The following is a 115343-nucleotide window of genomic DNA, read 5'->3' as shown; positions in this document are numbered from 1 at the left end:
GACAAGATCATTGACTACCGCATTATCGATGCGAAATTTATCGGCACACTAGATGATCCCTACAGGTTTAAATTCCGCGTGGAAATCGTGAAGTACACCAATATGGAGGCAATCCCGCTTAATTTTGAAAAGCTTCAGCTAGATATTGATGTTTTTGATAGGAAAGGTGTTTATCTAATCGATGGCATTTGGGTAAAAGGGAAAGAAGTAATAAAATCCTATACTGTTTTCCCAGGATTAACGCTTGATGGACGCGAACGCTAATCCGTTTAAGCATAGAAAAGAGCCCCATACGAATGGGGCTTAACTTGTTATTGTGCTATGTCTGTAAATCGGTTCAATCCCACTGCTACCTGGATAGCGCCGAATATCGCAGATCTGCTGTTCTTATTAACTATACGCTTAATGTGGGTTGCGATTACGATATCCTGCCCTTTAGTTGAATAAAGTAATCCACATTCAATTACTGCACCTTTAAACCCACTGTAATAAATACCACTACGGTTCCACCAATTATATGTTCAGCGGAGTCATATCAGGGTGAAAACAGCTTCCAATGCCCTTCGGAGACAACTTCGACTGCTCCATCAATCACTTTGATGGCTGTCTGGTCATCCATCGCATACGATGGCCTTTGCATCCCGGCGGCCCATCTCTCAGCAGCAGCCATGGTGTTTCCCGGCAGCAGCTCGTGATCCAGGTGCGGAAACATGGAAAAATCAACCAGTCCCAGCGTTTCATCACCACCGTTGGGTGGAGTCCAGCCAACGAAGTCTTCCCCAATATTAGGGGCCATCACCATGCTCCCCGCACTCATTGCCACATAGACTGCGTTCAGCGACGGCAAGAGGTCTGCCAGCCCGGATTGCCGCATCCAGTGGCACAGGTAGAGGGCGTCGCCGCCCGCCACCAGCAGAACGTCCGTCTCCCGGACCAGCGGCACCCAGCGGTCTTCGGCGATGCTTGGCAGCGCTGTGAGCTCCAGCACGCCGACGGACTTCCAGCCCAGTTCGACCATGGGATTCTCGGAATTCCCGCTGATGAACTGCCAGGCCTTGACGCCGGGGCCGACCCAGGGGTGTCCGTACATCGCGGTGGGGATGCACAGGGCGCTAGACTCGGCAATGGGTTTGCCCAGCATGTCAACCAGCGCGTCCTGTATGCTTTTATTATTGATGCCTGCAGATGTGAGCAGAAATTTCATAACCTCACTCCTTTGTGTACCATCTCACGCCATGCTGCCAAAAGACGGTTTTCCCGCAAGCGCGTAGCGCAATAGAACCGTCCCTTTGGAGAACGCTCTGGATTCAAGTAATTCCAGATTCGTCGGTATCGTTCCATCGCCGAAGAATCGTTTTCCCTCTCCGAGTATTACTGGAAACTGCCAGATATTCATTCGGTCAATCAGCTCGTGACGCAACAATGTCTGGACCAGGTCGCTGCTGCCGACGACATGCACCTCCTCGTAACGCTCCTTCAGCAAAGGCACGCTTGTGGTCACATCCGCGTCGAGCAGTTGTGTATTATTCCAATCGACGCTGGTCAATGTCCGGGATGCGACATATTTCGGTTTCTCGTTCATCAGCTTGGTGAACGGGTTGGTGTCTGGTGCCTGCGGCCAGTACGATGCAAAAATTTCGTACGTTTTACGTCCGATCAACATAGCGTCGAGGCTCGCATAATCATCCGCGATCCGTTGTCCTGTCACCGGATCCCGAAAGGGGTCCTGCCATCCGCCGTAGCCGAAACCGCCTTCACGATCTTCATTGGGCGACCCCGGAGATTGAACTACGCCATCCAAGGTCATGAACATATGCACAACTAGATTTCCCATTTCGCTTTTCATTCCTTTCAGATTTAAATTTGTTCACAGGTGGGGTGTCTTCTTAGACTAAGTTTAGGACATTTCAGTTCGGATTGTTTCTTACAGATTGCTAATCTAATCTACCGTTAGCTTGATAAATAAAAGAAGCAGCTGCCGGTGGCAAACTGCTCCTTTATTTAGTTACATTAACGTTTACGTTAGTGAAATTCTCGCTCGTTTAGGTGACTTCAAAATAATCAACGATCTAACTCCACTTCGTCGTCTACGAAATATTTCCCTTTCACACCGTTGATGACTTTATGCAGTTCAGCTCTGACCCTGATAACTTCCTGCTCATCCTGCCACCAGTTGTTAGCCTGCCCTATAACTCGATCATCAGGGCACCACACGTATTGATACCATGGAGGCATAAATGTTCTTAACATTAGAAGACATCTACGCATGTGCCCAGGCGAACTAACTAACAATAAACGATTGATGTTTTCTAAGCCGATTGCTCGATCAAGAACGGTGAGTGAACACAGTATATTTTCTTTCGTATGATTAGACTGTGTCTCTATTAAAATTGATTCATTAGGTACGCCCAGTCTTCTTGCCTCGTTCTGCAGGACAATTGCCTCTGGCGGATTTATTTGTCCGAATTTATCCCCGCCAGTAAACAAAATATAAGGGGCTCGACCATTCTTAAACAATTCAACCGCCTTTACCGCTCTTGATAAATACGACCCACAAAAACAAATATGCAATCTCCATTCGCAGCTCCGTCATCGGTGTACTTACCATCACCAAACACCACTTTGGTAATTTGATCTATAGTTAATTCTGCTGGGTTCATCTTGGAAATAAGCATAGAAATAACCCCCAATGTTAGCTGTTATGGTTTTATAACTCTTTTACTAAATATATTAGCAACTCATCATCAACCATCACTGATTTTCCAGGTTGCACTTGCACATTATTATAAGTCACACCATTTCCATCCATTATATACCCACGCTTACCATACATTCGTTGGGCGTTTCCGTAATCTTTATACAGTCCAACACCCAACCCAATATACTTAGACGTTTTCGAGGCTCTTCTTTCAAGCTCATCTAGTAATTTGCTTGCTATCTTCTTCCTTCGAAATTCTTGAAATACATTCAAATCGTTTACTTCAGGTATATTATTTCTGATGAAATATGGATAATGTGAGTTGTAGATCAGGTGACAACAACCAGCTAATGAGTTTCCGTAAAAAGCCATTACAGTTATGCGTTTACCTTCACGATTCTCCTCTAGGCATCTGATGAAATACTCACCTTGTTTATACCATGGAAATTGAGTGGAAAATTCATGATCTAATAAAAGGGCTTCATCTATGTCAGAAAGTTGTTTTAAAGTAATAATATTCTCCACTCTCTTTTCCTCCTTGTCTCACTGCCTTCACCGTGCGCTTACCAATAATTAACCCATTAGTTTCGCTGAAAGCAGTTCACGCATAGCCTCAAGCTCCAACAAGCCCTTCTCTTCGGCTGCTTTTGCCGCATTCAGTTGAGTAATGGCTCGTTCGGCATGAACGGGATCGTTGGGAGTTCCTCCGTCCGGGAAAGGAAACATTTCATTTAATGCCGCTAGCGATTGTTCAACTTTCGCGTAATGTTCAGCCGCACATTCTGCGCGTTCCCGCACTTCTTTTTCCAAAGTGGATGCTCGGTTCCAATCCATGGCTAGACCGCGCAAAAAGCGGTAAGCATGCTTACGCGCATCATAGACAACCGACGTGTTGTAAGAGTTACCGAAGGCATCTACAGTCCGGTTTGTAAATGCTTGAATCCATGCGTCGTAAGCTTTTAGACCGTTTTCGTATTTCGGTAATTCGTATTTGTGCTGACGCCTACGGGCATGGTCAATGATCATATCGAGTGCTCCGGAAAGCATCAATTCTTTGCTAATATCAAACGAATCTGTGAGGATGAGCACAAAAATCTCGGTAAGCTGCCCTCGACCAAGCTTTTCATAGGGTAGCTTTCCATCCCCCCGTGGATCCTTCACATGAAGTACACTCTCGCCGTCATCATATCCGTATATGATCCCGAACTCCGGTATAAGCAAATCCCATCCGACAGCAGGTATTCCCCGATCAATGCTGTCCTGGATCATTTCAAGTGCTTCGGTAAGTATCTCTGGTGTTGGCGGTGTAAAATTAGGAGTTCGTAACCATTTACAACGGAATCCTAGATTCAACAATCCCTTCGGCAAAATGTCTTCCCATTCATAACCGGTTGGACCGGCGACATCGACATTGTCTCCATTGATGTTAATGCGGAACGCATGACTCGAGTACCCCATAAATTCGGTGAGGCTTATCTCCCTTTTCTTTACGATTGCCCAATGCGCCGCCCGCCCCGCTGATGTCCACGTCCATTGCAGTTCTGTCTTCCAATCCTCTTTGGCCATGACACAAAACTCCTTTTCGTTAAAATCGCTTTCCGAATTCGTCCAGAATCCGTTTGTTGGGCTTTCCAAGAGCTTGACGGAATTGCAAGTATCCGGCAATATGGACTCGGATGTGCTCACGTTGAAGTTTGGTACGAGAACGGGAGAGATGGTTGTTTACGTTCGTGACGGTCATTCCAAACAATTCGGCGATTTCTTTCGGTTTCAGCTGCCGGTAAAAGTGCGCCTCGAACACACCCCGCTCTCGTGGGCTGAGACAGTGTAACATATCCCGTAGACCGCGAAGCATTTCCTCACGAACAAGACGCTCCTCTGGGCTTAGATCCTGTCTTACCGAGACCGACCGAGTCAGGTGAAGCAACACGGCTTCTGCGTCTCCCCAGTTGCTTTCACTGGTAGATGGTTTATAACTAGAAAGAGGCTGTTCTTTGCCGTAAGGACCACCACGGCGCAGGCGCATGTATGTCTGGTTCCGAACAATACGTCGCAGCCACGGCCCGAAACGTGAGGGCTCGACTAAACTGCTGAGATGTATAAATGCACCGACCAAAGCTTCCTGGACTATATCATCGGCTAAATAAGTGTCCTGCGACATCGAATATGCAAAGCCGTAGGCTTTGGCTCGGTGACGGCGTACCAGTTCACTAAAAGCTGCTTGATCGCCTTCCCTAGCGCGACAGACAAGCATATCGTCCGCTTCATTGCTTTGGCCGGCTCTCATCTTTTCATGTACATCTCCTACGCTCTCCCGCACGTTATCCCTCCATTTCCCGTACCTCTTATGCGTTCCTCACCGGTGTATGTATTAATGATGCCAATCCTAACCAAAACATATCTGTCTTGTAGAAAAAAATATTCAGCTTCGTGTTCCAACTCGATTCCGTTATGCTGCCCGTTTGTGAGAAGACGGCAGTCATTTCACGGCTGCCGTCTCTTCTTTCTTATAGAGCTATCGTTCTCCGTTAGCGAGTCATCCAAGGTTCATTCCCATAGATAAGGTATGCTCGATCATATAACGAAAATCTTCCTCCGTATCGGTCCAAAAAATAACCGGTACTTGTTTTATGTTCATTTGTCGAAACGCTTCATTGCGGTGACGCCCATCAGCGATTTCATATTTGCCAGCGGAATAAAAGACGATTAGCGGCGGAAAGTCCCAATCACCATAGGCGATTTTCATTTTATCGACGACATGGAAAAACCATGCTATATCATTCTCCTTAGTCAAATACGATGGAGCTCCCTCTTCAATTCCAAACTCCGATATATCCGTTACGACAGGACCGATATAGTATCTCTTCTTCTCCAATAACCCGTCTGCCAATGCAACATTGTCTCCGTCATTTCTAAGAAATAACTGAATCCACTCATCAATGGCACCACGTTGGGCATATTCAATTGCACATTTTGTACTGCCGTATAGCATTAGGTTCACACTCTCCTCGATTGGGCTAGTACAACCTATTGTATACCACTTCTAAATGGGACAAAATGGTACTTAACAGATATAACTAAACTGTCCGTTACTTACTTCAAGCGTATTGAAGAACCCACTCTTTTATCCGAGTAGCAACTTCGGTTACATCAGTATCCGTTGTATCAATAGTAGGCATAGGCGGGTCATAGACCTCCTCAGCAATTTCAAGCAATCGTTTAGCAAAATTTTTGTGGTTTTGGATTTCTTCCTCTGACCAATTCCTTTCACGTAGACGTTTCTCGCGAGTTTCTTCATCACAATGTAGGTTCAGGTAATACACATGCTTAAAAAAAGGATAGTCCGCACATTGTTCAATATCCCAAGGCATCATGGTTCCGCATATGATAGTCATGCGTCCACTTTGAGCGATATTCCGTGCAACCCGAAGCCAAATATTTCGAATTCTCTCCCAATCATGCCCAAGAAATTCAACGAGATCATCAGGGTCAAAAATATCAAAGTCAGGCATCATTCTCCGTAGCTCCTTAATGACATATGTTTTCCCTGACCCACTTGCACCTGTTACGATAAACAAAGGAATTTTATGATCCATTAGTTGTCCCCCACCCATGCTTATTTTCTCAATTATAGCAACAATCCTGAATAAGGCTGCGGTACTTCCCACATGCTTATTTTGCCGCAAAAAAACCGGAAAGCCCCAATAAGGCCTTCCGGTTCATTATTCACCATATCATTCGCCTAATCCTCGGCGCCAGTAAGCTTCCCGCCCCTCTACCACACGCTCGGCCAAATCCTACACATAGACTAGGTCCTTGCAGATATCAGGTTACAAACGAGACCAACTCGTACATCTTCAGCACATTTGCACATCGACTATATCCAGCAATCATGAATTCGATAAACCGAACCAGAGGTGTGGTCCCGATCTTCTCTACATCAGTTGCCGGCAGGCAGGAGGATCAGTTTGCCACGGGCATGTCCGCTCTGGCTGATGTCGAGTGCTCTACGCCAGTCCTCAAGGGCGAAAGTCTGGGCGACCGGAACGGTGAACTTGCCGTCTGCAGCATACTGGGCGAACTCGCTGAGAACATCATAGCGTAAGGTCTGGTCTTCTCCGCTGCTGGCGCGGACGCCGAGTTTGGCAGCTGCCCCGAAGTCGCTGATGGTTAGAACACGGCGGGGATCACCACCGGCGATCCGGATAAGGTCGGGCAATATGCCGCTGACCGGAGCAGTGTCCAGAACCAGGTCCACCGGCTGTCTGGCGAGCTCGGTTACCCGCTCGACCATTCCGTCACCGTACGAGGTCACCGCCGCTCCCATCGAACGGAGCCGGTCGGCGTAAGTGTCACCGGCGGTAGCGATCACGTTGGCACCGTCCATGAGGGCAATCTGGACGGCAGCGAAGCCCATCATTGTGCCTGCTCCGTGCACCAGCAGGGTGTGGCCCGACTTAACACCAAGTGCTTTAAGATGGTTGTATGCAATGGTGACCGCCATTGGAAGCGCCGCAGCTTGCACGAACTCGAGTCCTGCAGGGATGCGGATCCAATAGTCCATGATCGCCCGATCCGCTGCGCCGGCGCTCGGGGCGCCGACAAAGTCGGCGGAGCCCAGGACGGCGTCACCGATAACGACATCGGTGACCCCCTCACCGACCGCTTCCACAATCCCGGACACTTCCAGCCCGATACCGCGGGGCAGCTTACCAGGATATAACCCTTTGCACAAGACCCAGTCAACCGGATTCAGTCCGCAAGCTCGCACCGTTACACGAATGCGTCCCGGGCCTGGGGAAGGGATCTCGACCTGTTCCATACGCAGTACATCAGCCGGTTCGCCGTAGTCGTGGAGGCGGATCGCCCGCATAGTAGCAGGGCTGGACGTCTGATTGTTCCCATCTTTGCTTGACGTATCTAGATTCTCCAATTGGATATCCCCTCCCGTTTGTTATAGCAAATCGTGTTTTTACATAAGTGTATACTTCACTTGTGTCAACTCCTCGGAAACCGTCCACAACCGCCGCGCAACGGCTTCGTCATGCGAGCTCGCACTCGAGACGACCTTCTTGGGGTAGCCGCGCAATTCGAGACTCGTTGGCCCGTAGTAATCTCCACCTCGAACGCCTGGCGCAGTGGCTGCAAACAGGGTCGGCAAAACACCCATTTTCGGAGACTGCGCGAAAAACGGATTCAGGCTCCGCATCATGCTGGAATGCCGCAGCGCATTGGTCGCTGACCAGCCCGGATGCGAAGCTACTGCCAGCGTTGATTGGCCTGCTGCAACAAGCCTGCGCTGCAACTCATAGGTGAACAGCAGATTCGCCAGCTTGCTCTGAGCGTAGGCGCGCGCTGGATGGTAATTCCGCTCCCAGTTCAGATCATCAAAGCGAATCACTCCCGACCGATGCGACAAACTGCTTATGGTCACAATGCGTGCGCCCGGCGTCGCGTCGAGCATATCCAGCATCAAACCGGTCAGCGCAAAGTGCCCAAGGTGATTGATCCCAAACTGCTGCTCGAAGCCCTGCGCTGTCTTCCCGTAAGGCGGCTTCGCCACGCCGGCGTTGTTGATCAGGAGATCCAGCCGATCATAGTGCTGGCGAAAGGCTGCCGCAAAAGCGTGGACGGACTCCAGATCACCCAAATCGAGCTTCATGACTACGACCTTGCCCGACGGCTTAAGTGTTTTAATCTGGTCAGCCGCCATGTTGGCGTTAGCGATACTGCGGCAGGCCATAATGACCGTCGCCCCTTTGGTGGCTAGCACCCGCGCCGCTTCCCAACCAATCCCGCTGTTTGATCCGGTTACAATGGCCACTCGACCGGTCTGATCTGGCATGTGGTCTTCTGTCCATGGTGTTGTCATGTGGTTTCTTCCTTCCTCTGTTCAATCCAAAAAACTAGTGGCATGCTCCGATCAGGTACAACATGTTTATCCAGCTGCGAGCTTGGACACGGACTTAGATCTGAGAGCCGCCTCCGTCCACGGGAATTTCGGCTCCGGTTGTGTAAGTCGCGTCGAACGCAAGGAATGCGGCTGCTTTGGCAACCTCGATGGGGTCACCGAAACGCAGCATGGGGATCTGCTGACTCATCTGTGCCTTGGTCTGTTCTGCAGCTTCCTTCGGCATCGACTTCTCCATGATGCCGGTGTCGATAGGGCCTGGGCTGACCGCGTTGACGCGAATCTGCTTCGGCAACAGCTCACGGGCCAAACTGCGCGTCATGGAGCGCAGCGCTGCTTTACTTGCCCCATAAGCATTAAGCATCGGGATACCCACTGCGTTCGCGATCGAGGTGGTGAACACCACGCTGCTTCCTGCGTTTAGCAACGGGGTCAGTCTCTGCACGGTAAAGTACGGGCCTTTGGTGTTGATTGTAAATAACTCGTCGTACACTTCCTCGGTCACCGACTCGAAGGGGATAAAGTGCGTGATGCCGGCGTTTATGAACAAGGCATCGATCGTTCCAAACTCAGCCTTTACCCGTTCAGCCAATTTATCGATATCCGTTAAAGACGCGGCGTCGCTCAGCACTGCGACCGCGTTGCTGCCAATTTTTTCACGAGCAATGTCAAGCTTATCCTGGTTACGACCAGTGATCAGAACACGCGCTCCTTCATCCGCCAGCAGCTGTGCTGTTACGAGGCCGATCCCGCTGCTGCCTCCTGTGATCACTACATTCTTGCCTGCGTATTTACTTCCAGTATGGTTTGCCATCTCCATCGTCCTCCCTTGGTTTATGTGCTAAACTAACGTCAAATGTTGGATAAGAAGCCTTTACTTTGAACCAACGATTTGACCCAACAGTGTAGTAAAAGCAACACTGTCTGTGCTAATCTTATCTAAGCGGTTTAGCTTATACAACCAGTAAAAAACCGTTTTTGTGGGTTATCCAACACACGTACTTATTTGTTGGCCTTTAGTTTTCCTAAACGCATGATAACCAATTTATCCTGAGAGAGAGGGTGGAGCATAACATGCTGACTAACACAAACGATCCCCGTGTGAAACGGACGCGTCAATTATTGATGCAAGCTTTTATGGAATTGCTTGAGCAGAAGAGGAATGTCACTTCTATTACCGTACAAGATATTACGTCTTACGCGACCGTAAATCGCTCTACGTTCTATGCGCATTTTGAAGACAAATTCGCATTTCTTGAGAGCTGGATGCGGGAAAAATTTCTAGAGAAGCTGAAGGATGAGCTGCCTAACGCTGCTTTATCCGATATAGGGAGCCTGCGAACGCTTATTTTAATCGTTTTTGATTTTCTTTTCTGTACTCGTCCGTATATGACTTTAGCTGATCGTCAGTATGAACCGTTATTTGAGGTCGCGATGCAAAAGGAACTGTATGACCTATTATTCACCTGGTTAAGTGAACAATCGGAACCATCCGTTTCACGAGAGACGGTGGAGACTGCCGCCCGGATTGCAAGCTGGGGCATATTTGGATCAGCCCTGGAGTGGAGCAGACATCCGGAATATCGATCGGCGGAAGACATGGCGCGAGAAGTTTTGGTGGTCGTTGCTGCTGGCATAGCACCCGTAATAGGGGAATAATTGGTCCCGCGAACAGGCGGAGCGGTCAAAAAGAGTGCCTGATATTCGTCAAGATGAGGGGCACCTTGAGAGTCGGTCTGTAACCTTTTGATCGAACCGTAGATTTATGACGCGTTTCTCTCATACAATTAAAAAAGGACAGGCAGCCTGTCCTTTTTGTGTTGATCCACAAAGGGTAAATATTGTTTCATTCCTCATTGTCTATATGGCTTGAATACACAGTACCTGTTTTCTGCCGGTGGCGCATCTAGACCGAACGTCCTGCAAGTTACATAAGCTACTACAACTCTGAGCGATACCAGTGGACATAAAAAAAGATGACCCCCGACGAATTCAGAGGTCATCAGATTTAAGCTTTTTGAGCAATACGAAAGCTTATACTAATTTTACCACCATTAGGTGTTGGTACAGCTTTAAATTTATAATCGCTACTTAAGGAACCCACTGGAGCACTAATGTGGCCACTCTTCCCGGGTGCGAGAGTTCTTTTTTGACCTCCGTTAATTGAGATTTTCACACTTACTTTGCCAGTATTTTTAATCCAGAAGTTTAATTTTGCCCCGTTACTCTTTTTTAATCGGTATGTGGCCTGAAATTCAGTTCCTGAATAACTGCCACTCTCAGTTGCATTATCTTTCGACGAACTTTCAGTCGACTCCGCAAAAGCAGGTATAGTACTAGTTCCAGCAATGAGACCAAATACCAGAACAGATGATACTACTCCTTTGAAAACGGACTTAAGATTCACGATCAAGCCCTCCTTATAATTTATTTATAACTATTCGGCCTATAGATCTTTCTGTAATAATTTTGGGTTCATCCCTATTTTAGATATATTTTACATTTACTTCACTAGTAAAAAAAGTACGCGTCTGAACTTGTTTAGATCTAGATTTTTGCAAAATTCGATTCCAGCTCCTGACGAACTAAACCGTTTCGCTCTAGCTTCCTAGATAATGTCGTATTTGCATCCGATTAGTTTTCCAAATATCATCGACCGAAAAATTAAAAGGCAACCGGCCATTTTGGTCGGCTGCCTTCGGCTTTCTTCATTGAGATATCGTTTCACGTTAGCCTAAATGAATTATCAAACTCTTTAGTAAGGAGAAAACATATTAAGGTATCAGTAAATAAAGAGCCCAATTTAGAAGTTCAAATTTAATTTTATCGAACCATTTCGGTTTAAATCGTTTTAATCATATTTCCATCAATAACATAATCCGCTCCGGTAATCATTGAAGCTCGCTCCGAAGCAAGGAAAACTGCAAGGTTCGCAATATCTTCGGCTTCTGCAAATTTTCCCAATGTTATACCAGCCATTTTAGGCAGCTCTTCAAAAACTTTTTCGGAATCCATCGCTGCAACTGAACCGATCGTTTTGGCCATTCCGTTTTCAGGGTCTTGCCACAAAGGTGTTACGACCGGTCCAGGCGAGATCGAGTTCACTCTAATATGACGAGGCCCAAACTCGCCAGCCAGCATTTTCGTCAAATTATTAAGTGCCGCTTTGGTTGTTCCATAAATGGGCAATAACATTTCGGGCATTTGTGCATTTACCGAAGAGATATTTACAATGGCACCCTCATTGTTCTTGAGGATATGCGATAATGCTGCTTGCGTAATACGAACAACGCTAAACAGGTTTAAATCAAAAATCAAAAAGTTGTTCCCATTCCTCATTTGGCGTAGCTAAAAAACCTTCTCCTCTCCTCTTGTCAACTGCCCCGATACTATTGATTAAAATGTCGACTCTACCGAACACGCCACCGAGTTTTTCAGAAAGTTCAACGGTATTGCGTTCCATACTGACATCAATCGGTAGATGTTTGACTGATTTGTTTTCAACAAGATCAGCCAATTCCTCCGTTAAAGTCCGACTTACCGCGACGACACTTGCCCCTTCCTCGACAAATTTTCGAACGATAGCGAGTCCAATTCCTTTACTTGCTCCGGTAACGACAGCTACTTTGTTGGCTAATTTAAGATCCATGTTTACCTCCGAAAGCTAACGCTTTTAAAATTTAAATTCCTTTATTTCCAAGTATTATTCCATTGATGAAAACAATTTAGGTAGATCCTTATTTTTACGCAATAGGCGTACCATTAGGCATTTCAGTATCCGGCTTTAATAGAATAACATCTCCTTTTTCCGGGACTCCGCCCAACACTAATACCTCCGATTTGAATCCCGCAATGCGCCGAGGAGGAAAATTGACGATTCCTATAATTTGCTTCCCTACAATTTCCTCAACCTTGTATCGCTTAGTGATTTGTGCACTTGAGGATTTCATCCCGATCTCCGGTCCAAAATCAATCTTAAGCTTTATCGCAGGGATCTTTGCTTCTTCAAAAAACTCCGCTTCCTTAATCGTTCCGACACGAATATCTAGTGCTGTAAAATCATCGATTGTTGCCAATGTTTTGCCTCCTCCACTAGAGTCCTTAACCCCTTGGTGTTGCTCTTATTGCGCTGGGCGGAACGGCTGCAGGAGCCGAATCCCTTCCTCAATGGATCCCTCCATCAACTCTAAGAGCTGGGGTACCAGTTCCTTCATTCGGGGGGCGTTCAGGTGCCGATCGAGGGCATCCCGGTTTTCCCAGCGCTCGTAGATGATGAATGTGCCCGGCTGGCCTTCTACTTCGTGAGCCTCGTAGTCAATGTTGCCCAAGTCGTTGCGCGACGGGGTGACAGCAGCAGTCATGAATGCCTTCATCTCGGCTTCTCTCCCTGCTTTAGCTCTCGCCTCCCAGAGTACAGTAACGTAACGGTTCTTTGTATCGTTCATGCTAATTCCTCCTAATTTATAAATACTTCGCAGTTTCTGCATTACCGTTTTCTCAAATGGGCAAATTCCCCGTTTATGCTTAAAATTCCAGTGTATCAATGGCCCCCAGCTTAATGCTGTTATAAGCGTCCAAAAGAACGATTAAAGCCTTGGCCCGCAAGAACATCTTGACGAACTACATCTAATCGGCGTATTTGGTATTCACTCAAAGCATTTATGATCGAATTCGGATACTGTTTAATAGAGTCTATAATGGCAACCGTATCATCAAGTGAGTCATTAAAGCCTGCGCCCGTCATTGGTGACATGGTATGAGCTGCGTCGCCGATCATGGCTATTCTTCCTTTTGACAATATATTAGGGATGTATTCATTAACAGGTGCCCCGATTAAACTGCGGTCCTTAATCGCGATTTGCAAAATGGCATCATCTTCTTTGCTCCAATTGGCTTGGCTGGTTTGTGATAGTTCTTCCAGCAGCGAATCCGGAATAGCTTCACCGTATAGGGAATATTGGGCAACCCCGTCCTTTAACACCCCTAATTCAGACAGCAATGGATTATGCGAATGATCAAACCAGCAAAAACCTAGCCATCGCTGGCCAGGATGGGTACCCCCCTCTTTCCCTGGCATCACCGCAGTTGTCAATTTACCGGCAGCACTATCGTTGAAATAAGCGCTCGAAAGCTGCCGTTTTTTCCAGTCTTTCTTGGGCAGCAAATGTTCATCCACTTTCCCTACCCAAGCCAGATAGCCAGCATAATCTGCAAATGGTTTGTCAGGGCTTAAATAACGGCGGACAATACTGCGATATCCATCTGCGCCAATTAAAAAGTCTCCTTTAAACGTCTGCTTCTCTTCACTGGTAGCCCAAGCAGATGATTCATTTTGCCCAACACTAACAATTCGTGTATGGTGCCGAAGGGTAATACGAGGTTCTTTAGCGACCGCATAGCGCAAACGTTCTTGAATGGCTGACCAAGCTTCAACATGGTTGCTACCATTGGATGCCAAGTGTCTTAATTCACGTTCAATTTCACTGTTACGATAGGGCTTTGTGTGTAAGCGAATAAAAGCACCATTTCTTAATGATGAATCTGCACGTTCAAGAATGGTCACTGTATAACCAGAACGGGATAACGCAAGCCCCATCATTAGACCACCTAAAGATCCACCTACAATAATGGCATGTTCAAATTGTTTTTGTGACATCATTCATTCTCCCGTTACTGCAATTTCATCTGGCTGCGGAGCATCCGATCGAGGAGTTTGTCTGGGAGAATTCGGACCAGTCGGGTCAGCAGCGCGGAATCGCGACCGACCGTATAGCGGGTGCGCGGCTTACTTACGTGGATGGCTCGTGAAACCACTGCTGCCACTTTCTCGGGGCGGATACCGTCCGTTGCCCATGTTTCAGCCTGAGCCTTCACGGCATCAAAAAGACGATCATGGCGCCTGTGCTGATCCGGCGTCATCAATTTCGCCAGCCGCTCTGCCGTCGTAATCCCTTGCTCCGACAGGCCTGTGCTGACGCCACCCGGCGTGATCATGATGACCTTGAGGCCAAACGAGGACATCTCCCTGCGGAGACTGTCATTGATCGCTTCCATAGCATACTTTGCAGCCGAATAAATTCCGAACCCGGGCATGGAAACCTTGCCCCCAAGCGAACCGATATTGACCACGCGTCCGCCGCTGTTCAGCAAGGCCGGGGTAAGTGCCTGAATAACCGCGACCTGCCCGATCACGCTGACTTCGATCTGGCGGCGAAATTCATCCAGCGGAACCATCTCGAGAGGGGCATTAACGGCGATGCCGGCATTGTTGACCACTGCCCGCAAAGGGCGACCAAGTGGATCTTGCTCCACCCGTTCGGCCAGCGCCTTTAGTGTGTTGATATTGGTAACATCGACGATCACCGGTTCGATATTTTTGCGTTTGATTTTGTCGGCGTCTTCCTGACGACGAACCCCCGCCAAAACGTGAAATCCTTCAGCGGCGAGCTGCTCCGCGGTAGCCCTGCCGATGCCGCTGGATGTACCTGTGACGACGACCAGCTCTTGAGTTTTGAATGGCATAGTAACCCTCCTAGGTTTGGTAAGATGTGGATCACGGTATAGCACTGTTATACGGTTATTATAGCACCGCTATACAAAACTGTCTATAGCGGTGCTATATATTTTCTAGAGTTATTGTCCGGCGGTTCGAACATCGTTTGACTCGCATCCTCCAAACATAAAAAAGATCGCCATCCTCCTGGATGTCCAGGTTGGATAGGCGATCTTTCTTATCGAATTCCTCATTTTGAATCGGCTTCCGGCCTTTGGATCAAAATGATCTGCATTACGCTTTCCCGAATGAGATCAACGACGTCGGGCTGGGGTGGGGGTGTCTTACGAACCTGGGCCGTCACATACAGCCAAGAGGCCGTATTCGCAGAAGCCCAGACCAGATCTGCCGCAGCCTGGACTGACACTGCCAGTTTGCCTTCGTCGGCGACTCTCTGAACATTTTGCACCAGTGCTTGGTGCGACTGATCTGCCGCCTCGATATGGGCTCCCTCGAGCAACCGCCCCATCATCGCCGCATAAATCCGAGGACGGGCTGCCGCGAAGCGGACATAGTCATCCCATCCTTGACGAAGAGCCATCTCTGGAATGGCCGACTCCACAGCGGCAATCTTGCTTTTAAATAACTGTTTGAACGCTTCCACTATAGCTGCACTCAGGAGTCCATCGGCACTGCCGAAATGATGGTAGAGCGTAGGAGCCGTAACCTGTGCGATCGCAGTTACGGCTCGCGTCGAAAATTGGGCTCCGCCCTCCTCTTCGAGTACCTTAAGAGCAGCTGCTAATATTTTGTCATATGTGTTCATACGCCCATTATAGCAGTGCTATACACGAATGTCCATAAGGAAGGTTGTACGCTTAGAGCTTTTATTGTTTTAACGATATATGTAAACTGATCTATAGCTAAATAAAGACAGCAGCCATGCTTCTTGGCCGGCTGCCGACTTGTATTTTAAGCAATCGTTCCCCGTTAGAGCGGAACACATTGTACGGCACGACTATTTCTCCAACTCATAGCGGGTCGCGATAATGCCCGACTTGAACGTTTGGCTGGACAGCAGCTTGAGCCTGATTTTCTCGACGCCGCCGTCGAAAACCGAATTTCCACCGCCCAGGACAACCGGACAAATCGTCAGTAGAAATTCGTCGATCAGGCCGAGCTCAAGCAGCGTCTTCGCAGCCCCCGGGCTGCCGAAGATAACGAGATTTTTGCCAGGCTCCTCCTTGAGCGCCTTAATTTCCTCTGCGATATTGTCCTTGATCAGGATCGTATTGTTCCATTCCGCCTTGTCCATCGTGCCGGAGATGACGATCTTCTTAACATCCTGCACCCATTTGGCATGCTCCATATCGTGCCTCGACGCATTCGGATTATCCAGCACCGTGGGCCAGTAGCTCTCCATCATCCGATACGTCGTGCGTCCGTATACGGGAGAGCCGACTTCGGCTACGACCTCCTCGGCGTACTTCTCGAATTCCTCGTTATACGGAATCCAATCCAGTCCTCCGTTCGAATCCGACGCATACCCGTCTAGCGACACATGCATGAACAATACGAGTTTCCTCATGTCTGTTTCTCCTCCGTTTTCGAATTTATCTTGTTCTATTTTTGGCACTTGTCCTGTGTTTGTTCTGCTGTTAGGTTCACTATAAATCATTACGTAACGTAAGGTTCAAGGGAGAATCAGAATTTTTTTCAGACAGTCATGTTGCGCAAAACTGCCCGTTAGCTTAAATGCTTACTTCTTTAGCCATTTTCATCCCCCATTGCTGCTAACTGTCCTTAGCTTATGTATCATCCATATTTGTTTTAAGATTGCGAAGCTAAAACCCTTCTAACAATTTTTTTCGCAGCATCTTCCGCAGATTTCAAGGCACCTGTTTCTTTGGCTTCTCTAAAAAAATTCGAAACTGCTAGTCCTTCTTGGTTCCGTGCCACCTTCTGCATATCGGTATCAACCATACCCGGATCTACTTTGTATATAGTTAGCGCTTTATGATCCTCCAATTGTATGCAGGACGTGAACATATTCAAAGCAGCCTTTGAAGCACAGTACAAGCTCATGCCAGCTGCCGCATCTTTAGCAGAATCAGAGGATACGTTTACAATGATACGATGGACATTCCTCTCATCCGTTTGGTTTATTAAAGACTGGGTTAACAAGATCGGCGCTAACAAGTTGGTTTGTATACTTTTTACTGCGTCTTCAGGTCTACAATCGTCTATATTCCCTAATGGTGTTACCTGAGCTGCGTTATTAATCAATGTGATCGACTCTATTTCATCACGAACTCGTTCCATTATCCCTCTAATTAATTCTGATATGCCATCCGTGTTTTGTAGATCATATTTCACAAAATGTAATTTACAATCGTGTCGAGCTGCAAATTCGTTCAGAGAGTCATTATGGTTCCTTGCAACTGCGAAGATAAGATGATTACGGTTAATAAGCTGTTTACAGATCTCGTAACCCAAACCACGAGACGTACCTGTAATAATAAATGCTCTCATCCAGTTTACCTCTTTCCATTTGTTTGGTGAATTTGTTTGGAGATCATCTATTGCTTCGATTCGTTCTTATGTATACCTGCCCATTTGATAAATAAAAGGAGCAGCTGCCACCGGCAAAAACTGCTCCTTCATTTGTTGAGTTATAATACCCCGTTAGCGTAATTCCAACATCCGTCGGGCAGACGGAGGAACTTAGTATCTTTTCCGCACATTCTGTTGGGCTCAACTCTTCAGTATTTACTTCAAGGTTATATTCATTAAAGGAAAATACTTTGTCGAACAGGGAATTTGCTAGTCCAATCTTTCGATCTCCACTGATTTGCTCTCTTCTTGTGAGTTCTTCTTTCGAGTATATTACATCTACAAAAAGAAAATATTCGAGAAATAATTGAACTATCCTGCCCGTTGAATAAAGCCAGCCAGTCCGGTTCACTACATTCATTCGATAATAATTACTTCTCCATCCCTCAAAGCTTTAAAAAGGATTTTATTATTGATCATATATTCAACTGCTTTATCCATATCTTCAGATTCTTTATGGTCCGATTTATAATGTGGGGCAATAGCATAATTCAAAATATTTAAACCTTCCCAAATCGTTTGATATTGTTCTCCGTATGGTTTCTGATCGGGGTCATCTACTAAGTGAATCCCTCTCAGTGTTGGTCCTAGAATACATACACCTGCACTATATCCCCCATAAACAATACTCTTACTGTCCCTATGGTATTCTTTAATAATTTCATCAAAACCACTCAATTTCATGGCCTGTGCTAAGACAAATGTATTGCCACCTCTAACCCATATAACATCGTAATGTTCGAGTTTATCTTTAAGTGCTTTTGAGTTATTAAAATACAGTTTTAAGTCTAAGACATCCACATTAAAGCCCAATTTTTCAAGATCGGAAATGTTCATTGCAACGCTTTTGTTTCTTCTTTCCAAATCAGTCACATAGTCCAATGCATTATGAATAAAAGCAACATGTTTATTCCCATTTGCTGTCATTTCTTTCAATTTAACTTCTTCAGTTCCTATTTTATAGGATGATGATAAATAATATTTCAATATACCCCTCCTTAGTCATTTGTTTTGTAGAGACGAATAAAACATGATTTCTGCTCAAAACAATTACTATTTCTCTGTCTTATTAAAATTTCCTCTTTTATCCATTCCGCCCATTAGCTTAATGAAAAAAGCAGCCGGCTTTTGTCGGCTGCCTTCAAATGTTTTTCTTGTTTGTTCTGCTTGTTTTTATGTCTTCTAGTTCGACAAGTACTTATATTGTTAAAAGAAAAAACGGCTAAGGAATCATATCCTTAGCCGCAAACCAATCTTCAATTCCTCTTACGTAACACAACATATACCCCGGTATCGTCGGTTTCCACCGGATAACCACGCAGCTTCGCGTCGCTGCCTGGAGCCAGGTGATGACCGCTCTTCAGGTCAAATTCCCAGCCGTGCCATGGGCATCGCAGCACTCGATCTTCCAATCCGTAACAATAATCGTAAACATCGGAAGGAAGCCGGGTCCCTCGAATCGCCCCCGCGCATACCGGCGCCGCCGCATGCGGGCAAACGTTACGCCACGCATAGTATTTACCTTCGATCCGAAACAGGCCGATTTCCATCTCTTTCACTTTTACGATAAGTCTGCCGCCGTCAATGATCGCATCTGGCTCCGCAACTTTCACTCTCATGCGGGATCCGCCTCCTTAGGCCCCTCCGGGATCGGGAAGCCGTACAGCTCTGCCGCGTTATCCCCTAGAATACGCTCTTTCAACTTCTGGGGGAGGTTTCTCAGCACGACTTTTGGATTGTCGAAGTCCCAATGCGGGTAGTCGGATGAGAACATGGCGATCTGTTCAGCATGCATCATCTGAAAGATTTGCAGCAGATGTTCCGGCTGCTTCGGTTCTTCGATCGGTTGCGTTGTTACCCGCACATGCTCCACAATATACTCCGATGGTAGACGCTTGAGCCATGGCGTGGTATCGCGCAGCGCTTTATAGTTTTTGTCCATGCGCCACATCAAATGGGGCAGCCAGGCTATACCGCCTTCGATCGCTACAAATTTAAGCTTCGGATATTTTTCGAACACCCCTTCGCATACCAGGCTATTGATATGAGTCATAAAATTCGCAGGTAGAATATTGTGCCATTCCATATACCGGGTCGGGTACCCGGCCGGTGTCGGGGCGCCGGATATCCCCTTTCCTTCCGTGCCCGGATGAATGGCGACCGGCAGTCCATTCCGTTCTGCTGCTTCATAGATCGGATGGTAAAAGCGGTTGCCGTACGGCATACGCGCTCCGCTTCCCATAACGACCTGCACCATGCCCGGATGCGGCCCCATCCTGTCGATCTCTTTGACGGCTTCGGCCGGATCGGAATGGTTGATCTGAATGGAGCCTTTGAATTTTGGGCTGACGCTAAGCCAATGATCCGCCAGCCAATCGTTGAAGGCGGCAGCTACGGCATTCGCATAGTCTGGATCGGCGTGAAGTGAAAGGCCCTGTTCTCCCCCACCCGTTAGTATGCCGTAATCGATTCCGAACGGTTCCATATAATGCTGCAGGACAAACTGCGGATCGCTTCCGGGGGTTGCGCCATTGTCGGGCTTTGCATCCTGACGCAATACACCTACGGGCGAATAATACTGCCCATGCACACCGATACCACTTTCGAGCCATTGTTGGTGCCATACTTTCGGTAAATAAGGCAGCAAGTCCTGCAGTTTGTCGATCGCATTGTGGATGTCAGCATCAACGATAAACGATGCGGATCGCATTCCATGCCCTCCTTTGATTTGAATCTTACCGCTTACTTGGAACCATACGTGCGCTGATATGCCGTATTGTACATCTCCAGCAGTTCATCGGAGCCGAGCTTCTTCAATTGATCCAAAAACTGCTGGTAGTTTGCGTCGGTAATCGGCGTCTTGCCTGTCACGAATTCCGTAATTTTCTGCTCCAAAAACTTGGTGAGCGGGGTCAGCTTTGATTTTTCCAGATCGAGCTCTTCCGTAGTCTTCACGAGTGCCTTAGGCGCGGGAATGATGAACTTTTCATAGCTGCTGTTGATCGCTTTGCTTTTGTCGTCGAGACCTCTCTCCCACGTTTGACGTGCCAATGCGTTGTTCAGCGAAATGTTGTCGTACCATACGCCGAAATCGCGGCGCAGCGGCACATAGGGGCTAGCTCCGAACTCTTTCATGTAGACCGGCTTCCCATCCTCAAGGGTATACGATTTGCCTTCAATACCGAGCGATAAATAGTTGGTGCCCTCTTCACTCACTAGATAATCAAGAAATTTGACGGCTCTTTCCTTATCTTTGACTTTCGCCGAAATGGCCCGCCCCACCGACCCTACGACCGGACGGGAAAACTGGTAGGTCTTTACGCCGTCTGCGGCAAATTCGGGAAGCGCATCCAGATCGTAATCCGGCGTGCCGGCTTGCTTCGCTTTGTCGATCGTCGGGTTCACTTCCGCCTTCCAGTAGTAGGTTACGGACGACTTCCCTTTTAAGAACCGTTCTTCCCACTGATCCGGGGTCAACAAATAAAATTCGGGGTCGAGCAGCTGTTCTGTATACAGCTTATTCATAAATACAAGTGCATCTTTATATCCGCTATTGTACGGCGCGAACTCATACTTATCTTCCGTCGGACTTTGATTGAAAAAGCCTGTAATACCTGTGAAAATCTTTCCGAATACGGTATACATTCCGGTATCTGCCGTGACCGGAGTATTGAAGCTGAGCGGGTAGCTATCCGGCTCTTTAGCCTTCAAGTCTTTCAGGAATTGATAAAATTCATTAATATTTGTCGGGGCTTTCAAGCTGTATTTATCCATCAAATCTTTGCGCGCCATCCAAATATAATTGAAGCCTTTCCCAGCAGGGTCACCTTCGAGTACAGGAACGTCGTAGATACCGCCATCCGCTCCAGTTGCCACAGCTTTCGCTTCGGGATAAGTTTCATAGAACTTTTTGAGATTGGGCGCGATATCCAAATAATCGTTCAAATTCAGGAACACGTTCTCCGGCCCGTTCTCCCTAGCCTCTTGATTTGTCGGCTGACTAAAATCAGTGACCGTGTTGGTAGCGATCATTATCTGCCGCTTCTCTGTCAGGCCTTCTTGGCTGACGACCTGCCAATCCACTTTGACGCCCGTTTTCGCTTCGATTTCCTTGAAAATCTCCCAATCATTCTTTACCTTTCCTTCCGGGCGATCGTAAACCAGCCAAGAGAACGAAATTGGCTTTTGCGAGTCTGTCCCTCCTCCATTTGCCCCTTCTTGCTTCCCGCCTTTTCCACTGCAGCCTGCGGTCAGAACGCTCAGCATAACGGCAGAAAGGATGATGGCCATCATTCTTTTACTCACTTGTTTATACCCTCCTTATATTGACATCGGATATATAGGAATAAGTTCGGTGGAATCTACATCTACCCTTTGATTCCGCCGATCATGGTGCCTTGTACGAAATATTTTTGAATGAACGGATACACGCATAGTATCGGTACCGTAGCAATCGTAATCATGGCGTATTTCAGCGTCTCTATATAGTCCGTGTTGCCTTCGCCCTGCACATTCGAGCCGGCGATAATAATGTTGCGCAGCATGATTTGCAAGGGGTACATGCTCCGATCGTTCAAATAGATCAGCGCATCGAAGAACGAGTTCCATTGATTAACGGCGGTGAACAGACCAATGGAGACGAGTACCGGAAGCGAAAGCGGAAGTACAATCTTTAGGAACACCTGCATCGTGCCACAGCCATCAATGGTGGCGGCATCTTCAAGCTCTTCCGGCAATCCTTCGAAAAAGGTGCGCATGATGAACAGATACCAAGTGCTGACTAGCGACGGCAGCACGATCGCCCACATCGTATCAAGCAGTCCCAGTTTCTGTACAACAAGGAAGGTCGGGATCATCCCTCCTCCGAACATCAGCGTGAAGGCCGCCAGAAACAATATCAGCGGACGGCCAGGGAGCCCTTTTTTGGCAAGCGGATAAGCCATGGCAGATGTAACGGCGAGCGATAAAAAGGTTTGAACGGCGGTATAGCGAATCGTGTTCCAATAGCTGATCCATAGATCCGGATTGCCGAGGAGCCGTTCATAAGCAATCAAGTTGATCGCTTTGGGCCAGAGAACGACCCGCCCGCTCATGACCATGGCGTTATCACTGATAGAAGCGGAAAACACATATATGAGTGGATAGACCATGACGATAATGAGGATGGACATGAGGAAGATATTTACAGCGTCAAATAACTTCGAGCCGAAGCTCTCCTTGATTTTCATTTCTCGGCCTCCTTCACCAGAGACTTGTGTCCGAAAATTTCTTGACGACACGGTTCGCTGAGATGACTAGCACGAATCCGATCACCGACTGGAACAAACCGACAGCCGTAGCGAAGCTGAAGTCGGCGGATAGGATGCCGCGGCGATAAATGTATGTGTTGAGGACATCCGCGGTTTCATAGGTCATCGGATTGTACAGCAAAATAATTTTTTGGAAGCCGGTTTCCATAAAGTGGCTAAGCGTCAGGACAAACAGGACGATCATAACCGGAATCATACCGATAAAGGTCACATGACGCATTTGTTGAAAGCGATTGGCGCCATCGATTTTTGCAGCCTCATACAACGTCGGATCGACGCCGGCAATAGCCGCCAAGTACAAGATGGTGCCCCAGCCGATCGTCTGCCAAATTTCCGAGCCTACGTAGATCGTACGGAACCAACCTGGCTCGCCGAGAAACATAATTCGCCCGAAGCCGAGCCAGTCGAGTATATGATTGACAATTCCGGTCTGCTGCGACAAAAAGGTCACCATAATGCCGGCGATCACGACGGTAGATAAAAAGTGAGGCATGTAGCTGACGCTCTGCACGAACCATTTGAACTTCCGGCTTCGGATTTCATGGAACAGCAAGGCAAGGATGATTGGTGCCGGAAAACGAAATATCAGGTCGTATACATTGAGCATGACCGTATTCCGAACCAGCTTCCAGGCATCAGGCGTGTTGAGGAAAAAATCAATAAAATGCTGCAGGCCGACAAACTTGCTGCCCATGATACCACGGCCGATCGAGAAATTCTGAAACGCGATGATCACCCCGTACATCGGTGCGTACTTGAAGAGGATGTAATACAGGATGCCGGGCAGCATCAGCAAATATAACGTTTTGTATTTCTTCAGCTTGAATCGGAGAGAAGTGCCCTTTCCACTTTGATCTCGGGCTGGTATTTGTGTGTTCGCGGCGTCGCTTCGATCCAATGACAACGGTTTCACCTCCTTTGGCAGGCGTTTGAATGCCAACCGAATCTTTGCTCTGACTATATGTGGTGGCACCCCGCGGGTAAAGCACCATGTTTTCGGGATGTTTCCATTTTTACAAACCGCATCACAACGCCACTCGCATGATAAGCAGGTGAAAAAAATGAGACTTCGAAAAAAAGAAGACTCATGATTGATGGATCGCGCGATATTTAGCCGGGGTAATTCCTTCGTAACGGCGAAAATTACGGATGAATGAGTTCCTTCCCCAATAGCCGATTTGTTCGGCTATATCGTCGATCTTCATATCCGTTTCGAGCAAAAATTGCTTCGCTTTGGAAATCCTGTACTTGGCGATGTATTCTACATACTTCTCACCCACCTCTTCCTTGAACATGCGGCTGAAATGCCCGGCGGACATGTTCATTTGCTCCGCGAAATGCTCAATGGAGAGTTCTTCGTTATAATGGGTTCGAATATAGTCCAAAATTTCGGCAAACTGTTGTTTACGATCCGGCACTTCGATTTTTCGGAACAATAAGCCGTGTATTTCCCGAAATGTTTGCCTCATTTCTTCCCAGGTTACACAGCGGTTGATGGCAGCAAACAAATCGGAATATGCCGAGATGTCAAAATCGTTTTGCTCACTTTCGATGGCCCTGGCCCAAGTATTCAGCACATCGGTGCCCAAGTTCTTCATCTGATCTGCGTTCGCATTGCTTCGCATTCCTGCGTCCAGCAAGTCGAACACGGACTGAAGCAAGTTTTTGTAATCACCAGCTTTGTACCTATTGAAGATCCGGTTCACTTCTTGAGAAGACAAGAAACTGTCTCCTGACGATCGCTCCTTCCATACCCTTTGTTCGCTGCAAATCTCGGCACCAGGGTGCAAGCTCTTATAATGGAGCATCGCAAGCGCATGGTTGTAAGACTGATGGAGGGCGGCGACGGAATGGACTGTTTCCCCGATCCCAATGGAAGCCTTGTAATAAGGATGCTCCAGGAGCAGCTTGATAACATTCGCTGTTTCCTTGGGGTCACAAAGCCCATTCTCTTCGTGATGTAATACGCAGGACAATTGTTCGGAACGTGTTTGACATACCCAAACCATCGCCGGGGACAGCTTGCGAATCTTCTCCTTCAGCTCGGCCAGCATAAATGATTTGGACGTTTCAGACAGCTGTTCCGCGAATGGCGAATAGTATTGGATATCAATGCAGAGGACGGTTGCGGCTGATATCGGTTTGTACGGGAAGGAAATTTCTTTCGCGTAATATTCGATGGACAAGCTGTCGCGGTATTCACCCAACAACACTCGAACAATAAATTGCTCCTGGACGATCGGGAACATGCCGTTTACGGTCTGTGTCAGCTCTTTGTTCTTAGAGATTAGCAAATGCGAAAACCGTTTTATCGTATCGAACTCGTTGCCGCTGTGGGAGCCGGGTGCGTCGTCCAGATGCGGATGCTGCGATTCCAGCCCCGTTTTAATTTCGCGAATCGGATTGTACAATCTCCGGCTCAAATCATAAGAAACCAAGCCGCCTACGATGATAAACATGCCAAGCAGTACGAACGTCATCGTGCGGATCGTGCTTGCCGGCTTCATCAGGGTGGGCAGATCGATCATGCTTACGTAATACCAAGTATCGTTGAATCGGGATTTGGTAAATGATAGCGCTTTCTTATTTTCGTTTAAAAATAAAGTCTGTTCCGGATTCATCCGGATCATTGCTGCAAATGAATCAGGCTGTAGCTCGGACGATCCGTTCGAGATCAGGACAGAGCCGGACGAGTTGACCAGCATCGTATCCGTTACCCACTTCTCCTGAATGCCCAATCGCCCGCGAAGCTCATCTAGATCAAGATTCACGACCAAATAGACTTCGGGATTGCTATTGTTGAATGGATAGCTCATCAGCATGGCGGTGTTCGAGTGGGTTGAGACGATGTCCCGAGTGAACGGCGGCCTTTCAAATACGGTATGCGGTTTTGTAAAAACCATCGATTTCTTGCCAGTAAAATTGGCAAAGTAGGATGGCATATCCGTATCTTTAATCAGATACTGTTCCCGGAAATACTCGTCTTTGTTGTTGTATGTATTGCCGTCGATGACAAGATCTTCGCTCGCAAAGTACAGGAACGATTTGTACACCAGATCTTCCGAATCCAGTTTATTCATTTGTTGCATGAGCGAGTGAATCCATTCATAGTGCTGCGTGAGGTCGGCCGGATCGCCGGACGTTCCGGGAAAGTTCTTGAGGCTTGCAGTTGACAGCATGTTCACCATATCGCCTTCGAGAGAGGCGAAGGTGTCGTCGGTTTGCTCCGAGAAATGCTGCATGATCGTATTGTTCAATCTTTCCGCATCATGCTCAATCAACCGGACGACAAAAAAATTGGTCAGTACGGCGGCTACGATGACTGGGGTAAGAATCAGTGCGAAGTAGTTAGCGAATAACCGACAAAACAGCACTGTGCGATACGTTTGCCAGAAACGGTTCACCATGACAACCCTCCAATAAAATTTCATAAATACAAATTAATTACAAAATATTATTTCATCCCTATCTTAAACTATTTTCACTAAATTTGTACTTGTTTACTTTGCAAAATATCACCGCTTCTGCCTGAAAGGCAGCCGGACCTCGCTTTAGGGTTACATGGCCATGAGCGCAACAAAAAAAAGACTGGAGCATATGCCCCAGTCTATGATGGATCAACAAGTGTGTAAGCTAAGCTCCGGTACCCAGCTTATTCACTGTTTAGAAAAATACAAAATTGCCGGCAACACCACATGATCAACAATCTCTTCCAATTTCTGATCCGACACCAATCCATTTTCAAGCATAAACGTATAACGAATTTGCTCAAAAAGAATTAGTTTGGTCGCTTTAGGTGGGAATTTTGTGATTTCTCCCCGTTGTACGGCCCGTTGAAGAACGTAATCCATCATCTTAATATTGGCACCCGTTGCTTTGGCCAACATCTGGCCTGTCCGTTCTCGCTCCTGCTGGTTAATCATCTCGGAAAACAGCATTTTAAACAATCTAAACGGTCCATTGTTGGACTCCAGAATAAAATACTGACCAACATATACTAAACTATCACGGAGACTGCCTCTGTCAAAATCCAAATTGTTGAGTTCCTCTTCCGATTGTTGCATCCGTTGTTGGACAGCTGCAAACACTAAATCAAACGGGGTATCCCAATAACGATAAACCACCGAACGACTGGTGTTCGCCTCACGAGCAATACGCGAAAAATTAATCGCACTGTACCCTTCCGTCTCCAGCAGACGATACGTAGCTGCATAAATATCATTTTGTAATTGGTCGCCGCGGCGGCGGTGTTTATTGGATTCGGTCATCATTCTTTCTCTCCTTGTACGTTCATTATACATCAAACTGTATCTTAAATGAATAAGATTCACATATGTATCTAATTGACTTTTTAAGATACAATAATGTATCCTAATTATAAAATAAGATACAGAGATGTATTTAAAGGAGAGGTCATCATGAAAGCTATTGTTTTAGGAGGATCGCACGGAGGTATTGAAGCGGTTGAAGCGTTACGATTGATGTGCCCGAAAGCGAACGTTCAATGGTATGACAAAGGAGACTTCTCCTCCATTCCGGCCAAGGATCTTGAATCCATTCAACAACAAGGAGTAACCGTCTTCGGCAACACTGAAATAACTAAAGTAGAACCTGGCAAACACCAAGTGGAAATATTCAATCATGCGACAGGGGAAACGCGAACGGAGGGTTATGACAAAATCATTTTAAGTCCAGGTGCAAAGCCATTTATTCTTCCTGTCCCTGGACATCATTTAAAAAACATCGGTACGATGAGCAGTCGACAAGATATATTCAATATGAGAAAACATGCTGCAGATCCAGATATTAAAACCGTTGTTATTGTTGGTGCAGGGTACATTGGGACCGGAGCAGCTTCCTTATTTGCCGAGTCAGGGAAAAAGGTTACGTTAATGGACATCAACGATCGTCCTTTAAGCTCCTACTTAGATCAAGAATTTACGGATGTACTTGAAAAAGAAATGAAAGATCGCGATGTCGAATTGGCACTGGGCAACTCGATCATCGAATTTGTCGGTGATGAAAATGATAGAGTCGTCAAGGTTGTAACTAAAAAAGGCACCTACTCAGCTGACCTGGTCATCTTGTCTGCCGGCAATCGTCCCAACACGGAATGGTTGCGAGGCGCAGTGGAATTATTGCCGGATGGCAGAATTAAAACAGATGAATACATGCGTACAAGTGATCCCGATATTTTCGCCATTGGGGATGCAACAACGGTTTGGTACAATCCCGGTAAAATGCGGATGAATGTTTCATTAGGAACCAACGCGCGTCGTCAAGCACATTATGCAGTAAAAAACTTATTCGAAGCCATTCATCCGCTTCCTGGTGTACAAGGCTCTTCAGGTGCGCATTTTTTCGATTATTATTTCGCTACAGCGGGTTTGAATGATAAAACGGCAAAAAAGCTTGGCATTGAAATAAAATCCGTTTACTTGGAACAAGAGACGTCCCTGTTCTCTCCGGAGACAAACGTTATGTTCACACTGGTTTACGATCCAACAACTTTTGAGATTTTAGGGGGACAAATCATGTCTAAAGTTGATTTGACTGCTAATATCAATACGGTCTCCCTTGCGATTCAAACCGGATGCACATTAGAACAATTGGCATATGCCGACTTCTTCTTTCAGCCAGAATTAAACACACCATGGAATGTAATAAATACGGCAGGATTAAAAGCATTGCTACAAGAGAATTCAATATAACAGACTTTCATTTCGCATACGAGGATGTAGAAAGGGCTTTTCCTACCTCAGGAAAAGCCCTGAAACCCACGAGACCATTGCATCTCGTCCTGATGAAGGATGTCCCCATAGAAACGGCAATTCAGGCCGATATCAGCCGCCTACATATATGTGAATGCTGCCTCTAATTGTTATGGATTTGTATCACTGATCGTCGTCAGAAAACCGTTCTTCCCGGCAGTTTCAATGAACTGATCAATCGATTGAAATGCTGGGTAGGTAAACGAGTACCATTGTTTTTCAGTCGCATCATATAACATAACACTGGGATTGCCCTCGGAATGAGATAAAGTATAGAGATAAAATTGTTTCATGCTGTTCCCTTTTTGATCCAAAAAATCAAACTTTCCACTCATGTAATAATCCACCCTTGTAAGCTCTATAACACTCGAAGTGTAACTGGCAGGGGGATTCGACTTACTTCCTTTGTTGTCAAAAATATGATAAATCGCTTCGATATAGGCACTCCCATTAATTTCTTCTACTATGCTGCCCATTGTATAGTTAACTTCGTATTGCAATGCTTTGACTTTCACTCCATCTAGAACAAATGGGGCAGGTTCAACAGATACTGTCGAATTTCTGAATCCGACGCTGCAATTAAACGTTTCTGCAATAAAGCGAAGCGGAACCATGATGCGATCATTCTTGATATATGGGGTTGCATCCAGTAGCGCAGGTTTACCATTTTTCATCGCCGTACGGCTCTTCAATTTTAAGATTACCAGCATATCGCCTTTTGCGAGCGTAACTTCCGAACCCGACCAGTTGACCTTGGCTCCCAAATTTTCACTGATAAAACGCAAAGGCACCATCGTTCGATTGTTCTTTATTTCGGGCTTCACAGCGGAGGCAATGGTAATACCTTCAACTTTTATTTGCATATCTGCCGCGTATGCAGGTGAAGAGATAGATAAAATGAATGCAGCGAAAATTCCTGTTAGAACCTTTTTCATAATATTATATTCCTTTCTTGGCATATTTTAGTGAACTAATATTATGACGAGAAGTAGACAGTCTACAAGTCTTACCACGGCATTCATAATCGCCAAATCAGCATTAACCACGTAATCCGCACTACGATTGCGGACTTTAGGCTACCCCTGTATGAGCGTAAATCAGACTTGCCAGTCGGGCCGTTTAGAGATTCTTTTATTTATAAAGACTTGCAACAAGATTGTTTAGTTCATCTGTGGTTTCTATATCTGTTGGATCTAGATTTAATTTTATGAAGATATTTCTTATCTCCTCAGCCTTACCTATTACTATTTCTTTCTTGTCTCCATTTATCATTGCTTTGTATAAACCATCAAGTCCTACATCTATCAAATCATTAGTGGCTTCATAAGACGAGGGTTTAGATACGGCTGAAGCTGCAGCTACTGAACCTACACAACTTTCATAATTACTGTTGTTTCCACCGGTAAAATCCCTACTAAAACATGTAGCTGATTCACCTAACTGATATTTAAATTCCATATCAATCATGTTTTGTTTGTATTTTAAAATCTCTTTATTGTTCATTTGTAAATTCATAGAATATATTAGAAAAACTACTAGAATAATAACTACAACTGCTAATATAGTTATGATATTTTTGGATTTATTCATTTCAGGCTCCTCTACTTTATCTCTATTCAGCTTTCGGCTAACGACTTATTCACGGTCTTCGTAAATAATCCATATGTAGGGTATTCGCGAAAAACATTGAACTCCCCTGCCCGTTAATTGACAACATGAGTACCGATTTCGAGGAATAAAGGGGGGGATTATGGCCGCAGGCACTGATTTGTAGTAACGTTTTGAGCGCCAACCTCGTAATTGATACTTCATCGGTTAACCATTCTTATCCAGGCTAACGATGCAAGTTCATATCCCTAGCTCAGGGCAAGAACTTGCATCGTTAAAACAAAAAAAGCCGCGGATCCCGCGACTTCTTATACGTGTACGTTCTTGTCCTCCGACATTATAAAACTCCCACATCGAAAGCCCCCCGCGCTTAGGATAATGATGTTATCCCTTACTTTCTTTTGCAGGTGATCCCTTTGGCAAATATTTTTCCAGCTTTGATCTTGTTGCTGGTAGAGGCATGTAAATCATCACTCTCATATCAGGATCATTGGGGATTTGCAGGGTAATATGATCAAACTCAAGCAGCCCCATGTAGGGATGCTCCACTTCTTTAAATCCTTCAAGAGAGCCGGGCGTTTCATGCTGCAGCCATAGCCGGTCAAATTCAGGACTTATTCGTTTAAGATCTTCTATTAATTCGGCAAAAGACGAGTCTTCAACGTAGCGGGCTGATGCCGTGTGGAATTCCGCAATCATTCCCGTAGCCTTTTGATCGAAATTTTTGAAGCGTCCCTTCCATACCGGGTCCGTGAAATACCGCCAGATTAAATTGAATTCATGAGGCGGGGATGCCGAGGAAATAGAGAAAACCTCATTTGCAGCATCATTCCAGGCCACAAAATCCCAGCGTCTTCCCAGAATATATACAGGATTCGGAGTAAGGTCATCCAGCATCCTTTGAAATGCTGACCCGATACTTTCTTTATGAGGAGACAAGTAAGGAGGAAGTGATTCTCCTGCAAGAAAAAAAAGATGGCGTCGTTCATTGGGATTAAGCTTTAGAGCCGAAGCAAGGCTTTCCAACACTTGTACTGACGGACGGATATCACGTCCCTGCTCCAGCCACATATACCAGGATGTGCCGATATTCGACAGCTGTGCGACCTCTTCCCTGCGCAATCCGGCTGTCCGGCGGCGCGACCCAGTCGGCAATCCCACATCCTCTGGAGAAAGGCTTGACCTCTGTTTACGCAAAAAATCACCAAGAGCCGAACGGCGCTCGCGATCGTTCATCTCAATCCCTCCTAACCTATTACTCGGAAACCTATGATTAAGCAACCTCTCGTTAAAAGTGTATTAGAAAATTATACTCAATCATAGAAATCGCTTCAACTCCGTTTGAAACGTTTCAAACCATTACCCACTTTAAAGGAGACAGGCCATGCAATCAATAACACAGCACAAAAACTACAATGCTCAGGGAATGCTTATCAATAAAGTAGCTCTGGTTACAGGGGCCAGCCGCGGCATCGGAGCAGCGGCAGCCAAACTCTTCGCCGAAGAAGGAGCGGCGGTTACTCTCGTCGCAAGAACAGAGGCAGCTCTACGCACTGGAGTTGAGGAAATTATCGCGAAAGGCGGTAAAGCCGATTACATCGTAGCCGATCTAGCCGATTCCGCCAGCATCGAACGGGCGATTCAAACGACCGTTGAGCGTCACGGTCGCCTGGATATAGCATTCAATAATGCTGGTATTGGGGCTCCCCTTTCGCCCTTAACAGAGGTCACAGAAGAGGATTTTGACCTTCTTCAAGCTGTAAATTACAAAGGAATCTGGGTGGCAATGAAAGCGGAAATCAAGGCAATGCTCGATACTGCAGGTACCGGTGCCATTGTCAATAACAGCAGCGTGGGCAGCTTCAGAGGTAATCCCGGGTTGTCTGTCTACGGAGCCGCCAAACGGGCTGTTAATAGTCTGACCGAGACGGCTGCCATTGAATACGGGCCTTCTGGTATCCGCGTAAACGCTATTGCACCTGGCACCACCATGACCGAGATGATCGAGGGGTTAGTTGCACAAGTTCCAGATATTATTGAAAAAAGCAGCTCTGTGACGCCTCTTAGGCGTCCTGCCGATCCTCATGAGATCGCACAAGCAGCTGCCTGGTTATTGAGCGATCGCGCTTCTTACGTGACAGGCGTCGTTCTGCCGGTGGACGGCGGAGCAAGAGCGTAGTCCCTAACGGAGGGAGTATCCCATAGGGTCCATTACCCCGGGATACTCCTTCCGCATGTTATGAAACGCTCCGAGAAATTGCTGTCGCCCCAATTGAATTCATCCAACGGCTGAGTACATTATAACTAACCTGCCCGTTAGTTGAACGAAGGTGAAGCAGTGGCCCGTCAGCAAACTTCTCCAACATCATTAAAATATCGCACCTCAGTGAAATTCTGTTATACTTCCGTTTTTATCAGTCTCTGGCGGATTCCCCTTCGTGTCTGCCGCTGCAGTATCGGAAGCAGCTGCGGAGGTTAGCGACTTTACAGGAGGCTCGTCTATCTTTTTCGCAACCGTATGTCCCTGGGTTGTAAATAATGCCCTGTTCATCAGCAAGAATGCCACTACCACAATAACTACGCTGGCGAGCAAATAAATCAGCGGCTTTTTAGTCATTCAAATCTCCTCACTTTATGCGTGACTTTCCCAATAATTCTACTAAAATACGGAGTGTTCAAAACCTTTGCAGATAGAAACAATACCTCCTGGTTAGTTGATAGAAAGGCAGCCGACCAAAAAGTCGGCTGCCTTTAGGCAATCGTAAGCCATTCGGATCTCCGAACGGTTACTGAGTTTTATAAGCTATAGTATCATTACCATATACATCAAAATGAGATATGCGAACCCCACCACTTGGTTTAATATTGAAAACCACCCTCTCGTCAAGATCCTTCGCTACACATGTTATTGAATTTGCTTGATCTGATACCGGGTAAATTTCATACTTATACCATGCGCCATGATTCTTCTGCATAAATAAAAACAATTTGCTATCTTCATAGGTAACTATGATTGTCGAGTTAGGATTAATTCCATACTCTTGAAATACCTTATAGAATACTCCAATTGATATTTTAGGAATATCCATATGGATTAATTGATCCAAAGCATCTTTCAAATTTCGCTCAAAGTTCTGACCTTGCTCTGTTTTTTCTCCATATTCATAAATACCCTCAAGTTGTTTTAATATAGAATCGTTAATGTGTATAGGGTTTGTTGTACCTAGTTCCTGCAGTTCTCCCCCTAATGCTAACTCAGCTAAGCAATGGCTAATTCGTTGAACAGGAGTTAAATCAAAATTACTCAGTACAATAATAACAAGGTCATCGTTAACATATCGGTTGAAATCAGACCAAAAACCGTTCATGCTTCCAAAATGTCCAATACGCTTCCTTGGTTGCTTGTTAATTTTTTGTTCATCAACAACCCAGCCATAACTTCCACAGTACGTCGTGTATTGGTCAAAGAGGATCTTAAGAGAATCTTTGCTGACCAAAGTATCAGTGTAAAGGGCTCGATCCCACACGTATAGATCTTCAACTGTAGAATACATTGCACCGGCACCAAGGTGAAGAGTCATATCTACATATTCAGCATGAATTATTTCTTTGCATACGGAATACCCAGAAGCGAGGTCTTTAACGATCGTCCTACAGTCTTCAATACCTGTATTTTCCAAATGTAAAGGCTGACAAATTCTTTCTTTGATATATTCTCCGTAGGAAATCCCCGATACTTTTTCAATAATTGCGCTCAGTAAAATATAAGAAGAGCTGCAATACCTATGTTCTTCCCCCGGTGTAAATTCCAAAGGCTTATCCTTTATCATCTGAATGGTCTCTTCAAGTGTTGAATAAAGCCTCTGTGTGTGTTTCCAGTATCCAGGGAAACCCGGATAATCTGGAATACCGGAAGAATGAGATAATAAATGATGTAATGAAATTAGATGTCCGTTTGGATAATCCTTCAGGTATTGACCAATGTACTCATGAACATTCAGTTTCCCCTGTTCTTGAAGTTGTAATATTGCCATTGCAGTAAAAGCCTTCGTGAGTGAACCAATACGAAATTTTGTATTCGGTGAATTCTGGACATCATGTTCGAAGTTTGCCATACCATAGCCTTCGTTTAATAATATACGACCATGTTGAGCGACCAGAATAGCACCATTAAAATAACCACGACTTGCTAAAGCATGCATATACCGTTTTAATTTTAGGCTAGTTTCATTATGGTTCATTTGAATATTACTCATATTTTTATTTCCTCCTATTTCTTTGTTACGAATTAGAAGGAACGCAAGTGTTTGGTTGCATCGGAGACGGATTTAGAAAAAAACAAAAAAAAGCGGAATAACCCTAGGGGGTTCCGCTTCGGTTCAAGATAATAACAACCTTGCGTTCCCATAATGGTCAAAATAGGCAGACGAATCCCTTGGTCATAAATAGAATTTTTTTCTGCACTATTCAATAAAATGGACCATTACAGGTTAGCTGGCATTAAAATTGCTCCTTCCAAATATCTCCTACATTTCAATTTATGTTTATTTTAATCGAAAGTCAATCAGGAGGGTTTCTAAAAAATATAAATGACCGCTAAGAAAACCAAAAAGGACAGACATAGTCTGCCCTTTTGTGAAGGTGTGGGCTTACGGAGCAATGTAGCGACGCAGCGTAGATATGATGTTATATGATAGGCATGCTTCTTTCGTGTTAGCTGAATAGCTCTTCTAAGTAACTCTTTTTAATATCTCTTCTAAATTCCTCATCTATTAAATGAATTTCATCTTTAGTAATCCACTGGTACTTAAATTTGCTCCCTTGATCCCCTCCATCTCCTGTGCCAATATATTCCCACTCGTCTGGAAGTTTTCTATCCGGTACAACAAGAAAATCATGTCGTTCCACATTTGATTCTATAAATTCCTTGTAATAATATTGAACTCCGAGTTTCTTCGTCATCAGTAAATTAGTCAACCCAGACTCCTCCAACATCTCTCTATATAGAGCCTCTTCAGCCGTTTCTCCAGGCTCAATATTTCCACCAGGTAACCTAAACTGTACACCTGGCTCATTCGAGTAAACTAATAATTTTTTTCTTCCCGTCTGATCAGTTTGTACGATAAAACCGAAGGATTTTCTCTTTAGGGGTTTATTAGCCTTCATAAATTTTCTTCCTCATAATTAGATTTTATCGTTGCATGCTTTTCACATAACGACTTATTCACAGGCTGCCTTCAAATGATTTCATTGAGCCGTCTTTTGTAGTGGAATGATCCGTTCTCAAGGCAAGTTTATAAAAAATCCATCCCTTACAGGATGGACATCACTCAAATCATATTTCTGCCTGTTTGCGAAATCGTTCCTTTGTGAGAACATGCAATAACTCACCATTACATTCCTCGTAATCACCTGTCAAACCCATAAGTTCGCGTTCAAATACAAAGCCTAGTTTCCTAAAGACTCCTATTGAAGCAGTGTTCTGTGAATTGGCCTTAGCGAACAATTTGTCTAACCCAATAACATCAAAGGCATAGGCTGTTAAGGCGGAGGCTGCTTCAGTTGCATAACCATTCCCCCAATAGTCTCGGCCAATCAAATAATACAGTTCTTTATCAGGAGCACTTAAATCAAGTACGCCCACACCACACCAGCCGATGAAAGCGTCTGTTGCTTTGGTTCGTATCGCAAAGGAGTATTTAAATGGCATGTTAAAGGGCGTATTGTAACTGTCGATCAGCCACTTGAATAGTCCTTTATATTCTTCGAACGATAAAACTCCCATATGCATATAAGTGAACAACTCTGGGTTTTGCATCAGCTCAAACGATTCCATCAAATCACTTTCGATGTAAGGGCGAATGATTAGACGCTCTGTTTCTAATCGCATCATAGATAATTCGGATTGCATGTTGATTCTCCTCTCGTCTGTATTTGTTATACATCATGTATCAGACTAGAGTGAGAAATATGGCATACACACCCCTCCCTTTCCACACATTTTTATCTATTAGCATAATCTGTTATCCAGGAAAGATACAATGGATAATTTGATTTTAATCGAAGTTACCCTCTGGCTAATACCACACTTACTGCCCGTTTAGAAAAGGCAGCCGATTCCAAGTAATCGGCTGCCTTCAAAATCTTTATTGAGCTATTGTACCCGTTAGCGTAATACGCTGTTGACGATTAGGAATCTGTTCACTAACTCTTATTTATTAACTAGAAATGAAGAAGTTTTCATATTTACTTTTTTATTTTCAGATTCAATCTTAAAATACAATTCTTTTTTAGCTGCTGTTAAAATTCGAATTGGGTTACGCATTGACACGAATAATTCACCTTCAGAATTCGGCTTAAACATTACCTCATCTTCCAGAGATCCCACCCTTAATTTAACATTCTCAATTGGACCAAAAATCACTCCAGGGGAGGCTCCATTATCTCCTATTAAAGTCAGCAGCATCGTCTTCGAAAATGATGATAGCTTGACTTATCCCATCTTCAAAGGTAAGTTCTTGCAGCTGCTGTGACTTTGTTATTTTTAAGACTTCATCTTTCGCTGTGTTCTCTTGCTCTGAACAACCTGCACAGAAGATAAATAATGCTACTATAATGAATAGCTGATTTAACTTTTTAAAGCGAATCGACATATATTCCACCCCTACACGAATTTGTAAGTATAGAAATATTGTATCAAAGCTTAGTTGCGCCATACTGCCCGTTAGCTTAATAAAGCTGCCGATCTGCGCTTGCAGCTTCTTCAAATGTTCGTTTATTCAACTATCGTTCCCCGTTAGCGGAACAAATTTGCCTATTTTTTATCTCTTATCTCACGAAGAGTTTCTTCAATTCTCTCCATCTTCCTTAACATCGAATATTGATTCCCGATAATACCAGCCAGTCCAATTACTAATATAATTATTATTAAGAGAACCATTCTTACCCTCCCATATTTGGATCACTTCACCTAAATCCATTGTAACATTTACCAAATTATCCTGCTTGTTAGTGCAAGAAAGATTGAGCTATCGTATCCCGTTAGCTTAGTGGCTTGGTAAGGAAAATTTCCAATGGTTGAGTATCAAGTAATAGGCATCCAGCATCTTGATAGCCTAGCTTCCTATAAAAATGTTGGGCACCTTCATCAGCCTGAGTGGATGTCATGACCATGTTGAAGCCCTGTTGTTTCATTTGCTCCTCCCAGAAGAGAACCACTTTATTACCTACACCCCTGTCACGAAATTCTTCGTCTATCCAAATCATGTTCATGAACGGTATGTTGTCCCAAAAATAACCATACCTCATCCATCCAATGTTTCTTCCATCAGAGTTCCGTATTATATAGATTTCTTTTCCCTTTATTTTTGCGGATATGAGGTTCTCTGAAATATGATGATCTCTGCCTTTTATGTATTCGTAATCTAAATCATTTGCAAAAGCAATGTTCATTGTAAATCCTCCTACTGTCACAAATTAGATCTAATTAGCTTATAAACTTTGATAATATTTGAATGTTTCCTGCACTCCATGTAACTGTTTTAAGCTAACCTGCCCGTTAGCTTAATAATATGAGCAGGCTCCAGTAGCCTGCTCAACATTAAGTTATATTGAACTAACGTTCTTCGTTAGCCTTATAATAGGTTACCTTCCCAATCAACAAAAGCCAATCGATCTTTTGGAAGCAGGCACCATTCGACGATTATCCTCATAAGACTTGGTGTAACAATACGATCATCCCAAATTGGAGTTTGTATTCTCACCCAACCTTTTTGAGGATAATTTTCTAAGCCTACAAACTCCATTCCCTTTACAACAATATGTGAAATCTTATCGTTATCTGCTTGTGCCACATGATATAAAACAATAAATTTCTTATCCTCCGAAACAATATTAAGACCGATTCGGTCCAAATCTTCAGCGTCTTGTCGGACATTCCAATAATACATTTTGCCGCAATACTCTAACTTCCGTCTTCCTTTTGTATTAATTCCCACCGGATTGTTACCTCGCTAAGTTCTTTTTCCGTATCTATTCGTGCCAGCATCTAAGTTTCCTGCCGTAAAAAACGAAATAGACTTGGGCCAACGGCAAACTGCTCCAAAATCCGTTGCTCTATCTGCGGCGTCCGCCTTCCTGCTCATAACAGTGGTTCCGCCGTATCCAATTAGTTACTTTTGATTACAAATTAAAACCGCCTTTACAAATAAGGCGGTAAACTCTACTCACGTTATTAGAGATTTGTTATAAATTGAATTTATTCTTAATGATATCAGCAACTTCACATGCAGATAATTTCGTGTTGTTAATTCTGAGGTAATTTTCTCTCTTAATTTCTCCCTCGAACGAGTTCAATCGGTGCTCTTCCATCGTCCGTTTTAAATCTTGTTCAGAGCGAGCGATATCCCTCTTTGTCGGTTTGTGTTCAAGTCTAAAGGGAGTTTTATTACGTTCAATCCTCTCCTCTAGGTCGGTTTCAAGCTCAACAAAATAAACTTCACCGTTTTTGTCTTCAAATATTTTGCATACTGCATCTACATAATCCCAATCACTCTGCAAATCGAATCCCCATACATAAGTAAAAATCATTCCATACATATCACTGGCGGCGGTGACTTCAAAAATGTCTTGTCGAAATTTGTTCACCAATCCCCACATTTCACGACTAAAGCCAAAATAAGGAGCGAGTAATTCAATCGTCATATGGTTGTGGAACAACTTTAATTCGGTTATCTTTTCTAGTTCATATCCCACTGTCATTTTCCCCACTGCCTGCGGACCAAATATCAAAACAAATTTCACGATATCGCCACCTTGGAAGATATTTCAATAATAATATCACACTTTAAATCAATTAGGGTTGTATGATTACCTAGTAATTTACTTTCTAATCACTCAACAGGCACGATTCAATCTTTCGTAGTAAGCCCCGGCCATCTTCATAGTCGAAAACAGTATCCAGGAAAACTTGCTCGTTTGGAGCTAAATGAACAAGTCGTTTGAGCTTTTCAGCAAAGTATTCTCGCCGGGTTCCAGTTATACTAAACGTATAAGTGTTGAAAAGATTGTTAAGAAACATAGAGGATGGTTCCTTTGAACATCGGGCAAAGCACATCGTTAGCAGGCACCGTCCAAACGGCTTCTAATTATTCTACAGGTAAGCGCAGACGGGCATATCCGAAAGGATGATTATGAAATGGAAACTAGAGCAATCGCAGGAACAAGTAAGGCGGGGGCGTCCACGACTATGAGATCAAGCAAAATGGTCAGGGTTCCTCATGAACTGGTAAAGTCTCCGAATAAAAAAGGGAGCTTGAAGCTGGATGGGATGTCCGTTATCGAATTCTGTTTTTACACGCAAGGTATAAAAGGAAGCTTTTTTTTGCAGGATCATCTTCTGCTAATCGTCAAGTCGGGTGTCTATACCATTCGCTTCGGTGATCGAGAATACAAGATACGGAGCAACGAAATGATGTTTATTCATAAATCAACTGGAGTCGAGTACGAGAAAACGGGTGAACCCGATTCCGATTATATTCTCGACTATACGATGTTTTTCCTGAACGAGAAAATCGTAGATGAATTCCTCAAGTTCGCCGGTTTAAAACCCATTTATCTCGTGAATGATGTTGTTCCGATAACCGTCTTTCCGATCAATGACCGCATTGGAAGCTATATTGAGTCGTTAAAACCCTTTTTCGAGAACTCTGACGAAGTCAAAGAAGGACTCGTTCGTGTAAAGCTGATGGAATTGCTGTTTCACATCGCAGATTCGAATGATCGTTTGCTGCATCAAATGATGCAACCTATAAGCAAGGAAAGAGGCAGCATTGCAAAAATCATGGAGGAGAACTTTATGAATCCCGTTTCCCTTAACGACCTGGCCTATTTGTCCGGCAGAAGCCTGGCGGCGTTCAAAAGGGATTTTCAAGCAATATACAACACCTCCCCGCTCAAATGGGTCCGCAATCGAAGGCTGGATAAAGCCAAGGAACTGTTAGCGGAAACTGTGTTATCTGTTACGGATGTCTGTTTTTCGACCGGATTCGAAAACATCGCTCACTTTTCCAAAGTATTCAAGGAAAGATTCGGACTCCCGCCGTCAGAGTTCAGACGGCAGCTGAGGTTGAAGGAGGATGCCTAAAGGGGCTAAAAAATGGCTGCAACACGCACCTGATTTAAAGATACCGTTTCGCGGAATTTACAGCGGAGCGGTATTTTGTTATGTACAGAAACCAAAATGAGCTAAATAAACAAATAGAAATGAGCTTGTAGGCAAAGAAATTCATTCGTCTCCTTGATATTCTTATCTCATGCGGTAAACGTTTCACTAATATAGAAAGGTGTTGAAACCAATGAAAAAAGTAAAATTGCAAAATGAAATGATTCCTCCGATCGCTCTTGGTACCTGGTCATGGGGAACCGGTCAAGGCGGCGGGGATGCTATTTTCGGGAATTATCTTACCGCGGAAGACTTAAAACCGGTTTTTGATGCGGCGATGAAAGCCGGACTCCATTTATGGGACACTGCGACGGTGTACGGAATGGGAGCCTCCGAAAGCATTCTGGGCGAGTTTACCAAAGGCCGCGACGATGTGCTGCTCTCAACGAAATTCACTCCGCAGCTTGGCGGGCCTGTTGAAGACCGCTTGAACAGCAGCCTGAACCGGCTCGGCGCAGACCAGACGGATATCTATTGGATCCACAATCCTCTTGATGTAAAAAGATGGACTCCAGAGCTGATTCCGCTCATGAAAAGCGGAAAAGTAAAATATGCAGGCGTCTCCAACCACACTTTGGAGGAAATCCAGCTAGCACAAAGTATTCTGGCTGAAGAAGGGCTGAAAATCTCTGCCGTACAAAATCATTACAGCCTACTGTACCGTTCGTCCGAAGAAGCCGGAATTATCGATTACTGCAACGAAAACAACATTGTGTTTTTCTCCTATATGGTATTGGAACAGGGCGCATTAACTGACAAATACAACGCGAAAAATCCTCTCCCCAGCGGCACCAGAAGAGGAGCGGCGTTTGATGAAGACGTACTTGCGAAACTGGAAGGCCTGATCCATGTTATGAAGGAAGTCGGCCATCATCACAATGCGAATTCTGCACAAGTTGCCATCGCTTGGGCCATTGCGAAAGGAACCGTTCCGATCATCGGCGTTACGAGAACTTCCCAAATTGCTGATGCTGTAAAAGCCGCCGAAATCACGCTGACAGCACAGGAAGTCCATGATCTTGAAGCAGCGGCGAAAGAGACAGGAATAATCATCAAAGGTGAATGGGAAAAGCCGATGCATTAATCACTATAATCCTTCTTATGCCGGCCTTACCAGGCCCAAACGAAGATTCTAGGGTCTCTCAGGTTACTTTCAGGATAATGTCCTTTAGTTCAATCAGCGTCTTGATTCGATAGCTGGCCTGTGAGAAGTCATGTGTTTTGGTGAAGTCGTTATGGACAATAGCACAGTCGATACCAGCCGCCACGGCTGAGTTCAGCCCTCTGTTTGAGTCCTCTACAACCAGGGTCTCTTCTTTGGTAGCTCCGAAGCGCTTTAGGCCGGTCAAGTATGGTTCCGGGTGCGGCTTGGTGTGCTCGTTGTCTTCACGTACAAGGACGAATTCCATGAATTGTATAATCTGGCGCTTTTCATGTATAAGCTGAAAATCCGCACGTTTTGCAGTTGTCACGATAGCCATGCGGACGTACTTTGACAGTTCGGCTAGAGTTTCAACTACACCTTCAATCTCTATAGCTTCTGTTCTTAGATACTCCTGATAATAAACGTTGCGGACCTCACGCTGCTTACTGATGGTCTGTTCATCAATACCTGCCGCCCTAGCTTGGGACCAAGTGCCCAATGACTGGGTCATGTCGCGGAGATATTGATCTTTATCCAAAGTAAATCCAATGTCAGCCAGAGCGCGTTCTCCCGCTTTGTAATACCAGAATTCAGTATCCACCAGAACACCATCATGATCGAAAAGTATGTACTTCTTCATTGTTTGGTTCTCCTTTGTCAGCTGTGGAACTATTCGTGCCATCACGCGCTGTCGATCACCCTAAATAGACGGGCCTGATGTGTTACTGAAGAAATAAGTTATTAAATAATTCGGTTCTACAATTACTCTATCCTGCCCGTTAGTTGAATAAAGCCAGCCGATCAAAGTAATCGGCTGGCTTCTTGTTCATTATTGAACTATCGTTTTCGTTAGCGTAACATCTCTATAAATTTGAGCTTTACTCAACTTGGTCATCCCGGCGAACGCTCTACCCCATGCACAACCGGAAGGAGTCCAGCCTCAGGGCGTACGTGCCACAGTGCTCAGTCCTGTTTACTGGCTGGCTCGGTCGCGTTAGCCGACCCGGCCAGTCCGCCGCCGAACACCTCCTCGAGGAGCCTCTGCGTCGCCTTCTGGAACGCCACTGCCAGGGACATTGCGACGTCGTCCACATAGTTCAAGGAGGCGGTCAGGGTCTTGCTGCCGTCGGGCGTGCTGTACATCAATGCCGCGTATCCCGAAATGCCGCCGTTGTGGGTGATGATGGTAACGTCGCCGTTCGGACCGGCGTTCTGCACGAACACCCCCAAACCATAGCCGATTTTGGGATACGGCTTGCACATCTCGGCCAGCAGCGGGGCCGGGAGGAGCTTGCCGCCCATCAGCGCGGAGATGAACGTGTGGAGATCCTGGGTGGTCGAGATCATGTCACCGCCGGTGGAGATCCAGGAGGGGTTCTGGCGGGTGACGTCGACCGTCTTCTGCTCGCCGGCCTCCTCGTACCGGTAGTAGGCGTGGGCGTGCGGTTCGGGGATCTCCGGCTGGGTGTCTGGTACCACAGTACCCGACAGCCCAAGCGGCTCCAGTATCAGCCGCTGCATCTCCTCGGCGAGCGAGCGGCCGGTGACCTTCTCGATCAGCAGCCTGGCCAGCACGTAGTTGGTGTTGGAATAGCTCCAGTCCGTTCCCGGCTCGAATCGCGCCGGCTTGGATAATGCCAGCCGTACCAGCTCCTCCGGCCGGTAGGTCTTGAACCGGTTGTCTACCCATTCCTGGCCCTGCCAGGGGATCCCCGGCACGACCGTCCCGTCTTCGTAGTACTCGCCGGTGAAGTTGAACACCCCGCTGGTGTGTTGCAGCAGCATCCGCACCGTGATCCGCCGGTCCAGCCCGAACTCAGGCAGGTAGTCTATCACCGAGTCGTCCAGCCCGATCCTGCCCTCGGCAACCAATTGCAGCACCACGGTCGCGGTGAAGGTCTTGGTGTTGCTGCCTATCCGGAAGTGCCCGTTTGTAGGCGGCTTCGCCTCCTCGCCCAACCTGCTCACCCCGGCGCTGCCGACCCACTCGCCCTGCTCATCGTTCACGCGCAGCTGCACCCCGAGGAAACCGGAATCGACGATCTCCTGGATGGCCTTCTGCAGCTCCGGTCGATCCTGCCCGGCAGCGATTCCTTTTTCCTTCATATTTTCTGACGAACTAAAATTTTCTGTTGTTTTCTTTTCCATTTCGTTTCCCTCACTTTACTTTTTTATCAGTCCAATTGGTTCAAACTACAAACTCTCTCCCAGCTTGGCGTTCTCCTTTATCAAAGGATCCGCTTGTGTTCTTTCACTATAGAAGGCTCCGAAACGTTACCTTTCAGCACTTGGGGCTGCTTGTAGGTTTTTTGCAGTCCTTTGCTTGAATGGTCTTGGTTTGCATCGGATCCCTTCCCTTAAATGACGGTGACTTTTGACAAATTGGCATCCATGCCTTTGAGAGCAGCAAATGTCAGTTTATCCATCGTCGCGCCGTCAAAGCAGATCGTTTTGATCATGCGATAGTACTTCTTCGTAAAGGTAAACCCCGGTTGGAAAGAAACATTATTTAATGTAGCGCCCTTGAACGAAGCATTGCTTAAATCCGCTCTGTCAAACTTCACGCCGATAAACGTCTGTCCGTCGAAACGCTGCCCGCTCAGATCGGAGTACTTGAAGTCAACCCCGTCAAACCAACAGCCCTCAAATATCGTTGTTTTCAGATCCGTTGTCGTTAACGTGACGTCGGTCATCCTTACGCCCGTGAATTTGGCTCCGTTAAGATTCGCGCTGCTGAAATTGGTTCGTACAAGAATCGACTTATTGAAGCTTGCATTTGTCAGGTCAAGCGCAGACAGGCTGCAGTCCGTCAGATTCGTGCCGTCAAAGTTGGCTTCGCGTACGTCGCTTCTATTAAACGTACTGCCGGTCAAATCCGAGCCCGAAAAGTCGGAACCGGCGAGCGCGCTGCCCTTAAACTGTCCTTTATGGGCCGTAACGCCCGCTAAGTCACTCTTCACCAGGTTGCTTCCACTAAAGTTGGTTACGACTTGCTGTTCCAGCGAGCGGGTGGTCATTGTCAATTTCTGATTCATTACATTCACATCTCCTTATAATTAAGTTTTCTAACAAGCACTTTGAATCCGGATCACCTATTCATACCAACCGTTGGTATGAATAGGCTTAAAAATAAGCTGCCTCTCGGCAGTTTAGTTTTCTTTGCTGACTTCTCTAGCTGACATACGCAACAGTTCCTCGTACCGTTGAATCATTTGCTCATCGAACAGGTCAAGCCCCAGGCCTTTCAATATTTCATCGAAAAGCTTTACCTTGCGCAACACTACCTCGGGCGAAGCTGGAATGATCGCCGGGTTTAGCCAAATGTTGGTGAGTACCATCAGCACTTCGCTAAGCTCCCTTGGATAGTCAGTTTGGATCGATCCGTCTCGCATACCCTGTTCGATGATGGGCTGGATATAGATGGGTACGGCTTTCTCGATGATGTTCTCGATCAGTGCCGCCAGCATCTTCGGATTGCGCAAGAGGTTCGGTGCCACCGATGCCAATTCGTCTTGGGCGGGATTGTCGAGAGAGACGAGGGAAATCTTGCGAAGCTTTTCCCGTCCGTTCAGCTCCTTGTCGTCCCGGACACTGGACAGCATATCATCAACACCTTGGAACAAATGATCGGTGACAGCCTGCAGGATCTCCTCCTTCGACTTGAAGTGATGGTAAATTGCCCCTTTTGTCAGCCCGCCCAGCTCGTTGATGATATCCTGAACGGAAGTCTGCTCGTATCCCTTTTGAATGAACAGGTTAAGAGCCACGGTTAAGATCTGGTTGATTGTTTCTTCAGGATATTTATTCCTTGCCATACGTCTCCTCTTTTCATACATTCGGTTGGTATGTAACAAATATATCCGATCATCCTTTTAATGTCAACACCAAAAAACAAAATCATTTGATTACTTATTTACAACTTTATTTTTTCGGTCTAACTTCATGCTTCGGCAGCGTTGTCGTATAGCCCTTTTGAGTCATATTCAGAAAAGGTCCGGTCAGCTATTATGGTAATGTAACGACATGCGTTATCCGGATATAAACTCTGCCTGGACCTAAGTCGGGGAAAATAACCGTCTTCAGATGGTTTTTCAATTTTTCTTTTCTTAGTATCCTTTAATTGGGAAAGTTAATAACAAATATTTACTTACTGATTAAAGGAGAGAGAAAATGAAGAAAGTATGGCGTTTCGTTGTATATGCATGCGTTACGATTCTCGTAGTAGGAGGAACCGGAGCGGTCGGTTACATGCGTACGATGCAGGAGTCTATGTCGGTTTACGATAAGCCGGTTCCTACTTCTTTACAAAGCGTCCAAGCTCCTGCCTATGATTCGAAAAAGCCGACAGTTGCCGTGATGTTGGCGAATGAAGTGACCGAGGTGTTCGATTTCCTTGTACCTTACGAAATGTTCTCCATGACAGGCTCGTACAATGTGTTTGCGGCTGCGCCCGACAAAAACGTCAAATCGTTGACAGGCGGTCTTGATATCGTGCCCCATTATACTTTTGATGAATTAGATCAATTGACGAGTAAAGGTCCGGATATTATCGTCATCCCTTTCATGCCGATTTTGGATGAAGCGAAATACAAGCCTGTCCGCGATTGGATAAGGAAGCACTCGGGCAAAGAAACGACATTACTGTCCATCTGCAATGGTGCCGAGAATTTGGCCGATACCGGCCTGCTGGATGGAAAATCTGCAGCAACGCACTGGGGAGATATCGGCAGGTTAGAAAAGAAATATAGCGAGGTTACTTGGAAGAGAGACCAGCGTTATGTGGCTGACAGCAATTTGGTCTCGTCTGCCGGGTTGACATCGGGGATCGATGCAACCCTGTACGTAATTTCCCAGCAAATGGGTGAGCCGACTGCTGAGAAAGTGGCGAAGGATATGAATTACCCTTCCTACCATTTTGTTCAACATCCGCAAATGAAGCCTTTCACAGCCGGATTGAGCGATGTCGTATATATTCTGAACAACGCCTTTCAATGGAGCAAGAAAAAAGACGGGATCCTACTGTATGACGGTGCCGACGAACTCATGTTATCCTCTGCTTTTGACACTTATGGAGCTTCCGGAACGACGACAACAATAACGGTATCAAGTAAACGCGAACCGGTCGTGACCCGGCATGGTCTCAATCTCATCGCCCGATATCAAATTGCAGATGCTCCGAAACTCGACAGAATGATTTTCGTAGGCCCGAACGTAAAGACGGTCGCTGCGGGCGATATACGAAACTGGAACGAAAACGGTGGAAAGGCTGAACAGCTTTACCTGCACACCGATTCGCCCGAGCGGTTCGCGATGGAACCAGCGTTTGAAGATCTGGGAAGGCAGGAAGATGTCCGGACGGCCAAATTCGCCGCTAAGCGGCTCGAGTACCGTGCCACGAGCCACTTAAAACTTGAAGGAGCTCCTTTTTCATATGAAGCGTTCGGCATTCCGATCGGTGTCGGCATGGTGTCTCTGTTCGTTCTTTATTTAGCAGACAGACGTTTCATAAGAAGAAAGAAACTTTCCGCATAAATTGGGATGCAGAAGAAGCATTTAAGACGTCAGGTCTGGATGCTTCTTTTGCGTTAGAGAGATTTGTTTTAATTAAACTATCTGCCCGTTAGCTTAACGACGACAGCCTATTATTTTGTTCGGCTGACTTCATGATTGAGCTATCGTTTATTCCAAATCCCCCGCCAGACAGGGGCAATAGCCCCCATCTTGAATATGTTGTTATCTGATGGATTCGCCTTCTATGAAACACTGACCTCTCTTTTACTTAATTTCTTAAATGCAGCATAATCCTGATCGGACTTCATAAAATTTAATATTTTTTCGGCACATTCTGTCGGACTCAACTCTTCAGTATTTACTTCAAGGTCATATTCATTAAAGGAATATACTTTGTCGAATTGGGAAGCTGCTAGTCCAATCTTTCGATCTCCTCTGATTTGCTCTCTTCTTGCGAGTTCTTCTTTCGAACATATGACACCTACGAATAATGTAGGATAATCAAAAAGTGCATCAAGATAATCATTAAACCACTTATCATTTTCGATTACGGTATCGACGATTACATTCAGTCCCATTTCGGAAAACAATTTAATTGTCGCGTAGTACATGGAGATTATGGGATCAAATATGATTTGTCCGATACCTTCATCATCCAATTTTCTTACAGGTTTTAAATCTGGAAATTTATTATTAATAAAATCATTGTAATTATGATAAAAATCATCAATGGATAAATGATGAAAAAGAATCTCTTTCTGGTTGGTCAGTTCCCTGGAAATACTCGTCTTTCCTGCACTTGAAGTTCCGTTCAACAACACAATAAGTCCTTGCTCCAAACGAACCACCCTTACCTATAAGATTTGCGTATCTTTCAGCTAAACGTTATCTTCACAAAGTTCAATAAATTATCCAGCTGATAAAATATTCGAGAAACAATTGAATGATCCTGGCCTTTAGGTTAATGAAAATATCGTTTCCCGTTAGCGTAATGCTAATGAAATAAATTGGATTCCATCAATTATTTTATCGACCAAGGAATAGGTGTAACCTGATTGTTCTCCCAGTCTTCCCTAATCACCGCGTAACCGACGGAGTCAAACAATAGCCCGGCTTGTCTCCAAGATTTACGATGATACGCTTCCAACACGAACAACGATTTAGCAAATAGAGCTTGCATAGCCGTGTTATCCACTCGGGTATGTCCTTCAATGCGGATCGCTTCCGGGTATTCAGAGAACACGTGCGAGACGATCCAACTCAAAGCTGACTTTCCGATACCCTTGCCCCGATACTCGCTTCGGATTCTCAGATCGAACATAACAATCGGATCTGAGACGTCAAACAATCGGATCAGCCCGATTTTCTGATGGCCGCCTTGATCAATGATCCAGAACGTTCGAGTATTCTCATTGTGATAGGCGCCATTTTCATAAGCCTTTCTGATATCGGATTCAGTAGGGTTCTCAACTCCATGATAAGGCCAGCTATCTGATGTGAGGAACTGTACGAGCTCCTCAACTTCCTGTTTAACCGATTCAAAAGTGATACTCACGGTAATAACCCCTTTCTGTGGCTATGTGAATATTCCACAATTTCAAAAAATTCCTCTTATGCCGTCCGCAGCAAAGAGGTTCATTTCATATCACTCAATCATTTACTTCCTAACGGACTGATCTTCAGCTTTCCCAGTAATTCACTTCATTTTCCAGCTGGTCTCCCCATGCCTCATACACTTGATTAAAACCAAAAGATCTCAGCAATTTTTCGGTAGCTCTAAACAATATGATTTGATCCTTGGGGTTAGCGGATTGGGATATCGCTGCAAACCGTTCACTTAAAGCTGTCTTCTGCATTGGAAGATGCTCCAAACGATCGAGTAAGATATCGACTCTATCCAAATAAGGGGGAATAAGCTTATTCAAGCTAAACAAGCAATTGATTAAGCACATGATAGACGATGAAGCCTGCAGTAAAGACCCAAGTTCATTATTTCTTCTTACTGCCTTCATAGATCGGTAAAAAGCATTCAGATAGGCATCCAGCCATCTCGTGACATGTCTTTCAGATTCTTGATCAGATAGTGTACAGATTCCATGAATAACCGATGGCAGCCATGTGGTATGGTCAACGATGATTTGAGCAGTTAAAAAGGCATTCTCTCGCCAATCCGATAATTTTTGAAGCCCTTTAATCTCCTCTTCGCTCATGTAGGATATATCCCATTTCCAAGCCGTGTTGGGAAGACGCAACACGGGCTCGGACTGTTGATAAACGACAAGTAAATCGACATCTGAGAGCTGGTCATGAGCGTCAGCTGAAACCGAACCCATTAAAAGTACACCTAATACATTGGGCTGACTACAATTTTCATATACTAACTGTTTGATTTGATCAATCATACGAACACCCCCACGATTGTATACTTTTTGTTGTCACTATGAATACAAGTTCTTTTAACACTCGTTACGCCTACATTTCCCGAAGCAGCGAAGTATTCAGCTCCGCTCTTCCCAGGTAACCGCTGCAAATGACAGGGCGGTTAATGATTTCATAGAGTTTCTTTAGATCCGTAATATACTCCTCGCTCCAGGTTTCAAACGTTTCGAATTCTTCCTTGGAAATCTGGTGGTATTCCGGGGTGTCGGCGATCCCCGTTAAGACCTCATACGCGTAGATATCGCCGCCAAACTTTCCTACAGATTGGTACCTGCCTGTTTTCAGACGGATGTAATCGGTGTATCTCAAGGTCATCACTCCATAGGGATCATGATTATCGTACAATTATCATAATCTGCCATTCAATACAACACAATCGCAGCCGAATAAGATTAAGCTCCTCCAGCATAGAACGCAAAAAAACTCCATCCCCTAAGGGACGGAGTTGCTCCGCATACCTTATTTAATTGTCTCCGCCCTCATCCATACGCTGTGCAAATTCGTCCAGAAGCGCACGTACTTCATCGGTAGACGCCGTGCTCATCAATTGATTTCTAAGTTCGCTAGCCCCTCTGAACCCTTTGACATAAATCTTGAAAAAGCGATGTAGAGCTTTGAACGGCCGCGTCTCTAATTGTTGGGAATACTGATCATGAAGATCCAGCTGCAATCTTAAAAGATCAAGGTATTCGCTACTGCTATGCTCCCTCGGCTCTTTTTCAAAGGCAAACGGATTTTTAAAAATACCCCGCCCGATCATGATGCCGTCCACACCATATTGTTCAGCCAGCTTCAGGCCCGTTTGACGGTCAGGAATATCTCCATTAATCGTGAGCAGCGTATGTGGCGCCACACGATCTCGAAGCGCCTTAATTTCAGGGATCAGCTCCCAGTGCGCATCTACTTGGCTCATTTCCTCTCGTGTACGCAAATGGATTGAAAGATTAGCGATGTCCTGCTTCAAAATATGGGTCAGCCAGTCCTGCCATTCATCCACCCTGGTAAAACCAAGTCTGGTCTTTACACTTACAGGCAGTCCTCCTGCTTTGGCGGCTTGGATGATTTCAGCGGCAACCTCTGGGCGGAGAATTAATCCGCTTCCCTTCCCGTTGGATGCTACATTAGGAACAGGACAACCCATATTGATATCGATCCCTTTAAATCCTGCCTTCGCCATCCCGATACTCATCTTTTCAAAATACTCCGGCTTATCGCCCCATATATGTGCAACCATCGGTTGTTCATCCTCGGTAAATAGCAAACGGCCGCGCACACTATGATTGCCTTCTGGATGACAGTAGCTCTCCGTATTCGCAAACTCGGTAAAAAACACATCCGGTCTTCCTGCTTTACTCACGACATGACGAAAAACAACATGCGTCACATCTTCCATTGGTGCAAGTATAAAAAAAGGCCGGGGTAAATCAAGCCAAAAATTATCGTTCACTTCAAACTCAATCCTCTCGTAATAATAAAGCTTCAGCCGTTATCCAAAAATATAACGCCTATATTCAATTCCTTATCCACTTATATCATGCTTCATAACTTAATGATTAAATCAAAGTACACTCTGTCTTCCAACCCTTCTGATCATATTATATATCAAATTACTCCGAAATTTTTATATTGTCAGATATAAGAAAAACTCTATCGACGCACCTTCCAAGAAGACAGACCGCGTTTAAAGGAAGTTTTTCTTGCAATATCAGGAAGCCATGGCTCTGGAGTTTATACTTTCTGATATTATAAGAAAAACTCTATCGACGTACCTTCCCAGAAGACAGACCGCGTTTAAAGGAAGTTTTTCTTGCAATATCAGGAAGCCATGGCTCTGGAGTTTATACTTTCTGATATTATAAGAAAAAGAACGAACTCCCCAATCCGAGAAATTCGTTCTTTATTCCAATCATTTAATCATGCCATTCCTATGAAACACAGAAGTATAGCGCATATTTTTATCGCAGAGTTACAGCTTTCTCAATTCATGCAAAATATTTTCCGGATCCAACCGCTGCATAAAGTCCGGATTCACGTAGGCAGAACGGATGATGCCGGATTCGTCGATCATAAAGGTGGAAGGAATCGGCAGGATCCAACGGTTCGTCGCATTGTATTCCGCCAGGTCCATGCCCATTTGTTTCATCATGTTCTGGATGTAATCCGGAACGTCGTAAAGGATGTTATAGAAAGCAGCCACGAGACCGTTGGTGTCGCTCAGTACTTGGAAGGTCAGCTCTTCTTTCTCCTGCTGGGAAAGCGTGTTGTCGGGGCTTTGCGGGCTGACCGCGATCAACTGGCCCCCAAGGGCTTCGATGTCCGGCAGTAGCTTCTGATAAGCCTTCAGTTGACTGTTGCAGAACGGGCACCATCCGCCCCGATAGAAAGTGAGGACAACAGGTCCTCTGGACAGTTCATCATAAAGGTTCACCGTTTCACCCAAAGCATTCTTGAGAGTAAAATCTTTGGCCTTTTCCCCCTCCTGCCGGCCGTAAGGAATACCGGATTCCTGCTGCTCCCGGATCTGACGGAACATCTCTGTTTGAATCTCTATAGGGGTATGCGCGATAAATTGCTGTTTGGTTTCCGCTAAAGCTTGAGTTAATGACATGTTTTGCTCTCCTTTTTAATTAAAGCTTTCTCATAAAAGCGGCTATAAATTAGATAGACTTGCTGGTTATTAGTTCAGGTGAAATCTCAATTCATGAAGCTTCATTCCGCAGAAATCTCGGCTGGTGAGGCGAATGCCGCGCGCTTGCCTTGCCTGCGCAAATGGATGATTTGGGCTGTCAAGCCAACGATAAGAATGACGAAGAGAATGCCTTGAGCGCCGCGGAGAATGGGCGAACTCAGATCGGTGACGAAGGGATGGCCGTTAGGAACACGGGTCAGGGTTTCGGTAATGGTCGGCAACATCAGCAGAAACGCCGTCAGGCTTAGGAAGATGGTTTCGAGGTATTTGCCCGCACGCCCAATGCTCGAAATACGCCCGACGCCGTATCCGGCGAGCAGCAGCAGGATCGTTGCGGTACCAATGGCATAGCTAGCCGACTGATGTGCGATGGGGAATACGGTGATCGCGCCAATCAGCATCGAAATGAAGTAGACGATACCGGGCTTTGACCGGGGCACAATCCGTCCGTAGCGAGCAAACATATAGATAGCCAGCGGAATGGCGGGCAAGCTGCTGAGTGTATGCACCCAGCCGAGTGATGAAATTCCAAACATAATTGTCTCCTTCCAGTCCATAAGGACAAGGTTGATTTGTTTTGTCTTGGCGCGAGCCGATACTAGCGGCTGACAGCATTCCTGATCAAAAAATCATTTGGTCGTTACCCACTACCTACTAATAGGTAGGTTAAAGAAAAAAGACTCCGCCAGCTGATTTAAACGTCCCCCCGTGCCTGTCGTGAAAAAACATCACGCGCGGACCACTCGACGGGACCGGCCACAACCGATATCCCATACTCAGCAGCTCTGGATGTATGTCGGATCCATCGACGGGCAGCAGGGGCCGTTTAGCAATCATTCAGCGACAAATCGAATACGCCGTTCTCACTGTAGACTGACGATATGTAGACGGCATGCCTCGTATCTGCAATTAGCGGATGAGATGCGATTCGTTCGTAAAATAACGGGCTGATCCTCATTAGAACATAGCCTGCTCTCAAGATGGGTAAAGTTAAAGGTTTCACCTCTTTTCTTCTAGATCATAACTTACAAACCATCGCCATCGCGGCTTTCATCGCGAAGAGAATCGCTCCAAGAGCGAGCTTGTCACGACGCCGAATATTTTCGGATCGCCATAGGCCCGCGCCGAGAGCATCGCGCCGTGAACCGTCGCCATGAACGCTTCGGCCTCATCATGAGGGGTACCCATCAGTTGAAGCTCCCCTTGCCGTGCGCCGCGCTCCAGCACGGATGTCAACCAAGCCGACAGGGAGCGGAAATGCGCCCGGACCTCTAGGCCAACTTCCTCGGGCAGGACGGGGAGCTGGCTTGCCAACAGCGCGCAGACACAAAACGGAGCGCTGTCGTCCATGATGCAGGCTTCCCAATAACCAGTGTAGAACCGAAGCAGTTCGAGCGGATCGGATACCTGATGCTCGAGATTCGCCATCCCCTCTTCGGCTTCTTTCCGATACCGCGCAACCAGCGTTCGGACCAGATCGACCTTACTTGGGAAATGGTGATGGATGCTCGCCTTGCGAATCCCAACCACATCAGCGATGTCAGCATAACTGAAGCCGTTGTAGCCGCCAGCGATGATCAGAGAACGCGCACAAGCCAGGATTTCGTCATAGGTGTTAGATAAATTGTTCATATCGTCATTCTACCTTCTGGTAGGTAGTTTGTCAAATGGTGGCATGGGGGCAAAGCTGGATGGAATTATGAGTAAGCAAAATGCAGGCGGGGCAAGGGTTTTAGCGGGTTTTGGGTTCAGGGTTGAGGGGAAACGGTATGCACGTATCCTGTCCCCCTCCCTAAAAATAATATTCCCTGCCCCTGGGTTCCCTCGGCGGATATCGATTGGGTTTAAAAAAGCCGAGGAAAAACAGGACTGAATACCTGAATTTCGTTCGGCTCTTAGGTAAACTATTTTTGCTTTATGCAGACTAATTAGGCTTTGGCTTAACTTTAAGTGCTATTTACAGCACCATCCCTCACCAACCAAGCCACGCTCTCAACGTGCACCGTATGCGGGAACATATCCACCGGCGTCACTTCCACCGTCTTGTATCCGCCATCCTCCAGCACCCGAAGATCCCGCGACAGTGTGGAAGGATTACAGCTCACATACACCACCCGCTCGGGCTTCATCTCCAGGATCGTCTCCAGCAGCTTCGGATCGCAGCCCTTGCGCGGCGGGTCGACGACGATGACGTCGGCTTCGATGCCCTGCTCCTTCCAGGCAGGAATTACATCTTCGGACGCTCCGACCTCAAACGTGACGTTGCTCATGCCGTTCAGTTCCGCGTTGCGGCGCGCATCCTCAATCGCCTCCGGCACGATCTCAACGCCGTATACATTGCCCGCATGCTGGGCCAGAAACAGCGAAATCGTCCCGATGCCGCAGTATGCGTCGATGACCGTTTCCTTCCCGGTAAGCTGCGCATACTCGACCGTCTTTCCGTACAGCACCTCGGTCTGTGCCGGGTTCACCTGATAGAATGACCGCGCCGAGATGGCGAATTTCACGTCGCCGATATAATCATAAATGACCTCACTGCCCCACAGGACACGAGTCACGTCACCGAAAATCACATTCGTCTGCTTCGTGTTCACGTTCTGGCAGATGCTCACCACCGACGGCAGCTGCTCGCGGATCTCCGAGATCCACTCATCCGCATGCGGTATCTTGTCTCCGTTCGTGACCAGAACGATCATCATCTCCCCGGTGCGGAAGGCGACCTTCACGACGACATGTCGAAGCAGGCCTTGGCCGGTTTCTTCGTCGTACGCCGTGATGCCAAGCTTCCGCCCGATGGCCTTCACGCGGGCAACGACCTCATCGTTGTGCTCGTGCTGGATGAGGCAGGTCTCCATGTCGATGATGCGATGGCTGCCGCGGGCGTAGAAGCCACCCACCAGGCCGCCTTCGGTGACGCCGATCGGCACCTGGGCCTTGTTGCGGTAGCGCCACGGCTCGTTCATGCCCAGCGTGGCATGAACCTGAATGCCCTGCTGAGCTGCACCGTCCACTGCGGCAGCAGACGCCAGCGCAGCAGCGTCCGCGCCTTCCGCCCCACCTATGGCCTGCGGCCCGCGCAGCTCGGGCTCGCCGAGCACCTGCAGCTTGCCGATGCGCGTCAGGTTGTCCACGACCAGCTGGCGCTTCCACGCGAGCTGGGCGGCGTAGTCCATGTGCTGCAGCTGGCAGCCGCCGCACTGGTCATAGATCGGGCAGGGCGCCGCGATCCGGTTGGGGCTTGCCTGCACGATGTCGAGCAGCTTGGCGTAGCCGTACTGCTTCTTCGTCTTGAGCACCTTCACGCGGACCTTCTCGCCGGGAAGGGCTCCCGCGACGAACAGGGTGTAGCCTTCTGCTCGGCCAACCCCCTCTCCGTCGTGGTTCATGCCGATGATGTCGATGACGGCTTCATCGTTTTTCGCTACCGGCAGGCCGGCAATCGCTGCAGGCGTGCTGCGGCGGCCGGAATTCCGGCGGCTGTGTCGCTTGTTCATGCTGCTTGAGTCACTTCTTTCGAGTATATTTTGAAAGGGATAGCCCCGATGTACGGCGGCCTGTCCACTTGTATTCATCAAAATTATATGAGGAATTGAATACCGATCTATGATTCATCCATGTTCCGCATACTAATCCTTGCTCATTCCTTGCTCCACACACTAATCCATCTTCATCCCGCGGGTCATAAGCCCCACAACCCTCTGGCTTCATTTCTTCCCCGCATCCTTCCCATTATAACAGAAAAGCGCACAAAAAAAGTCAAGATGCCCTGCCCCCATCCCTGGCGGATGAGCCGCATGCCGACACCTTAACTCTCCTGCGATGATCCACCGCCTGCTCAGTTTCCCTGCAGCCGGATGAACCATTCTGTTCCTATCCCTGTTGTCTATATCGAAGTATGTCAAAAGCTAGCCTTACGCAAAGATCCGCAAATGCTGCGGCAGCACCGAAAACTGCCCCGGCAACGTTCCGCCAAGTTCCCCGTCCAGGTTCAGCAGGACCTTGCCCGGGGACGTTACTTCCATCGATCTCGTGCGGAAGTAGACGACCTTCTTGTCGTTGAAATGCTCGCCGCGCAGCGCGAGGCTGACCAGCCGCACGAATTCGGCCAGGTTGCATTTCTTGAGGGCGATCACGTCGAGCAGGCCGTCGTCGATCCGCGCGCCCGGCGCGAGCTTCTCGAAGCCGCCAACGGAGTTCGTGTTCGTGATCAGGAAGATCATGAACTCGTCATGGATCGTCTCCTGGCCCTCGGCATTGATGATCAGCTCCTGCGGAGACAGGCTGACCATCTTCTCCACGCCTTTAATATAATAAGCGAGCTGGCCGATCATCGTCTTCAGCCGGCTGGGCACGTCGTATGTCAGCTCTGTGAGCGTGCCTCCCCCGGCGATGTTGATGAAATACCGGTCGTTCGCCTTACCCACGTCGATCGGGCGGGTCTGCTGGCGGATGACCAGATCGCAGTAGTCCTCCCAGTTTCTAGGAATACCGAGTCCCCGCGCAAAATCGTTTGTCGTTCCGACCGGGAACACGCCGAGCGGCGGCAGGTTATCCCGCTCCGCCATGCCGTTGACGACCTCGTACAGCGTGCCGTCCCCGCCGGCGGCGATGATCATGTCGTACCCCCGCTCCACGGCGTCGATGGCCGCCTTCGTGGCGTCCCCTTCGCCCATTGTGGCATGGCAGGAAGCCTCGATGCCGCCCTGATCGAGCCGGTGCAGAATGTCCGGCAGACGCCGGCGCATTTCCTCCCGGCCTGAGGTGGGATTATAAATCAAACGTGCTCTTTTCATACATACGCCACCTAATAAGTTGATAATTTCCGAATAAGCGCCTGTTCCTTACAATGACGCATCAGCATCACGCGCAAGCCAGCTCCGGATCTGCCGCTCCATCCAATGGGTCAGCAGCGGGTGCGGCAGCAGCGCTTCACCTGAATACCGGTAATTTAACCCGTCCAGCCGCTGTGGAATCACCGTCCGGGTGAAATAGCCGTCACTCAAAAAGAGCGGAGCTGCAATCACCTGCATTCCGCGTTCCTTCTGCCAGTATTCCACCTTCGCCCGCACGTTGTCGGGCCGAAGCAGGGCATAGTCCGCCGCGGCCAGGCCGCCGATCGCCCGGGCGCTCTCCGCCAGGCGCGAGAGGCCTTCCTCCCAGCGCTCGCGGAAACCGTCGTGGCTGCTGCCGTGACCAACAAGAATAAGAACCTCCTCGCCGGGGTTCTTCGATTCCGTCTTCACTTTATCCCACACCATGCGGGCCACGTCCGGATCATTGTCGATCGGCTCTCCGTACAGAATATTCGCCCGGATGCGAAATGGCTCCAGGTCCGTGTCGATGGCCGGGCCGTCAATGACGCCGAGCGCATATGCGATTTCATTCACATGGGTGCTGCCCGAAGAGACAAACAGCGGAATCACCAGTATATCCGTTACGCCCTGGCGCTCCAGATCATCGATCCCGTCCTGAATCAAGCGGCCTTCCACGATCTCCAAGAACGAAGCCGCCACAGGGAGTTCTCCCCGCAGCGGCAGTTGCCCAACGGCATCGTCGACCAGCTGGACCCAGGAGGATTCCCTGGAGCCGTGACTGATAACAAGTACCCCCGGTTTGCGCATATTAACGCCCGAGACGCTCTAACGTCATTTTATACCCTTCGTTGCCATAATTCAAACAGCGCTTCACCCGCGAAATGGTAGCCGTGCTGGCTCCCGTCTCCGCCTCGATCTGATTGTACGTGCTGCCCTTGCCGAGCATACGCGCCACTTCCAGACGCTGGGAGAGAGACTGGATTTCGTTGACAGTACACAGATCGTCGAAAAATACGTAGCATTCCTCTACATCTTTAAGAGTTAAAATGGCTTCAAATAGTTGGTCGATGCTTTTATCATTAAGTTTCTTCAGCTGCACTGAAATATCATCCCCTATTGTAACTATTGCCTATTCAGGATTTTGCTCCCGTCACAGGGTCTTTCCACATTTAATATCGGTCAATCCGTGTTCAAATGATAGTCCTCTATGTACTCCCATTGTACCGAGCCGGTATGAACTTTTCAAGCGTTAACGGATTCACGCACTGAAGAGTTGCATGGCAGCAGGCCAAATAAAGCGACATGGATCCGCCGCCCGGTCCCCGATGCCCTTCCACGGTTAAAATGCATAGAACACCACCTTCCACTTGAAAGCGCTTAAATTATACATCATCCAGACGGGCTTGTACATGTTTTGGTGGATCATTTCCAATTCCCGGCATTGGACTCCGGGTTGTGATCACAAGTTAGCGATATTCCTTCTCCCAATCTTCCGCACACGCACCAACCGGGCCGCCGCTGAATCTTGTAGGGTAAGAGGTCTGGGATCCTTGAATGCCGGCTTTTGTGCAAAAGAAAAACCGCCCGATATGGCGGCATGGCGCGTCGCTCTGATGTTGGTGTCCACTCATTCCGACTGGATGGTCCTTCTCTATGTCGTGCCCATTCATTCCAGACCCGAAGCTCCTTCTCTATGTCGTGTCCATTCATTCCAGACCCGAAGCTCCTTCTCTGTGTCGTGTCCATTCATTCCGGATTCGAAGCTCCTTCATTAGCTTGTGCGTTCTTCTCCTTATGATAATCCTCCCAAAGCGGGGCGATGTATCGTTCCAACGTGTTTACGATCTCATTTCTCCGTCCTTCTTCGATATTGACCGTGTCATTTAAAATATCGTTCCGAATCCGGATGAGCACAAATAGTGGAGGTAATGCCACCTCACGCAGCGCCTGAATCATGTGTTCTTCTTGGGTCGAAATATCCATCACGGCATCTTCCTTTTCTGTTTGGGATGAGCTCATTATAAACCGTGACATTAGTGTCAGGGTCAAGCAAAAATAAGCCGCATTCCAACGTTGCCGACCGTTTCTCCGCTGCTTCCGCGCCGCCTGGGCATCCGCCCGTTTCCGCTCCTATCCCTGTCTACCGGGCTAACGTCCATACATTATGTTTGCCCAGCACATACAGTATAGTAAATCATTCCAAAAAGGAAAGTGATACCATGCCTGAGCATTACTACCATAAGTCAAAGGCAAAGCCCAAAGCTGACCACCGCTCGCTGAACGAATTTGCCTCCCCATATCCACCGTCCCCGTATCCCGGCATTCAAGGCTATCCGGACTTTGGAGCACCCGGCGGATTACCCGGAGGCGCTCCCGGGTTTGCGCCTTATTACGGACCTGAAGGGTTGGCAGGTACAGCGGAGATCATCCCGCCAGTATCCGCAGCCGCCTCTGCTGCTCCCGCTGCAGCTGCAGCCGCAGCGGCCGCACCGGTCGCTGCCGCAGCCGAAACCGCCAAAACCGGCTTCTCCCTCGCCCAGCTCGGCGACCTCAAGGGACTGATCGACCGGGTGGGCGGCATCGACGGCATTGTGAACTCCGTCGGCAAATTCCAGAAGGTGATGACCGGTATGCAGCAGATCGCCCCGATGTTTAAACTGTTCGCGGGTCTCGGTAAAGGCAAAACCAACAGCAGCAATGATGGCGAGTACAGACCTCGCCGGAGAAAGAAGTCCAAGAAATCGTCTTCCAAGAAAAAATCGTCGTCGAAGAAGAGCACGTCGAAAAAAACATCCAAGAAGAAGCGCAGCTGACGCCAAAAAATCCACTACCATTGCCGTTTAAGTGTCGAACGAAGCCTTCGTTAGTGCGATGAGCCGGTGTCATAAACCGGTGCCATATCGTACCTCATGCCCTATCGTACTCACCATTCACAATATCGATACCCTCTTGTCGCCTATTTTACCGAAAGAATAACGATGATTCCCTCTTCGCCACCATATCATGCCCAAAGAACATACAAGCGCCAGGTCCCGGCTCAGAAGTCTCTCCACTTCCGTGCTTGGCCTGGCGCATTCCGTTCTTCCATACGTTGTCTTGTCCTGCCGCCTGTTCTACTTTAACATTCAATTGCATAACCCATCCCGTTCCCACTATAACATTCTTTTGGCATGATGCATTCCGTTCTTCTTTAACCTCCTCTTAGCCTGACGCGATTCTTTAAATCCTTTACCGCTCTATTCCTATTTGAACCATCCGCGCTTCGTGAACCACAGCACCATGCCCGCCCCAAGCAAGAACATGAGCAGCATGACGGCGGGGTAGCCGTACTTCCAGTTAAGCTCGGGCATATTGACGAAGTTCATGCCATAGATGCCGGCGATGAGCGTCAGCGGCATGAAGATGACGGTAATGACCGTCAGCGTCTTCATGATTGCGTTCGCCCGGTTGGAATTGAGCGAGATGTAGCTGTCGCGCAGGTCCGCGGTCATTTCGCGGTCGGCCTCGATCATGTCGGTCAGCTTGAGCAGATGGTCGTAAATATCGGCAAAATACACTTTGTGCTCGCTGTTGTTCTGGACATGCTGGGAGTTAACAACCCGGTACAGCAGATCGCGCATCGGCACGATTGTCCGCCGCAGCTTCAGCAGTCGGCCGCGCAGGTCGAACACCTGATTCATCAGCTCCTCGACCGACTCTTTGCCGCCGCGGTTCTCCAGGTCGGCCAGCTCATCCTCGATTTTGTACAAACTCGGAAAATAGCGGTCCACCAGGTGGTCCATGATCGTATAGGCACAAGATACCGGGCCGCGCGCCCAGATTTTGCGGTCATGGGCATGCTGGAGGATCTGCTCCCAGGCGTCGTCGACGACCGGCAGCTCTTTGAGATGAAAGGACACGAGCAGGTCGTGCCCAAGGAAGAGGTCCACTTCATCCACCCCGAGGGTATCGGGATCAAGCGCATGCAGAACGAAGAACTGCAGATCCTCGTACATATCCAGCTTCGGCCGCTGCAGCACATGCATGCAGTCCTCGACCGCCAGCGGGTGAAAATGAAAATACGTATGTAAAAGGGCGGATTCCTCTTCGGTCGGACCGTTGAAATCCACCCACATCCAGGCATAGTCCTCCATCCGGGCTTCTTCCAGCGAAATTCCCGTCAGCACTTCATGGGTATGGGTAATGGCAAGCGTGCGTATCATCGGCGTTCAGCGAAGCTCCCCTCTAGCGGCTTATGTTGCGGCTCCGGCAGAAGCGGAGCACTTTATATGTATGTTCTGATCTATCTTAGTATTGTACAGCATCCGTTCGAATGAAGTCACGCCGGCGATGTTTTTGCGCAACAAAAAAGCCAACCCTTTGACGATTGGCCCCCACTCTACTCCAAATGTGTACATCTATATATATGAGATTAACCACGATTAGAAAAAGATTTTAAAGATAATGCCCGCCAACACCGCTGAAATCGGAATGGTAATGAACCAGGTGATGACGATTCTTCCGGCCAGCGACCATTTCACTTCGGAAAAGCGCTTCGCGCTGCCGACGCCGAGAATAGCGGACGTAATTGCGTGCGTCGTACTGACTGGCAGGTGCAGGAGCGTTGCCGTAAAGATGACGGAAGCGGACGAGAAGTCTGCCGCAAAGCCGTTGATCGGCTCGATTTTGAAAATTTTCGTACCCATCGTCTTGATGATTTTCCAGCCGCCGATGGACGTGCCGAGCGCCATGGAGGTCGCTGCAGCGATTTTAACCCAGAGCGGTACTTCCAGCGTTTTCAAATGGCCCGATGTCACCAGTGCCAAGGTAATGATCCCCATCGCCTTCTGCGCATCGTTGGTGCCGTGCGTGAACGACTGCAGCGCCGCCGTAATGATCTGCATAAACCGGAAGCCTTTATTGACCGTATGCGGGCTGCGTTTGGCAAAGATCCACTTCAGAATCGTCATGACGATATAGCCGATGACAAAAGCGATCAGAGGGGATAACAGCAAGCCCTCCACAATTTCCGTAAAACCGCTCCACTTGATATGGCTTGCGCCTGCTCCGACGTACACCGCTCCGGCCAGCGCACCGATGAGTGCGTGCGACGAGGAGGATGGAATGCCGAGCCACCAAGTGACGAGGTTCCAAATAATCGCCGCCAGCAGCGTGGCTATGACGACTTCGAGCCCGTTATTCAGCGTCGAGGGGTCGGTGACACTGCCGCCGATTTTCTTCGCGACGCCCGTAAACATAATCGCGCCGACAAAGTTCATGACCGCCGCCAGAAGGATCGCCGTCCGCGGCTTCAGCGCCCGTGTCGATACGGACGTGGCAATCGCGTTCGCGGTATCGTGGAAACCGTTGATGAAGTCAAACGCCAGCGCCAGAATGATGACTATGGTAAGTACAAATAATGATGTCTCCATGTGTCTCCAAAACCCCTTACGAGTTGCTCATAATGATCGATTCCAGCATGTTGGCCACGTCTTCGCAAGCGTCGGTGGTCGTCTCAAGGCGTTCGTAAATTTCCTTGCGCTTGATCAGCTCGATCGGATCGGTCACTTTCGCAAACAGCTCTTTAATACAAATACGAAGCAGCTCGTCGCCCTGGTTCTCCAGGTCGTTCAGGCGGATCGTATATTCACGCATGGCCAGCAGCTTCTTCTGGGACAGCAGGTGGATCGCTTTCTGAATTTCATAAGCCGACTGACGGAGAATTTCCGCGAATTGCACGATATACTCATCCGGATCCGGGAGATGGTACATGTCGAAACGGGAAGCGCAGGCCTCCAGCCCGTCCATCACATCATCCATGGTGGTTGTCAGGTCCATGATGTCGTCACGTTCGATGGGCGTAATGAATGTCTTGTTGAGTTCTGTAATAATCGTGTGCGTGTAATCGTCACATTGCGACTCGAATCTCTTCATTTCGTTGGCAAAAACAAGCACATCTTGCAGATTGTCCACATGCTGGGCGAAATAATCGGCAGCCTGCACAATCGTATCGGCCATATTCTCCAGGGTTTGGAAAAATATGTCCTTTTTCTTCAATCTCATACGATAACCCCTTTACATAAGTTTGCATAAACACCGCAAAAACATGAGAATGACAACCCTTGTTATCTTATCAATCCGTCCTACGGTTTGTAAAGATAAGCGGCTTTCAATTTTAATGCAATGTAAACTCGCTGCCGAATTTATATATTAAACTTACCCATTCCCTGTCAAAATATCCGGTGGAATGGCAATTCCCGCAAGGATTCGCCATCCTTCCCCTATTTTTCCGTCATTTGAGAAGCTGAAGATGGCTGTCGAAAGATGGCGCATTCGGCACGATGTTAAAATACGTGGTTCCCGGATAGAGCGGCACCTCTTGGCCGTCTTTTACAAAGCGGATGACATCCCCTTTGGCGCGCACCCACTTGCCCTCCAGCACCTTGCCCCGCTGCAGCAGCACGGCCTTCCCGCCGGAAGATACATCGATGTCCAGCCGGCCCACATCGTCCAGCACCTTCTGGTCGGCACCCAGCACGATGACGTTCGCCGCGGTCAGCTGCTCGTTGTTGTTCAGGTCGATATGCGGCTTGCCGTTAATGAAGCGCTGATAGAGCTTGGTGGCGGTATCATATTTATAGGAAACTTTATAGCTCTGGAGCAAAAAGATGACGTCGACGCCCGCAGCGTCCTCACCCTCGGGAACGCTGTCGTCCGCCGGATCGTGAAAAGGATACGACTTCAGCTCCACATGCTCCGCGTATCCGCGCTTGTCCGCTCCCTCGCGCAGCTTGTCCGCATTGGAGTACAGATTGTGCGGCGCCTTGCGGCTCTTGTCGCGCCAGAAGTACGGCCCGGCGTTGCTGATCTCGTCCAGGTCCTCCTTGTGCTGGCGCTGGATGATCGCGTAGGCGTCGTTGCTGCCCCCGGCGTGCACCAGCACGCCGCCGTAGCTCTCGCCCAGATCGATCAGATACGGGCGGATGCTGCGGATCGGCCCGATCGTCTCCTCGGCGCCCCGGCTCTGGAAGATGCCGATCAGCCGCGTGATGCCGCCCTCAGCCAGCACTTCATAGACGATGTCGGCCTGGCTCAGGCCCGACTGCGGCCGTGCCGCCGGCGCGTTGTTGATCATCACCGCCAGCGGCCTCTTGTCTGCCGGCTGCTCCACCGGCAGACCGGTCAGCGGCGCCGTATAGGCCGCCGGCTCCTGCTCCGCCGCTTCCGGCGGCGCGGTCTCCTCCGGCGCCGGCTCGTCCTGCGCCGGCTGCTGCTCCCCGGCGGCGGGCGGCTGCGGCGCCTCCGCCGCTTTCTCGGTGCAGGCGGCCAAGAGCGAGCCGCTCAGCGTCAGGCACAGCAGCGTGCCTGCCAGCCTCCTCCAGCCTGTACTCCACGTATCGTTCATTCGCTTGGATTCATCCCTTCATCGTAAACTCCCGGTCATCCCCTGCTGTCTTTGTGTGGCTCGTCCACACATGCTTTCCTTCCATTTAATCACAAAAGGGCGGCATCTGTCTGTGTTTTCAGGCAGATTGGGTGGCCGACGGACTCGCACTAGCGGGCGTTTGATCCTGATCCCATGCAGATTGACGGACCACACTGCGGCGGACTACAGGCATAACCTGAGAGACACACGAGGGAATGTACTCCGGGTACGGCTACATTGAAGGTTATTTATTTTTTTCGACTGCTAAAACATCCCGTTTTTCGGATAAATCCAGCTTAGCGTCCGAAGCTTAAACATAACTGAAATCTTTTTCGTATTTTGTTGGATGTGTGATGTATATCACAGTTGTTGTGAAATTTTTCACTTATAATAAAGACATCAAGGATGATCATCTTACAAAAGCAACACATCCCAAAGAAATTAAAGGAGTGGAACAAATCATGTTCAACCATTGGCTTAGAAATCACAAAGTAGCAAGCTGGCTGCTGACCATCGTCCGGATCTACCTGGGGTACAGCTGGATCAAGGGCGGTATCGAGAAACTGACCGGAGGCTTCGATGCCGGCGGATTCCTGCAGGGGGCGATTGCCAAAAGTACCGGTGATCACCCGGCCGTTCAAGGCTGGTGGGCAGCCTTCCTGGAACACGCGGCCCTGCCGGGCGTCAAATTCTTCAACGTCCTGATCCCGCTCGGCGAAACGCTGGTCGGCCTGGGGCTGATCCTCGGCACCTTCACCACCTTCGCCGCCCTGATGGGTATGGTGATGAACGCGGCGTTCCTCTTCTCGGGCACCGTAAGCACCAACGCACAAATGCTGCTGCTTGAAATGTTCATCGTCGTCGCTGCCGCCAACGCCGGCCGCATCGGTCTGGACCGCTGGGTACTGCCTTACCTCCGCGGCTTGTTCCACCGGCATCATGACGGCATGGATCCCACGCCGGCACCCGCACCAGGCATGAATGGCAAGAGCAAGGGCGCCGCTTAACTTCAGGAGCAAGCGGACGGCCCGCAACCAGCACCGTCCACTCGGCTGAAGCGCGAATCCCGCGGACGGCCGGATGGACGGATGCGGACCGCCGCTTTCCCCATATACTGTTTTTGAACGTTCCCCCGTTCAAACAAGAAACGAGCCGGCAAGGATGCCGGCTCGTTTATATTTCACAGGACTTTCGGCGCTCGCCGGTCCACTTCAATATGCAATCTTGCTGCAAGCCTTCCGTTCGGTTCAAGACCCGCCGAACATCCAGCAGTTCAGGCTGAGGCTTCCATATTGGTACGTCTGGATCAGCCGTTTGGCCTTCGCCTCGTCGCTCGCTGCGCCCATCGCGTAGAACAGCGGAGCGAAATGCTCGGTCCCGTAGGACGGAACGGCTTCGCGCGCATGCGGTGCTTTTTTGTCGTAGTTAAACAGCTCTTTCAGGTTCCAGGTCTCCAGATTCCGGGCAATCCATTCGTCGAATTCGACCGCCCAGGCTTCCGGTTCATCCGTCTGACTGATCAGCCGCAAGTTATGAACGAGGCCGCCGCTGCCGATGATCAGCACGTTGTCCTGCCGCAGCTCCTTCAGCATCGCGCCAATGGCGTACTGCTCCTCAGGTGACCGCCGTGAATCCACGGACAGCTCAATGACCGGGATATCCGCGTTCGGGTACATTTTGCTCAGGATGACCCAAGCGCCATGGTCCAGACCGCGTCCCAGAACGGGCTCGTAGTGCAGATTGCCTGCTTCGAACAGGCTGGCGATTCTTTGAGTGACGGCTGCCGACCCCTTAGCCGGGTAGCGGAGCTCGTACATCGCATCAGGAAATCCGTAAAAGTCATGCATCGTATCGTGAGATTCGTCCACTGTCATCGATTGCTCAGGACTGTCCCAATGTGCCGAGAAGACGACGATGGCTTCCGGGGCAGGCAGCTCCCGTCCCAGAGTCTCCAAAAACCGCGAGTACTCGTGATCCTCCAAAGCGAGCATGGGTGAACCGTGGGCTACAAATAGTGCTGGTAATGTCATCGATGTCAACCTCCACACGCCAGTATACGTTGCTGTTTCTATTGTACCGTGTATGCAGAGAGATTTCCAATTTCCGCCCGAACATACGGTCCGCCCGCCTGCCTTGGATCGCCGCCCCGCCTCGTTATCCACGCCTACCAACCTGGTGTCTGCCCCAGATAACCGAACCTCGTAACGTTCTAGATCATCCAGTGCTGCCATTCCTGTTGAACGGCTTCCTGGTCGTTCAGCCACTCCTTCGTGCAGTGGATTACCTGTCTGCGGTGAGGTCCGGAGGAATACGTATGGTCCGCCTGGAAAATGATCTCCTTGTCGCAGCGGCCCTCGTTGCGCATCCAGAACACCTTTTGATACAGGAACGCATAGTCCACCGGGATGGTGTCGTCCGACGTTCCATGGATGATGAGCACGTCGCCGCCGAACTTCACCGCTTCCTGCAGCGGCTGATACTGTCCGAGCGAGTCGAAGAATCCCGGGGTGAAGTCATAGCCCAGATAATCCGAGTACCCGGATTTCACCGCGGTGTCGTACACGTCTCTGCCGGTGATTTTCAAAATATCGCTGAGCGGATATCCGACCGACGACCACAGCACCAGGCTCTTGACGCGGCGGTCGCGGACAGCCGTCAGGATGGCCACCACGCCTCCCAGGCTGTGCCCGATCAAGGTGACGCGCGTCGGATCGACATCCACGCAGCTCATGCCGTAATCGAGCACCGTCCGGGTCTGGGCGATCATCGACTCCAGCCCTTCCATCCCGTAGCTCCCGCTGCTCTCGCCGCATCCGGCATAGTCAAAGCGCAGCACCATGTATCCTTCCCGCGCCAGCTCGCGCGCGGTCTTCACGAACAGCCGGTCCACGCCGATCCGGCTCCCGACGAACCCGTGGCAGATGATCACCAGCGGGACGCGGTCCTTGGACCGGCCTTCCTTGCCTTCCTGTTTCACCGGATAATGCAGGCTCGCCGCCAGCTCCTCCTGTTCGTGCCGGATCGTAATATTCCGCTCCATCATAACTCCTCCGTCCCCGTAAAATTTATATATTGATAATTCCGATAAGTTTAATGTGATATCGGAATTTATCTTATCACCACGGGGTGGAGAGTGTCAATTGAAAAAGCGGCTTATGCCTCTATTCGTAACTGCGGCGGAACATCGAATGGGTTTCCTCCCGGCCTTCCCAATCGGTCAGCAGGCTGTTCTCCGGACTTACTTCCAGCACGTTCTGCGGATGCCAGCTGCCGCGCTCCTCCCTGGACTCCGGCTCATTAAGCCAGCCGTAAGCTTCGATCGGCTCCTCGGCCATTTCGCTAGTGAATGCGCCCGCCGTCCGAGGCCCGATTCCGTTATCTTCGGCTGCCGGACCTACGCCCCGCATGCCGTTGCCGACATCGACCGGGCCAACGCCCCGAAGCTCGTGATCGCTGATGCGATTCGCTTGCCCAGCCTCCTGCCCGGATACAGACGGCTTCCCGCCTTCTTCTCCCTTTGTCCGTGCCTGTTCGGCCGCTGCTTCGGACCCGTTCAGTGACCCCAGCGCGGCCATTTCCACGATCCATCCTCTGCTCTTGCTGTCCCACACATATTTCTGCTTAAAATTGTCGCTCACGACAAGGTCACCCCCTGGTCAGATTAAATATTTGGTGCATATTGACCTATTGTCACGCGCATCCGGGCGGATTATTCGGCGGGCGTTAAATGTTCACAAAATGGAGGGAGACGGGAGACTACTTCTGGGCGGTGGAGCGTTGCTATGGACCATTGCTGCACCTCATATCCCCCTTGCCTGCATGGAAAACAGACGCGCGGCAGAAACTAGGTCTACTTATCATTTTTGCGAGGGGATGGATCATCCATGTGGGACCATGTCATGACGTTTGCCCAGGAAAAACCGCTGTCGATCGTCCTGATCGTCTGCGTCATTATCGCCATCATCTATGTGGCGGTGCACTATGAAATGCTCTTTTTCAAGGAATAGAGGGGCGGTATCCCTTGAAGGCTGCCTTGCAAACGGCCGGGGCTGTTCCTATACTTGTGGTATATGGAGGAGCGTACAGAATGACGATCAAGCAAATGATTCAAGAAAATAACCGGCTACGCGAACGCATGACCCCCGCGAACCGGGATTACGTGGAGGATGTCATCATCGCGGTGCGCAGCACCCGGGCCGACCGGCAGCAGGCCGAGAAGAAGCTGCTCGAAGTGGCTTCGGACGTGCTGAAGGCCCAGGAAGCCGGCCGCACGGCATCCCAGCTGTATGGCGAAGATCCGGCAGCCTGTGCCCGCAGTATCGCGGATGCGCTGCCGAAGCGTAAAGCCATCGAGGGAGCCGCCTATTACATCATGATTCCTTGGGCGGCGTTCACATTTCTGTTTTTGGTCGAGGCGGTGTTCGGACTGGTCGCCGAGTGGAGCGGCTATGCAGGGGAACCGATCAATCGGATCAGCCTGCTGGCACTGATCGTGTTGGCCGCAGGCTCGATTCTGCTGACCGAGCTCGTCACCAAGACCCTGAATAAACCAGGCAGCGATGAGGGCTCCGGCAAGCCCAAGATCGATTTAAAGGCGATCGGGGTGTACTTGATCATCCTGATCATCGTCATGATCATCGGGTTCTCGATGCGGACCATGCTGCCGGTCTTCACTGTCCACCCATGGGTAAGCCTGGTGATCGGATTGGTCGGGCTGGCCGGGCTGCGGTTTATCTTTCTAAGAAGAGGCTGATTCGGCAAACGAGGTTGGCTGGACAAAGGCGCTTTGGCCCAACGTTTACGGATAGCCCGAACATAGCGAAAATCCCCTTTAAGCAGGCAGGTGCTGATGGCAGCGCTACGCTTGCTCGAAGGGGATTTTTCGTTTTTGGCCATATATACGACAGCCTCTAAGATCCACTCATATCCATCCGATAATCATTCCGGCTAACGCACCTGCAAGAACGACAACCCAAGGCGGGAGCTTCCAGAAGACAAGCAGGATAAATAACAATAGAGCCAAGGCAAAATCAACCGGTGCCGTAATGGCCGTCGTCCAGATCGGAACATAGAACGCCGCTAACAAGATGCCGACTACGGCAGCGTTAATCCCAATTAGCGCACCTTGCACCCTGGGGCTGTTTCGGAGGCCGTTCCAAAACGGCAGCGCTCCGGCAACCAGCAAAAAAGCAGGCAAGAAGATAGCAGCTGTCGCTACAATTGCACCTGTGATTCCGCCTGACATCGCCCCGAGGTATCCTGCAAAAGTAAACAGCGGGCCGGGAACGGCCTGTGCCGCCCCATAACCGGCAAGGAAGTCTTCCGGACTTACCCAGCCCGTCGGCACAACCTCGCGCTCCAGCAAAGGCAGTACGACATGTCCGCCGCCGAAAACCAATGACCCCGAGCGGTAGAAGCTGTCGAACAGGGCCAGCCATTGGATGTCAAACATTTGTCTTAAGAGCGGCAGCGCAGCGAGCAAGCCGAAAAACAAAACAAGACAGCCGATCGCGAAAAGTTTGCCCACCGGCATCCGCAGGCTCTGACTGCCAGGATCCAGACCCTTTTTGTACAGCCACAGTCCTAGTATTCCAGCTGCGGCAATGATGAGCACTTGAGTATAGGCTGTCGGCCATAATAACACAAGCGCAGCAGCGCCAACGGCGATCGTGACCCGGGATCGGTCCGGGGTCAGCTTTTGGCCCATGCCCAGCACAGCCTGGGCTACAATCGCGACAGCCACGATTTTAAGCCCATGTATCCAGCCTGCATTCGCGATATCGAAGCCTTGAAGCAATAAGGCGAACAGAACCAACACGATCACGGAAGGCAGCGTAAAGCCCAGCCAGGCCATCACACCGCCCCACAGGCCCGCCCGGAGGATGCCAATTCCGATTCCGACCTGGCTGCTTGCCGGACCGGGCAAGAACTGGCAGAGGGCCACAAGATCCGCATAGGCTTTTTCGTCCATCCACTTCCGGCGCCGAACGTATTCGTCATGGAAGTAACCCAGGTGGGCGATCGGACCGCCAAAGGAGGTCAGGCCTAATTTGGTGGAGACGCGAAGCACCTCCCAGAGTGAGCCTGGTTTTGCATTGGTAGCTTCTAAGGTTTGTTGTGGTTCAGGTTTCAAGCCAATCGCTCCCTAGCGTTATTTTTGGGGTGCTTGCTTCCGGCAAATCAAATCCATCATACTCGTTATATGTTGTATGTAGATTAATGGAGTATCAAAAGATTCAAAACAAGCGAGAAAAAATACGAATCCCTGATATTAGTTCTATGGAATAGAGTGAAATTCCCCTGTCTCCAAAATCCATCGCTAAAAGTTTACAAGTCGGAAACAAGTTGAGATCAAAGCGAAACAACCTTCGGGTAATATGTTCATATACCAAACAGGAGGTTGAACACACCTATGAAAAAAACAGTTACCGCGGCCACAGCCGCTGCCCTTATGATTGCCCTTACCCTGCAAACCGGAGCCGGAGCGGTTCATGCAGCCACGGCGCAGCCTGCCGCTTCCAAATCGGCAGTTTCTGCCGCCGTCTCGGCCAAAACGAAGCACGCCAACGCCATTTACAACCACATGATGGAGCTGCTGAAGAAACCGGCGAAGCAGGCGGAAGCACTTGCCTACATGGAGAAAAACATTTATCAGGTAACGCCGTATCAAGCCATGCTGATGGCTCTCAAGATGGAGAATGCCGAAAACGCCAATCTGGAAGCACGGAACCAGAAATTTTACAAAGACAATGTACAGCGCAGCCTCATGAAGCTGATGAAGCAAGGCGACGACCTGACTTCCCTGATCAATAAGACGAGCGACAAAAACCTGAAAGCCCTCTTCAAAGGCGCCCGCGACAGCGGCTATCGTCTCGAAACGGCTGAAGGTATGTTCTACCTGGTGCTGGACTACCCACGCTTCCAGAAGGTTCGCCCTTACGTAACCAACGATATCAAGAGCTATATCGATATCATGACGGCGGAGACGAAAAACCGCTTTGCCAACGACGCGGCGCTGTCGATCAGCTGGCAGGAAGTTATCAAGCGTGCCCAGATCCAGGAAGCATTCGTGAAGTCGTATCCGAAATCCAACCGTGTGACCCAGGTCAAAGCGCTGTACCAGCTGTACCTGTCCATCAGCATGAACGGCCTCAACAATACGCCGATGTTCGACTATGACAGCAAGAAAATCGATCCGAAGGCCAAAGCCGCGCTGGAGGCTGCCGTCAGCAAAGGAAACCCGGCCACGAGCGGCTACCTGAAACGCATCAAGGGATTCCTTGACGTCGTGAATAAAAACAAAGACACCCTGACGCCGGAAGTCCGGAACTACATCCATTCCGCGCTGAAATAATGCCGTTCGTTCATCAGACGAAACTTTTATCGGCTGAATCATCAACCGGATAAAAAATCGTCTATCGACGTACATTCTCCGAAGCTGATCCTTTGTCATATTTAAAAATAGAAAAGGGAGACCGCTGCGTTGGTTGCAGGGTCTCCCTTTTTGTCGTTTGGGCGGGCGGAAGCGGATTGCTCCCACGTTGCACGGTGCACCAAGGGGCGAGAATATCAGCATCCGCCGCCGGCGATCGGCCGCTCTATTAAATCAGCATGTTATACAGGCTGGAATCCTTGTTCAGCTCCGTATATTTGAGACCTTTCCGGTTCATGCGCTCGATGAGCGGCTCATAATCCTCGCGGCTGTTCAGCTCGATGCCGACGAGCGCCGGTCCGTTCTCTTTGTTGTGCTTTTTCGTATACTCAAAGTTGGTGATGTCGTCTCCCGGCCCGAGCACGTCCTCCAGAAATTCGCGGAGCGCACCGGAGCGCTGCGGGAAATTGATCATAAAGTAGTGCTTAATGCCTTCGTACATGAGCGAGCGCTCCTTGATCTCCTGCATCCGGTCGATGTCGTTGTTACCGCCGCTGATGATGCAGACGACCGTCTTGCCGCGGATTTCATCCCGGTACAGGTCCAGCGCCGCAACCGGCAGCGAGCCTGCGGGCTCGACGACGATTGCATTTTCGTTGTACAGCTCCAGGATGGCCGTGCAGGCTTTGCCTTCCGGCACTTTGACGACGTCGTCCAGCAGGCGCGAGCAGATGTCGTACGGGGTGTCGCCCACCCTTTTCACGGCTGCTCCGTCGACGAACTTGTCGATCTCGTCCAAGGTGACAACGCCCTTCTGAGCCAGCGCCTCACTCATCGATGCTGCGCCTTCCGGCTCGACGCCGATCACTTTGGTCGCGGGACTGACCGTCTTGATGTACGTCGCCACGCCTGCCGCCAGTCCGCCGCCGCCAATGGTGACAAATACATGGTCTGCAGCCGAATCCAGGCTTTCCATCACTTCCATCGCAATCGTGCCGTTCCCTGCAATGATCTTAGGCTCGTCAAACGGATGGATAAACGTCATGCCATCGCGGTCGCAGGCCTTGATCGCCTCTGCGTAGGCATCGTCAAACGTGTCTCCGGTCAGAATGACTTCCACGTTGCTGCCGCCAAAGCGCTTGACCTGCTTCACCTTCTGGTTCGGGGTCGTGCTCGGCATGTAGATTTTCCCGTGAATATTCAGCGCATGGCACGAAAAGGCCACACCCTGCGCATGGTTGCCTGCACTCGCGCATACAATCCCCTTCGCCAGCTCCTCCGGCGACAGGCTGCGGATCATATTGTAGGCCCCGCGGATCTTGAAGGAACGCACGACCTGCAGATCCTCCCTTTTCAAAAACACGTTGCATTCGTATCTCGCCGACAGGACCGGATCCCGCTGCAGCGGCGTCCGAACGATAACCTCCTGCAGCACGTGATGCGCCCGGACGATATCTTCCATGCTGACGGTGCGGGGCTTGTCTGCCGCGCTTTCTCTTTCAGCGTTCATGACGGTGACTCCTTCGGCCCCAGCTGAAGGCTGGGCCTGCGTTTCCTTACCGGTATCTTTCATCTCTTGTTCTCTCCTCACTCCGCTAGCCCTCTTTTTAAACGGACGTTTTTATATTACTCAGTAACTTAACGCTTTTACGGCTTTTTTTCAAGAGGCTCTCTCCCGGCAGGCGCCTATTTTTGAAGATTATAGAATTTATAAAATTCAGCGAAGCTGAACCATTCTATACTCGCAAGAAAAACTTCAGCTAACCGCGGTCTGTCTTCTTTGAAAGTACGTCGATAGACGTTTTTCTTATGGCGTTTTTCCCTAATTGCGCCAACAGCCGGTTTGATAGCAAAAAAAAGCCCTCCCACCCGCTTCGCGGTGGAAAGGCCATCAGCTACTGTTTTCCGGAAAGCCAATCGGTGAGCATGTCGACATCGGAGGCCGAGGCATGCCGCAGCGAAACTTTGTCTCCGGATTTTCCGGACGCTACCGCCACTTTCAGCGTGGCCAGCTCTTTTCCCGCCTGGAATGGAGTCTGCGAGGTTTTGTGCCACTGTACCTTGGAAATCGGAATCAGCACGGTTTTCTCGGAAAAGCTCCCATAGCGGATGTGAAGCTGGTTCTCCTCCCTGCTCCAGGCCGCCCTCCGGTATTCCAATGATGACGCTGCCCAGGCAAAGAGGGGAAGAACCCATGCAAGCCACCGCCAGAAGCCGGGCGCGAGCAACCAGGCAGCTGCCGCCAGGATGATACAGATGAGAACAGGCAGCACGGTGTAAGAACGGTAAGATTTACGGCTGACCGGGTTCCAGGTCTGCGGCAGGCGGAATCCGGGCAGAAACGCTGCCAGCCGCAGAGGAAGCTCGTCATAACGGACAAGCGGAAACAAATCGACGGCCTTTTTCTCCTCATCCGAGCTGCCTGCGATGACCATCCGAACCGAAGCCCGGCGAAGCAGCTTGTGCAGCGGGTTCTGGGTAATGCGGATCGCCTGAATCCGGTGCGGCTTGATGACGGTTCTTTTCTTTTCCAATAAGCCCCGCTCGATGGTTAACGTACGGCCCTCGGCCTCAACCCGAAAGCCATACTCCAGTAAGAAGGCGCCTGCAAACGCGAGCAGCCAGGAAAGGATCGCAAGGATGACGACGAGTCCCGGGATTCCGAGGACCATCAGCCGCGGGGACAGCTGATCCCATATCGGCGTATCCCTCACCCATTCATCCCACAGCTTCAAGCCTCCCCCTACGATCACCATCCAGAGGATCGAGAATTTGCCGCTCGTTGTACTTAAGATCAGCGTTTGGCCCAGTGACAGCCGCATGCTGTTCAGGGGAGTAGCGTTCGGCCGTTCAGCGTGAACGGGGGAATCGCCGGACGTGTCAGACACCGCCTTCTCCGGGTCTGCCATGCCGATCTCTCGCTGAATCCGGGCGGCTTCCGCGGCAGAAATCGAACTGAGCACGGCCTCCGGCTCTTCTTCACCCCCGGACGTCTCCATTTCCAGGCGAACGAGCCCGAACATTCGATCATACAGGCTGACTGTGATATTCAGAGATTGAATGCGTTCCTTGGTGATCCATAGTTTTCGGCGGACCCACAGCCCGTGTTCCATATAAAGGACGCCGTCCTCCACCCGGTACACAAAACGGCGCCAGCGCAGCCAAGCGAACACGATCAGCATGACCGCAGCAGCCGCAATAACGCAAACGGTCAGCACGACGCGGTCGATCTCTTTTCCAAATACACGATGGATCAGAAAAATACAGAATGGAATCAAAGGCAGCAAGCCCGCCAGTTCCTTCCCGGAATGAATCAGAAAGTACAGAATGGATACGGGATGCAGCCGCCGGTTGGCCGGCAAGGGTCCTGGATTAGAGTTCACCGTCCGTACCCCCTGCCCAATCCGAAATCTGCTTGCGAATATTCTCAGCTTCGTGCTCTGACAATGCAGGAATGCGATGGCTGCCGGCTGCGGTGGAGAACGTGACGGTGGACAGTCCATAGATCTTCTGGATCGGCCCTTGCTTGGAATCCACATGCTGAATACGCACCATCGGGATTAACGTTTTCCTGCGCACCCAGACGCCGTGATTCAGCTCTACGTTCTTTTCCGTAATCTCATATCGCCAGAACCGGTACAACAAACCGGGCAGCACCGCCAGCTCAAGCACGATAAACAACAGAACGGCGGCCGCACTCCATCCCGCAATCCAGACGGGCCAGCTGTAAGCCATTGTCAGCCATAGAAGCGCGATAATCAGCACGACACTGATCGCGCTGGCGATCCACCCCTCCATTCTTCGCGCTTTCACCGCCCTCGGATCGATCCGTTTCATGACTGCTCTCCTCCTTCCGCAGACGAATCCGCTGGATGAGAGGGACGGTGGACGGCCGATAGAAACAGGTCGGCAAGTTCCGCCGCGTATCCCGAAAGGTCCAGGCCGGGATTGACGAGCAGCTGGCTTGCGATGCCGTCAATGGCGCTGCGGATGGCCGCAGCAGTCACACGTGCGGACCGTTCGGTAAACGGCTTGAACTCTCCGGCTTCCTGTCCCCATCGCAATATTTCGATAAGAGGCTCCAGGATCAAGTCATCGGCGGCTCCTCCGAATCGAAGCTTTCCGTCCGCCGTGCGCGCATTCGTGACAACTTCCGTTAAAGCTACGATATAGTCACGGTGCCCGCCCATAAATTCCAGGTTCGACTCGATATAGGCCTTCAGCATCCCGCCTGGTGTCGTTTGTCCCTCGACTCTTGGAGACATGAAGCGTGCTCCGGCATCAAAGACCTCATGGACGATTTGCTCCATTAACTCATCCTTGCTGGCAAAGTGGTAGGTGAACACGCCTTTGCTTACACTGGCACGCTTGACGATTTGTCCCACCGAGGCCTGGGCGTAACCAAGCTCGGCAATCGTATGGATCGCGACCTCCACGATCTGCTGCCTTCTCTTTGATTGTTCCATGGACTCCTCTGCCCCCTATTGGAAATCACCTGCTTCGTAGATTTCGAGGAATCGTACGACTGTACTAATTAGTTTAGTACGGGTGTACTAAGCTGTCAATGTCAAAACGATTGATGCAGCATGGAACCGCCAGAAAATTGGTGACTGGGGCAACTGAGGGCCTATACAGCTTGAAGAACTCACTATCATGTTCGGGATTTTCCTGGTAGCGTTACTCACTTACATCGATAAACGAAAATAACCCACTCTTAAGGTCGGCACCTAAGTGGGTTATTTTCAAGGTCAAGCTTGATCCTGGAGGGAAATCCCACTCAAGATGTTTGTGCTAGGGAGTAGCCTGGGCCGGCTGCTCCTTATTTATTGTTATCTTAGCATACGGCAAGATATACCACAAGCTATGCAAATTGAAAAATATGGCTTATTCTTGCACCTGCCGGATCAGACGGTCCCGGAGCTCATCCGCCAGCTTGATCGACGCGGTATCGTGGATAACCGCCCCCGGCCGATTCCCCTCGCCCAGAATATAGCCCCCAAACTTCGTTCCGAAGAAGCCAAATATATACTGAAACTGCTGAATCAGCGGCAGTCCTTTCAGCTGTGGATCGTCGCCGCCGACCGCAATTACATAAGCGGTTTTGGACTTCATCGATTCCCGGAAATGCGGGCGCTGATTGTCCCTGAGCGTTTGGGACCAGCGATCGATAAAGTTTTTCATATGACCCGACATGCCGTACCAATACACCGGCGTGGCAAAAATCACGGTATCCGCGGCCAGCACGCGGTCAATCAGCCCGTTATAATCGTCGCCCACGTCCTGAAACCCCTGCTCGGTATGTCGAAGATCCTCAATCGGTTGAACCGTATACTCTTTCAGCACAATCCGGTCCACACCGGCAAATCCCCGGACGACCCGCTCGGTCAGAAGCTCCGTATTCCCGTCTGGACGCGTACCCCCATAAATGACAGTGATGCTCATCGTATTTCACTCCTTGACGTTTAAAATGGAGCCATCCACATTCAGGTCTGCTCACTCCACCATTTTTTTGACCGTATTCGTAACATGGCCACGATCCCATAATACAGTGGAATCAGCTCGATAAAAATCCACACCAGCACCGTAATAAAGGAAAAATAGTGTTTCTGGTAGACAGACAAGTGGTAGGCGTAATAAAACGCAATCCCCGCCGAAACGAGCGTCAGCGAAGGGACGATGATTCCCTCTCCTTTTCCTTTCGTAAAATAGGACATGCACTTGGTTCCGGTATATATCAAAAAGGAGCAATGGATCAGCATCGAAGCCGTCCATACCCCGATCATAAATGGGGCGGAGTTTTCCAACAGGCCATCGTCTATTTTGCCTCGGATAATTTCGAGGAATGGATATTGGATCTGCTTGGCATAATGCGGACTGAAATTAAGCAGCGTAAACATCCAGCCTGACAACAAGACTAAGGAATTTCCAACCGATGCAACCGCCAGCTTGGCGAACGTCCCTTTGCCGAATGTAAATTCCGGAGCAAGAAACAGGAAGACCACCCACTCGCTCACGACCGAAAACGTAGCCATTGTATTGCTGAAAAAAGTAGGCAGGTCAAAGTAATGAAAAAAAGCCGGAAGCATCTGCACACTGGCGTTTTCAGCATAAAAATAGGTGATCAGCAGCGTGGTTGCAAAGATCAGCAAAAAAAGGCCATCCGACATGTAGACAAGCGTTCTTGCCCCCAATCGGACGACGTAGAGGATCACGAGGCTGATGATGAGCTGGATGAACCAGGGCGGGGTTCCTTTCAAGTAATTGGTCCCGAAAAACAAGACGAAGCTTTGGATATCGTAGGAGGCGTAATATACCGTCCATGCAAGCAGCATAACAACGAAGGCTCCATGTATCCCTTTACCCATGATTCGGTTTCCGAAGGTGACCCAGGAGGAAGCGGGCTGAAGCTTGCCGACATAGACCACATAGAACAAAATGATGAAGCCCAGGAGGGACCCGAACACGATGCCCGCAATTCCTTGATAGCTTGACGTGGATACCAGCTCTGGAATAAGGAAGATGGACGCCTGGGAGTTAAAATAGACAAAGGCAAATCGGGCCAACCTCCAGTTGTTGTTTGAAGTCATTTCGCCTCGCTCCCCTTCTCAATATTCTTTCCCGTAATCGTCCAGGCTCAACTTGGTAACTACGCGTACCTCGGCATCCTTCTTATAGTGTTCCGGCCATTTGCCTTTCACCTGCTGCCAGTACTGCGGGGCGTTCCATTCCAGAAGAAACCCGAGCTGAAGCACATCGGCTCCGATTTGTTGAGAGTAGGCAATGCTCTTCCTGAAGTCTTCGGAGACGGTTTCTCTCATTTGGTTCATGATGGTCCCGCTGACGTCCTTCACGAAGCGGTGAGAAGCGTCCTTTTTGGCTATGATGCTGGCCCTGCCTTTGAGATGAACCGTGAAAACCGGGCCGTTTGGGGTCATTTTGACCGAAGTTTTGCCGTTCGTATAAGTGAATTTAAGATCTGCTTTGCTCTTGCCGTGATCCCAGTGAACGGAATAAATCGGAAATTTGAGATGCCCATAGGCCCAGGCGATCGTTTTGGCTTCTTCATAGGGGAGCGTGCCCTTCAATCGGCCTTGCTGAAACAAAGCCGCCCCTTTAATTCCCGTCCACGTTTCGCTTTTATGAGCATCGGCGGCGGAATGGATCTTGTCGTTCTGCAATAAGGTGGCGGCGTATCCCAAGCCTGCCGCGTCCGCGACGAGACAGTCCTTGATGGTCGTATTCAGCATATAACCTTGGGTGGCGAAGCTTAGCAGCACCGTGGTGGGCAGCTGTTCAAAAATCGGCGTCAGATGTGCGGCATCATCCAGCTTACCGGAAGCAACTAACAAGTATGCCCCGATCGGGACATCGGGTTCCCTCTTGATCCATTCCAGAAGATCGCCGATGCCCTCCTCGCCGTATTGCTCGCTGATCATCACGACTTTGATTTCGGACAGGCTGAGCTGGCGCGACAAATCTTTGTGGATATATTCCAGCGCCTTGCCGATGCTCGTGGATTGCTTGGTGATTAAGGAGTAGGGCTTATCCTTGCCGCCTCCCCCGCCGCTTAACTGGTCCGAATCCAGGCGGTTGGTCAGAGGCGTGCTGATCGAGACCTTCACCGTTCCGGGTTCTTCGCCGACATCGATAAACACCCCGTTTACGAAAATACGCTGATCCAGCTCGACTTTGGACCAGCATCCAGTGATGCTGCACAATATGATGACCATCAGCCCAATTTTCAGAAATATCGTTTTCATAGAAATGGATTATCTCCTCCGATGCCGGATTCTCGAAAAGGCGCTGCTGCGTTTGTTCATCAAAGGTGATGACAGCCGCAACAGCGTGTCTTTCCAATCGGACAGGACGAGCGGTGCGACCGGCTGCAAATATGGGGCCCCGAAGGACCTTAAGTGCACCAGATGCGCGTACAGAACAAAAGTACCTGCGAATATTCCGATCAGCCCCATCGAACCGCCCAAAATGAGAAACGGGAAACGGAGCATCCGAAAAATAAGCCCCAGCTCCAGATGGGGAATGATATACGATGCCACCCCTGTGATCGAAACGACGATGACCATGGGAGCGGAAACGATGCCTGCCTGAACGGCGGCTTGGCCAATGACGATCCCCCCGATGATCGAGACCGTCTGGCCGACAGGCTTCGGAATTCTCATGCCCGCCTCCCGCAGCGCTTCAAAGGTCAGCTCCATAAGCAGCGCTTCCGTTAATGCCGAGAACGGGATGCGTTCACGGGCGGATGCGATCGTAATCAGCAGATGAGCCGGCAGGACTTGAGGGTGGAACGTCGTAATCGCTACATACAATGAAGGCAATAAGATCGACAACAGCGAAAAAGCGAACCGGACCATGCGAATCCAGCTGGCAGCAAAGGGACTCTGAAAATAATCCTCCGAGGCCTGCAATAACGAAAACAAGGTGACCGGAGCGATCACAGCATTGGGTGCCCCATCCATCAAAATGCAGACGCGCCCTTCGAGCAAAGAAGCTGCAACGGCATCAGGCCGCTCCGTATATTGAAATATCGGAAACGGCGTGGAGCTTTCCTTGAAATGTTCCACTACATAACCAATGCCGAAAATCCCATCGATGGATAGGCTTTGCAGCTTGCTGTCGATTTCGGCTAACACTTCGGTTTTGGGCATTCCCTCGATATAAACCACATAAACCAACGTGTTGGTATAGTCACCGACGATATATTCCTTCATCTTCAGCTTCGGATGCCGGATCTTATGGCGCAGCAGGGACAGGTTGCTTTGGATATCCTCGATAAACGCTTCTTGCGGACCCGTAACGACCAACTCGTTTTGCGATTCCGCAATCGATCTTTTCTGGTACTGTACGGTGTCAAAATAGTAAAAATCGTCCGTTTGATCCACATGCAGGACGGCCTTCCCTTGTACGATCAGGACGGGGGCCTCTTCAGGGTCGGAAATGGCATGATAGACGACCGGAAACGCGGTTCCTTGCTGCAGGTTACGGCGAAAAGCATCCCAACTCCCCGTCCGGCTTTCGGCCAGCAAAAAACGGGCGATGTTCTTTTGAAGCATCGCTTGGTCTACAATGGAAGGTATATAAAATAACGTACAAGTTCTACCGTCGATGAGGAATGGCTGGCAAACCAGATCCGGGGAATCCTTCAGCTGCTGTTTGAGGATATCCAGTGCGGTTCCCTTCATAGTTTCCACCTCTTGTGTACGTTGATCGGTTCTCATATCATGCCAGAAATGAAGTAAAATTATTCCTTAATGATGACAATCAAGCTGTCACCAATGCATTGCTATAATCTAAAGTACAAGCAGAAGACATCGCACACACTTTAATCCAAGAAGGAGGATGTAACACGATGAAGCCAAGTATATCCGTTTTGACCTTGGGGGTAGACGACTTGGAAAGGGCGCTGGCCTTTTACCGGGATGGCCTGGGGCTGCCTACGGAAGGCATTATCGGAACAGAGTTCGAGCACGGCGCGGTCGCGTTCTTTGACCTTCAGGCAGGCGTGAAGCTGGCTGTCTGGAAAAGGGACGACCTCGTCCACGATGCCAACATCGAGCACACGGCCCCCAGCAGTGCGGAGTTTACGATCGGCCACAACGTTACCAGCAAGGAAGAGGTCGATCAAGTGATGGAGCAGGCGCGTCAGGCGGGAGCTACCATCACCTCACCCGCGCACGATACGTTCTGGGGAGGGTACTCCGGTTATTTTCAGGACCCCGACGGGCACCTGTGGGAAATCGTCTGGAATCCCGCTTGGGAGTTTCCGGAGGAGTAAAGAGAACGAAATTCCAACGCAACAAAAAAAGGCTGCCGGGATGAGTCCCAAGCAGCCTTTTCCTTATGTTCGATCAAACCATTATCCTTTACTGTTAAAATGACGCTCAAACCAGGCGGTCGCCGCATCAATCTCCAGCTTGCTCAGCTGGTGTCCGTAATTTGCCCAATGCAGCTCGGAATCCGCACCGGCGTCAGACAGCAGGGAATGGAGCTCCTCGGTTTCGCTGATGGAGCAGATTGGGTCATTCGTCCCTGCCCCGATAAATACCGGAACGCCGGTTAGATCAGGCAGCTCCTTCCCGCGCAGCGGAACCATCGGATGCAGCAGAACTGCGCCCTGCAGGGCGTCGCTGTAATGGAACAGCAGGCTCGCGGCAATGTTGGCGCCGTTGGAGAAGCCGACAGCCACCATCCGGTTCCGGTCGATGGAATACTGCGCTGCCGCCTCATCCAGAAAGGCCTTCAGCTCATGTGTTCGCGCAACCAAATCTTCCTCGTCGAACACCCCTTCGGCCAGTCTCCGGAAGAAACGCGGCATGCCGTGCTCCAGAACGTTTCCCCGCACGCCAAGCACGGATGCCCCTGGTGCTATCATGTCTGCGATCGGAAGCAAATCCCGCTCATTCCCACCCGTTCCGTGAAGAAGAACCAACACGGGTGCCTCCGGCCGACTTCCTTGAACAAAAATATGCTTCATACTCATTATTGTACGCCTCCCAACGCACGGACCTGAATGTCCGGCAAAAGTTGTTCTATCACTTCACGCTGCGGCTCATACCACTCGGGCAGCATGAGATGTGTCCCCATTTCTTCTTCCGGCTCATCTCTTGCAAACCCTGGCGGATCTGTGGCGATCTCAAACAAAATCCCGCCCGGCTCGCGGAAATACACCGCATTAAAATACTGACGGTCGACGATCTGCGTCGGACGAAGACCGGCTTCCTCCACCAGACTTCTCCACGCCTCATGCTCCGCAAAATCCTTGGCACGCCAGGCGATATGATGCACCGTACCAGCACCGGCGGTCCCCCGCTCTTCATGACCGATATTCACGTCGATGATGTTGCCGATATCGCCGGTACTGCGGTAACGGACCTGGCCTTGGTCTTCGCCGATTTTGGCCAGTCCGAGGATTTCTTCCAGAACCAGCATCGTCTGCTTAGGGTTATTGCTTCCCAAAACGGCTCCGCCGAATCCCTTAATGGCATGGTCCACTGGAACCCCGCTGAAGGACCAGCGGCTTGGCGCCCCTTCGGCCCGCTCCACCAATTCAATCTGCAGACCGGAAGGATCTTTGAATTGAATGTACGTTTCTCCGAATCTTTCCGTCGTGCCGTACGCCAAATCCAGAGAGCTCAGACGCTGCATCCAGAAATCCAGGCTTCCCGGAGGAACGGCATACACCGTCGTTTTCACCTGTCCGCCGCCAACGGTACCTGTTCGGCTATTGTCCCTCGGAAAAAACGTAATAATCGTCCCCGGACTACCGTGCTCGTTGCCAAAGTACAGATGGTACACGTTTGGTGCATCGAAGTTGATCGTTTTTTTCACCAGTCGAAGCCCGAGCACCCCTGCGTAAAAATCAACGTTTTCCTGGGCGTTGTTCACGAATGCGGTAATGTGGTGGATCCCTGTCGTCTGCAGCATGGTTTGAAACCTCCTCTGTGCTCTCTGAATTTTAAACCTCTCATTGCGTTTACGACTTGCCAAACCTGATCTGAATTTATTTTAATATTAAGATTTATAAATATATAATATATGATTTCGAGACTTTTGGCAAGGGGGTATATAAAGAGTGATCTGCTGAACAACAAAAGGCGCCCCTTCGGTCGTGTGTCGACCTCGGAACGCCTTCTATCTCAGATCCGGCAAAGTGTACCGGGCAACATCCCTAGGGATGCATCTCTAGCGAAACATCTTTATTTCCCGCTCTTCACCAACGCCTTGGCGGCGATGTCCGTGCGGTTCTGCTTGCCCTCGAACGTAATCTTCTCGGCCTGCGCGTATGCCTTCGCGCGGGCTTCAGCGATGTCGGCACCCAGGCCGACGACGCCCAGCACACGGCCGCCGCTGGTGACGAACTCGCCTTGCGCGTTTGTGGCCGTTCCCGCGTGGAACACGAGGGCGTCTGCCGCATCGACCTGATCCAGCCCCTGGATCGGCAGTCCCTTCGGATACGAAGCGGGATAGCCACCCGAAGCGAGCACGACGCACACGGCGGCCTCATCGCTCCATTCGATGTCGACATCGGCCAGTGTACCGTTCACGACCGCGAGGAAAATGTCGAGCAGATCCGTCTTCAGCCGCGGCAGCACGACCTGGGTCTCCGGGTCGCCGAAGCGGGCGTTGAACTCGATCGTGGTCGGCGTACCGTCCGGCTGGATCATCAGCCCGGCAAAGAGCACGCCGCGGAACGGCCGGCCTTCGGCGACCATCGCTTTGGCGGTCGGCTTGATGATATTTTCGACAGCGGCTTCAACAATCGCCGGATCCACATGCGGCAGCGGCGAATAGGTGCCCATGCCGCCCGTGTTTGGACCCTTGTCCCCGTCAAACACCGGCTTATGGTCCTGCGCAGCTGCCATCGGCCGCACTGTCTCACCGTCGACAAAGGACAAAATCGACATTTCCTGCCCCTGCAGGAACTGCTCGATGACGACCTGAGTGCCGGATTCGCCGAATACTTTGGTTACCATGATGTCGTGGAGCGCTTTTTCCGCTTCCTCCATCGTAAACGCCACGGTGACGCCTTTTCCTGCGGCAAGTCCGTCCGCCTTAATGACGATCGGTGCCTGCTGTGACTTCAAATAAGCGGAAGCTTCTTCGTAATTGTCGAATTTGCGGTAAGCCGCCGTAGGAATATTGTATTTATGCAGCAGGTCCTTCATGAACGTTTTGCTGCCCTCGATTTCAGCCGCCTTGCGGTTAGGCCCGAATACCGGAATATTTTTCGCCTCAAACGCATCCACGATGCCGTCTGCCAGCGGATCGTCCGGTCCGACGACGACCAACCCCACTTCTTTCGTCAAAGCAAAGTCCGTCAGCTTGTCGAATTCATTGACCTGAATCGGCACGCATTCGGCGATCTGCCCGATCCCCGCATTTCCCGGGGCGCAGTAGATCCGTCCCGCCTTCGGGCTCTTATGCAGCGCCCATACGATGGCATGCTCGCGGCCCCCGCCGCCAATCACCAAAATATCCATGTCCGCCTCCCGTTTCTTCGTTTATGCGTTAATTTTTCATTAGAAACCTATAACATTCGCGTCATCCTACCGCCAACATTACGGTGTCGACATCCTTTATAGCAGACAGCCGCGTTCAGCGGAGATTTTGATGACGGAAGCAGCTGCTGGGGGTCACTTTTCCAATAACAGCCCGGCTGCAGTCACCCTTCCCTAACTCTCTCCCAAACCTCTTAAACGCGGCTATCTCAGCCTTTTTCACTTTTCAGTGCATAGCGGCAATGACTTTACATATGACGGTATTGACTTTCTCCCAACCAGAACGGCGAGTTCCCGTCTTAGTGTTTAAAATGTCTCACGCCCGTAAATACCATCGCAATGCCGTATTCGTTGGCGACTTTAATGGACTCCTCGTCCTTGATGGAGCCGCCAGGCTGAATGACCGCCGTGATCCCGGCTTTGGCCGCCAGCTCCAGCGTATCGCCCATCGGGAAAAACGCATCGGAAGCGAGCACCGATCCCTTGGCCTTGTCGCCCGCCTGCTCGATGGCGATTTTGGCGGAGCCGACGCGGTTCATCTGACCCGCACCCACGCCAACGGTCATGTTGTCTGCTGCCAGCACGATCGCGTTGGACTTCACGTGCTTGACGACCTTCCAGCCGAACAGCAGCTGCTTCAGCTCCTCTTCGCTAGGCGCACGATCAGTTACGACTTTCAGATCGGCTTCGTCCAGCGAATGCACGTCGCTTTCCTGCACGATCATGCCGCCGTCGACCGACGTGACGACAAATTGGCTGGTCCGTTCCTTGGCAGAACCGAATTCGCCCATTTTCAGCAGACGGATGTTCTTCTTCTTCGTCAAAATTTCGAGTGCCTCATCGGTGAAGCCCGGTGCCAGCACGATTTCCAGGAAAATTTCGCTGAGCAGCGACGCGGTGTCGCTGTCGATAATGCGGTTAGCCGCGACGATGCCGCCGAAAATGGAGGTAGGGTCCGCGCTGTAGGCTTTTTTATAAGCCTCCAAAATGCTTTCGCCTGTGCCTACGCCGCAAGGGTTCATATGCTTGACCGCCACGACAGCCGGTTCGTCGAATTCTTTGACGATCTGCAGCGCCGCGTTGGCGTCGTTGATGTTGTTGTACGACAATTCCTTGCCGTGCAGCTGCTCGGCGGTTGTGATAGTGCCGGATGGAGCGAGCGGTTTGCGGTAGAACGCCGCTTTCTGGTGCGGATTCTCGCCGTAACGAAGGTCTTGGATCTTCTCGTAAGTAACCGTCAAACGCTCAGGAAGAGGATCGCCTGTGACGTTCGACAAATAATCGGAAATGAGGGCATCGTATGCGCCGGTGTGGCGGAAAACTTTGGCTGCAAGCCGTTTGCGCGTCTCCAGCGTCGTATCTCCGTTCTCGCGGATTTCCGCAAGTACAGTGCCGTAGTCGGCCGAATCGACAACTACGCTGACAAACGCATGATTTTTGGCTGCCGAACGAAGCATAGTCGGACCGCCGATGTCGATATTTTCGATCGCATCTTCATAGGTAACGTCCGGTTTGGCAATCGTCTCCTGGAACGGATACAGGTTTACGACCACCAGATCGATGTAGTCCAGGCCCAGCTCTTTCATCTGCTGCTGATGCTCCTCGCTGTCACGGACAGCCAGAAGGCCGCTGTGTACCGCCGGATGAAGCGTCTTGACGCGTCCATCCAAAATTTCCGGGAACCCGGTTACTTCGGAAATGCCGATGACCGGCACGCCTTCCTGTGCCAGCAGGCTTTTGGTGCCCCCTGTCGAAATGATTTCCACGCCCAATGCAGACAGCTCGCGGCAAAAATCCACGATGCCCTTCTTATCCGATACGCTGACCAGCGCTCTTTTAATACTCACGTTATGCTCCTCCTTTATGTGTAAAAACGATAACTTTCGCTCGAAGCTCATTTATTTCCCGAGAAATATCGAAAAGATTCCCCGGCATCCGCCTGAAGCGGGCCGAGCCGACAAAACCGTCAAATCCCTCCACAAAGCGCACTTTTTGCTCGATAACGGCCGAAGTCTTTGCGGAAACACCGAAATTTATCATTTAAAACGAAAAAGCCGCTGAAAGCCGCCGCCATTCGTGTCGGAACCGCGGCAGCTGTCCTTTATCCCCTTACCGTATCTCTATATCTTTGTGTTGTTACCTCTCCAACCACATTAAGGCGTCATCCCTTAAGCAGCGTGACTTTCCGGCCCTCCAGCTTCACTCTACCCTGGGCAAAAAGAGCAACGACCTGCGGGTACAGCTCCTGTTCCACAGCATGCACCGCCTGCGCAAAAGACTCCTCCGTCTCATGCTCGGCCACCTCGATCGCCCGCTGGGCGATAATCGGTCCGGTATCCATGCCGCCGTCCACAAAATGCACGGTTACGCCGCTCAGCTTGACGCCATAGTCCAGCGCTTGTCCGATCGCGTTTGTCCCGGGAAATGCCGGGAGCAGCGACGGATGAATGTTGATCAGGCGTCCCGCATATTTGTCGACGATCACGGAGGTCAGCAGACGCATGTACCCTGCCAGCACGACCAGGTCGATGTCCAGCTCCTCGAGCTTAGCGACGATTTCCGCCTCATATTCCTCGCGCGATCCGTACTGTTTGGGAACGAACAGATGCGCGGGAATGCCGAGGCGCTCCGCCCGGCCGACGACAGGTGCCGCCGGTTTGTCGCAGACAAGCAGCTCCACCGTCGCGCCGCCGAGCCTCCCCTCAGCGGCCGCTTCGGCCAATGCCTGAAAGTTGCCTCCCGTTCCGGAAGCAAACACAGCAATCCGGTAGCCGCTCATTAGACATCGGCTCCCGTAAAGGTCACAACCGACTCACCCGGCGTTACCGACCCGATGATGTACGCTTCCTCGCCGCTCGCCTTGAGCAGCTCCAGCGCCTGCTGCGCATCGCCTTCGCTGACGACAAGGACAAGCCCGATACCCATGTTAAATGTGGTGAACATGTCACGATTGGCAATACTGCCCTTGCTCTGCATCAGCTCAAAGATCGGCAGGATCGGCCAGGAACCGTAACGGATGTCCACGTTGACGTTCGCAGGCAGCATGCGCGGAATGTTCTCGATGAAGCCGCCGCCGGTGATGTGCGCCATGCCTTTCACGTTGACCTTCTCCAGCAGAGCCAGCAGAGGCTTCACATAGATTTTGGTCGGTGTCAGCAGGACGTCGCCCAGCTTGCCGCCCAGTTCAGGGATTTCATCGTGCAGGCTGTAGCCGGACTGCTCAAGCAGGAGCTTGCGCACCAGGGAAAAGCCGTTGCTGTGCACGCCGCTCGACGCGATGCCGATGACCGTATCTCCAGGGGCGATGGACGCGCCGTTGATGATTTTGCTTTTATCGACAACGCCGACTGTAAAGCCCGCGATATCGTATTCGCCTTCAGCATACATACCGGGCATTTCGGCGGTTTCACCGCCGATCAGCGCGCAGCCGGACTGATGGCAGCCCTCGGCGATGCCGGCCACGATCGCTTCGATCTTCTCCGGCACGACCTTGTCGCATGCCAAGTAGTCAAGGAAAAACAGCGGCTCTGCCCCCTGCACCACGATGTCGTTGACGCACATGGCCACCGCGTCGATCCCGATCGTGTCATGACGGTCCATGGCGAAGGCGATTTTCAGCTTAGTGCCGACCCCGTCCGTTCCGGAAACGAGCACAGGCTCCTCATATTTGTCCTTGTTCAGGCCGAACAGCGCCCCAAAGCCGCCAAGATCTGTCATCACTTCCGGACGGAACGTCCGTTTCACGTGCTTCTTCATCCGTTCTACCGCTTCATTTCCGGCCGCGATATCCACACCGGCATTTTTATAAGCCTCAGACACTCCAACGACACTCCTTTGTCAAATGCTCCGCCACTTTTTAAGCGGGTAAAGTATTCATATCCTGAATCGATCCACAGACACAGCCCAAACCTTCAGCCCGGCAATGCCATCGCGATCAGTAATCGCCCTGCATTCCAAGCCCATCAGCAGCTGCAGCCAAACTTCTCTTCACCGTTAAAATCCAGATGCGTCGGATAATCGTTGTCGAAACAAGCCAGGCACAGCCCGCCCTTGTAATCATCCGCATTGTTGCCTGCAATCGCGGTGATCAGACCCTCCGGGCTAAGGAACGCCAGCGAATCGGCGTTAATTTCCCGGCAGATTTCTTCCACCGACTTGCTTGAGGCAATCAGCTCGCGCCGGTCTGGCGTGTCGATGCCGTAAAAGCACGGATTTTTAAAAGGTGGCGACGTAATCCGCACATGCACTTCCACCGCCCCGGCGTCGCGAAGCAGGTTCACGATCCGGCGGGAGGTCGTGCCGCGGACGATCGAATCGTCAATCATGACGACCCGCTGACCTTCGACCACGCGGCGCACGGCGCTGAGCTTCATTTTGACGCCCTGCTCGCGCAGCTCCTGGCTCGGCTGGATAAAGGTGCGGCCCGTGTATTTGTTTTTGATGAGCCCCATCTCATACGGGATCCCCGTCTGCTCCGCGTAACCAATCGCTGCGGAAATACTGGAATCCGGCACCCCGGTCACGATGTCAGCGTCGACAAACGATTCGATCGCCATCCGGCTGCCCATCCGCTTGCGGGCGGCGTGCTGGTTCGAGCCGTTCATGTCGCTGTCCGGGCGGGCAAAATAGATGTATTCCATCGCACACAGCGATTTGCGGTGCTTCTTCTCCTCGAACCGGTCTTCATGCAGGCCGTCTTTGTCGAGAATAAGCAGCTCGCCCGGCTCGATGTCGCGGATCAGCTCCGCGCCGATCGTCTCGAGCGCGCAGGTCTCGGAGGCGAAAATATACGCCTCACCGAGCTTGCCCATCGTCAATGGCCGCAGCCCGTGCGGATCCGACGCGACCAGCAGCCGGTCGTTCGTCATGATCAGGAACGCGTAGCCGCCGACGATGCGGTTGAACGCATCTTTGGCCGCGGAGACGAGATCCTTCGGCGAACGCGCGATCAGATGCGCGATGACCTCCGTGTCGCTCGTCGTCTGGAATATCGAGCCTCCTTCCTCCAGCTCGCGCCGGATTTGCGGGGCGTTCACGATGTTGCCGTTGGTCGCCACGGCCAGGTCGCCGTCACGGTACTTGAACACCAACGGTTGCGCGTTCGTTAGCTTGCTGTCGCCGCTCGTCGAATAGCGCACGTGCCCGATGGAGATGTCTCCGGTCAGGGAAGCCATCATATCTTTGTCGAATACCTCTTTGACGAGACCCATGCCACGGTGGTAGTGAAATTCCTCGCGGTCGCTGACGCACATCCCCGCGCTTTCTTCCCCGCGGTGCTGCAGGGCATGCAGCCCGTAGTAGGACAAAGAAGCGGCGTCCGGGTGTCCATAGACCCCGAACACGCCGCATTCTTCTTTTAATTTGTCGAACAGCCCGTCTTTGCCCGAGCCCTCGTTATAATAGTCTCCCGTCCACAGCGTTTGCGGTGTTACTTCATGAGACATGGAATCGCATCCTCCCAGACCTGCTTCAAGCCTCCTACACTTTCGTTCACGGCCGAAGCACCGTTGATGTCAACCACCAGACTGTCGCCTTCCACGATGCCGATTTCGGCAACCGGCACGCCTTGACCTTCAATATAAGCTTTCAGCTGCTCTGCCTTGTCCCGGGATGCCGAGAGCAGGATGCGGGATTGGGATTCGCTGAACAGGGCTACGTCCGGACGAAGGCCGGTTTCGACATGCACCTGGGCACCCAGCGAACCGCTGATGCAGGACTCGGCCAGAGCCACTGCAAGACCGCCCTCGGACAAGTCGTGCGCCGACTGTACGAGTCCCTGCTGGATCGCACCAAGCACGGAGGACAGCAGTTTTTTCTCCGTATCCAGGTCGAGCGCCGGAGGACGTCCTTCCGTTGCCCCATGCACGACGTATTGGAACTCGCTGCCGCCCAGCTCCGCTTTCGTGTCGCCGAGCAGGAAGATGACGTCGCCTTCTTGTTTGAAGCCTTGTGTCGTAATATGATCCGTATCATGCACCAGACCGACCATGCCGACGACCGGCGTCGGGTAGATCGCTCCGCTGGCGTTCTCATTGTACAGGCTGACGTTACCGCCGATGACCGGCGTATCCAGCACGCGGCAGGCTTCGGCCATGCCGTCTACCGCACGCTCCATCTGCCAGAAAATATCCGGCTTCTCCGGACTGCCGAAGTTCAGGTTATCCGTGATCGCCAGCGGCTCGGCGCCGGAGCAGACGATGTTGCGCGCGGCTTCGCTGACCGCGATGCGGCCGCCGACTTCCGGGTCGAGATATACGTACCGCCCGTTGCAGTCGGTCGTCATCGCGAGGCCTTTGCGCGTGCCCTGGATCGTAACCACTGCCGCGTCGGAACCCGGACGGACCGCCGTACTCGTGCGGACCATGTAATCGTACTGATTGTATACCCAGGCTTTGCTGGCGACCGTCGGGGAAGCCAAAACCTGCTTCAAGGCGCCGCCCAGGTCTTTCACTTCTTCGTAGCGCAGCGTATCGACGCCGGCGTTTGCTTCATAATAAGCAGGCACGCTCGACGGCTTGTTGTACACCGGGCACTCGTCAACAAGTGCCTTGACCGGCATGTCGCCAACGACCTCGCCATGGTGGAACAGCTTCAGGCGTCCGTCGTCGGTCACTTTGCCGACCTTGGCGCAGATGACGCCCCAGCGCTCGAAAATTTCCATCGCCTGCGCTTCGTCCTTCGGTTCGACGACGAACAGCATGCGCTCCTGGGATTCGGAGAGCATCATTTCGTACGGCGTCATGCCTTCTTCACGCTGCGGCACCTGGTCGAGGTACAGCTCCAGGCCGTTGCCCGCCTTGCTCGCCATCTCCGCGCTGGAGCAGGTTAAGCCGGCTGCGCCCATGTCTTGAATGCCGAGCACGATCCCGGAATCGATCAGCTCCAGAGTCGACTCCATCACCAGCTTCTCCATGAACGGGTCGCCGACCTGAACGGCCGTCTTCTTCGCTTCCGACTCTTCGCTGAGCTCAACCGAAGCAAACGTCGCACCGTGAATGCCGTCGCGGCCGGTAGGAGGGCCTACGTAAAAGACCGGGTTGCCCACGCCTTTAGCCACGCCGCGCTGAATTTTGTCGTGGTCGATCAGACCGACGCACATCGCGTTGACCAGCGGATTGCCGTCGTAGCTGTTGTCGAACATCACTTCACCGGCAACCGTCGGAATGCCGATACAGTTGCCGTATCCGGCGATGCCGGCCACAACATGCTCGAACAGATACTTCACCCGGTCGCTTTCGAGCTTGCCGAAACGCAGCGAGTTGAGCAGCGCCACCGGTCTTGCGCCCATCGAGAAAATGTCGCGGATGATGCCGCCCACGCCGGTCGCGGCACCTTGGTAAGGCTCTACCGCGGAAGGGTGGTTATGGCTTTCGATTTTGAACACGACCGCCTGGTTGTCGCCGATGTCGACGATCCCTGCGCCTTCGCCCGGTCCCATCAGGACCCGCGGGCCGCTGGTCGGGAAGCGGCGCAGCAGCGGCTTCGAATTTTTGTAGGCACAGTGCTCAGACCACATGACGCTGAACACGCCGATTTCGGTATAGTTCGGCTGACGTCCCATAAAGGAGCAAATCAGCTCGTATTCACTGTCCGATACCCCAAACTGCTGATAGATTTTCTGTTCCGCAATCTGTGCTGCGGTCGGTTCCTTAGCGGACACTTGCTGCGCCATGGGTATCCCTCCAAGCCTTCAAAATGGATGTAAACATACGCTTGCCGTCCTCGGAGCCGAGCAGGGAGTTCACTGCGCGTTCCGGGTGCGGCATCATGCCGACGACGTTGCCGCGCTCATTGCAGATGCCGGCGATATCCAGCACAGAGCCGTTCGGATTGCTGCTGTAGGTAAAGACGATTTGGTTATTTTCCTGAAGACGCGCGAGCGTCTCCTCATCACAATAGTAATTCCCTTCGCCGTGGGCGATCGGAATGACGATTTCTTCATTTTCGCTAAAGTCGGTCGTAAACGGCGTGCGGTTGTTCGCCACCTTCAGCACGGTATCATGGCAGCGGAACTTCATGGACGTGTTGCGCAGCAGCGCCCCCGGCAGCAGACCCGCTTCCGTCAGGATTTGGAATCCATTGCAAATGCCCAGAATGTATTTGCCTTGCTCTGCAGCCTTGGCCACTTCACTCATGACTGGAGCAAACCGCGAGATCGCCCCGCAGCGAAGGTAGTCGCCGTAAGAGAAACCGCCAGGAACCAGAATGCAGTCGTAAGCGGACAGGTCTGTTGCGGTATGCCAGACGTAATCGACAGGCTCCCCGAGTGTTTCCTCTACCGCTTTGTAGCAGTCGATATCACAGTTGGAGCCGGGAAAGACGAGAACTGCAAATTTCATGGATGTTAGCCCTCCAATTCGTATCGGTAATCCTCGACCACCGTATTCGCCAGAAGCTTCTCACACATGGCTTTGACGCGTTGTTCCGCCTCAGCACGGTCATTCGTGTCCAGCTGAAGCTCCATGTATTTCCCGATGCGGAGGCTCGACACTTCCTCGAATCCCATCGAATGAAGCGCTCCCTGCACCGCAACCCCCTGCGGATCGAGTACGCCCTGCTTAATAGTGACATAGACCGTAGCTTTCATCATGTTCTTCTAGTTCCTCCTCTAGGAATGAGTGAATGAGTGAATGAATCCTTTTCAGGCCTGCATTAGCTAAAAAAATCGTCTAAAAACCTAAGTTCGTACTACAGCGGAATTTATCTTAAACGCGCTTCGTCAGGCGTTCGTAAATGTCTACATATCTGCGGGTCGTTTCGTCTACTACCGGCTGCGGCAGCGGGTCCGGCTGGCTGTTCTTGTCCCATGGTGTTGAGGCAAGGTAGGATCGCACCGGCTCCTTATCCATGCTGTCGATCTCGATGTCCAGCGCATAGTTTTCCTTAGCCCAGAAGCGCGAGGAATCCGGCGTAAAAATCTCGTCGATCAGGATGACCTTGCCGTCCAGTACGCCGAATTCGAACTTGCAGTCCGCCAAAATGATGCCGCGCTCATCGCAGTACCGCCGCGCGAAGTCGTACAGCTTCAGGCTTTTCTCCTGGAGCTCCAGCGCCAGCTCTGCACCGATTAATTCCTTCATACGCTCCATGGAGATGTCCTCGTCATGGCCGACATCGTTTTTAGCCGCCGGCGTGAAGATCGGCTCCGGAAACGGCTCGTTCTTGCGGATGCCCTCCGGCAGCTTGATGCCGTTCACTTCACCGCCCGCCTGGTACTGTCTCCAGCCGCCGCCGGTAATATAACCGCGCACGACGCATTCCATGTCGATCCGCTCGGCTTTGCGGACCACCATGATCCGGTCCTTCAAGAGCTCCTTGTTCTTCGCCACGGCGCCCAGGCGCTCGACGTCGGTATGGACAACATGGTTGTCCATGAAGTCCTTCGTCATTTCGAACCAGAACGCGCTCAGCTTGTTCAGCACGTTGCCCTTCTCGGGCACCGGCGGCTCCAGCACATAGTCAAAAGCGGATATGCGGTCGGTGACCACGATCAGCACATGCTCTCCCAAATCGTAAAGCTCGCGCACCTTGCCTTTGTACAGCAGCGGCGCGTCTACCAGTTCCACCGCGGTCGATACAGCCGGTGATGTCATGCGAATCCTCCCCACTCTTTTCGTCTTGGAGCTGCATCGGTACAGCTGCGAGCAACAGTTGAGCTTCCGGCCGCTGTTGTTTTCGGATTTCCTTGATGGATCAACACTTCTAGGTAGAAATCCGAAAACAAAGGCGGACGCTCCCGCTCCTCCAGCTTCAACTTTCCTCTCCACTGCCCTACTTACTCCATGACAAATTTATTGTACAGCCCTCTTATATCAAGCCAAGCTTTTTGAAAATCGTATCCACGTGCTTCAGATGCCACGACGGATTAAACGCATCTTCGATCTCTTCCGGGCTGAGCGCCTCCGTAATTTCCGGCGTCGCTTCCACGATGTCGCGGAACTGACGCTGCTCTTCCCACGCCTGCATTGCCCGCGGCTGCACGGTGTCGTACGCCTGCTCCCGGCTGAAGCCTTTGTCGATCAGCTTCGTCATGACGCGGCCGGAGAACGGCACGCCGTAGGTCCGGGCCATGTTGCGCTTCATGTTTTCCGGGAACACAGTCAGGTTCTTTACAATGTTGCCGAAGCGGTTCAGCATGTAGTTCAGCAGCATGGTCGCATCCGGCAGGATGATCCGCTCCACGGAGGAGTGCGAAATATCGCGCTCGTGCCAGAGCGCCACGTCTTCATAGGCGGTCACCATGTGGCCGCGAATGACGCGCGAGAGGCCCGAGATGTTCTCGCAGCCGATCGGGTTGCGCTTGTGCGGCATCGCCGAGGAGCCCTTCTGGCCTTTGGCGAAGGCTTCTTCAACCTCGCGCACTTCGCTCTTCTGGAGCGCGCGGATTTCCGTCGCGAACTTGTCGAGCGACGTCGCGATCAATGCCAGCGTTGCCATGTATTCGGCATGGCGGTCACGCTGCAGCGTCTGCGTGGAGATCGGAGCCGGGCTCGTGCCGAGCTTCTTGCAGACGAACTCTTCCACGAACGGATCGATATTGGCATAGGTGCCCACCGCGCCGGAAATTTTTCCGAACTGGACGCCGTTCGCCGCGTGGCGGAAACGTTCCAGGTTACGCTTCATTTCCTCGTACCAGAGGGCCATCTTCAGGCCGAAGGTCGTCGGCTCGGCATGAACACCGTGCGTACGTCCCATCATCGGCGTGTCTTTGTAAGCTATAGCCTTGTCTTTCAGGATCTCGATGAAGTTCAAAATATCCTTCTCCAAAATTTCGTTTGCTTGGCGGAGCAGGTATCCGAGCGCCGTATCCACCACGTCGGTGGAAGTGAGCCCGTAATGCACCCATTTGCGCTCCTGTCCAAGACTCTCCGATACTGCGCGGGTAAAGGCGATGACGTCATGGCGCGTTTCCTGCTCGATTTCGTAAATCCGGTCGATGTCGAATTTGGCATTTTCGCGAAGCAGCTTCGTGTCTTCCTTCGGAATGACGCCCAGCTCGGCCCAAGCCTCGCATGCGCACAGTTCTACTTCCAGCCATGCCTTGAATTTATTTTCTTCGGTCCAGATGGCCCGCATTTCCGGTCTGCTGTAACGTTCGATCATAAATTATCCTTGCCTCCAGATGTTAGTTTGTTCAACCCAGTCGAGTCCGTCCTGCACGTCCTTGCACAGCAGGTTGATATGTCCCATTTTGCGGTCTTTCTTCACGTCGCTCTTGCCATATAAATGAAGCTTCGGCACCACGCCGTATTCGCTGACGGCGATGCTTGGTCTGCCGCTGGCGCGGATCACCTGTTCCAGATGCTGGCCGAGCACGTTGACCATGACGACCGGGGTCAGCAGCGTCGTGTCGCCAAGCGGCATGTTGCACACGGCGCGGACATGCTGCTCGAACTGCGAGGTCGCACAGGCCTCCATCGTGTAGTGGCCGGAGTTGTGCGGACGCGGCGCCAGCTCGTTCACGTACAGCTGACCGTCCTTTGTCACGAACATCTCCACGGCCAGCAGGCCGACCGCACCCAAGTGCTCCACGAGCTGCTCCGCCAGCTTGCGGGCCTCCCGCTGAACCTGCTCCTCGACTCTCGCCGGGACGATCGACAGGTGCAAAATGTTGTTCACATGAATATTTTCTGCCACCGGGAAGCTTTTTACTTCCCCTTTTGGACTGCGGGCGGCAATAACTGAAATTTCGCATTGAAAATCAACGAATTTCTCCAGTACCAGCTCGCGGCCGGTGGCAGCCAGTTCCTCGTAAGCCGCCTCGAGCTGATCCTCCGAGCGGAGAACGATCTGGCCTTTGCCGTCGTATCCGCCGGTGGCGGTCTTCAGCACGCCGGGAAGTCCGAGCTCGGCAGCCGCCTCTCTGAGGCTCTCCAGGCTCGTAATTTCGCGGTACGGCGCCACGGGTACGCCCGCAGCTTCAATCGCCCGCTTCTCCCGGAGGCGGTGCTGCGTCGTGTAGAGCAGCGCGCTTCCTTGCGGTACGCTGGATTCCTTCTCCAACAGCGCCGCGACTTCTGCGTCGACGTTTTCGAATTCGTACGTAATGACATCTGACGCCGCCGCCAGCCGGCGGGCTGCATCAACGTCGTCGTAAGCCGCTTCAATCTGTCCTGCAACCTGCCCGCAGGGCGAATCCTGCGTCGGATCGAGCGTGATGAAGCGGTACCCCATAGCGGTTCCGGCCAGCGCCATCATTCGTCCCAGCTGGCCGCCGCCCAGAATGCCGATGGTGGAACCAGGGAGCCATGTCTGCTGCGATGCCTGATTGCTGCTCATAGCGAATCACTGCTTTCCAGCACTTCGTCGCGGATGGCATCTCTTCGAGCTTGCACCCGCGCTTGAACCTCGCTGTCATAGGCCCCGATGATTTGCGCGGCCAGGAGGCCCGCATTCGTAGCGCCCGCCTTGCCGATCGCCACCGTCGCGACCGGAATGCCGCCCGGCATCTGAACGATCGACAGAAGCGAATCCAGGCCGTTCAGCGCCTTGGACTGCACAGGCACGCCGATGACCGGCAGCGTCGTCTTGGACGCTACCATGCCCGGCAAATGCGCGGCACCGCCGGCTCCGGCGATGATGACTTTGAGTCCGCGCTCCGCCGCCTGCTCCGCAAAGGCGAACATCAGGTCCGGCGTCCGGTGCGCGGACACAACCTTTTTCTCATACGGAATTTGCAGTTCGTCCAGGACGAGACATGCATGCTGCATCGTTTCCCAATCCGATTTGCTGCCCATAATGACAGCGACCGCTGCTGACATGTTTCAACCCACTTTCCAAAAGTTTTTTTATTCATTCGGGAGAGACCCAAAAAGGCCCGGTGCCCGAGAAATACGTTGACTTTCAGGATACCGGACCGGGTAAGGAATACCGCTGCCGCAAACGCAGCAAGGAGGGAAGCCTTTCCGTCCATCGGAACCGGCGACTCCTCGGCAGTATTCCCTCGTAGTCCGGACATTTACGGTATCCGGGTAGAAACTTCCGGGCCATATCCCCGGCTTTATACGAGATCAATTCATTCGATTATTTGTTCATTCCCTTAACCATCCAGCGATGGTTCTCTGCCTCTTCCAAATCCCTTAAGGCTTTACACCTAACAGTTTAACAATCCCCTACACAACATGTCAACTAAAACACGAACAATTAAAACAGTGTAAAATCGAATGTTCGGATTTTGCTGCTGATTATTCCTAAAACAAAACCAGTGCACCCCATATTCGGGGCACACTGGCTTACAATTCCATCATTTATTTAACGACAAGCACCGGAATGGTCGCATGCTGCACGACGTTGTGGCTGACGCTGCCAAGCACGAACTCCCGGATTCCGCCCAAGCCGCGGCTGCCGATCACGATCAGATCATTGCCTTTTTCCTTAGCATATTCCAGAATGACTTCCGCAGGTCCACCCTGGATCATCTCCGCATTGTAGGCGACGCCTTCGCCATCGAGACGTTTCTTCACTTCCGCGACCGTCTGCTCAGCGAGTTCATAGAAGTCTTGGTTAACGGACGCCGGAATCGGAGCCATGCCTTCGCCAATGAATACGCGCGGGAAATCAAAGACGTGTACGACGTCGATGACCGCGTCAGGCGCCGCTTTCGCCAGTTCGATTGCACGTTCAAGAGCCTTATTGGAAGCTTTGGAACCATCATAAGCTAAAAGAATTTTGGAAAATAACATGTGGACCCACCTGCGCTTTCTCTGTATGAAGTGTGAATTGAGATGTTATTAAACCGAATTAGCAAGAAATGAAACCATGTTGTACATCAAGTGATAAATCAACTCATGAAAAATGCGTACAGAACTGCGTTGACGAACAGCAGCAGCGGTATCCCGACCCGAAAGCTCAGATGCCTGGTCTTATGGCGTTTGCGGTACATGGCGATCAGTACGCCCAGCGCACCGCCGATGGCGGCAAGCAGAAAGAGCGTTCTTTCCGGCACACGGTCACGCCTGTTTCTAGCCCTTCTTTTATCCTCGGACATGATCAGGTAACCTACCGCGTTGATAAAAATAAACCAGATCAAGAGCGCCGTCCTCACTTACGCTACCACCCCCCGTTCTACTGCTTGCTTCTATTATAAAACTTTACTAGCCAAGAGACAAACCGCCAGGCACTCGTCTGCCAGTATTCCCAGCAAAAACGCCTACCTGGCGGAGTTTTCCTAAATCATGATGGAGCAAATCAGTGTCTCCGGCGTTACGCTCCTTACTATGACGGCTTCCTCTCGTTTGAGAGATTCCAGTGAACTGGCTGGATTCTAGCTGTGGCAGCGATAGGCGAGAAAGGTTTAATGCATGCATGCTCTGTCCGATCAGCCAGAGCATGCAGCCCGGGTCTTTCAGGCCGTTAACCGTTCTTTTTCTCCATCGCCGCTTTCAGCAGCTCGCCGAGGTTCGAGCCAATCGGCTCCTGCTTCTTGGCGTACTGCTGCACCAGCTTGCGCTCCTCGCGCTTGTTGACGTGCTTGCTGTCCTTGTTGACTGTCTCCGTGATGCCGCAGGACAGGCACTGCACATACAGGCCGGCTTTGCCTTCCTTCATCTCCATCTTCTTGTGGCACTGCGGGCAGCGGCGGTTGGACAGGCGCTTCTCGTCCGAACGGCGGTAGCCGCAGTCCTCGCTCGGGCAGACGAGCATCTTGCCGCGCTTGCCCTTCTTCTCCAGCAGCCGGGTACCGCAGTCCGGACAGTGGCTGTTCGAGACGTTGTGCGGCTTGTAGTCCGCCTTGCTGTTCTTTACGCCTGCCACCAGATCCTTGGACATGCCGCGGATTCCCTTCAGGAACGGCTCCGGCTGCCCTTGGCCGCGGGCGATCTTCTCCAGCTCGGCTTCCCACTTGGCCGTCAATTGCGGCGTCCGCAACTCCGGCGCAACGAGTCCGATCAGCTGCTTGCCTTTACCCGTCGGATGCAGCGCGTTCCCCTGGCGCTCGATCGTATCGGAGTTCACCAGCTTCTCGATAATGTCCGCCCGCGTCGCCGGGGTGCCGAGCCCGTGCTTCTCCATCTGGGACAGAAGCGCAGCCTCGGTATACCGCTTCGGCGGCAAAGTCCGGCCGCCTTGCATGATGACCCGCTGCACCTTGACGGCTTCGCCCTCGTTCAGCACTGGAAGCTGGGCTCCGCTCTCTTCGCCGTCGGCATCAGCCGACGAATCTTCATCCGATTCGTCGGAGACGTCACCGCCGTATACCTCGCGCCAGCCGCTCTCCTTGATCGTCGTCCCTTTCACATGAAGGGACTCGCCTTCCACGTCGATCGTTACCGCGACCGCGTCGTACCGTGCCGGCGGGTAGAACAGGCTGATGAAGCGCCGGACGATCAGGTCGTACAGCTTGCGCTCTTCAGTGTTCAGCTGATTCAAAAGCACTGTCTCTTCCGTCGGGATGATCGCGTGGTGATCGCTGACTTTCGAATCGTCCACGACGCGTTTGGTTATATTCAAATTTTTCCGCAGCAGCGGACGCGCCAGGGAAGCATATGGCCCAATGGCAACGCTCTCCAGGCGTTCCTTCAGCGTGCCGGTCATATCCGACGTCAGATAGCGGCTGTCGGTCCGGGGATAGGTGACGAGCTTGTGCTGCTCATACAAACGCTGAAGCACGTTTGACGTCTGCTTCGCGGAGAAGCCAAACCGGCGGTTCGCGTCGCGCTGCAGCTCGGTCAGGTCGTAAGCGAGCGGATGAGGTTCGACCTTCTCCGTCTTCTTCACCTTGGCGATCCGGCCGGACGATCCGTCCAGCTTGCGTTTCAATGCTTCGGCCGCGCTCTTGTCGAAGATGCGGGCATCGCCATTGTTCCCCCGCCACACCGCGGCAAATCCGCCGAAGTCAGCCTTGATTGTGTCGTATTCCTCCGACCGGAAATTGACGATTTCATTTTCCCGGTCCATGATCATGCCCAGCGTCGGGGTCTGCACCCGTCCCGCGGAGAGCTGCGCCCCGAATTTGACGGTGAGCGCCCGCGTCACGTTCAGGCCGATCATCCAGTCGGCTTCAGCCCGGCAGCGCGCGGATTCGTACAGCCGGTCGAACTGGTTCCCCGGCTTCAGCGAAGCAAAACCTTCCTTGATCGCCTTGTCCGTCTGCGAAGATATCCAGAGCCGCTTGAACGGCTTGTTCCATTTTCCCATCTTCATAATCCACCGGGCGAGGAGCTCCCCCTCCCGCGCGGCGTCCGTCGCCACGATCAACTCGCCGACGTCCTGGCGGCGGAGCTGCTGCTGCACAACCTTGAACTGCTGGGCGGATTCACGCAGCACCTTCAGCTTCATCGATTCCGGCAGGATCGGCAGATCCTCCAGGTTCCAGGTTGCGTATTTATTGTCGTAATCCTCGGGCTCCGCGAGTCCGACCAAATGGCCCAGCGCCCAGGTGACGATATATTTCGGACCTTCGATATATCCTTTATGCTTGTCGCGGCTTCCCATGACGCGCGCAATTTCGCGGGCCACGGAAGGCTTTTCGGCTAATACCAATGATTTCATGACGTACCACCTTTCTTTCCGTCCTATTATAACATTGAATCCAGCAGCGGATGCAAAAGGAAGGTAACCCTGTTTTATCTTATCGCCTGTGCAAAATAAAATCCCCCAGCGGAACCTCGGCAGGAGCCGAAGATGCCACTGAAGGACTTGGGGTGGTGCGGTAAATGCCTAATCCTGTTCCTGCTTCGGAATTTGGTTCAGGCTCGGCGGAAATTTAGCAGCTTTATCCGGATGCAGCGTAGTGTATTCCTGTTTCCGGCTCGCTCTGTTTGGCAGGTTACTGTCTTTAACCGGTTTACGATGCGGCATGCTTATCCCCCCTTATCCTTTAACAATCCCCCGATCGGGACGGAATTATCCATGGGGCGATAGGATACCTTCGTTCGTTCAGTTCGTTCCTTTCAATAGAAGATACGCATCAAAATAATGCGACCCGTCCTCGGCTTGTCCGCTCACGTACACCCGGCCGCCGGACAGCTCTGACCGTTTCACCACCATGTCATCCCCCAATCGGGCCTCGTGATGGTAGGTGATCCGAAAACCAGCACAAGAATAACCCGTAAGCTCCTCCTTGGTCAGCGTATCCATGCACAGATCGGCATAACGGGAATTGTTCAGATGCAGATTGGCGTCGATCCCGCTGTAGCGTACCACGGAGCGGTACGATTCATGAAGCGGCATATCCTCAGGTATAGTTACTTTATCCGGTGCTTCACCGGCCGAGTCCTCTTCATTAATGTAGACGTCAAAAGGGAACTTGGATGGCCGCAGCATTCTGCGTTTCTGGATGTCCACGAGCGCCCAAATGCTGCACGCTTCGCCGAGAATCTCCCCGCCGCTGCCATTAATCTCAAAGTCCCGCTGCCACAAGGCCCCTCTCGGGCCTTTGTTCCAAGTCTCGATGTTGATTTGCTCCAGCGCCTTCGGCATCCGGCTTATGCGCAGATCCATCGTAATCAGCATCCAGCCCATGCCCGCTTCGATCATCTGGTCCCTCGTTGCCCCAAGCTGCTCCAGATCGGCGTCGGCCGTTCTCTGCGCCAAAGACAGCAGTACCGACAGCCGTGCTTCGGATTTAAAATCGATATCGTTGGAATGAATTAAGTAGGTTTCAGTCCACTTGTTGCCCATGCTATGCGCTCTCTCCTCTTTTTACGTTAAAATGATACTCGTACGTTGTTAGCCAGCCTTTCCATTTGGTGAAAAAGCCCTATCTTTCATCGGCTGCGCCTTTCCCTGTATGTATAAGAAGCAGCGGAACGTTCATCCTAAGGCCACCACATCGGCGGAATTTAAGTTAATGTTAAGAAATTCGTGACCATAATGTTAAGGGTTTCGGTTTATAATGCTATACATCAAGCATACTCCTAGTTTCCACAATATTCAAAGAGGTGTGAATGCCGTAATGTCCAGAGAAGCGATCCTGCTCGTCGATGACGAGAAAGAAATTATTGAACTGATTGAAATTTATTTAAAAAATGAAGGATACACCTTATATAAAGCATCTAACGGACTGGAGGCACTCGGAGCGCTGCAGAGCCATCCGATCGACCTCATCATCCTTGATGTGATGATGCCCCAAATGGACGGGATTCAAGCCTGCATGAAAATCCGGGAAAAGAACAACACCCCCATCATCATGCTGTCCGCGAAAAGCCAGGATATCGATAAAATTTCCGGCCTGAGCATCGGTGCCGACGATTACGTCACCAAGCCGTTCAATCCGCTGGAGCTGGTCGCCCGCGTCAAATCGCAGCTGCGCCGGTACAAGCTGTTAAATTACCGCGATACCACAGCCGAGGACGAAATCGTAATCGACGATTTGGTCATCAATACCGCCACCCATACGGTGACCGTCGGGGAGCAGGAAGTGAAGCTGACGCCTCGCGAGTTCGACATTTTGAAGCTGCTGGCCGTCAATCAGGGCATCGTGCTCAGCATGGACAAAATTTACGAAGAGGTCTGGAACGAGCCGTTCATGGAATCCAAAAACACGGTGATGGTCCATATCCGCAAGCTCCGCGAAAAAATCGAAAAGGATACTCAGCATCCGGCCTACATCAAGACCGTCTGGGGCATCGGCTACAAAATGAAATCGGCGAAGGAGGTGTAGAGCACCATGACCACCAAGGTATACATCGGCATCCGCTGGAAGTTCCTTGCCGTGTTTCTCGGCTGCACCGGGCTGACGCTGCTGTTCGTGCTGCTCGGCCGTTTGCTCGCCTCTTATATCATTGTGCGCCCGCCTTATAATGTGCCCCTGATTTGGGTGATCAACCATATCGGCTCCAGGCCGACGATCGGGGTGTTCGGTGTCGTCTTTTTCCTGTCCCTCTACGTGGCTTCCACCCGGCCTCTCGTTCGTTATGCTAAAGAGCTGGCCGGAATCCTGGAGGACATGGCCGGCGGCCGGCTCCAAGCTTCCGTCAGTGTGAAAGCTGCCGATGAGCTAGGAACGATTGCGGAAAACATGAACAGCCTGTCCGGGCAAATTCATACGTACCTGGAGGAAATCAGTTACGGGCTGGCGGAGATCGCCAAGGGACATTTCAATTACGAAATTCCGGTTCGGGAAAACCATGAGCTCGGCCGGATTGCCGACAGCATCAACCAGATGAGCGCTCAGCTGAACCGCTCCATTCAGGAGGAGCGTAACGCCGAGAAGACGAAAAACGACCTGATCACCGGCGTATCCCACGACCTTCGGACCCCGCTGACCTCCATTCTCGGATTTTTGGAAATCATCGATAAAGACCGTTATGCCGACGAAGTGGAGCTTCGCTATTACATGAATATCGCTTACGAAAAATCGCTCAGCCTCAAGAAGCTGATCGACGACCTGTTTGAGTATACGCGCATCAACAACGGCATGCCGCTGCACCTGCGCAAGCTGGATGTAACCGGATTGATCCGGCAGCTGGCCGAGGAGTTTGTGCCGAGCCTGGAGCAGGCGAACATGATTCTGCAGATTCACGCGCCGGAGCAGCCGGTCATCATTCAAGCCGACGGCGACCACCTCGTCCGGGCTTACGAAAATCTCATTTCCAATGCCATTAAGTACGGCACCAGCGGCAAGTATATCGACGTTTATATCGAAAAGGAAGAAGCCTTTGTCCGCATACGCGTCTGCAATTACGGGGAGCCCATCCCCAAGCGGGATCTACCATATATCTTCGAACGGTTCTATCGCGTAGAGCAATCGCGTTCCAAGGCGACCGGCGGTACCGGGCTCGGACTGGCCATCACCAAGAGCATCATTGACGTGCACGGCGGCGACATCTCCGTGGAGAGCTCGACGAACCAGACCGTGTTTGAGACCCGGCTTCCCGATCCGGCTGTGCCGGCATAACTGTGACTTACCCTACAATACAAATCGTAAAAAGCCGCACTCCATCTAAGGAGTGCGGCTGTCTGCTTTTCTTTTTTTTTGCTGCATGCGTCCGTTTCTTACGTTCCTCTGGATGAGTTCGCTTAATTTATGATCATTGAACCATGTATAACATGGAGCTGTAGTCGACAGAGCAACCTAAGTACGCAAACGTTTTGCGGGCCGGTTCGTCAACCGGCAGGAATACTCCAACCCTAGGATACATGCTTCTGCCGGCAGAAAGATAGATCTGCTTATAGCGGATTGGAACCAGATCTCCTGAGCTTTCCGTTCGCGCTAAGATGACTTTGGAGTGGTTGTAATCGTATTCCGGATTCCTTGCTATATTCCGGTACTCATCGGCACCGCCGTATTGGTTGAATTGTCGAATCAGCTTTTGATACCAGTCGTCGTGACGGGACAGCAGATGATTCCTCTTAAAAGCGTCCATGCCGAAGAAGGCATGCGATTCCCACTTTTCGAATGATTCCGCATCAAAGGTAGAACGGGAGCGTATGGACAGATCGGGATTAAAGTGAAAATCCACTAGAGTCATCCGGTCCTTAATAAATAAATTGCAGGGAATTTCAAACAGCCGCCGAAACGGCTCATTAAATTCCACGATCTCTAATGTAGAGGTTACAATCATCGCTGGAAAAGGTACGTTTCTCATCAATCGGCGTGCCTGTTCAAGCTCGTGCTCCAGGGATCGCCCCGCCATATCGGAGTGAATCGGCAGATATCCGGCCGCGGCGAGCAGCTCGTTACGTTCATCGGATGTGCATTCCAGGTATTCGGCAATACGAAGCATCGTTTGACGGTCCGGCAATCTGTGCGATCGTCCGACCAGCAAGTTTTTATATGTTGGACAGGCCTCGTCATTCAGCTCCTGCTGCGTGAATCGTTTTAAAGAAGGATGGGATCGGTCGGCAGCATATTGGCGTTGGCGTTTCATACGGAGCGTTTCGATTTCTCCCAATGCCGTTTTCAACAATTGATGTCGCAAGCTTTGATCTTCATGCACCATTCTCTCCCCCTCCTCCTTCAGGTGTAGTTCTACACTTGGGTTCCATGTTTGATTCAAGTATACTCGCCCTGTAAACCGATAAACAACCTCATTAAACGACGAAATGCTATCGTTAATACCGAATTGGAGGAGTATGGATATGAAGGCGATCGTCATGATCGATTACGGGACTCCCGATGTCCTGCAAGAACAAGAAATAGCCAAGCCGGAGTTAAAAGAAACGGAAGCGCTGGTGGAGGTGTTCGCAACCACGGTCAATTCTGGAGACCATCTCATTCTCTCAGGCGCGTTTCGGGACATCATTCCTCTCCGGTTTCCCCATATTCTCGGCATTGAAATCGCCGGCGTGGTAAGAGAAGTCGGAGCAAATGTGACGCATGTGAAACAAGGAGACCGAGTCATTGGGTTAGCTGCGACCGGCGGAGGTTACGCGGATTATGCGGTAGTGGAAGAAAAGGGGCTTACGGTTATCCCGTCCACGCTCTCTTTCGAAGAAACCGTTGCGCTCCCGGCCGTCGGGTTGACCGCATGGCAGGCGTTGTTTCCGTACGGACAATTGCAGCCGGGACAGCGTATTTTAATCCACGCGGGTGCAGGGGCTGTCGGCCACCTTGCCGTTCAACTGGCCAAACAACATGGAGCCTATGTGATCGCCACAGCCCGTGCCGAGAATCATGAATTTGTAAGGCAGCTGGGAGCTGATGAGGTCATTGATTACGCCACGACCGATTTTGGAGAAACCGTCCGTCCGGTAGATATCGTTCTTGATATGGTAAGAGACGGCGGAGATACCGAGCGGAAAAGCTACACGGTATTGAAGGAGGGGGGCAAGCTGCTCTCCCTCGTCTCCCCGGCCATCGACCGGAATCCGCGTACTCGTGGAATCGAAGCTCGTTTTGTCCGTGTCGAGCCGAATCGCAGCGATTGGTTATCCCTGATTCGCCAAGTTCAAGATCAACAGCTGAAGGTTCATATTGATCGAATTTTTCCTTTTAACGCCGAGGGCATTGCGGAAGCGCATCGCGCGAGCGGGACCGGCGGTAAGAAAGGTCAGTTGTTGATTGCAAGGGATCGGTAATCAAAGATCCTCTTGGGTTTTGATAGCCTTGATCCATCCGATCTTCGAATGAAAGTAAAGAGGAACTAAAGCAAGCCCAAAAGTCGCTCCCGCCGCCAGGCGGGAGTTTTTTCGTATTGGACTCTATTTTGCACACAGGATCATTCATCCCTTTCGAGTGAGCATAACCTTTTGGCGATCTTCTGGACCCCTTCGTAAGGGAAGACCAAGACGCAGCATTTTTTAACAGAAAAACTTAAGCGTTTGTTAAGCATTTGGGTAGGCTCCCGTTAAGAACTCTCCTGTAATCTTGGATTCAAGTTAAAAGGACAGCACGCATCGTCCGTGAGGAGAGCTGCTTGTCTCCCATGTCTGTCAAGGAAGGAGCACGAAATCCGTATGTACACCATCACTTCAAAATGGTTTGCCCCCAAAAAAACGCTGCTCATCACGATTTTCGTGCTGATCTTCGCGCTGGCTGCCTATGTGCGGCTGGACTTTCTGCTTTCGGTCACCCATAAAGTTTCGCATGACACGCTGAATTACGACATCATGGTCCGGCAGCTGCTCGAAAAAGGTATCTACGCTTACAAGGATACCCAGCCGAACGCCCAGGTCACGCCGGGGTATCCGTTGTTTATGGCGGCCATCTACAAGCTGGTCGATTACCAGCATCATGATCCGTTTCCCTATATCCGTTACATTCAGGTCTTGATCAGCCTTGTCACCCTGTGGCTCATTTACTCGGTCGCCCGAAAGCTCTCGGGCCGGACCGTTTCGATGATCGTGCTGCTCATCAGCAGCGTGTATCCGCCTTTTATTTGGAGCAACGGTGCGGTTCTGACCGAGACGCTGGCCTGCTTCTTCCTGATGCTGTATATCCGTCTGCAGCTTGAAGCCTTCGAGCGCAGAACACGAACCCTAGCTCTGCTGAGCGGGGCGGCGATGGGCCTGCTGGTGCTGACGCGTCCGGAGTTTTTAATCCTGATCGCGCCGGTGTACGGGCTGTATTGGCTCTGGAAAAAGGAATTCCGCCTCACGCTCAAGCTGCTGCTGTTCACCTGCATCGGAACAGGGATCGTCCTCGCTCCTTGGGTGATCCGCAACATGGTGACCCTGCACGAGGTCGTGATCGCCTCCACCCAGGTCAATCCGTTTGCCGCCGGCACCTATCCGGACAAAAATTACAACGACGGTCTGGTCGACCGGCATGGTAAAACGCAGATGGAAGTCGCCAAAGAGCGGCTGAAGATCGGTTTTACGCAGCACACATGGCAGTTCGTCAAATGGTACACCGTCGGCAAGCTCAAGTACATTTATTCGAATATGTATTTTGGCAGCGGCCACAGCCCGTTATACCGCGTGCTTCCGAGCCCGCTGGGCAGCCTGCTGCATGTGGCTCTTGTGTGGTTCTGTCCCGTGGCCCTGGCCGCATCGCTTCGGAAATGGAAGCAGCCATTAACGCTGATGACGCTGATTGTTGCGGTCATGACGGTTACCCGCCTGGCTTTCGTCCCTGAGTTCCGCTATAACTACACCGCCATGCCGCTGATCATCATGCTGGATGCGGCCGCGGGGATCGCCATCCTCCGCTGGGCATGGCAGAAATGGACCCGCTCTTCAAATTCACGGAAAGGAGCCGTTACTTATGCTGAATCGACCGGAAAGTCATAACAAGCCGCCCAAAGTGCTCGTGATCGTACCCGCCTATAACGAGGCGGAGGGGATCGGGCAGGTCATCCGCCGGCTCCGCGAAGACGCGCCTTACGCAGACGTGCTCGTCATCAACGACGGGTCGAGCGACACTACCAGCCGGGTTGCCCGGGCGGCCGGCGCCAATGTCATCGACCTGACCTGCAACTTGGGCATCGGTGGTGCGGTGCAGACTGGCTACCGCTACGCGGCGGAGCATCATTACGACTACGCCGTACAGATCGACGGCGACGGTCAGCACAATCCGTGCGATCTGCGCCGCCTCCTGTCCGCCCAGTTCGATACCGGCGCCGATATGGTGATTGGCTCCCGCTTTATTACCAAAGAGGGCTTTCAGTCGACTTTCGCCCGCAAAATGGGCATCGGTCTGCTGTCCGCCCTCGTGACCCGGCTCACCGGGCAGAACGTAACCGATCCGACCTCCGGCTACCGCCTGTGCGGACGGCGGGCCATCTCCCTGTTCGCACGCGAGTACCCGACCGACTATCCCGAGGTAGAGGCGCTGATGCTGCTCTACAACCGGGAGCTGTCCTTTACGGAAATTCCCGTCGTGATGAATGAGCGTCAGGGAGGCGTCTCCAGCATCTCGGCCATGAAATCCGTGTATTACATGTCCAAGGTCATCCTGTCGGTCCTGCTCATGAAAACCAAGAAAAAGAGAGCGTGGGAAAACCGCTATGAATCTTAATGTTTATATCATCAGCTTTTGCATCAGCCTTGCTTTTGCCGGCACGATTTTATACTTGATCCGCAAGCGCAGGCTGCGCGAGCAGTACGCCCTGCTCTGGCTTTTGATGAGCGTGATCATGATGGCGCTGTCCCTGTTTCCGTCCCTTTTGGACGAGGTGGCGCAGCGGATCCGCATTTATTATGCCCCGTCGCTGCTCTACCTGCTGAGTGTAGTCGCGGTGCTGTTCATCCTGCTGCATTTGACGATGGCGGTCTCCACACTCACGCACCGGGTCATCTTGCTTACCCAAACGCTGGGCTTGCAGGAACAACGCATTCAAAAGCTTGAAGCCCAGGCGGAGGAAGGCTCAGAGGGCTCTATGGGGCTTGCTGTCGGTCCTGCCTTTGGATCGCGCCCGGGACAGACATCCGACCCGCATTTTGGACAGTCATCCGGACCACATTTTGAGCAGACAACTAGACCGCATCCTGAGCAGTCATCTAGACCGCATTCTCAACAGCCCCCAGAAGCGCATACCCTGCAGCAATCCGGGATGCCGTCTGGTGAATTCTCCGGACCCCATTCCGTGGAACCCTGTCAGCGAGTTTCTGCGGCGGCTTCTTCCGAAGAGCAAATTGTTGTGCCGTCTTCTTCGAGCACGGAGGTGAACCGCTAGTATGGCTTACTTGATGCTGCTTCTCAATATGCTGCTCCTGGTCGCCGGTCAAATCGCCTGGAAAATCGGCCTGCAGCAGCAAGGTGGCATCCACCTTGGCAACCTATTGCAGGTATTATTTTCGCCGCTGATTCTGCTTGGTATCGCCCTTTATGCAATAGCCACGGGATTGTGGTTCGTCGTGCTGTCCCGGCTGCCGCTCAGCCTTGCTTACCCGCTGCAAAGCCTGGCTTACGCCGCCGGCATTTTCGCCGCGTGGTATTTCTTCGGGGAAAGCGTTCCGCTGAACCGCTGGATCGGGGCCGCGGTCATAGTACTGGGAGCGGTCATAATTGCCGCCAAATAAAGGCCCCTGTTTTATTATCAAATTTCAGAAAAGGAGTTCCATATCATTCCTATGAAAATACAAAAAACCGCCCTTCTGACTTCCGTTCTGCTTGCCGCCTACGGTGTGGTTCCGGCATCTGCCGCACCCGATCTGGAGCAAGAGCCTACGATCCCGCAGAAAGTGACTACGGCTCAAGCACCCGCAGCTCCTTCCGGAACGACGGTCATCTATTTAAACAGCAGCCGAATCCTAAATAGCGGCACCGAGTCCGCATTAAACCGTTCCACTGTCGTCAAAAAAGGAGTCACCTTTGTCAGCCTCCGCTCGCTTGCCGTCTCTTTGGGCTGTAAAGTGACTTACCAAGCATCTACGAAAGAGACCACCGTATCCCGAGAAGGTACCGAAGCCCGGTACCGCGTACATACCAAGGCATATCAAGTCAACGGGGAGACGAAAACGATGAAAGGCGAAGCGTACGAGGACCGCGGCGTGTTGATGGTTCCCCTTACTTCGCTGACGGCTGCTTTTCATCTCCCTTATGTGCTCCAGGGAAACCAAATTACGCTGTACCCTGGCGGCACCGGATCTTCGGGGACGGACAAGCCGGAAGATCCGCAAACGAACGAACCGCCGCAGGCCTATTTTACGACGGACAAAGACCAATACCGGATCGGCGAGCCGGTGACCCTGAGCGATCAAAGCACCGACGACGAAGACGCGATCACCAATCGCGAATGGGCGAACAACGAACCGGCCTTTTTCGAGCCGGGTACGGTGGAAATCAAGCTTAAGGTTACCGACAAGCACGGCCTGACATCCGAATACAGCAAAAAAATCGAAATCACCTCCGAGGTGATGTACAGCAAAGAAGAGTATGCCATGCGCTTCACTCCGGCAGGCGGCACATTCCAGGTCAGCGGCAAGTCGATCCTGTCCTACAAAGCGCTGCCCTACACCTACACGACGGAGCCGTATTTGCTGTTCCGGGCCAGCGGTCCGGAGACGGTCAACTCGGAAGGGATTCTGTATCAGGACATCCTGTCGGGACCGGCCCGGTTTCTGGTCCATCACAAAAACAACCTGGCCGCAAAGGCACGCTTCTACCTGATCGCCACCAATCCGAACGATACCGCGGCATCGATCCAGATCGAGAACGCGGGCGTGGCGGGGCCGACCCCGTATCCTGAGCTATCCGGCAGACTGGCTGGCGTCCGGTATTTGGACTCCACCTTGACCGGCAGCGAGCAGCGAAGCGTGCAGATCGGTCCCGGCGAGAGCGTGGCCCTCTTTCCCAAGCTGAACGCAACCGCGGCTGCTCCCGGCGATGTCATCACGATGAACGCCGATGTCACCAGCGATGCACCCGTCGAATACACCATGCTGATGGTCCAGGCCGATCATGACCCGATTGCGGTCATGCCGTCCCTGCCTGATTTAAATCCGATCGAGTCCATCGTCCGCGGCACCTTTGCGGATTCGACGCGAGTGTTCGAATACGACGGCACGGTCGGAACGGAAGCGGAGCGCCTGCCGCTCACCGACAACACCACTGATCCTTTTCAGCGGGGGATGGACGGGATGCAGGACAGCGTTGCCATCAATTCCGGCAATTACGGTGTTCTGTATAAAATCATTCTGAACCATGTTGCGCCGGACACGCTCATTGCCTTCAACCCGCGTGGCGGTAGGTACTTCGGCTCGGCGAGGGTGAACGACCGGGTTGTCGAGATCAAGCACGGCGACGGCTCCCAGGACAGCGCCACCGTGCTGTACCGGACGCAGGCCCGGGAGGAGAAGGTGGAACTCTGGCTGTCCCCGGCTGCCGGCAGCAACCTGCCATTTTCCCTGCTGTTTCTCCCGATATCGAAAAAATAAAGAAGACCCGCAAAGCGTTTGAGCGCTTTGCGGGTCTTTTCGGCGGATCAAACCGCAGCTCTAACCTCACATTACACATTTTTCTGGACACTCCCCGTATTCGGCGGTCCGCCTGAAGCTGCACTCACCCCAGCTTTTGTATCCGTTCGAATCCACCAAAAAGCGAGCACTCCCGCAGCTAACGCTGCATATGCCGCCAAGCGGAACCCGCCTGCGAGCCCCCATGCCGAACTGATCCAGCCTGCGATAAACGGGCCCATGAACATGCCGATCGCATAGACTGCCTGATAAAAACCCATTGCCGTTGCCCTTTTGGATGGCTCGATGTGGGCCACCGATTTGCCCAAAAGAAGCGGAAAGACAAGTCCTTGTGCCAGTCCATTAAATATTTGCGTTACGCACAGCCAGCCAAAACTCGATGCCGCCGGGATACAAAACGTAAAAACGGCCGTTCCCACATACCCCACGGTTAACACGGCCCTTGCCCCGAAACGGTTAACGAGGGTCCGTCCGGCAAACAGCGTAGCCGCCGCATGCGGCAGCATGAAAGACAGCGTCAGCCAGGCAAGGTCATTTTTGCTTGCGCCCAGGTCCAGCGCCTGATTCGGCGTATACCCAAACATCGTGATGAACAGAACGCAGTGCGCCAGGATCGACAGAAAAGAAACCCGAAACAGCGTCCGGTCACGCATAACGGGTGCCAAATCCTGAAGCGACATGGGGGTGCGTCCGGGATCCGGCTCTTTTTCCCGCAAAAATAAAGCAAGTACAAGGGCTATCACCGCAACGATGCCTCCAAGCCAAAACGGCAGCTGCCAGCTCCAACGCTCCACCAAATACCCGCTGACGAGCATGCTCGTCAATTGGGCGGCCACGGTGGTGAACTGCATCATGCTCATCGCCCGGGTTATCTCATGTTTCGGGAAAAAACCTGAAAACGCGACAGTGAACACCACCCAGGTCGACGCGGCGATCCCTGCCATGGCTCTTGCAGCCAGCGCCCAACCCAACTGTCCGAACGCAGCAAACATCAGCCCACTTACCGCACTGGCGGCCAGCCCCAGCCAAATAAATGGACGGCGCTTTTCCATAAAATCCGATAAAATACCGAGCGGCAGCCTGAACAAAATTTGCATCAAACCGTAGGAACCGAGAACGATGCCCAGATAGGTATAGGATGCCCCCAAATGCTCGATATAAGGCGACAAAATCGGAACATAAATATAAGACGAGAACCAGTACAAGAAAACAACAGAGATAAACAGCACGACCTGTCTCCTGGAGAAGGAGTCGTCCTTTGTTTGAGGTTGCTGTATCTCGTCCATAGTTTTCGATGCACCACGGGCAACGGATTCATAAGAATCCAGAGGTTCGGTGGAACCCATTTTTTCATGTCGCTTGGATTCCTGCTTTTGAATGTTCAACCCGTCACCGTCCTTTCGTTCTTAAAAGTTTTTCCAGGGGAGTTTTTTCGAGTATTAAAAGTCTGGAAAACAAAGAAAGTCATCAAATGGATAGAAAGCAATATAAGTCTGATCCTTTTATATGTTCACCGATTCGATAATGCGTAACATTACGTAACACCATGATCAGGAGTACCAAATCGGACAAGGACATGCCATAATTGCTTAATATGCTGTAACGTTTCATCGTATGATCCCCAGTCCTGCCACTCCTCGGGGTGATTGTGCAGCGATGCCGCTGCCAAGCCTAATACTGCCGCGTCAATCCGCCCCCTATCGTTCCCGAACCTTTGGTCGATCCTGAGTGCAAGCGGCTGCATCGCAGGCCCCCGAAAATCGCCCGGTACCGATCCAACCTCTAACTGAAAACCCGCATGCCAACCAAGCCGTAAATCATATTTATAGCAGGTCTCTTCCAATAGGTTCCCCGTTGGCGTGCCTTTGAACGAGGGATCAGCAATCAGGGCCTCCGCGTCATTCGCCAAATCCACCACAGCATGAACCTGTGCTTCAATGTAGTCATCGAGTGACCTTCCTAAGGCCTCGGGTATAAACTCGCTGGATCTGGAGTTTAGCGATTGAAGCAGCTCCACCAACAGCCCTACGTTAATGTGATCCGAACCGAGCACCTCCTGTGTGCTGACAGCCGCCTCAAACAGAGGAGCCAACAATGGAGAAAAAATGTCGATCGTTCCTTTTCGCTCCGGCCCCGTAAAGCTATCCCCAAACGTAAAGGTGCAGCGCTCTGAAACATGCGGGCGAAGAACCAGGTGGCACGAGCCAAACCGCGGTGACGCACCGTCCGCATAATTCATCAGGTTAAGCCCACCATACTTCGGCCGTTCTTCGTTGGTTACTCCGGGCGCCTGGTACGATTTTCCAAATAAATGCTCTTCCCAGCGGTCACGATCACCACCGGCAAATGCCGTTCGGCTCCCGTTGGAGATCGAGGTCTCAAACTGTCCTCGGTACACCCCATCCTGAAGCAGTCCCTCAACCACCGAACGGCCGGTAGCCAGCAGACGATCGGGATGAAAATTGAGCGTAACCCGAGCAAAACGGCGAATATGATCAATAAGCAAGTCAACATCAATAGCGCTAAGTCCTTCTGCAGCCAAAATCCGGTCAATTACGCTGCGGGAAAGGCACTGCACATCCAAAGCATCCGTACGTACATACTGTACAGCTCGAGCTTGTGCTTCGGTCAAGCTTACTCCTCCTTTATCGATCCCGGGGCAATCATACGAAGAGCCCTTGGCATGAACTTACAAACTTATGTACATGTGAATAACATTTAGACAAAAGTCAACTTAACATCACCACATGAATCATTTATGCCATAAAGCACACTTCAATTGTGAGTACTGGGGATGAAACTGTGAATTATGGGAATATAATTTATGATTATAATCCAAATTGGGCGGGGATGGTTCTCTTTTTTGTGCATAACCTTTGGAAAATCGACCAGGGAATATGTATTTGTGGATGAACGGACAAAACGGATGTGTTGTCCACATTGGGGATAAGAAATAAAAAACCACTGTCGATGTTATCAACAGTGGTCCTTCGCTTGGCAACGTCCTACTCTCCCAGGACCCTTCGGTCCAAGTACCATCGGCGCTGGAGGGCTTAACGGTCGTGTTCGGGATGGGTACGCGTGG

At 50.7% G+C, this 115343-nt stretch carries 119 protein-coding genes, 1 rRNA gene, 1 pseudogene and 1 riboswitch (1 of these 122 running past the window's edge); of the genes and pseudogenes, 22 read left to right on the top strand and 99 right to left on the bottom strand.

Annotated features, from left to right (window positions below; genetic code table 11):
- Positions 1-264, top strand: the 3' end of a protein-coding gene (locus ABID47_RS24525; protein WP_354500638.1) for a copper amine oxidase N-terminal domain-containing protein. 417 nt of this gene lie to the left of the window's left edge; 264 of the gene's 681 nt are visible here — the last part of the coding sequence; the start codon falls outside the window, past its left edge; its stop codon occupies positions 262-264.
- 271 nt (positions 265-535) lie between these two features.
- On the opposite strand, the gene ABID47_RS24520 is transcribed toward ABID47_RS24525, so the two are convergent.
- The 12 genes from ABID47_RS24520 to ABID47_RS24465 form a co-directional block, all read right to left on the bottom strand.
- Positions 536-1204, bottom strand: coding sequence for a Type 1 glutamine amidotransferase-like domain-containing protein (locus ABID47_RS24520; RefSeq protein ID WP_354500636.1), 669 nt, complete (start codon positions 1202-1204; stop codon positions 536-538).
- A 24-nt stretch (positions 1205-1228) separates the two neighbouring features.
- Positions 1229-1834 (bottom strand): dihydrofolate reductase family protein, encoded by a 606-nt coding sequence (locus ABID47_RS24515; RefSeq protein WP_163880791.1) that lies wholly within the window; start codon positions 1832-1834, stop codon positions 1229-1231.
- 227 nt (positions 1835-2061) lie between these two features.
- Complete coding sequence (locus ABID47_RS24510; protein WP_354500634.1) at positions 2062-2517, bottom strand: YdcF family protein; 456 nt, start codon at positions 2515-2517, stop codon at positions 2062-2064.
- A gap of 11 nt (positions 2518-2528) precedes the next feature.
- Complete coding sequence (locus ABID47_RS24505; protein ID WP_354500632.1) at positions 2529-2675, bottom strand: hypothetical protein; 147 nt, start codon at positions 2673-2675, stop codon at positions 2529-2531.
- 32 nt (positions 2676-2707) lie between these two features.
- Positions 2708-3223 (bottom strand): GNAT family N-acetyltransferase, encoded by a 516-nt coding sequence (locus ABID47_RS24500; RefSeq protein ID WP_354500630.1) that lies wholly within the window; start codon positions 3221-3223, stop codon positions 2708-2710.
- Between the two features lie 48 nt (positions 3224-3271).
- The gene (locus ABID47_RS24495) at positions 3272-4264 is read right to left on the bottom strand and encodes a hypothetical protein (protein ID WP_354500628.1); all 993 of its coding nucleotides are present in this window, start codon (positions 4262-4264) and stop codon (positions 3272-3274) included.
- A 19-nt stretch (positions 4265-4283) separates the two neighbouring features.
- Complete coding sequence (locus ABID47_RS24490) at positions 4284-5018, bottom strand: RNA polymerase sigma factor (protein WP_354500626.1); 735 nt, start codon at positions 5016-5018, stop codon at positions 4284-4286.
- A gap of 216 nt (positions 5019-5234) precedes the next feature.
- Positions 5235-5690 (bottom strand): ParB N-terminal domain-containing protein, encoded by a 456-nt coding sequence (locus tag ABID47_RS24485; protein ID WP_354500624.1) that lies wholly within the window; start codon positions 5688-5690, stop codon positions 5235-5237.
- A 106-nt stretch (positions 5691-5796) separates the two neighbouring features.
- The gene (locus ABID47_RS24480) at positions 5797-6294 is read right to left on the bottom strand and encodes an AAA family ATPase (protein WP_354500622.1); all 498 of its coding nucleotides are present in this window, start codon (positions 6292-6294) and stop codon (positions 5797-5799) included.
- A 344-nt stretch (positions 6295-6638) separates the two neighbouring features.
- Entirely contained in the window at positions 6639-7631 is a 993-nt protein-coding gene (locus ABID47_RS24475) for an NADP-dependent oxidoreductase (protein WP_354500620.1), read from the bottom strand.
- A gap of 39 nt (positions 7632-7670) precedes the next feature.
- A complete protein-coding gene (locus ABID47_RS24470; RefSeq protein WP_354500618.1) occupies positions 7671-8570 on the bottom strand; it encodes an oxidoreductase in 900 nt (299 codons plus the stop codon).
- 94 nt (positions 8571-8664) lie between these two features.
- Positions 8665-9423, bottom strand: coding sequence for a glucose 1-dehydrogenase (locus ABID47_RS24465; protein WP_354500616.1), 759 nt, complete (start codon positions 9421-9423; stop codon positions 8665-8667).
- A gap of 260 nt (positions 9424-9683) precedes the next feature.
- On the opposite strand from ABID47_RS24465, the gene ABID47_RS24460 reads away from it, so the two are divergent.
- Positions 9684-10268 (top strand): TetR/AcrR family transcriptional regulator, encoded by a 585-nt coding sequence (locus ABID47_RS24460; protein ID WP_076176557.1) that lies wholly within the window; start codon positions 9684-9686, stop codon positions 10266-10268.
- A 349-nt stretch (positions 10269-10617) separates the two neighbouring features.
- Here ABID47_RS24460 and ABID47_RS24455 read toward each other — a convergent pair whose 3' ends face one another.
- The 19 genes and pseudogenes from ABID47_RS24455 to ABID47_RS24365 all read right to left on the bottom strand — a co-directional run bounded on the left by ABID47_RS24455 (position 10618) and on the right by ABID47_RS24365 (position 27295).
- Positions 10618-11016, bottom strand: coding sequence for a hypothetical protein (locus ABID47_RS24455; RefSeq protein ID WP_354500614.1), 399 nt, complete (start codon positions 11014-11016; stop codon positions 10618-10620).
- A gap of 434 nt (positions 11017-11450) precedes the next feature.
- Positions 11451-11927, bottom strand: coding sequence for an SDR family NAD(P)-dependent oxidoreductase (locus tag ABID47_RS24450; protein ID WP_354500612.1), 477 nt, complete (start codon positions 11925-11927; stop codon positions 11451-11453).
- The gene (locus ABID47_RS24445) at positions 11917-12258 is read right to left on the bottom strand and encodes an SDR family NAD(P)-dependent oxidoreductase (RefSeq protein ID WP_354500610.1); all 342 of its coding nucleotides are present in this window, start codon (positions 12256-12258) and stop codon (positions 11917-11919) included. Before ABID47_RS24445 ends, ABID47_RS24450 begins: the two co-directional genes overlap by 11 nt.
- A gap of 94 nt (positions 12259-12352) precedes the next feature.
- The gene (csaA, locus tag ABID47_RS24440; protein ID WP_354500608.1) at positions 12353-12685 is read right to left on the bottom strand and encodes a chaperone CsaA; all 333 of its coding nucleotides are present in this window, start codon (positions 12683-12685) and stop codon (positions 12353-12355) included.
- A gap of 45 nt (positions 12686-12730) precedes the next feature.
- On the bottom strand, positions 12731-13054 hold the full coding sequence (locus tag ABID47_RS24435) for a putative quinol monooxygenase (RefSeq protein ID WP_076177137.1): 324 nt from the start codon (positions 13052-13054) through the stop codon (positions 12731-12733).
- Between the two features lie 119 nt (positions 13055-13173).
- Positions 13174-14268 (bottom strand): FAD-dependent monooxygenase, encoded by a 1095-nt coding sequence (locus ABID47_RS24430; RefSeq protein WP_354500605.1) that lies wholly within the window; start codon positions 14266-14268, stop codon positions 13174-13176.
- Between the two features lie 11 nt (positions 14269-14279).
- Positions 14280-15131 (bottom strand): SDR family NAD(P)-dependent oxidoreductase, encoded by an 852-nt coding sequence (locus ABID47_RS24425; protein ID WP_354500603.1) that lies wholly within the window; start codon positions 15129-15131, stop codon positions 14280-14282.
- Positions 15132-15352: 221 nt separating this feature from the next.
- Positions 15353-15928 (bottom strand): TetR/AcrR family transcriptional regulator, encoded by a 576-nt coding sequence (locus ABID47_RS24420; RefSeq protein ID WP_212970922.1) that lies wholly within the window; start codon positions 15926-15928, stop codon positions 15353-15355.
- A 192-nt stretch (positions 15929-16120) separates the two neighbouring features.
- Positions 16121-16690 (bottom strand): dihydrofolate reductase family protein, encoded by a 570-nt coding sequence (locus ABID47_RS24415; RefSeq protein ID WP_354500601.1) that lies wholly within the window; start codon positions 16688-16690, stop codon positions 16121-16123.
- 242 nt (positions 16691-16932) lie between these two features.
- Positions 16933-17634: an SDR family NAD(P)-dependent oxidoreductase gene (locus tag ABID47_RS24410; RefSeq protein WP_354500599.1), complete on the bottom strand. Its 702-nt coding sequence runs from the start codon at positions 17632-17634 to the stop codon at positions 16933-16935.
- A gap of 190 nt (positions 17635-17824) precedes the next feature.
- A pseudogene (locus ABID47_RS24405) lies at positions 17825-18004 on the bottom strand (phosphotransferase-like protein); the annotation flags it as partial.
- A 68-nt stretch (positions 18005-18072) separates the two neighbouring features.
- Positions 18073-18702 (bottom strand): Type 1 glutamine amidotransferase-like domain-containing protein, encoded by a 630-nt coding sequence (locus ABID47_RS24400; RefSeq protein ID WP_354500597.1) that lies wholly within the window; start codon positions 18700-18702, stop codon positions 18073-18075.
- 269 nt (positions 18703-18971) lie between these two features.
- Positions 18972-19334, bottom strand: a complete 363-nt coding sequence (locus ABID47_RS24395; protein WP_354500595.1) for a Rieske (2Fe-2S) protein — start codon at positions 19332-19334, stop codon at positions 18972-18974.
- A complete protein-coding gene (locus ABID47_RS24390) occupies positions 19331-20425 on the bottom strand; it encodes an amidohydrolase family protein (RefSeq protein WP_354500593.1) in 1095 nt (364 codons plus the stop codon). Before ABID47_RS24390 ends, ABID47_RS24395 begins: the two co-directional genes overlap by 4 nt.
- A gap of 32 nt (positions 20426-20457) precedes the next feature.
- On the bottom strand, positions 20458-22020 hold the full coding sequence (locus ABID47_RS24385) for an extracellular solute-binding protein (RefSeq protein ID WP_354500591.1): 1563 nt from the start codon (positions 22018-22020) through the stop codon (positions 20458-20460).
- 62 nt (positions 22021-22082) lie between these two features.
- Positions 22083-22943: a carbohydrate ABC transporter permease gene (locus ABID47_RS24380; protein WP_354500589.1), complete on the bottom strand. Its 861-nt coding sequence runs from the start codon at positions 22941-22943 to the stop codon at positions 22083-22085.
- Positions 22944-22956: 13 nt separating this feature from the next.
- The gene (locus tag ABID47_RS24375; RefSeq protein ID WP_251678884.1) at positions 22957-23814 is read right to left on the bottom strand and encodes an ABC transporter permease; all 858 of its coding nucleotides are present in this window, start codon (positions 23812-23814) and stop codon (positions 22957-22959) included.
- 295 nt (positions 23815-24109) lie between these two features.
- Positions 24110-26431, bottom strand: a complete 2322-nt coding sequence (locus ABID47_RS24370; RefSeq protein ID WP_354500587.1) for a helix-turn-helix domain-containing protein — start codon at positions 26429-26431, stop codon at positions 24110-24112.
- A gap of 249 nt (positions 26432-26680) precedes the next feature.
- Positions 26681-27295, bottom strand: a complete 615-nt coding sequence (locus ABID47_RS24365) for a TetR/AcrR family transcriptional regulator (protein WP_354500585.1) — start codon at positions 27293-27295, stop codon at positions 26681-26683.
- Between the two features lie 147 nt (positions 27296-27442).
- Here ABID47_RS24365 and ABID47_RS24360 point away from each other — a divergent pair, with 147 nt between their 5' ends.
- Entirely contained in the window at positions 27443-28735 is a 1293-nt protein-coding gene (locus ABID47_RS24360; protein WP_354500583.1) for an FAD-dependent oxidoreductase, read from the top strand.
- A 170-nt stretch (positions 28736-28905) separates the two neighbouring features.
- Here ABID47_RS24360 and ABID47_RS24355 read toward each other — a convergent pair whose 3' ends face one another.
- From ABID47_RS24355 to ABID47_RS24345, 3 genes are all read right to left on the bottom strand, one after another.
- The gene (locus tag ABID47_RS24355; protein WP_354500581.1) at positions 28906-29730 is read right to left on the bottom strand and encodes a copper amine oxidase N-terminal domain-containing protein; all 825 of its coding nucleotides are present in this window, start codon (positions 29728-29730) and stop codon (positions 28906-28908) included.
- Positions 29731-29926: 196 nt separating this feature from the next.
- Positions 29927-30385, bottom strand: a complete 459-nt coding sequence (locus ABID47_RS24350) for a hypothetical protein (protein WP_354500579.1) — start codon at positions 30383-30385, stop codon at positions 29927-29929.
- 402 nt (positions 30386-30787) lie between these two features.
- Positions 30788-31639 carry a helix-turn-helix transcriptional regulator gene (locus tag ABID47_RS24345; RefSeq protein WP_354500577.1) on the bottom strand — a complete coding sequence of 284 codons (852 nt, stop codon included), beginning with the start codon at positions 31637-31639 and terminating at the stop codon, positions 30788-30790.
- Between the two features lie 148 nt (positions 31640-31787).
- Here ABID47_RS24345 and ABID47_RS24340 point away from each other — a divergent pair, with 148 nt between their 5' ends.
- A complete protein-coding gene (locus tag ABID47_RS24340; protein ID WP_354500575.1) occupies positions 31788-32582 on the top strand; it encodes an SDR family NAD(P)-dependent oxidoreductase in 795 nt (264 codons plus the stop codon).
- A gap of 204 nt (positions 32583-32786) precedes the next feature.
- Here ABID47_RS24340 and ABID47_RS24335 read toward each other — a convergent pair whose 3' ends face one another.
- From ABID47_RS24335 to ABID47_RS24295, 9 genes are all read right to left on the bottom strand, one after another.
- Positions 32787-33020 carry a hypothetical protein gene (locus tag ABID47_RS24335; protein WP_354500573.1) on the bottom strand — a complete coding sequence of 78 codons (234 nt, stop codon included), beginning with the start codon at positions 33018-33020 and terminating at the stop codon, positions 32787-32789.
- 169 nt (positions 33021-33189) lie between these two features.
- Entirely contained in the window at positions 33190-34659 is a 1470-nt protein-coding gene (locus ABID47_RS24330) for a serine hydrolase domain-containing protein (RefSeq protein WP_354500571.1), read from the bottom strand.
- 457 nt (positions 34660-35116) lie between these two features.
- Entirely contained in the window at positions 35117-35569 is a 453-nt protein-coding gene (locus ABID47_RS24325) for an NUDIX domain-containing protein (RefSeq protein WP_145141343.1), read from the bottom strand.
- Between the two features lie 169 nt (positions 35570-35738).
- Positions 35739-36314, bottom strand: a complete 576-nt coding sequence (locus ABID47_RS24320) for a GNAT family N-acetyltransferase (protein ID WP_354500569.1) — start codon at positions 36312-36314, stop codon at positions 35739-35741.
- 300 nt (positions 36315-36614) lie between these two features.
- Entirely contained in the window at positions 36615-36869 is a 255-nt protein-coding gene (locus ABID47_RS24315) for a hypothetical protein (RefSeq protein ID WP_354500567.1), read from the bottom strand.
- Complete coding sequence (locus ABID47_RS24310; protein ID WP_354500565.1) at positions 36844-37170, bottom strand: hypothetical protein; 327 nt, start codon at positions 37168-37170, stop codon at positions 36844-36846. Before ABID47_RS24310 ends, ABID47_RS24315 begins: the two co-directional genes overlap by 26 nt.
- Before the next feature lie 274 nt (positions 37171-37444).
- On the bottom strand, positions 37445-37855 hold the full coding sequence (locus ABID47_RS24305; protein ID WP_354500563.1) for a GNAT family N-acetyltransferase: 411 nt from the start codon (positions 37853-37855) through the stop codon (positions 37445-37447).
- 182 nt (positions 37856-38037) lie between these two features.
- The gene (locus ABID47_RS24300; protein ID WP_354500561.1) at positions 38038-38400 is read right to left on the bottom strand and encodes a hypothetical protein; all 363 of its coding nucleotides are present in this window, start codon (positions 38398-38400) and stop codon (positions 38038-38040) included.
- Between the two features lie 247 nt (positions 38401-38647).
- Positions 38648-39205: a DEAD/DEAH box helicase family protein gene (locus ABID47_RS24295; protein ID WP_354500559.1), complete on the bottom strand. Its 558-nt coding sequence runs from the start codon at positions 39203-39205 to the stop codon at positions 38648-38650.
- Between the two features lie 580 nt (positions 39206-39785).
- Between ABID47_RS24295 and ABID47_RS24290 the strand changes: the two genes are divergently transcribed.
- Together ABID47_RS24290 and ABID47_RS24285 are read left to right on the top strand one after the other, a co-directional pair.
- The gene (locus ABID47_RS24290; RefSeq protein WP_244879447.1) at positions 39786-40547 is read left to right on the top strand and encodes a helix-turn-helix domain-containing protein; all 762 of its coding nucleotides are present in this window, start codon (positions 39786-39788) and stop codon (positions 40545-40547) included.
- 211 nt (positions 40548-40758) lie between these two features.
- Positions 40759-41709 (top strand): aldo/keto reductase, encoded by a 951-nt coding sequence (locus ABID47_RS24285; RefSeq protein WP_354500557.1) that lies wholly within the window; start codon positions 40759-40761, stop codon positions 41707-41709.
- Positions 41710-41767: 58 nt separating this feature from the next.
- Here ABID47_RS24285 and ABID47_RS24280 read toward each other — a convergent pair whose 3' ends face one another.
- The 4 genes from ABID47_RS24280 to ABID47_RS24265 form a co-directional block, all read right to left on the bottom strand.
- Positions 41768-42409, bottom strand: coding sequence for an HAD family hydrolase (locus tag ABID47_RS24280; protein WP_354500555.1), 642 nt, complete (start codon positions 42407-42409; stop codon positions 41768-41770).
- Positions 42410-42732: 323 nt separating this feature from the next.
- Positions 42733-43917 (bottom strand): serine hydrolase domain-containing protein, encoded by a 1185-nt coding sequence (locus tag ABID47_RS24275; RefSeq protein ID WP_354500553.1) that lies wholly within the window; start codon positions 43915-43917, stop codon positions 42733-42735.
- Between the two features lie 209 nt (positions 43918-44126).
- Entirely contained in the window at positions 44127-44804 is a 678-nt protein-coding gene (locus tag ABID47_RS24270) for a pentapeptide repeat-containing protein (RefSeq protein ID WP_354500551.1), read from the bottom strand.
- A 114-nt stretch (positions 44805-44918) separates the two neighbouring features.
- On the bottom strand, positions 44919-45584 hold the full coding sequence (locus ABID47_RS24265; RefSeq protein WP_354500549.1) for a TetR/AcrR family transcriptional regulator: 666 nt from the start codon (positions 45582-45584) through the stop codon (positions 44919-44921).
- 355 nt (positions 45585-45939) lie between these two features.
- Between ABID47_RS24265 and ABID47_RS24260 the strand changes: the two genes are divergently transcribed.
- A complete protein-coding gene (locus tag ABID47_RS24260; RefSeq protein ID WP_354500547.1) occupies positions 45940-47301 on the top strand; it encodes a DJ-1/PfpI family protein in 1362 nt (453 codons plus the stop codon).
- A gap of 221 nt (positions 47302-47522) precedes the next feature.
- Here ABID47_RS24260 and ABID47_RS24255 read toward each other — a convergent pair whose 3' ends face one another.
- The 13 genes from ABID47_RS24255 to ABID47_RS24195 all read right to left on the bottom strand — a co-directional run bounded on the left by ABID47_RS24255 (position 47523) and on the right by ABID47_RS24195 (position 59205).
- On the bottom strand, positions 47523-48119 hold the full coding sequence (locus tag ABID47_RS24255; protein WP_354500545.1) for a chloramphenicol phosphotransferase CPT family protein: 597 nt from the start codon (positions 48117-48119) through the stop codon (positions 47523-47525).
- Between the two features lie 182 nt (positions 48120-48301).
- Positions 48302-48835 (bottom strand): GNAT family N-acetyltransferase, encoded by a 534-nt coding sequence (locus ABID47_RS24250; RefSeq protein ID WP_212985477.1) that lies wholly within the window; start codon positions 48833-48835, stop codon positions 48302-48304.
- 124 nt (positions 48836-48959) lie between these two features.
- Positions 48960-49682 (bottom strand): nucleotidyltransferase domain-containing protein, encoded by a 723-nt coding sequence (locus ABID47_RS24245; protein ID WP_354500543.1) that lies wholly within the window; start codon positions 49680-49682, stop codon positions 48960-48962.
- A gap of 70 nt (positions 49683-49752) precedes the next feature.
- Positions 49753-50028 carry a hypothetical protein gene (locus ABID47_RS24240; protein WP_354500541.1) on the bottom strand — a complete coding sequence of 92 codons (276 nt, stop codon included), beginning with the start codon at positions 50026-50028 and terminating at the stop codon, positions 49753-49755.
- A 154-nt stretch (positions 50029-50182) separates the two neighbouring features.
- Positions 50183-51112: a tRNA dihydrouridine synthase gene (locus ABID47_RS24235; protein WP_397345464.1), complete on the bottom strand. Its 930-nt coding sequence runs from the start codon at positions 51110-51112 to the stop codon at positions 50183-50185.
- Between the two features lie 573 nt (positions 51113-51685).
- Complete coding sequence (locus ABID47_RS24230) at positions 51686-52327, bottom strand: peroxiredoxin-like family protein (RefSeq protein ID WP_076176774.1); 642 nt, start codon at positions 52325-52327, stop codon at positions 51686-51688.
- 101 nt (positions 52328-52428) lie between these two features.
- Positions 52429-52944: a hypothetical protein gene (locus tag ABID47_RS24225; protein WP_145141375.1), complete on the bottom strand. Its 516-nt coding sequence runs from the start codon at positions 52942-52944 to the stop codon at positions 52429-52431.
- 514 nt (positions 52945-53458) lie between these two features.
- Positions 53459-54040 carry a TetR/AcrR family transcriptional regulator gene (locus tag ABID47_RS24220; protein WP_145141377.1) on the bottom strand — a complete coding sequence of 194 codons (582 nt, stop codon included), beginning with the start codon at positions 54038-54040 and terminating at the stop codon, positions 53459-53461.
- 314 nt (positions 54041-54354) lie between these two features.
- Entirely contained in the window at positions 54355-55902 is a 1548-nt protein-coding gene (gene rlmD / locus ABID47_RS24215) for a 23S rRNA (uracil(1939)-C(5))-methyltransferase RlmD (protein ID WP_354500538.1), read from the bottom strand.
- A 417-nt stretch (positions 55903-56319) separates the two neighbouring features.
- On the bottom strand, positions 56320-57201 hold the full coding sequence (locus tag ABID47_RS24210) for a diacylglycerol kinase (protein ID WP_076176778.1): 882 nt from the start codon (positions 57199-57201) through the stop codon (positions 56320-56322).
- Between the two features lie 48 nt (positions 57202-57249).
- Positions 57250-58029 (bottom strand): sirohydrochlorin chelatase, encoded by a 780-nt coding sequence (locus ABID47_RS24205; RefSeq protein ID WP_354500536.1) that lies wholly within the window; start codon positions 58027-58029, stop codon positions 57250-57252.
- A gap of 1 nt (position 58030) precedes the next feature.
- A complete protein-coding gene (locus ABID47_RS24200; RefSeq protein WP_076176780.1) occupies positions 58031-58321 on the bottom strand; it encodes a YerC/YecD family TrpR-related protein in 291 nt (96 codons plus the stop codon).
- Positions 58322-58968: 647 nt separating this feature from the next.
- A complete protein-coding gene (locus ABID47_RS24195; protein WP_354500534.1) occupies positions 58969-59205 on the bottom strand; it encodes a hypothetical protein in 237 nt (78 codons plus the stop codon).
- Positions 59206-59441: 236 nt separating this feature from the next.
- On the opposite strand from ABID47_RS24195, the gene ABID47_RS24190 reads away from it, so the two are divergent.
- A complete protein-coding gene (locus ABID47_RS24190) occupies positions 59442-60035 on the top strand; it encodes a hypothetical protein (protein WP_076176782.1) in 594 nt (197 codons plus the stop codon).
- 429 nt (positions 60036-60464) lie between these two features.
- Here the strand turns inward: ABID47_RS24190 and corA are convergent, their stop codons facing one another.
- The 4 genes from corA to ABID47_RS24170 form a co-directional block, all read right to left on the bottom strand.
- Complete coding sequence (gene corA / locus ABID47_RS24185; protein WP_076176783.1) at positions 60465-61424, bottom strand: magnesium/cobalt transporter CorA; 960 nt, start codon at positions 61422-61424, stop codon at positions 60465-60467.
- Positions 61425-61643: 219 nt separating this feature from the next.
- Entirely contained in the window at positions 61644-62633 is a 990-nt protein-coding gene (locus ABID47_RS24180) for an inorganic phosphate transporter (protein WP_354500531.1), read from the bottom strand.
- A 16-nt stretch (positions 62634-62649) separates the two neighbouring features.
- On the bottom strand, positions 62650-63264 hold the full coding sequence (locus ABID47_RS24175; protein ID WP_076176785.1) for a DUF47 domain-containing protein: 615 nt from the start codon (positions 63262-63264) through the stop codon (positions 62650-62652).
- A gap of 229 nt (positions 63265-63493) precedes the next feature.
- Positions 63494-64606, bottom strand: a complete 1113-nt coding sequence (locus tag ABID47_RS24170; protein WP_354500529.1) for a DUF3048 domain-containing protein — start codon at positions 64604-64606, stop codon at positions 63494-63496.
- A 482-nt stretch (positions 64607-65088) separates the two neighbouring features.
- Here ABID47_RS24170 and ABID47_RS24165 point away from each other — a divergent pair, with 482 nt between their 5' ends.
- Positions 65089-65634 carry a DoxX family protein gene (locus ABID47_RS24165; protein ID WP_105442486.1) on the top strand — a complete coding sequence of 182 codons (546 nt, stop codon included), beginning with the start codon at positions 65089-65091 and terminating at the stop codon, positions 65632-65634.
- Between the two features lie 240 nt (positions 65635-65874).
- On the opposite strand, the gene ABID47_RS24160 is transcribed toward ABID47_RS24165, so the two are convergent.
- From ABID47_RS24160 to ABID47_RS24150, 3 genes are all read right to left on the bottom strand, one after another.
- Positions 65875-66657, bottom strand: a complete 783-nt coding sequence (locus ABID47_RS24160; RefSeq protein ID WP_116233601.1) for a DODA-type extradiol aromatic ring-opening family dioxygenase — start codon at positions 66655-66657, stop codon at positions 65875-65877.
- A gap of 179 nt (positions 66658-66836) precedes the next feature.
- Positions 66837-67667 (bottom strand): alpha/beta hydrolase, encoded by an 831-nt coding sequence (locus ABID47_RS24155; protein ID WP_076176789.1) that lies wholly within the window; start codon positions 67665-67667, stop codon positions 66837-66839.
- Between the two features lie 121 nt (positions 67668-67788).
- A complete protein-coding gene (locus ABID47_RS24150; protein ID WP_354500526.1) occupies positions 67789-68265 on the bottom strand; it encodes a hypothetical protein in 477 nt (158 codons plus the stop codon).
- A 246-nt stretch (positions 68266-68511) separates the two neighbouring features.
- On the opposite strand from ABID47_RS24150, the gene ABID47_RS24145 reads away from it, so the two are divergent.
- Both ABID47_RS24145 and ABID47_RS24140 read left to right on the top strand, forming a co-directional pair.
- Positions 68512-68634, top strand: coding sequence for a hypothetical protein (locus ABID47_RS24145; protein ID WP_256992987.1), 123 nt, complete (start codon positions 68512-68514; stop codon positions 68632-68634).
- An 80-nt stretch (positions 68635-68714) separates the two neighbouring features.
- Positions 68715-69380, top strand: a complete 666-nt coding sequence (locus ABID47_RS24140; protein ID WP_354500523.1) for a DUF1129 family protein — start codon at positions 68715-68717, stop codon at positions 69378-69380.
- A gap of 168 nt (positions 69381-69548) precedes the next feature.
- Here ABID47_RS24140 and ABID47_RS24135 read toward each other — a convergent pair whose 3' ends face one another.
- On the bottom strand, positions 69549-70760 hold the full coding sequence (locus ABID47_RS24135) for a chromate transporter (protein WP_354500521.1): 1212 nt from the start codon (positions 70758-70760) through the stop codon (positions 69549-69551).
- Positions 70761-71039: 279 nt separating this feature from the next.
- On the opposite strand from ABID47_RS24135, the gene ABID47_RS24130 reads away from it, so the two are divergent.
- Positions 71040-71981 (top strand): hypothetical protein, encoded by a 942-nt coding sequence (locus ABID47_RS24130; RefSeq protein WP_354500519.1) that lies wholly within the window; start codon positions 71040-71042, stop codon positions 71979-71981.
- Positions 71982-72228: 247 nt separating this feature from the next.
- Here the strand turns inward: ABID47_RS24130 and ilvA are convergent, their stop codons facing one another.
- From ilvA to ABID47_RS24110, 4 genes are all read right to left on the bottom strand, one after another.
- Positions 72229-73509, bottom strand: a complete 1281-nt coding sequence (ilvA, locus tag ABID47_RS24125) for a threonine ammonia-lyase IlvA (RefSeq protein WP_354501203.1) — start codon at positions 73507-73509, stop codon at positions 72229-72231.
- A 385-nt stretch (positions 73510-73894) separates the two neighbouring features.
- Entirely contained in the window at positions 73895-75382 is a 1488-nt protein-coding gene (locus ABID47_RS24120; RefSeq protein WP_354500517.1) for a PH domain-containing protein, read from the bottom strand.
- On the bottom strand, positions 75372-75836 hold the full coding sequence (locus tag ABID47_RS24115; RefSeq protein ID WP_116233594.1) for a PH domain-containing protein: 465 nt from the start codon (positions 75834-75836) through the stop codon (positions 75372-75374). Before ABID47_RS24115 ends, ABID47_RS24120 begins: the two co-directional genes overlap by 11 nt.
- On the bottom strand, positions 75833-76465 hold the full coding sequence (locus tag ABID47_RS24110; protein ID WP_354500514.1) for a TetR/AcrR family transcriptional regulator: 633 nt from the start codon (positions 76463-76465) through the stop codon (positions 75833-75835). The genes ABID47_RS24115 and ABID47_RS24110 overlap by 4 nt, the downstream gene beginning before the upstream one ends.
- Before the next feature lie 163 nt (positions 76466-76628).
- Between ABID47_RS24110 and ABID47_RS24105 the strand changes: the two genes are divergently transcribed.
- The gene (locus tag ABID47_RS24105) at positions 76629-76706 is read left to right on the top strand and encodes a putative holin-like toxin (RefSeq protein ID WP_354501201.1); all 78 of its coding nucleotides are present in this window, start codon (positions 76629-76631) and stop codon (positions 76704-76706) included.
- 177 nt (positions 76707-76883) lie between these two features.
- Here ABID47_RS24105 and ABID47_RS24100 read toward each other — a convergent pair whose 3' ends face one another.
- The 4 genes from ABID47_RS24100 to ABID47_RS24085 are packed head-to-tail and all read right to left on the bottom strand — an operon-like array spanning position 76884 to position 81199.
- Positions 76884-77441, bottom strand: coding sequence for a flavodoxin family protein (locus tag ABID47_RS24100; protein ID WP_354500512.1), 558 nt, complete (start codon positions 77439-77441; stop codon positions 76884-76886).
- 41 nt (positions 77442-77482) lie between these two features.
- The gene (locus ABID47_RS24095; RefSeq protein ID WP_354500510.1) at positions 77483-78586 is read right to left on the bottom strand and encodes a GerAB/ArcD/ProY family transporter; all 1104 of its coding nucleotides are present in this window, start codon (positions 78584-78586) and stop codon (positions 77483-77485) included.
- A gap of 18 nt (positions 78587-78604) precedes the next feature.
- On the bottom strand, positions 78605-79759 hold the full coding sequence (locus ABID47_RS24090) for a Ger(x)C family spore germination protein (RefSeq protein WP_354500508.1): 1155 nt from the start codon (positions 79757-79759) through the stop codon (positions 78605-78607).
- Positions 79760-79768: 9 nt separating this feature from the next.
- Positions 79769-81199, bottom strand: a complete 1431-nt coding sequence (locus ABID47_RS24085) for a spore germination protein (protein WP_354500506.1) — start codon at positions 81197-81199, stop codon at positions 79769-79771.
- A 167-nt stretch (positions 81200-81366) separates the two neighbouring features.
- Here ABID47_RS24085 and ABID47_RS24080 point away from each other — a divergent pair, with 167 nt between their 5' ends.
- Positions 81367-81792: a VOC family protein gene (locus tag ABID47_RS24080; protein ID WP_354500504.1), complete on the top strand. Its 426-nt coding sequence runs from the start codon at positions 81367-81369 to the stop codon at positions 81790-81792.
- Between the two features lie 81 nt (positions 81793-81873).
- Here ABID47_RS24080 and ABID47_RS24075 read toward each other — a convergent pair whose 3' ends face one another.
- From ABID47_RS24075 to ABID47_RS23985, 19 genes are all read right to left on the bottom strand, one after another.
- Positions 81874-82497, bottom strand: coding sequence for an alpha/beta hydrolase (locus tag ABID47_RS24075; RefSeq protein WP_354500502.1), 624 nt, complete (start codon positions 82495-82497; stop codon positions 81874-81876).
- Positions 82497-83441 carry a ring-cleaving dioxygenase gene (locus tag ABID47_RS24070; protein ID WP_354500500.1) on the bottom strand — a complete coding sequence of 315 codons (945 nt, stop codon included), beginning with the start codon at positions 83439-83441 and terminating at the stop codon, positions 82497-82499. Before ABID47_RS24070 ends, ABID47_RS24075 begins: the two co-directional genes overlap by 1 nt.
- A gap of 272 nt (positions 83442-83713) precedes the next feature.
- Entirely contained in the window at positions 83714-84997 is a 1284-nt protein-coding gene (purD, locus tag ABID47_RS24065) for a phosphoribosylamine--glycine ligase (protein ID WP_354500498.1), read from the bottom strand.
- A 317-nt stretch (positions 84998-85314) separates the two neighbouring features.
- Positions 85315-86862: a bifunctional phosphoribosylaminoimidazolecarboxamide formyltransferase/IMP cyclohydrolase gene (gene purH / locus ABID47_RS24060; protein WP_354500496.1), complete on the bottom strand. Its 1548-nt coding sequence runs from the start codon at positions 86860-86862 to the stop codon at positions 85315-85317.
- Positions 86863-87176: 314 nt separating this feature from the next.
- Positions 87177-87794 (bottom strand): phosphoribosylglycinamide formyltransferase, encoded by a 618-nt coding sequence (gene purN / locus ABID47_RS24055; RefSeq protein ID WP_354500494.1) that lies wholly within the window; start codon positions 87792-87794, stop codon positions 87177-87179.
- Positions 87794-88834: a phosphoribosylformylglycinamidine cyclo-ligase gene (gene purM, locus ABID47_RS24050; RefSeq protein WP_192717201.1), complete on the bottom strand. Its 1041-nt coding sequence runs from the start codon at positions 88832-88834 to the stop codon at positions 87794-87796. Before purM ends, purN begins: the two co-directional genes overlap by 1 nt.
- 143 nt (positions 88835-88977) lie before the next feature.
- Entirely contained in the window at positions 88978-90459 is a 1482-nt protein-coding gene (gene purF, locus ABID47_RS24045; RefSeq protein ID WP_089548980.1) for an amidophosphoribosyltransferase, read from the bottom strand.
- The gene (gene purL / locus ABID47_RS24040) at positions 90444-92687 is read right to left on the bottom strand and encodes a phosphoribosylformylglycinamidine synthase subunit PurL (protein ID WP_089548981.1); all 2244 of its coding nucleotides are present in this window, start codon (positions 92685-92687) and stop codon (positions 90444-90446) included. Before purL ends, purF begins: the two co-directional genes overlap by 16 nt.
- Positions 92665-93354: a phosphoribosylformylglycinamidine synthase subunit PurQ gene (purQ, locus tag ABID47_RS24035; RefSeq protein WP_076176811.1), complete on the bottom strand. Its 690-nt coding sequence runs from the start codon at positions 93352-93354 to the stop codon at positions 92665-92667. Before purQ ends, purL begins: the two co-directional genes overlap by 23 nt.
- A gap of 5 nt (positions 93355-93359) precedes the next feature.
- Entirely contained in the window at positions 93360-93605 is a 246-nt protein-coding gene (purS, locus tag ABID47_RS24030) for a phosphoribosylformylglycinamidine synthase subunit PurS (RefSeq protein WP_076176812.1), read from the bottom strand.
- Positions 93606-93720: 115 nt separating this feature from the next.
- On the bottom strand, positions 93721-94608 hold the full coding sequence (locus ABID47_RS24025) for a phosphoribosylaminoimidazolesuccinocarboxamide synthase (RefSeq protein WP_354500490.1): 888 nt from the start codon (positions 94606-94608) through the stop codon (positions 93721-93723).
- A 214-nt stretch (positions 94609-94822) separates the two neighbouring features.
- Positions 94823-96118, bottom strand: coding sequence for an adenylosuccinate lyase (gene purB, locus ABID47_RS24020; RefSeq protein ID WP_076176814.1), 1296 nt, complete (start codon positions 96116-96118; stop codon positions 94823-94825).
- Between the two features lie 3 nt (positions 96119-96121).
- The gene (purK, locus tag ABID47_RS24015; protein ID WP_354500488.1) at positions 96122-97294 is read right to left on the bottom strand and encodes a 5-(carboxyamino)imidazole ribonucleotide synthase; all 1173 of its coding nucleotides are present in this window, start codon (positions 97292-97294) and stop codon (positions 96122-96124) included.
- Complete coding sequence (gene purE / locus ABID47_RS24010; protein ID WP_076176816.1) at positions 97291-97776, bottom strand: 5-(carboxyamino)imidazole ribonucleotide mutase; 486 nt, start codon at positions 97774-97776, stop codon at positions 97291-97293. The genes purK and purE overlap by 4 nt, the downstream gene beginning before the upstream one ends.
- Before the next feature lie 165 nt (positions 97777-97941).
- A riboswitch (purine riboswitch) is annotated at positions 97942-98043 on the bottom strand.
- 219 nt (positions 98044-98262) lie between these two features.
- Complete coding sequence (locus ABID47_RS24005; RefSeq protein ID WP_076176817.1) at positions 98263-98697, bottom strand: universal stress protein; 435 nt, start codon at positions 98695-98697, stop codon at positions 98263-98265.
- A gap of 98 nt (positions 98698-98795) precedes the next feature.
- Positions 98796-99059 (bottom strand): DUF1294 domain-containing protein, encoded by a 264-nt coding sequence (locus tag ABID47_RS24000; protein ID WP_076176818.1) that lies wholly within the window; start codon positions 99057-99059, stop codon positions 98796-98798.
- A gap of 308 nt (positions 99060-99367) precedes the next feature.
- Positions 99368-101506, bottom strand: a complete 2139-nt coding sequence (locus tag ABID47_RS23995) for a DNA topoisomerase III (protein WP_354500485.1) — start codon at positions 101504-101506, stop codon at positions 99368-99370.
- 168 nt (positions 101507-101674) lie between these two features.
- Positions 101675-101815, bottom strand: a complete 141-nt coding sequence (locus ABID47_RS23990; protein ID WP_163880674.1) for a hypothetical protein — start codon at positions 101813-101815, stop codon at positions 101675-101677.
- A 78-nt stretch (positions 101816-101893) separates the two neighbouring features.
- Entirely contained in the window at positions 101894-102637 is a 744-nt protein-coding gene (locus ABID47_RS23985; protein ID WP_354500483.1) for an acyl-[acyl-carrier-protein] thioesterase, read from the bottom strand.
- A gap of 274 nt (positions 102638-102911) precedes the next feature.
- Here ABID47_RS23985 and ABID47_RS23980 point away from each other — a divergent pair, with 274 nt between their 5' ends.
- The gene (locus tag ABID47_RS23980; protein ID WP_076176821.1) at positions 102912-103619 is read left to right on the top strand and encodes a response regulator transcription factor; all 708 of its coding nucleotides are present in this window, start codon (positions 102912-102914) and stop codon (positions 103617-103619) included.
- A gap of 6 nt (positions 103620-103625) precedes the next feature.
- The gene (locus tag ABID47_RS23975) at positions 103626-104855 is read left to right on the top strand and encodes a sensor histidine kinase (protein ID WP_354500481.1); all 1230 of its coding nucleotides are present in this window, start codon (positions 103626-103628) and stop codon (positions 104853-104855) included.
- A 133-nt stretch (positions 104856-104988) separates the two neighbouring features.
- On the opposite strand, the gene ABID47_RS23970 is transcribed toward ABID47_RS23975, so the two are convergent.
- Positions 104989-105957, bottom strand: coding sequence for a hypothetical protein (locus ABID47_RS23970; RefSeq protein ID WP_354500479.1), 969 nt, complete (start codon positions 105955-105957; stop codon positions 104989-104991).
- Positions 105958-106039: 82 nt separating this feature from the next.
- Between ABID47_RS23970 and ABID47_RS23965 the strand changes: the two genes are divergently transcribed.
- From ABID47_RS23965 to ABID47_RS23940, 6 genes are all read left to right on the top strand, one after another.
- Complete coding sequence (locus ABID47_RS23965) at positions 106040-106978, top strand: NADP-dependent oxidoreductase (RefSeq protein WP_354500477.1); 939 nt, start codon at positions 106040-106042, stop codon at positions 106976-106978.
- Positions 106979-107356: 378 nt separating this feature from the next.
- Positions 107357-108631, top strand: a complete 1275-nt coding sequence (locus ABID47_RS23960; protein WP_354500475.1) for an ArnT family glycosyltransferase — start codon at positions 107357-107359, stop codon at positions 108629-108631.
- A complete protein-coding gene (locus ABID47_RS23955) occupies positions 108606-109358 on the top strand; it encodes a glycosyltransferase family 2 protein (RefSeq protein ID WP_354500473.1) in 753 nt (250 codons plus the stop codon). Before ABID47_RS23960 ends, ABID47_RS23955 begins: the two co-directional genes overlap by 26 nt.
- Positions 109348-110016 carry a DUF2304 domain-containing protein gene (locus tag ABID47_RS23950; protein WP_354500471.1) on the top strand — a complete coding sequence of 223 codons (669 nt, stop codon included), beginning with the start codon at positions 109348-109350 and terminating at the stop codon, positions 110014-110016. Before ABID47_RS23955 ends, ABID47_RS23950 begins: the two co-directional genes overlap by 11 nt.
- A gap of 1 nt (position 110017) precedes the next feature.
- Positions 110018-110362 (top strand): EamA family transporter, encoded by a 345-nt coding sequence (locus ABID47_RS23945; RefSeq protein ID WP_354500469.1) that lies wholly within the window; start codon positions 110018-110020, stop codon positions 110360-110362.
- Positions 110363-110413: 51 nt separating this feature from the next.
- Positions 110414-112219 (top strand): copper amine oxidase N-terminal domain-containing protein, encoded by a 1806-nt coding sequence (locus ABID47_RS23940; protein WP_354500467.1) that lies wholly within the window; start codon positions 110414-110416, stop codon positions 112217-112219.
- Between the two features lie 71 nt (positions 112220-112290).
- Here the strand turns inward: ABID47_RS23940 and ABID47_RS23935 are convergent, their stop codons facing one another.
- The 3 genes from ABID47_RS23935 to rrf all read right to left on the bottom strand — a co-directional run.
- The gene (locus tag ABID47_RS23935; RefSeq protein ID WP_354500465.1) at positions 112291-113544 is read right to left on the bottom strand and encodes an MFS transporter; all 1254 of its coding nucleotides are present in this window, start codon (positions 113542-113544) and stop codon (positions 112291-112293) included.
- A gap of 248 nt (positions 113545-113792) precedes the next feature.
- The gene (locus ABID47_RS23930; RefSeq protein ID WP_354500463.1) at positions 113793-114890 is read right to left on the bottom strand and encodes a DUF3626 domain-containing protein; all 1098 of its coding nucleotides are present in this window, start codon (positions 114888-114890) and stop codon (positions 113793-113795) included.
- Positions 114891-115250: 360 nt separating this feature from the next.
- Positions 115251-115343, bottom strand: a 5S ribosomal RNA gene (gene rrf / locus ABID47_RS23925); the annotation flags it as partial.

Origin of the sequence: Paenibacillus favisporus (assembly GCF_040545415.1) — a bacterium.
GTDB classification, from domain to species: domain Bacteria; phylum Bacillota; class Bacilli; order Paenibacillales; family Paenibacillaceae; genus Paenibacillus_AQ; species Paenibacillus_AQ favisporus.
The sequence above is the reverse complement of the archived record's forward strand: the minus strand, read 5'-3'. Positions and strand labels throughout refer to the sequence as shown.

Excerpts from the sequence above, each read along its gene's own strand:
- ABID47_RS24520 (WP_354500636.1), bottom strand. The coding sequence starts at position 1,204 with ATGAAATTTCTGCTCACATCTGCAGGCATCAATAATAAAAGCATACAG.
- ABID47_RS24515 (WP_163880791.1), bottom strand. The coding sequence starts at position 1,834 with ATGGGAAATCTAGTTGTGCATATGTTCATGACCTTGGATGGCGTAGTT.
- ABID47_RS24505 (WP_354500632.1), bottom strand. The coding sequence starts at position 2,675 with ATGCTTATTTCCAAGATGAACCCAGCAGAATTAACTATAGATCAAATT.
- ABID47_RS24495 (WP_354500628.1), bottom strand. The coding sequence starts at position 4,264 with ATGGCCAAAGAGGATTGGAAGACAGAACTGCAATGGACGTGGACATCA.
- ABID47_RS24485 (WP_354500624.1), bottom strand. The coding sequence starts at position 5,690 with ATGCTATACGGCAGTACAAAATGTGCAATTGAATATGCCCAACGTGGT.
- ABID47_RS24480 (WP_354500622.1), bottom strand. The coding sequence starts at position 6,294 with ATGGATCATAAAATTCCTTTGTTTATCGTAACAGGTGCAAGTGGGTCA.
- ABID47_RS24470 (WP_354500618.1), bottom strand. The coding sequence starts at position 8,570 with ATGACAACACCATGGACAGAAGACCACATGCCAGATCAGACCGGTCGA.
- ABID47_RS24465 (WP_354500616.1), bottom strand. The coding sequence starts at position 9,423 with ATGGCAAACCATACTGGAAGTAAATACGCAGGCAAGAATGTAGTGATC.
- ABID47_RS24460 (WP_076176557.1), top strand. The coding sequence starts at position 9,684 with ATGCTGACTAACACAAACGATCCCCGTGTGAAACGGACGCGTCAATTA.
- ABID47_RS24445 (WP_354500610.1), bottom strand. The coding sequence starts at position 12,258 with ATGGATCTTAAATTAGCCAACAAAGTAGCTGTCGTTACCGGAGCAAGT.
- ABID47_RS24435 (WP_076177137.1), bottom strand. The coding sequence starts at position 13,054 with ATGAACGATACAAAGAACCGTTACGTTACTGTACTCTGGGAGGCGAGA.
- ABID47_RS24430 (WP_354500605.1), bottom strand. The coding sequence starts at position 14,268 with ATGATGTCACAAAAACAATTTGAACATGCCATTATTGTAGGTGGATCT.
- ABID47_RS24425 (WP_354500603.1), bottom strand. The coding sequence starts at position 15,131 with ATGCCATTCAAAACTCAAGAGCTGGTCGTCGTCACAGGTACATCCAGC.
- ABID47_RS24420 (WP_212970922.1), bottom strand. The coding sequence starts at position 15,928 with ATGAACACATATGACAAAATATTAGCAGCTGCTCTTAAGGTACTCGAA.
- ABID47_RS24415 (WP_354500601.1), bottom strand. The coding sequence starts at position 16,690 with ATGAGGAAACTCGTATTGTTCATGCATGTGTCGCTAGACGGGTATGCG.
- ABID47_RS24410 (WP_354500599.1), bottom strand. The coding sequence starts at position 17,634 with ATGAGAGCATTTATTATTACAGGTACGTCTCGTGGTTTGGGTTACGAG.
- ABID47_RS24395 (WP_354500595.1), bottom strand. The coding sequence starts at position 19,334 with ATGAGAGTGAAAGTTGCGGAGCCAGATGCGATCATTGACGGCGGCAGA.
- ABID47_RS24390 (WP_354500593.1), bottom strand. The coding sequence starts at position 20,425 with ATGCGATCCGCATCGTTTATCGTTGATGCTGACATCCACAATGCGATC.
- ABID47_RS24380 (WP_354500589.1), bottom strand. The coding sequence starts at position 22,943 with ATGAAAATCAAGGAGAGCTTCGGCTCGAAGTTATTTGACGCTGTAAAT.
- ABID47_RS24375 (WP_251678884.1), bottom strand. The coding sequence starts at position 23,814 with ATGCTGCCCGGCATCCTGTATTACATCCTCTTCAAGTACGCACCGATG.
- ABID47_RS24370 (WP_354500587.1), bottom strand. The coding sequence starts at position 26,431 with ATGGTGAACCGTTTCTGGCAAACGTATCGCACAGTGCTGTTTTGTCGG.
- ABID47_RS24365 (WP_354500585.1), bottom strand. The coding sequence starts at position 27,295 with ATGATGACCGAATCCAATAAACACCGCCGCCGCGGCGACCAATTACAA.
- ABID47_RS24360 (WP_354500583.1), top strand. The coding sequence starts at position 27,443 with ATGAAAGCTATTGTTTTAGGAGGATCGCACGGAGGTATTGAAGCGGTT.
- ABID47_RS24355 (WP_354500581.1), bottom strand. The coding sequence starts at position 29,730 with ATGAAAAAGGTTCTAACAGGAATTTTCGCTGCATTCATTTTATCTATC.
- ABID47_RS24350 (WP_354500579.1), bottom strand. The coding sequence starts at position 30,385 with ATGAATAAATCCAAAAATATCATAACTATATTAGCAGTTGTAGTTATT.
- ABID47_RS24345 (WP_354500577.1), bottom strand. The coding sequence starts at position 31,639 with ATGAACGATCGCGAGCGCCGTTCGGCTCTTGGTGATTTTTTGCGTAAA.
- ABID47_RS24340 (WP_354500575.1), top strand. The coding sequence starts at position 31,788 with ATGCAATCAATAACACAGCACAAAAACTACAATGCTCAGGGAATGCTT.
- ABID47_RS24335 (WP_354500573.1), bottom strand. The coding sequence starts at position 33,020 with ATGACTAAAAAGCCGCTGATTTATTTGCTCGCCAGCGTAGTTATTGTG.
- ABID47_RS24330 (WP_354500571.1), bottom strand. The coding sequence starts at position 34,659 with ATGAGTAATATTCAAATGAACCATAATGAAACTAGCCTAAAATTAAAA.
- ABID47_RS24325 (WP_145141343.1), bottom strand. The coding sequence starts at position 35,569 with ATGAAGGCTAATAAACCCCTAAAGAGAAAATCCTTCGGTTTTATCGTA.
- ABID47_RS24320 (WP_354500569.1), bottom strand. The coding sequence starts at position 36,314 with ATGCAATCCGAATTATCTATGATGCGATTAGAAACAGAGCGTCTAATC.
- ABID47_RS24315 (WP_354500567.1), bottom strand. The coding sequence starts at position 36,869 with ATGCTGCTGACTTTAATAGGAGATAATGGAGCCTCCCCTGGAGTGATT.
- ABID47_RS24305 (WP_354500563.1), bottom strand. The coding sequence starts at position 37,855 with ATGAACATTGCTTTTGCAAATGATTTAGATTACGAATACATAAAAGGC.
- ABID47_RS24285 (WP_354500557.1), top strand. The coding sequence starts at position 40,759 with ATGAAAAAAGTAAAATTGCAAAATGAAATGATTCCTCCGATCGCTCTT.
- ABID47_RS24280 (WP_354500555.1), bottom strand. The coding sequence starts at position 42,409 with ATGAAGAAGTACATACTTTTCGATCATGATGGTGTTCTGGTGGATACT.
- ABID47_RS24275 (WP_354500553.1), bottom strand. The coding sequence starts at position 43,917 with ATGGAAAAGAAAACAACAGAAAATTTTAGTTCGTCAGAAAATATGAAG.
- ABID47_RS24270 (WP_354500551.1), bottom strand. The coding sequence starts at position 44,804 with ATGAATCAGAAATTGACAATGACCACCCGCTCGCTGGAACAGCAAGTC.
- ABID47_RS24265 (WP_354500549.1), bottom strand. The coding sequence starts at position 45,584 with ATGGCAAGGAATAAATATCCTGAAGAAACAATCAACCAGATCTTAACC.
- ABID47_RS24260 (WP_354500547.1), top strand. The coding sequence starts at position 45,940 with ATGAAGAAAGTATGGCGTTTCGTTGTATATGCATGCGTTACGATTCTC.
- ABID47_RS24245 (WP_354500543.1), bottom strand. The coding sequence starts at position 49,682 with ATGATTGATCAAATCAAACAGTTAGTATATGAAAATTGTAGTCAGCCC.
- ABID47_RS24235 (WP_397345464.1), bottom strand. The coding sequence starts at position 51,112 with ATGGAAGATGTGACGCATGTTGTTTTTCGTCATGTCGTGAGTAAAGCA.
- ABID47_RS24230 (WP_076176774.1), bottom strand. The coding sequence starts at position 52,327 with ATGTCATTAACTCAAGCTTTAGCGGAAACCAAACAGCAATTTATCGCG.
- ABID47_RS24225 (WP_145141375.1), bottom strand. The coding sequence starts at position 52,944 with ATGTTTGGAATTTCATCACTCGGCTGGGTGCATACACTCAGCAGCTTG.
- ABID47_RS24220 (WP_145141377.1), bottom strand. The coding sequence starts at position 54,040 with ATGAACAATTTATCTAACACCTATGACGAAATCCTGGCTTGTGCGCGT.
- rlmD (WP_354500538.1), bottom strand. The coding sequence starts at position 55,902 with ATGAACAAGCGACACAGCCGCCGGAATTCCGGCCGCCGCAGCACGCCT.
- ABID47_RS24210 (WP_076176778.1), bottom strand. The coding sequence starts at position 57,201 with ATGAAAAGAGCACGTTTGATTTATAATCCCACCTCAGGCCGGGAGGAA.
- ABID47_RS24205 (WP_354500536.1), bottom strand. The coding sequence starts at position 58,029 with ATGCGCAAACCGGGGGTACTTGTTATCAGTCACGGCTCCAGGGAATCC.
- ABID47_RS24195 (WP_354500534.1), bottom strand. The coding sequence starts at position 59,205 with ATGGATATTTCGACCCAAGAAGAACACATGATTCAGGCGCTGCGTGAG.
- ABID47_RS24190 (WP_076176782.1), top strand. The coding sequence starts at position 59,442 with ATGCCTGAGCATTACTACCATAAGTCAAAGGCAAAGCCCAAAGCTGAC.
- corA (WP_076176783.1), bottom strand. The coding sequence starts at position 61,424 with ATGATACGCACGCTTGCCATTACCCATACCCATGAAGTGCTGACGGGA.
- ABID47_RS24180 (WP_354500531.1), bottom strand. The coding sequence starts at position 62,633 with ATGGAGACATCATTATTTGTACTTACCATAGTCATCATTCTGGCGCTG.
- ABID47_RS24175 (WP_076176785.1), bottom strand. The coding sequence starts at position 63,264 with ATGAGATTGAAGAAAAAGGACATATTTTTCCAAACCCTGGAGAATATG.
- ABID47_RS24170 (WP_354500529.1), bottom strand. The coding sequence starts at position 64,606 with ATGAACGATACGTGGAGTACAGGCTGGAGGAGGCTGGCAGGCACGCTG.
- ABID47_RS24165 (WP_105442486.1), top strand. The coding sequence starts at position 65,089 with ATGTTCAACCATTGGCTTAGAAATCACAAAGTAGCAAGCTGGCTGCTG.
- ABID47_RS24160 (WP_116233601.1), bottom strand. The coding sequence starts at position 66,657 with ATGACATTACCAGCACTATTTGTAGCCCACGGTTCACCCATGCTCGCT.
- ABID47_RS24155 (WP_076176789.1), bottom strand. The coding sequence starts at position 67,667 with ATGGAGCGGAATATTACGATCCGGCACGAACAGGAGGAGCTGGCGGCG.
- ABID47_RS24145 (WP_256992987.1), top strand. The coding sequence starts at position 68,512 with ATGTGGGACCATGTCATGACGTTTGCCCAGGAAAAACCGCTGTCGATC.
- ABID47_RS24140 (WP_354500523.1), top strand. The coding sequence starts at position 68,715 with ATGACGATCAAGCAAATGATTCAAGAAAATAACCGGCTACGCGAACGC.
- ABID47_RS24130 (WP_354500519.1), top strand. The coding sequence starts at position 71,040 with ATGAAAAAAACAGTTACCGCGGCCACAGCCGCTGCCCTTATGATTGCC.
- ilvA (WP_354501203.1), bottom strand. The coding sequence starts at position 73,509 with ATGAACGCTGAAAGAGAAAGCGCGGCAGACAAGCCCCGCACCGTCAGC.
- ABID47_RS24115 (WP_116233594.1), bottom strand. The coding sequence starts at position 75,836 with ATGAAACGGATCGATCCGAGGGCGGTGAAAGCGCGAAGAATGGAGGGG.
- ABID47_RS24110 (WP_354500514.1), bottom strand. The coding sequence starts at position 76,465 with ATGGAACAATCAAAGAGAAGGCAGCAGATCGTGGAGGTCGCGATCCAT.
- ABID47_RS24100 (WP_354500512.1), bottom strand. The coding sequence starts at position 77,441 with ATGAGCATCACTGTCATTTATGGGGGTACGCGTCCAGACGGGAATACG.
- ABID47_RS24095 (WP_354500510.1), bottom strand. The coding sequence starts at position 78,586 with ATGACTTCAAACAACAACTGGAGGTTGGCCCGATTTGCCTTTGTCTAT.
- ABID47_RS24090 (WP_354500508.1), bottom strand. The coding sequence starts at position 79,759 with ATGAAAACGATATTTCTGAAAATTGGGCTGATGGTCATCATATTGTGC.
- ABID47_RS24085 (WP_354500506.1), bottom strand. The coding sequence starts at position 81,199 with ATGAAGGGAACCGCACTGGATATCCTCAAACAGCAGCTGAAGGATTCC.
- ABID47_RS24080 (WP_354500504.1), top strand. The coding sequence starts at position 81,367 with ATGAAGCCAAGTATATCCGTTTTGACCTTGGGGGTAGACGACTTGGAA.
- ABID47_RS24075 (WP_354500502.1), bottom strand. The coding sequence starts at position 82,497 with ATGAGTATGAAGCATATTTTTGTTCAAGGAAGTCGGCCGGAGGCACCC.
- ABID47_RS24070 (WP_354500500.1), bottom strand. The coding sequence starts at position 83,441 with ATGCTGCAGACGACAGGGATCCACCACATTACCGCATTCGTGAACAAC.
- purD (WP_354500498.1), bottom strand. The coding sequence starts at position 84,997 with ATGGATATTTTGGTGATTGGCGGCGGGGGCCGCGAGCATGCCATCGTA.
- purN (WP_354500494.1), bottom strand. The coding sequence starts at position 87,794 with ATGAGCGGCTACCGGATTGCTGTGTTTGCTTCCGGAACGGGAGGCAAC.
- purF (WP_089548980.1), bottom strand. The coding sequence starts at position 90,459 with ATGTCTCATGAAGTAACACCGCAAACGCTGTGGACGGGAGACTATTAT.
- purL (WP_089548981.1), bottom strand. The coding sequence starts at position 92,687 with ATGGCGCAGCAAGTGTCCGCTAAGGAACCGACCGCAGCACAGATTGCG.
- purQ (WP_076176811.1), bottom strand. The coding sequence starts at position 93,354 with ATGAAATTTGCAGTTCTCGTCTTTCCCGGCTCCAACTGTGATATCGAC.
- purS (WP_076176812.1), bottom strand. The coding sequence starts at position 93,605 with ATGATGAAAGCTACGGTCTATGTCACTATTAAGCAGGGCGTACTCGAT.
- ABID47_RS24025 (WP_354500490.1), bottom strand. The coding sequence starts at position 94,608 with ATGACATCACCGGCTGTATCGACCGCGGTGGAACTGGTAGACGCGCCG.
- purB (WP_076176814.1), bottom strand. The coding sequence starts at position 96,118 with ATGATCGAACGTTACAGCAGACCGGAAATGCGGGCCATCTGGACCGAA.
- purK (WP_354500488.1), bottom strand. The coding sequence starts at position 97,294 with ATGAGCAGCAATCAGGCATCGCAGCAGACATGGCTCCCTGGTTCCACC.
- purE (WP_076176816.1), bottom strand. The coding sequence starts at position 97,776 with ATGTCAGCAGCGGTCGCTGTCATTATGGGCAGCAAATCGGATTGGGAA.
- ABID47_RS24005 (WP_076176817.1), bottom strand. The coding sequence starts at position 98,697 with ATGTTATTTTCCAAAATTCTTTTAGCTTATGATGGTTCCAAAGCTTCC.
- ABID47_RS23995 (WP_354500485.1), bottom strand. The coding sequence starts at position 101,506 with ATGAAATCATTGGTATTAGCCGAAAAGCCTTCCGTGGCCCGCGAAATT.
- ABID47_RS23990 (WP_163880674.1), bottom strand. The coding sequence starts at position 101,815 with ATGCCGCATCGTAAACCGGTTAAAGACAGTAACCTGCCAAACAGAGCG.
- ABID47_RS23985 (WP_354500483.1), bottom strand. The coding sequence starts at position 102,637 with ATGGGCAACAAGTGGACTGAAACCTACTTAATTCATTCCAACGATATC.
- ABID47_RS23980 (WP_076176821.1), top strand. The coding sequence starts at position 102,912 with ATGTCCAGAGAAGCGATCCTGCTCGTCGATGACGAGAAAGAAATTATT.
- ABID47_RS23975 (WP_354500481.1), top strand. The coding sequence starts at position 103,626 with ATGACCACCAAGGTATACATCGGCATCCGCTGGAAGTTCCTTGCCGTG.
- ABID47_RS23965 (WP_354500477.1), top strand. The coding sequence starts at position 106,040 with ATGAAGGCGATCGTCATGATCGATTACGGGACTCCCGATGTCCTGCAA.
- ABID47_RS23960 (WP_354500475.1), top strand. The coding sequence starts at position 107,357 with ATGTACACCATCACTTCAAAATGGTTTGCCCCCAAAAAAACGCTGCTC.
- ABID47_RS23955 (WP_354500473.1), top strand. The coding sequence starts at position 108,606 with ATGCTGAATCGACCGGAAAGTCATAACAAGCCGCCCAAAGTGCTCGTG.
- ABID47_RS23950 (WP_354500471.1), top strand. The coding sequence starts at position 109,348 with ATGAATCTTAATGTTTATATCATCAGCTTTTGCATCAGCCTTGCTTTT.
- ABID47_RS23945 (WP_354500469.1), top strand. The coding sequence starts at position 110,018 with ATGGCTTACTTGATGCTGCTTCTCAATATGCTGCTCCTGGTCGCCGGT.
- ABID47_RS23940 (WP_354500467.1), top strand. The coding sequence starts at position 110,414 with ATGAAAATACAAAAAACCGCCCTTCTGACTTCCGTTCTGCTTGCCGCC.
- ABID47_RS23935 (WP_354500465.1), bottom strand. The coding sequence starts at position 113,544 with ATGGACGAGATACAGCAACCTCAAACAAAGGACGACTCCTTCTCCAGG.